110 protein-coding genes, 2 tRNA genes and 1 other RNA gene (2 of these 113 only partly in view) are annotated in these 110,203 nt (G+C 70.0%); 50 read left to right on the forward strand and 63 right to left on the reverse strand.

What is annotated here, in order from left to right; genetic code table 11:
* From LHA26_RS00520 to LHA26_RS00530, 3 genes are all read right to left on the reverse strand, one after another.
* Positions 1–920: the 5' portion of a glycosyl hydrolase family 28-related protein gene (locus LHA26_RS00520; protein WP_252166808.1), read on the reverse strand. The gene continues 505 nt to the left of window position 1, outside the view; only the first 920 of its 1,425 coding nucleotides appear in the window; it begins with the start codon at positions 918–920; its stop codon lies beyond the left edge, outside the window.
* Between the two features lie 50 nt (positions 921–970).
* Positions 971–1,399 carry a hypothetical protein gene (locus LHA26_RS00525; protein ID WP_252166809.1) on the reverse strand — a complete coding sequence of 143 codons (429 nt, stop codon included), beginning with the start codon at positions 1,397–1,399 and terminating at the stop codon, positions 971–973.
* A gap of 502 nt (positions 1,400–1,901) precedes the next feature.
* A tRNA-Met gene (locus tag LHA26_RS00530) sits at positions 1,902–1,978 on the reverse strand.
* 145 nt (positions 1,979–2,123) lie between these two features.
* On the opposite strand from LHA26_RS00530, the gene LHA26_RS00535 reads away from it, so the two are divergent.
* On the forward strand, positions 2,124–2,531 hold the full coding sequence (locus LHA26_RS00535; RefSeq protein WP_252166810.1) for a DUF3775 domain-containing protein: 408 nt from the start codon (positions 2,124–2,126) through the stop codon (positions 2,529–2,531).
* Positions 2,532–2,552: 21 nt separating this feature from the next.
* Here the strand turns inward: LHA26_RS00535 and LHA26_RS00540 are convergent, their stop codons facing one another.
* From LHA26_RS00540 to LHA26_RS00550, 3 genes are read right to left on the reverse strand one after another with little or no spacing between them, the layout of a single operon-like run.
* Positions 2,553–3,053 (reverse strand): 2'-5' RNA ligase family protein, encoded by a 501-nt coding sequence (locus tag LHA26_RS00540; RefSeq protein WP_252166811.1) that lies wholly within the window; start codon positions 3,051–3,053, stop codon positions 2,553–2,555.
* Entirely contained in the window at positions 3,050–3,580 is a 531-nt protein-coding gene (locus LHA26_RS00545; RefSeq protein WP_252166812.1) for an NTP transferase domain-containing protein, read from the reverse strand. The genes LHA26_RS00540 and LHA26_RS00545 overlap by 4 nt, the downstream gene beginning before the upstream one ends.
* Entirely contained in the window at positions 3,580–5,562 is a 1,983-nt protein-coding gene (locus LHA26_RS00550; protein WP_252166813.1) for a potassium transporter Kup, read from the reverse strand. The genes LHA26_RS00545 and LHA26_RS00550 overlap by 1 nt, the downstream gene beginning before the upstream one ends.
* Before the next feature lie 177 nt (positions 5,563–5,739).
* On the opposite strand from LHA26_RS00550, the gene LHA26_RS00555 reads away from it, so the two are divergent.
* Entirely contained in the window at positions 5,740–5,958 is a 219-nt protein-coding gene (locus LHA26_RS00555; protein WP_252166814.1) for a DUF3072 domain-containing protein, read from the forward strand.
* Between the two features lie 416 nt (positions 5,959–6,374).
* Here LHA26_RS00555 and LHA26_RS00560 read toward each other — a convergent pair whose 3' ends face one another.
* The 9 genes from LHA26_RS00560 to dapA form a co-directional block, all read right to left on the reverse strand.
* Positions 6,375–6,806: a nuclear transport factor 2 family protein gene (locus tag LHA26_RS00560; protein ID WP_252166815.1), complete on the reverse strand. Its 432-nt coding sequence runs from the start codon at positions 6,804–6,806 to the stop codon at positions 6,375–6,377.
* Positions 6,807–6,892: 86 nt separating this feature from the next.
* Positions 6,893–7,069: a hypothetical protein gene (locus LHA26_RS00565; RefSeq protein WP_252166816.1), complete on the reverse strand. Its 177-nt coding sequence runs from the start codon at positions 7,067–7,069 to the stop codon at positions 6,893–6,895.
* Between the two features lie 80 nt (positions 7,070–7,149).
* Positions 7,150–8,601: a M24 family metallopeptidase gene (locus tag LHA26_RS00570; RefSeq protein ID WP_252166817.1), complete on the reverse strand. Its 1,452-nt coding sequence runs from the start codon at positions 8,599–8,601 to the stop codon at positions 7,150–7,152.
* Between the two features lie 115 nt (positions 8,602–8,716).
* Entirely contained in the window at positions 8,717–9,343 is a 627-nt protein-coding gene (locus LHA26_RS00575) for a glutathione S-transferase family protein (RefSeq protein WP_252166818.1), read from the reverse strand.
* 4 nt (positions 9,344–9,347) lie between these two features.
* Positions 9,348–10,397: a recombinase RecA gene (gene recA / locus LHA26_RS00580; protein WP_252166819.1), complete on the reverse strand. Its 1,050-nt coding sequence runs from the start codon at positions 10,395–10,397 to the stop codon at positions 9,348–9,350.
* 205 nt (positions 10,398–10,602) lie between these two features.
* Positions 10,603–10,956, reverse strand: coding sequence for a response regulator (locus LHA26_RS00585; protein WP_252166820.1), 354 nt, complete (start codon positions 10,954–10,956; stop codon positions 10,603–10,605).
* A gap of 38 nt (positions 10,957–10,994) precedes the next feature.
* The gene (locus tag LHA26_RS00590) at positions 10,995–13,439 is read right to left on the reverse strand and encodes an ATP-binding protein (RefSeq protein WP_252166821.1); all 2,445 of its coding nucleotides are present in this window, start codon (positions 13,437–13,439) and stop codon (positions 10,995–10,997) included.
* Between the two features lie 190 nt (positions 13,440–13,629).
* On the reverse strand, positions 13,630–14,112 hold the full coding sequence (gene smpB, locus LHA26_RS00595) for an SsrA-binding protein SmpB (protein WP_252166822.1): 483 nt from the start codon (positions 14,110–14,112) through the stop codon (positions 13,630–13,632).
* Between the two features lie 4 nt (positions 14,113–14,116).
* Positions 14,117–14,992, reverse strand: coding sequence for a 4-hydroxy-tetrahydrodipicolinate synthase (gene dapA, locus LHA26_RS00600; protein ID WP_252166823.1), 876 nt, complete (start codon positions 14,990–14,992; stop codon positions 14,117–14,119).
* A gap of 123 nt (positions 14,993–15,115) precedes the next feature.
* Here dapA and LHA26_RS00605 point away from each other — a divergent pair, with 123 nt between their 5' ends.
* Together LHA26_RS00605 and greB are read left to right on the forward strand one after the other, a co-directional pair.
* Positions 15,116–17,170 carry a lytic transglycosylase domain-containing protein gene (locus LHA26_RS00605; protein WP_252166824.1) on the forward strand — a complete coding sequence of 685 codons (2,055 nt, stop codon included), beginning with the start codon at positions 15,116–15,118 and terminating at the stop codon, positions 17,168–17,170.
* Positions 17,170–17,646, forward strand: coding sequence for a transcription elongation factor GreB (gene greB, locus LHA26_RS00610; RefSeq protein WP_252166825.1), 477 nt, complete (start codon positions 17,170–17,172; stop codon positions 17,644–17,646). The genes LHA26_RS00605 and greB overlap by 1 nt, the downstream gene beginning before the upstream one ends.
* Here the strand turns inward: greB and LHA26_RS00615 are convergent.
* Together LHA26_RS00615 and aspS are read right to left on the reverse strand one after the other, a co-directional pair.
* On the reverse strand, positions 17,637–18,416 hold the full coding sequence (locus tag LHA26_RS00615; protein WP_252166826.1) for a polyphosphate kinase 2 family protein: 780 nt from the start codon (positions 18,414–18,416) through the stop codon (positions 17,637–17,639). The two genes, greB and LHA26_RS00615, sit on opposite strands and share 10 nt — an antisense overlap.
* A gap of 130 nt (positions 18,417–18,546) precedes the next feature.
* The gene (gene aspS / locus LHA26_RS00620) at positions 18,547–20,337 is read right to left on the reverse strand and encodes an aspartate--tRNA ligase (protein WP_252166827.1); all 1,791 of its coding nucleotides are present in this window, start codon (positions 20,335–20,337) and stop codon (positions 18,547–18,549) included.
* Positions 20,338–20,473: 136 nt separating this feature from the next.
* Here aspS and rnd point away from each other — a divergent pair, with 136 nt between their 5' ends.
* Entirely contained in the window at positions 20,474–21,643 is a 1,170-nt protein-coding gene (gene rnd / locus LHA26_RS00625; protein WP_252166828.1) for a ribonuclease D, read from the forward strand.
* Between the two features lie 25 nt (positions 21,644–21,668).
* Here rnd and LHA26_RS00630 read toward each other — a convergent pair whose 3' ends face one another.
* Together LHA26_RS00630 and LHA26_RS00635 are read right to left on the reverse strand one after the other, a co-directional pair.
* Entirely contained in the window at positions 21,669–23,168 is a 1,500-nt protein-coding gene (locus LHA26_RS00630; protein ID WP_252166829.1) for a Ppx/GppA family phosphatase, read from the reverse strand.
* A gap of 54 nt (positions 23,169–23,222) precedes the next feature.
* Entirely contained in the window at positions 23,223–23,795 is a 573-nt protein-coding gene (locus tag LHA26_RS00635; RefSeq protein ID WP_252166830.1) for an HdeD family acid-resistance protein, read from the reverse strand.
* An 85-nt stretch (positions 23,796–23,880) separates the two neighbouring features.
* On the opposite strand from LHA26_RS00635, the gene trmFO reads away from it, so the two are divergent.
* The 4 genes from trmFO to LHA26_RS00655 all read left to right on the forward strand — a co-directional run bounded on the left by trmFO (position 23,881) and on the right by LHA26_RS00655 (position 30,425).
* Entirely contained in the window at positions 23,881–25,200 is a 1,320-nt protein-coding gene (gene trmFO, locus LHA26_RS00640) for a methylenetetrahydrofolate--tRNA-(uracil(54)-C(5))-methyltransferase (FADH(2)-oxidizing) TrmFO (RefSeq protein ID WP_252166831.1), read from the forward strand.
* Between the two features lie 62 nt (positions 25,201–25,262).
* Positions 25,263–27,494: a WD40/YVTN/BNR-like repeat-containing protein gene (locus LHA26_RS00645; protein ID WP_252166832.1), complete on the forward strand. Its 2,232-nt coding sequence runs from the start codon at positions 25,263–25,265 to the stop codon at positions 27,492–27,494.
* 67 nt (positions 27,495–27,561) lie between these two features.
* On the forward strand, positions 27,562–27,987 hold the full coding sequence (locus LHA26_RS00650; RefSeq protein ID WP_252168436.1) for an organic hydroperoxide resistance protein: 426 nt from the start codon (positions 27,562–27,564) through the stop codon (positions 27,985–27,987).
* Positions 27,988–28,106: 119 nt separating this feature from the next.
* Positions 28,107–30,425: a TonB-dependent receptor gene (locus LHA26_RS00655; RefSeq protein WP_252166833.1), complete on the forward strand. Its 2,319-nt coding sequence runs from the start codon at positions 28,107–28,109 to the stop codon at positions 30,423–30,425.
* Between the two features lie 24 nt (positions 30,426–30,449).
* Here LHA26_RS00655 and LHA26_RS00660 read toward each other — a convergent pair whose 3' ends face one another.
* The 8 genes from LHA26_RS00660 to eno all read right to left on the reverse strand — a co-directional run bounded on the left by LHA26_RS00660 (position 30,450) and on the right by eno (position 38,752).
* Positions 30,450–31,562 (reverse strand): SGNH/GDSL hydrolase family protein, encoded by a 1,113-nt coding sequence (locus LHA26_RS00660; protein ID WP_252166834.1) that lies wholly within the window; start codon positions 31,560–31,562, stop codon positions 30,450–30,452.
* Positions 31,559–33,151, reverse strand: a complete 1,593-nt coding sequence (locus LHA26_RS00665) for a GH39 family glycosyl hydrolase (protein ID WP_252166835.1) — start codon at positions 33,149–33,151, stop codon at positions 31,559–31,561. The genes LHA26_RS00660 and LHA26_RS00665 overlap by 4 nt, the downstream gene beginning before the upstream one ends.
* Positions 33,152–33,283: 132 nt before the next feature.
* Complete coding sequence (locus LHA26_RS00670; protein WP_252166836.1) at positions 33,284–33,748, reverse strand: EF-hand domain-containing protein; 465 nt, start codon at positions 33,746–33,748, stop codon at positions 33,284–33,286.
* A 24-nt stretch (positions 33,749–33,772) separates the two neighbouring features.
* Positions 33,773–34,429, reverse strand: a complete 657-nt coding sequence (locus LHA26_RS00675) for a squalene/phytoene synthase family protein (protein ID WP_252166837.1) — start codon at positions 34,427–34,429, stop codon at positions 33,773–33,775.
* Between the two features lie 60 nt (positions 34,430–34,489).
* Positions 34,490–35,923 carry a pyruvate dehydrogenase complex E1 component subunit beta gene (locus LHA26_RS00680; protein WP_252166838.1) on the reverse strand — a complete coding sequence of 478 codons (1,434 nt, stop codon included), beginning with the start codon at positions 35,921–35,923 and terminating at the stop codon, positions 34,490–34,492.
* A 1-nt stretch (position 35,924) separates the two neighbouring features.
* Positions 35,925–36,980, reverse strand: a complete 1,056-nt coding sequence (gene pdhA / locus LHA26_RS00685) for a pyruvate dehydrogenase (acetyl-transferring) E1 component subunit alpha (RefSeq protein WP_252166839.1) — start codon at positions 36,978–36,980, stop codon at positions 35,925–35,927.
* Positions 36,981–37,118: 138 nt separating this feature from the next.
* Complete coding sequence (locus tag LHA26_RS00690) at positions 37,119–37,448, reverse strand: FtsB family cell division protein (RefSeq protein ID WP_252166840.1); 330 nt, start codon at positions 37,446–37,448, stop codon at positions 37,119–37,121.
* Between the two features lie 20 nt (positions 37,449–37,468).
* A complete protein-coding gene (gene eno, locus LHA26_RS00695; protein WP_252166841.1) occupies positions 37,469–38,752 on the reverse strand; it encodes a phosphopyruvate hydratase in 1,284 nt (427 codons plus the stop codon).
* Positions 38,753–38,901: 149 nt separating this feature from the next.
* Between eno and LHA26_RS00700 the strand changes: the two genes are divergently transcribed.
* From LHA26_RS00700 to LHA26_RS00725, 6 genes are all read left to right on the forward strand, one after another.
* Complete coding sequence (locus LHA26_RS00700; protein WP_252166842.1) at positions 38,902–39,504, forward strand: hypothetical protein; 603 nt, start codon at positions 38,902–38,904, stop codon at positions 39,502–39,504.
* A gap of 17 nt (positions 39,505–39,521) precedes the next feature.
* Positions 39,522–39,863, forward strand: a complete 342-nt coding sequence (locus LHA26_RS00705; protein WP_252166843.1) for a phage holin family protein — start codon at positions 39,522–39,524, stop codon at positions 39,861–39,863.
* Entirely contained in the window at positions 39,860–40,189 is a 330-nt protein-coding gene (locus LHA26_RS00710; RefSeq protein ID WP_252166844.1) for a hypothetical protein, read from the forward strand. Before LHA26_RS00705 ends, LHA26_RS00710 begins: the two co-directional genes overlap by 4 nt.
* Positions 40,186–40,689, forward strand: a complete 504-nt coding sequence (locus tag LHA26_RS00715) for a hypothetical protein (protein WP_252166845.1) — start codon at positions 40,186–40,188, stop codon at positions 40,687–40,689. Before LHA26_RS00710 ends, LHA26_RS00715 begins: the two co-directional genes overlap by 4 nt.
* Before the next feature lie 118 nt (positions 40,690–40,807).
* Positions 40,808–41,413, forward strand: coding sequence for an MlaC/ttg2D family ABC transporter substrate-binding protein (locus LHA26_RS00720; protein WP_252166846.1), 606 nt, complete (start codon positions 40,808–40,810; stop codon positions 41,411–41,413).
* A gap of 71 nt (positions 41,414–41,484) precedes the next feature.
* Positions 41,485–41,697: a DUF4170 domain-containing protein gene (locus LHA26_RS00725; RefSeq protein WP_252166847.1), complete on the forward strand. Its 213-nt coding sequence runs from the start codon at positions 41,485–41,487 to the stop codon at positions 41,695–41,697.
* Positions 41,698–41,745: 48 nt separating this feature from the next.
* Here LHA26_RS00725 and LHA26_RS00730 read toward each other — a convergent pair whose 3' ends face one another.
* From LHA26_RS00730 to carA, 4 genes are all read right to left on the reverse strand, one after another.
* Positions 41,746–42,390 carry a rhomboid family intramembrane serine protease gene (locus LHA26_RS00730; protein ID WP_252166848.1) on the reverse strand — a complete coding sequence of 215 codons (645 nt, stop codon included), beginning with the start codon at positions 42,388–42,390 and terminating at the stop codon, positions 41,746–41,748.
* A gap of 4 nt (positions 42,391–42,394) precedes the next feature.
* Positions 42,395–42,874 (reverse strand): transcription elongation factor GreA, encoded by a 480-nt coding sequence (gene greA, locus LHA26_RS00735; protein ID WP_252166849.1) that lies wholly within the window; start codon positions 42,872–42,874, stop codon positions 42,395–42,397.
* Between the two features lie 80 nt (positions 42,875–42,954).
* Entirely contained in the window at positions 42,955–46,290 is a 3,336-nt protein-coding gene (carB, locus tag LHA26_RS00740; protein ID WP_252166850.1) for a carbamoyl-phosphate synthase large subunit, read from the reverse strand.
* 96 nt (positions 46,291–46,386) lie between these two features.
* Positions 46,387–47,559 (reverse strand): glutamine-hydrolyzing carbamoyl-phosphate synthase small subunit, encoded by a 1,173-nt coding sequence (gene carA, locus LHA26_RS00745; protein WP_252166851.1) that lies wholly within the window; start codon positions 47,557–47,559, stop codon positions 46,387–46,389.
* A 132-nt stretch (positions 47,560–47,691) separates the two neighbouring features.
* Between carA and LHA26_RS00750 the strand changes: the two genes are divergently transcribed.
* The 4 genes from LHA26_RS00750 to LHA26_RS00765 all read left to right on the forward strand — a co-directional run bounded on the left by LHA26_RS00750 (position 47,692) and on the right by LHA26_RS00765 (position 52,862).
* Positions 47,692–48,147, forward strand: a complete 456-nt coding sequence (locus LHA26_RS00750; protein ID WP_252166852.1) for a GatB/YqeY domain-containing protein — start codon at positions 47,692–47,694, stop codon at positions 48,145–48,147.
* A 36-nt stretch (positions 48,148–48,183) separates the two neighbouring features.
* Positions 48,184–50,067, forward strand: a complete 1,884-nt coding sequence (dnaG, locus tag LHA26_RS00755) for a DNA primase (RefSeq protein ID WP_252166853.1) — start codon at positions 48,184–48,186, stop codon at positions 50,065–50,067.
* Between the two features lie 11 nt (positions 50,068–50,078).
* A complete protein-coding gene (rpoD, locus tag LHA26_RS00760) occupies positions 50,079–52,106 on the forward strand; it encodes an RNA polymerase sigma factor RpoD (RefSeq protein WP_252166854.1) in 2,028 nt (675 codons plus the stop codon).
* A gap of 105 nt (positions 52,107–52,211) precedes the next feature.
* On the forward strand, positions 52,212–52,862 hold the full coding sequence (locus tag LHA26_RS00765; RefSeq protein WP_252166855.1) for a DUF6975 family protein: 651 nt from the start codon (positions 52,212–52,214) through the stop codon (positions 52,860–52,862).
* On the opposite strand, the gene LHA26_RS00770 is transcribed toward LHA26_RS00765, so the two are convergent.
* Entirely contained in the window at positions 52,863–53,966 is a 1,104-nt protein-coding gene (locus LHA26_RS00770) for an anhydro-N-acetylmuramic acid kinase (protein ID WP_252166856.1), read from the reverse strand. It abuts the gene before it with no gap.
* Between the two features lie 32 nt (positions 53,967–53,998).
* Between LHA26_RS00770 and tyrS the strand changes: the two genes are divergently transcribed.
* Together tyrS and LHA26_RS00780 are read left to right on the forward strand one after the other, a co-directional pair.
* On the forward strand, positions 53,999–55,225 hold the full coding sequence (gene tyrS / locus LHA26_RS00775) for a tyrosine--tRNA ligase (RefSeq protein WP_252166857.1): 1,227 nt from the start codon (positions 53,999–54,001) through the stop codon (positions 55,223–55,225).
* Positions 55,226–55,315: 90 nt separating this feature from the next.
* Entirely contained in the window at positions 55,316–55,648 is a 333-nt protein-coding gene (locus tag LHA26_RS00780) for a PilZ domain-containing protein (protein WP_252166858.1), read from the forward strand.
* 16 nt (positions 55,649–55,664) lie between these two features.
* Here LHA26_RS00780 and recG read toward each other — a convergent pair whose 3' ends face one another.
* Positions 55,665–57,728: an ATP-dependent DNA helicase RecG gene (recG, locus tag LHA26_RS00785; RefSeq protein ID WP_252166859.1), complete on the reverse strand. Its 2,064-nt coding sequence runs from the start codon at positions 57,726–57,728 to the stop codon at positions 55,665–55,667.
* Between the two features lie 77 nt (positions 57,729–57,805).
* On the opposite strand from recG, the gene LHA26_RS00790 reads away from it, so the two are divergent.
* Together LHA26_RS00790 and mfd are read left to right on the forward strand one after the other, a co-directional pair.
* Positions 57,806–58,072, forward strand: coding sequence for an FAD assembly factor SdhE (locus LHA26_RS00790; protein WP_252166860.1), 267 nt, complete (start codon positions 57,806–57,808; stop codon positions 58,070–58,072).
* 55 nt (positions 58,073–58,127) lie between these two features.
* Positions 58,128–61,607, forward strand: coding sequence for a transcription-repair coupling factor (mfd, locus tag LHA26_RS00795; RefSeq protein WP_252166861.1), 3,480 nt, complete (start codon positions 58,128–58,130; stop codon positions 61,605–61,607).
* Between the two features lie 16 nt (positions 61,608–61,623).
* Here the strand turns inward: mfd and LHA26_RS00800 are convergent, their stop codons facing one another.
* Positions 61,624–63,600, reverse strand: coding sequence for a putative bifunctional diguanylate cyclase/phosphodiesterase (locus LHA26_RS00800; RefSeq protein ID WP_252166862.1), 1,977 nt, complete (start codon positions 63,598–63,600; stop codon positions 61,624–61,626).
* 248 nt (positions 63,601–63,848) lie between these two features.
* Here LHA26_RS00800 and moaA point away from each other — a divergent pair, with 248 nt between their 5' ends.
* Positions 63,849–64,862 carry a GTP 3',8-cyclase MoaA gene (moaA, locus tag LHA26_RS00805; protein WP_252166863.1) on the forward strand — a complete coding sequence of 338 codons (1,014 nt, stop codon included), beginning with the start codon at positions 63,849–63,851 and terminating at the stop codon, positions 64,860–64,862.
* Positions 64,863–64,867: 5 nt separating this feature from the next.
* On the forward strand, positions 64,868–65,662 hold the full coding sequence (locus tag LHA26_RS00810) for an NAD kinase (protein WP_437441227.1): 795 nt from the start codon (positions 64,868–64,870) through the stop codon (positions 65,660–65,662).
* A 68-nt stretch (positions 65,663–65,730) separates the two neighbouring features.
* On the opposite strand, the gene LHA26_RS00815 is transcribed toward LHA26_RS00810, so the two are convergent.
* Together LHA26_RS00815 and LHA26_RS00820 are read right to left on the reverse strand one after the other, a co-directional pair.
* A tRNA-Asn gene (locus tag LHA26_RS00815) sits at positions 65,731–65,805 on the reverse strand.
* A gap of 45 nt (positions 65,806–65,850) precedes the next feature.
* On the reverse strand, positions 65,851–66,114 hold the full coding sequence (locus tag LHA26_RS00820; RefSeq protein ID WP_252166865.1) for a hypothetical protein: 264 nt from the start codon (positions 66,112–66,114) through the stop codon (positions 65,851–65,853).
* Positions 66,115–66,498: 384 nt separating this feature from the next.
* Between LHA26_RS00820 and cyoA the strand changes: the two genes are divergently transcribed.
* From cyoA to LHA26_RS00845, 5 genes are all read left to right on the forward strand, one after another.
* Positions 66,499–67,413 (forward strand): ubiquinol oxidase subunit II, encoded by a 915-nt coding sequence (gene cyoA, locus LHA26_RS00825; protein WP_252166866.1) that lies wholly within the window; start codon positions 66,499–66,501, stop codon positions 67,411–67,413.
* A 5-nt stretch (positions 67,414–67,418) separates the two neighbouring features.
* On the forward strand, positions 67,419–69,398 hold the full coding sequence (cyoB, locus tag LHA26_RS00830; protein ID WP_252166867.1) for a cytochrome o ubiquinol oxidase subunit I: 1,980 nt from the start codon (positions 67,419–67,421) through the stop codon (positions 69,396–69,398).
* 1 nt (position 69,399) lies between these two features.
* A complete protein-coding gene (gene cyoC / locus LHA26_RS00835) occupies positions 69,400–70,032 on the forward strand; it encodes a cytochrome o ubiquinol oxidase subunit III (protein ID WP_252166868.1) in 633 nt (210 codons plus the stop codon).
* Complete coding sequence (gene cyoD, locus LHA26_RS00840) at positions 70,029–70,367, forward strand: cytochrome o ubiquinol oxidase subunit IV (RefSeq protein ID WP_252166869.1); 339 nt, start codon at positions 70,029–70,031, stop codon at positions 70,365–70,367. The genes cyoC and cyoD overlap by 4 nt, the downstream gene beginning before the upstream one ends.
* 203 nt (positions 70,368–70,570) lie before the next feature.
* Positions 70,571–71,200 carry an FMN-binding negative transcriptional regulator gene (locus LHA26_RS00845; protein WP_252166870.1) on the forward strand — a complete coding sequence of 210 codons (630 nt, stop codon included), beginning with the start codon at positions 70,571–70,573 and terminating at the stop codon, positions 71,198–71,200.
* 78 nt (positions 71,201–71,278) lie between these two features.
* On the opposite strand, the gene LHA26_RS00850 is transcribed toward LHA26_RS00845, so the two are convergent.
* The gene (locus LHA26_RS00850; RefSeq protein WP_252166871.1) at positions 71,279–72,037 is read right to left on the reverse strand and encodes a competence/damage-inducible protein A; all 759 of its coding nucleotides are present in this window, start codon (positions 72,035–72,037) and stop codon (positions 71,279–71,281) included.
* A 47-nt stretch (positions 72,038–72,084) separates the two neighbouring features.
* On the opposite strand from LHA26_RS00850, the gene map reads away from it, so the two are divergent.
* Together map and LHA26_RS00860 are read left to right on the forward strand one after the other, a co-directional pair.
* The gene (map, locus tag LHA26_RS00855) at positions 72,085–72,912 is read left to right on the forward strand and encodes a type I methionyl aminopeptidase (protein WP_252166872.1); all 828 of its coding nucleotides are present in this window, start codon (positions 72,085–72,087) and stop codon (positions 72,910–72,912) included.
* 14 nt (positions 72,913–72,926) lie between these two features.
* Positions 72,927–73,463: a peroxiredoxin gene (locus LHA26_RS00860; protein WP_252166873.1), complete on the forward strand. Its 537-nt coding sequence runs from the start codon at positions 72,927–72,929 to the stop codon at positions 73,461–73,463.
* Between the two features lie 10 nt (positions 73,464–73,473).
* Here the strand turns inward: LHA26_RS00860 and LHA26_RS00865 are convergent, their stop codons facing one another.
* Entirely contained in the window at positions 73,474–74,172 is a 699-nt protein-coding gene (locus LHA26_RS00865) for an endonuclease V (protein WP_252166874.1), read from the reverse strand.
* Between the two features lie 102 nt (positions 74,173–74,274).
* Between LHA26_RS00865 and LHA26_RS00870 the strand changes: the two genes are divergently transcribed.
* Positions 74,275–75,312: a CDP-alcohol phosphatidyltransferase family protein gene (locus tag LHA26_RS00870; RefSeq protein WP_252168437.1), complete on the forward strand. Its 1,038-nt coding sequence runs from the start codon at positions 74,275–74,277 to the stop codon at positions 75,310–75,312.
* Here the strand turns inward: LHA26_RS00870 and LHA26_RS00875 are convergent.
* Positions 75,299–76,429 carry a CDP-glycerol glycerophosphotransferase family protein gene (locus tag LHA26_RS00875; RefSeq protein WP_252166875.1) on the reverse strand — a complete coding sequence of 377 codons (1,131 nt, stop codon included), beginning with the start codon at positions 76,427–76,429 and terminating at the stop codon, positions 75,299–75,301. The genes LHA26_RS00870 and LHA26_RS00875 overlap by 14 nt on opposite strands.
* Before the next feature lie 25 nt (positions 76,430–76,454).
* Positions 76,455–77,246 carry a phosphocholine cytidylyltransferase family protein gene (locus tag LHA26_RS00880; RefSeq protein WP_252166876.1) on the reverse strand — a complete coding sequence of 264 codons (792 nt, stop codon included), beginning with the start codon at positions 77,244–77,246 and terminating at the stop codon, positions 76,455–76,457.
* 192 nt (positions 77,247–77,438) lie between these two features.
* Here LHA26_RS00880 and LHA26_RS00885 point away from each other — a divergent pair, with 192 nt between their 5' ends.
* Positions 77,439–77,777 carry a P-II family nitrogen regulator gene (locus LHA26_RS00885; protein WP_252166877.1) on the forward strand — a complete coding sequence of 113 codons (339 nt, stop codon included), beginning with the start codon at positions 77,439–77,441 and terminating at the stop codon, positions 77,775–77,777.
* Between the two features lie 58 nt (positions 77,778–77,835).
* On the forward strand, positions 77,836–79,248 hold the full coding sequence (gene glnA, locus LHA26_RS00890) for a type I glutamate--ammonia ligase (protein ID WP_252166878.1): 1,413 nt from the start codon (positions 77,836–77,838) through the stop codon (positions 79,246–79,248).
* A gap of 122 nt (positions 79,249–79,370) precedes the next feature.
* Here glnA and dgcA read toward each other — a convergent pair whose 3' ends face one another.
* From dgcA to LHA26_RS00905, 3 genes are read right to left on the reverse strand one after another with little or no spacing between them, the layout of a single operon-like run.
* Entirely contained in the window at positions 79,371–80,369 is a 999-nt protein-coding gene (gene dgcA / locus LHA26_RS00895; protein WP_252166879.1) for an N-acetyl-D-Glu racemase DgcA, read from the reverse strand.
* Positions 80,370–80,374: 5 nt separating this feature from the next.
* Positions 80,375–81,952 carry a hypothetical protein gene (locus tag LHA26_RS00900; protein ID WP_252166881.1) on the reverse strand — a complete coding sequence of 526 codons (1,578 nt, stop codon included), beginning with the start codon at positions 81,950–81,952 and terminating at the stop codon, positions 80,375–80,377.
* Positions 81,942–83,165, reverse strand: coding sequence for a polyhydroxyalkanoate depolymerase (locus LHA26_RS00905; protein ID WP_252166882.1), 1,224 nt, complete (start codon positions 83,163–83,165; stop codon positions 81,942–81,944). The genes LHA26_RS00900 and LHA26_RS00905 overlap by 11 nt, the downstream gene beginning before the upstream one ends.
* A 172-nt stretch (positions 83,166–83,337) precedes the next feature.
* Between LHA26_RS00905 and LHA26_RS00910 the strand changes: the two genes are divergently transcribed.
* Positions 83,338–85,122, forward strand: a complete 1,785-nt coding sequence (locus tag LHA26_RS00910; RefSeq protein WP_252166883.1) for an ABC transporter transmembrane domain-containing protein — start codon at positions 83,338–83,340, stop codon at positions 85,120–85,122.
* Between the two features lie 36 nt (positions 85,123–85,158).
* Here the strand turns inward: LHA26_RS00910 and LHA26_RS00915 are convergent, their stop codons facing one another.
* From LHA26_RS00915 to ffh, 8 genes are all read right to left on the reverse strand, one after another.
* Positions 85,159–87,396: a S9 family peptidase gene (locus LHA26_RS00915; protein ID WP_252166884.1), complete on the reverse strand. Its 2,238-nt coding sequence runs from the start codon at positions 87,394–87,396 to the stop codon at positions 85,159–85,161.
* Positions 87,397–87,508: 112 nt separating this feature from the next.
* Positions 87,509–87,889 carry a 50S ribosomal protein L19 gene (rplS, locus tag LHA26_RS00920; RefSeq protein ID WP_252166885.1) on the reverse strand — a complete coding sequence of 127 codons (381 nt, stop codon included), beginning with the start codon at positions 87,887–87,889 and terminating at the stop codon, positions 87,509–87,511.
* 7 nt (positions 87,890–87,896) lie between these two features.
* Positions 87,897–88,634 (reverse strand): tRNA (guanosine(37)-N1)-methyltransferase TrmD, encoded by a 738-nt coding sequence (gene trmD / locus LHA26_RS00925; protein WP_252166886.1) that lies wholly within the window; start codon positions 88,632–88,634, stop codon positions 87,897–87,899.
* Entirely contained in the window at positions 88,631–88,948 is a 318-nt protein-coding gene (locus tag LHA26_RS00930) for a hypothetical protein (protein ID WP_252166887.1), read from the reverse strand. The genes trmD and LHA26_RS00930 overlap by 4 nt, the downstream gene beginning before the upstream one ends.
* Positions 88,945–89,421 carry a ribosome maturation factor RimM gene (gene rimM, locus LHA26_RS00935; protein WP_252166888.1) on the reverse strand — a complete coding sequence of 159 codons (477 nt, stop codon included), beginning with the start codon at positions 89,419–89,421 and terminating at the stop codon, positions 88,945–88,947. Before rimM ends, LHA26_RS00930 begins: the two co-directional genes overlap by 4 nt.
* A 71-nt stretch (positions 89,422–89,492) precedes the next feature.
* On the reverse strand, positions 89,493–89,627 hold the full coding sequence (locus LHA26_RS19995) for a hypothetical protein (RefSeq protein ID WP_302898029.1): 135 nt from the start codon (positions 89,625–89,627) through the stop codon (positions 89,493–89,495).
* Positions 89,628–89,675: 48 nt separating this feature from the next.
* Positions 89,676–90,062 (reverse strand): 30S ribosomal protein S16, encoded by a 387-nt coding sequence (gene rpsP, locus LHA26_RS00940; RefSeq protein WP_252166889.1) that lies wholly within the window; start codon positions 90,060–90,062, stop codon positions 89,676–89,678.
* 40 nt (positions 90,063–90,102) lie between these two features.
* Positions 90,103–91,581: a signal recognition particle protein gene (gene ffh / locus LHA26_RS00945; protein WP_252166890.1), complete on the reverse strand. Its 1,479-nt coding sequence runs from the start codon at positions 91,579–91,581 to the stop codon at positions 90,103–90,105.
* Between the two features lie 252 nt (positions 91,582–91,833).
* Between ffh and LHA26_RS00950 the strand changes: the two genes are divergently transcribed.
* From LHA26_RS00950 to LHA26_RS00970, 5 genes are all read left to right on the forward strand, one after another.
* Entirely contained in the window at positions 91,834–93,450 is a 1,617-nt protein-coding gene (locus tag LHA26_RS00950) for a putative bifunctional diguanylate cyclase/phosphodiesterase (RefSeq protein ID WP_252166891.1), read from the forward strand.
* Between the two features lie 164 nt (positions 93,451–93,614).
* Positions 93,615–94,430 (forward strand): diaminopimelate epimerase, encoded by an 816-nt coding sequence (gene dapF, locus LHA26_RS00955; RefSeq protein ID WP_252166892.1) that lies wholly within the window; start codon positions 93,615–93,617, stop codon positions 94,428–94,430.
* The gene (gene mtaB / locus LHA26_RS00960; protein WP_252166893.1) at positions 94,427–95,710 is read left to right on the forward strand and encodes a tRNA (N(6)-L-threonylcarbamoyladenosine(37)-C(2))-methylthiotransferase MtaB; all 1,284 of its coding nucleotides are present in this window, start codon (positions 94,427–94,429) and stop codon (positions 95,708–95,710) included. Before dapF ends, mtaB begins: the two co-directional genes overlap by 4 nt.
* Positions 95,707–96,651 carry a signal recognition particle-docking protein FtsY gene (ftsY, locus tag LHA26_RS00965; protein WP_252166894.1) on the forward strand — a complete coding sequence of 315 codons (945 nt, stop codon included), beginning with the start codon at positions 95,707–95,709 and terminating at the stop codon, positions 96,649–96,651. Before mtaB ends, ftsY begins: the two co-directional genes overlap by 4 nt.
* 46 nt (positions 96,652–96,697) lie before the next feature.
* Complete coding sequence (locus LHA26_RS00970; protein WP_252166895.1) at positions 96,698–97,315, forward strand: septation protein A; 618 nt, start codon at positions 96,698–96,700, stop codon at positions 97,313–97,315.
* Between the two features lie 40 nt (positions 97,316–97,355).
* Here the strand turns inward: LHA26_RS00970 and LHA26_RS00975 are convergent, their stop codons facing one another.
* Both LHA26_RS00975 and pspF read right to left on the reverse strand, forming a co-directional pair.
* Positions 97,356–97,982, reverse strand: a complete 627-nt coding sequence (locus tag LHA26_RS00975; protein WP_252166896.1) for a superoxide dismutase — start codon at positions 97,980–97,982, stop codon at positions 97,356–97,358.
* 119 nt (positions 97,983–98,101) lie between these two features.
* Positions 98,102–99,133 (reverse strand): phage shock protein operon transcriptional activator, encoded by a 1,032-nt coding sequence (pspF, locus tag LHA26_RS00980; protein WP_252166897.1) that lies wholly within the window; start codon positions 99,131–99,133, stop codon positions 98,102–98,104.
* A 176-nt stretch (positions 99,134–99,309) separates the two neighbouring features.
* Between pspF and pspA the strand changes: the two genes are divergently transcribed.
* The 9 genes from pspA to LHA26_RS01025 all read left to right on the forward strand — a co-directional run bounded on the left by pspA (position 99,310) and on the right by LHA26_RS01025 (position 102,820).
* Entirely contained in the window at positions 99,310–99,981 is a 672-nt protein-coding gene (pspA, locus tag LHA26_RS00985; protein WP_252166898.1) for a phage shock protein PspA, read from the forward strand.
* A gap of 3 nt (positions 99,982–99,984) precedes the next feature.
* Positions 99,985–100,269, forward strand: coding sequence for an envelope stress response membrane protein PspB (gene pspB, locus LHA26_RS00990; protein ID WP_252166899.1), 285 nt, complete (start codon positions 99,985–99,987; stop codon positions 100,267–100,269).
* 51 nt (positions 100,270–100,320) lie between these two features.
* Complete coding sequence (gene pspC, locus LHA26_RS00995; protein WP_252166900.1) at positions 100,321–100,704, forward strand: envelope stress response membrane protein PspC; 384 nt, start codon at positions 100,321–100,323, stop codon at positions 100,702–100,704.
* 24 nt (positions 100,705–100,728) lie between these two features.
* Positions 100,729–101,031 (forward strand): hypothetical protein, encoded by a 303-nt coding sequence (locus LHA26_RS01000; protein ID WP_252166901.1) that lies wholly within the window; start codon positions 100,729–100,731, stop codon positions 101,029–101,031.
* 79 nt (positions 101,032–101,110) lie between these two features.
* Positions 101,111–101,308 carry a hypothetical protein gene (locus LHA26_RS01005; protein WP_437441267.1) on the forward strand — a complete coding sequence of 66 codons (198 nt, stop codon included), beginning with the start codon at positions 101,111–101,113 and terminating at the stop codon, positions 101,306–101,308.
* 23 nt (positions 101,309–101,331) lie between these two features.
* Positions 101,332–101,619, forward strand: coding sequence for a hypothetical protein (locus LHA26_RS01010; RefSeq protein ID WP_252166903.1), 288 nt, complete (start codon positions 101,332–101,334; stop codon positions 101,617–101,619).
* 26 nt (positions 101,620–101,645) lie between these two features.
* The gene (locus LHA26_RS01015; protein ID WP_252166904.1) at positions 101,646–101,885 is read left to right on the forward strand and encodes a hypothetical protein; all 240 of its coding nucleotides are present in this window, start codon (positions 101,646–101,648) and stop codon (positions 101,883–101,885) included.
* Between the two features lie 102 nt (positions 101,886–101,987).
* Complete coding sequence (locus tag LHA26_RS01020) at positions 101,988–102,398, forward strand: SufE family protein (protein ID WP_252166905.1); 411 nt, start codon at positions 101,988–101,990, stop codon at positions 102,396–102,398.
* 2 nt (positions 102,399–102,400) lie between these two features.
* Positions 102,401–102,820: a hypothetical protein gene (locus LHA26_RS01025; RefSeq protein ID WP_252166906.1), complete on the forward strand. Its 420-nt coding sequence runs from the start codon at positions 102,401–102,403 to the stop codon at positions 102,818–102,820.
* Here the strand turns inward: LHA26_RS01025 and LHA26_RS01030 are convergent.
* The 10 genes from LHA26_RS01030 to LHA26_RS01075 all read right to left on the reverse strand — a co-directional run.
* Positions 102,748–103,125, reverse strand: a complete 378-nt coding sequence (locus tag LHA26_RS01030; RefSeq protein WP_252166907.1) for a thioredoxin domain-containing protein — start codon at positions 103,123–103,125, stop codon at positions 102,748–102,750. The two genes, LHA26_RS01025 and LHA26_RS01030, sit on opposite strands and share 73 nt — an antisense overlap.
* The gene (locus tag LHA26_RS01035) at positions 103,122–103,649 is read right to left on the reverse strand and encodes a J domain-containing protein (protein ID WP_252166908.1); all 528 of its coding nucleotides are present in this window, start codon (positions 103,647–103,649) and stop codon (positions 103,122–103,124) included. The genes LHA26_RS01030 and LHA26_RS01035 overlap by 4 nt, the downstream gene beginning before the upstream one ends.
* Positions 103,650–103,678: 29 nt before the next feature.
* Positions 103,679–104,347 (reverse strand): YoaK family protein, encoded by a 669-nt coding sequence (locus LHA26_RS01040; protein WP_252166909.1) that lies wholly within the window; start codon positions 104,345–104,347, stop codon positions 103,679–103,681.
* Between the two features lie 29 nt (positions 104,348–104,376).
* An RNA gene (rnpB, locus tag LHA26_RS01045) (RNase P RNA component class A) lies at positions 104,377–104,758 on the reverse strand.
* 39 nt (positions 104,759–104,797) lie between these two features.
* Positions 104,798–105,499 carry an N-acetylmuramoyl-L-alanine amidase gene (locus LHA26_RS01050; protein WP_437441243.1) on the reverse strand — a complete coding sequence of 234 codons (702 nt, stop codon included), beginning with the start codon at positions 105,497–105,499 and terminating at the stop codon, positions 104,798–104,800.
* A 39-nt stretch (positions 105,500–105,538) separates the two neighbouring features.
* A complete protein-coding gene (locus tag LHA26_RS01055; RefSeq protein ID WP_252166911.1) occupies positions 105,539–106,420 on the reverse strand; it encodes a CheR family methyltransferase in 882 nt (293 codons plus the stop codon).
* The gene (gene cheB, locus LHA26_RS01060; protein WP_252166912.1) at positions 106,417–107,517 is read right to left on the reverse strand and encodes a chemotaxis-specific protein-glutamate methyltransferase CheB; all 1,101 of its coding nucleotides are present in this window, start codon (positions 107,515–107,517) and stop codon (positions 106,417–106,419) included. The genes LHA26_RS01055 and cheB overlap by 4 nt, the downstream gene beginning before the upstream one ends.
* A gap of 11 nt (positions 107,518–107,528) precedes the next feature.
* The gene (locus LHA26_RS01065) at positions 107,529–107,897 is read right to left on the reverse strand and encodes a response regulator (protein WP_252166913.1); all 369 of its coding nucleotides are present in this window, start codon (positions 107,895–107,897) and stop codon (positions 107,529–107,531) included.
* An 83-nt stretch (positions 107,898–107,980) separates the two neighbouring features.
* Positions 107,981–108,418, reverse strand: a complete 438-nt coding sequence (locus LHA26_RS01070) for a chemotaxis protein CheW (RefSeq protein ID WP_252166914.1) — start codon at positions 108,416–108,418, stop codon at positions 107,981–107,983.
* Position 108,419: 1 nt separating this feature from the next.
* Positions 108,420–110,203, reverse strand: the 3' portion of a protein-coding gene (locus LHA26_RS01075; RefSeq protein ID WP_252166915.1) for a chemotaxis protein CheA. The gene runs 544 nt beyond the window's last position; 1,784 of the gene's 2,328 nt are visible here — the last part of the coding sequence; its start codon lies beyond the right edge, outside the window — the gene reads right to left on this strand; it ends in the stop codon at positions 108,420–108,422.

The following is a 110,203-nucleotide window of genomic DNA, read 5'->3' on the forward strand; positions in this document are numbered from 1 at the left end:
CCAAACCAGGAACTCGACAGGGTAAGCCCCCAGACGCTGCCCGAAGGGGTGATCTGAGCGGACGATACCTGCGCATTCCCGCTGATCGTGTCGGAACTGTCGAAAAGAGACGAGGTCACTCGCGTCGCGAAATTATTGGTGCCGGCGGGCAAGTCCATTAGAAGCGCGGCACCATGCTTGGTGATATTGCAGCCCAACACATGGAAAGTGTCGCCATTATGCACCCGCAGTCCATAGTCGGGCTGTGGTCCAGTTAACGGCCCGGTAACGGTGCAATGGGCCACCGTAGCATCAGCATAATTAGCGAGATAAATAGCCCCAGTGCCGGCGCCTACAACCGAGGAACTGAACCGGCAGTTCTCAATACGAGGGTTTACAACAAGATTTCCCTTAACCGATCCGACCCGAACAGCACTGGTGTAGGAGGTAAATTCCACGTTTTCGCAGAAACCAGCATTCTTCTGTATGTCGACCAGCGGGGCCAAGGTGCGATCAGAGCCTGCCGAACACGTTACACGCATATTGCGGATGCCGCCGGCAGCACCCGGTGCGACAGAGCCGGACGCGCTTGTGATGATGAGGACGGTTGCGTAGGTGCCGTCGCCAACCAACACCACGCCATCGGGAAGAATGGGCAGGTCGGATACCTTGAACGTGCCTGGGCCAAGGCGCACCTCGCCGCCGTATGGAAGCGCATTGACCGCGTTCACTATGGCGCCGGTCGAGTCCACACTGCCTGTCGGATCTGCACCGAACTGAGTTGTCGCCCAAACGACGTTCAGCACTTCGGCCGGAAGGGACGAGTCAACAGCCCCTGTAGCCGATCGCTTGAGCTTCAGCAGAACGGGCGAAGCGGAGGCAACAGCCGCCAACGCCTCCGCGGTAGAAGGAACCGGACCATTGTCGGTCTGAATGTCCAACGTAGGGCCGCCGTTCACGATAGCCTCAAAGCAGTCGCTCCTTTGAGCCTCTATAGCCTGCGGTCGAAGCTGTCAATCGGCTCGAGCTTGGTCAGGGCGACATCGATCGAGCCGCCGTGCTTCGTTCCGTGCTCTTCGATCATGTCGGCCGTGATTTCGACCACCTGGGTCGAGAAGCCGTCGCGAACGACGCCTAGCACGATCACGTTCTCGTGGCGCGCGGGCACCGGGAAGTGTGCAGCCTTCCCCTTCCTCTGCCCAAGGCTGACGTGCAGCCGATAGGAGGCGCCCTTGATGATCGCGTGCAGCTCGACATCGTCCTGCTGCGCCTGCTTGTCGCCCTCGTCCGGGAACGCGGGCGTGCCGCCGTCCATCTGGATGAAGCCGGCGATCAGGTTCACGGCGGCCGAGGCGTTCGCGCCGTGGATGCGCTTCTCGCACATCGGCATCACCGGGTCCACGCCGTTGTAGAGCCACACCGGGTCGGCCTCGAGGATTTGCGCCAGCCGGCCGTTCTTATCAGGCGCGGCTTCATCTCGCCGTTATAGTATTCCAAATCGACTCGGTCGTGATCGACTCCTTGAACCCCTTCTTGTATTCTTGGACAATCCACTCGTAACGACCCTTGTGTAGCGGTAGGCAATGGTCATTGCTGTCGCACGCCTGCGCCAGACGAGCCGCATAACCAAGTTCGCGGATGACCTTCACAGGCGCCGCGAGCTGCGTTTCCGAAACGGCATCGTTACCTCACCCATGTTGACATCGCTGCAGGCACCGCGCTGCATTCCGGATAATGAGGTCGATTAGGGCCCTTGGGGTCACGCTCCGACCAAGGGCCGGATCTATGACCCCGAACCGACCCCGATGCAACGTGGGTCGCGCTGGGACGTGATGGGAATGTTGAATGACCCTCAAACCATCGAATTATCTGGGCTTTGGGTTTCCCCGGGTACGTGCTGGGAACGTTCGTCCTAGGGTGGTTGGTAGCGGAGGAGGGACTTGAACCCCCGACACGCGGATTATGATTCCGCTGCTCTAACCAGCTGAGCTACTCCGCCCCATCGCCGATGGCGCTCGCGACGCGGCGGGCCGCGTCGGTCGGGCGCCTATAGGCAGCGGCGGGGCGCCGGTCAACACCTTCGGAACCGCCCCCGCGCGATCTCGTTTCGGCCCATCGAACCCCGAGTGAAAAGAGGCGCGATCATGGATCTCAATACCCCGCTGGACCTCATCTGCCGCATCATCCAGCGCGCCCGCGAGGTGGAGGCGGAAGTCCCCGCCAACGGCCCCGAGGATGAGGTGGATCCGAGCGATTCGGATGATGCCTATGACATGCTCGAGGACGATATGAACGAGGCGAGCGAGGACGAGCTGCGCGCCGCGATCGACGATCTCGCCGACGATCAGCAGATCGAGCTGCTCGCGCTCGCGCTGGTCGGGCGCGGCACCTATGATCCGTCCGAATGGGACGATGCGCTGGAAGAGGCGCGCGATCCGGACGCCGAGCCGGTGCTGGACCAGCTTCTCGACATGCCGCTGCTCGCCGATTATCTGGATGCCGGCCTCGCCGCCTTCGATCTCAGCTGCGACGGCGTCGGGCAGATCGACTGAAGCGACGCTTCTCGCGCCCGCTCAGCGGAAGCGGTAGCGGGCGATCGGCTCCCAGGGGCCGCCGCGATACCACCAGCTCGCCAGCGCGGCGATGGCGAGCGGGCGCGGCCAGGCGTCTTCGCCCAGCGTCGCCGCCAGCGCGCGGGCGATGGCGGGATCGACCTTGTTCTGCACGGTCACGTGCGGGCGCCATCCCGCCCGGTCCTGCGGCAGCAGCACATCGGCAAAGGCCTCGGCAAGATCGGCGCGGATCGCGGCCAGCCCGTCGCTCGCCACGCGCAGCGCCACCCCGCGGCCGAGCGACCAGGGCGGCCCGATCGTGGCGGCCGGGCGCGGCGCCGCCGTCGCGCGGCGCAGCCGCCCGTCCAGTTCGTCGGCCAGGCTCGGCGGCAGATGGTGGAACAGCGTCAGATGCGCGGAGAGATGGTTGCGCTCGGGCGGGAAATGGGCACGGCGCAGCCCGTCCAGCCAGGCCTGGTCGGCGGTGGCGAACTGGGCGGTGACGATGATCGGCGCCGTCATCGCGCGCGGCCCGGCCGATCGCAATCGCGCACGCAGCCGCGCCCGCCGGGCACCAGCCGCGCCCCGCCCCGTCCCGGCCCCTGATCGCCGCGCGCCGCGCCCAGCCGCCGCCGCGCCGCGCCGCGCAGCAGCACCGGATGGCCCGGCTGCCCGCGCCAGGCGGGGCGGAGCAGATCGCCCGCGCCGCGCGGCGCCCGCGGATCCACCGCCGGCATATCGGCGAGGAAGAGCAGCACCTCGCGCTCGATCGGCCAGAGCGCGCGGGCGGCGGCGCGCAGGCTGGCGCCCATGCCCTCGCCATGATCGCGCGCCCGCACCAGCCGCGCGCGCGGCGCGCAGGCGCGCGCCAGCCGCGCCACGCGCGCATGCTGCCACCCGATCACGATGATCAGCCGCTGCGCGTCGGCGCGCCGCACCACCGCCAGCGTGCGCGCCAGCAGCGGCGCGCCGTCGCGCCGGTCGAACAGCTTGTTGCCCGCGCCCCAGCGTTTCGAGGCGCCGGCCGCCAGCAGCACGGCGGCGCGCATCAGATCTCGACCTGGCTGCCCAGCTCGACCACGCGATTGGAGGGCAGCCGGAAGAATTCCATCGCGCTTTCGGCGTTGCGCAGCATCCAGGCGAACAGCTTCTCGCGCCAGATCGCCATGCCCGGCCGCTCGGAGGCGATCAGCGTCTGCCGCGCGAGGAAGAAGCTGGTGTCCATCATCCGCAGCGGCGCGCCGAGTTCGGTGACGCCCGACAGCGCGGCGGGCACGTCGGGCTCCTGCATGAAGCCGTAATGGACGATCATGCGATAGAAGCCCTGGCCGAAGCTCTTCACCTCGACGCGCTTGGCCTGCGGCACATAGGGCACGTCCTCGATCCGCACCGTCAGCAGGATCACCCGCTCGTGCAGCACCTTGTTGTGCTTCAGATTGTGCAGCAGCGCATGGGGCGCGCCATCCTGCGCGGTGGTCATGAACACGGCGGTGCCGGGCACGCGCTCGGCCGAACTCGCGGCCGATTTCACGAACACGCTGATCGGCATCGCCACCTCGGCGAGCCGCTTGAGCATCAGCTGCCGCCCCCGCGCCCAGGTGGTGAGCAGCGTGAAGGCGATGAAGCCGACCAGCAGCGGGAACCAGCCGCCATCGGGCACCTTGGTGAGATTGGCGGCGAAATAGGCGAGGTCGACGGTCAGGAACAGGGCGATCAGCAGGCCCGCCACCGCCATGTTCCAGCGCCACAAAGTGAACAGCACCACCGCGAGCAGGCAGGAATCGATCAGCATCGCGCCGGTGACGGCGATGCCATAGGCCGCGCCGAGATTGGTCGAGGTGCGGAAGCCGAACACCAGCAGGATCACAAACACCATCAGGGTCCAGTTGAGCGTCGGGATATAGATCTGCCCCGCCGCCTGGGCGCTGGTATGGGTGATCTTGAGGCGCGGCATGAAGCCCAGCTGGATCGCCTGCTGCGCCACCGAGAAGGCGCCCGAGATCACCGCCTGGCTCGCGATCACCGCCGCCATGGTGGCGAGCACCACCAGCGGCAGCCGCAGCGCCTCGGGCGCGAGCAGGAAGAAGGGCGATTGGATCATCGCCATCCGCGCCGCGCCGGTCGTCGACAGGATCATCGCGCCCTGGCCCAGATAGTTGAGCATCAGCGCGGGGAGCACGAACCAGAGCCAGGAGAGCCGGATCGGGCGCCGGCCGAAATGCCCCATATCCGCGTAGAGCGCCTCCGCCCCCGTCACCGCCAGCACCACCGCGCCCATCGCGAGAAAGGCGCGCAGCGGCTCGGCCAGGAAGAAGGCGAGCGCATGGTGCGGGCTCAGCGCCAGCAGGATCGCGGGCATGGTCGCGAGATGGACCAGCCCCAGCACCGCGATCGCGCCGAAATAGAGGATCATGATCGGGCCGAACAACATGCCCACCCGCGCCGTGCCGCGCGCCTGGAGCGCGAACAGGCCGACCAGGATGAGGATCGAGGCCGGCAGCACGAAGCGGCCAAAGCCCGCCTCCACCACGGTGATGCCTTCCACCGCCGAGAGCACCGACATGGCCGGCGTGATCATGCTGTCGCCGAAGAACAGCGCCGTGGCGAAGACGCCGAGCAGCACCAGCCCGCGCGTCCAGCGGCGCGCGCCGCTGAGCGAGCGCGACACCAGCGCCAGCAGCGCCAGGCTGCCCCCCTCGCCCTTATTGTCGGCGCGCATGATGATGGCGACATATTTGAGCGTCACCACGATCATCATCGACCAGAAGATCAGGCTCAGCACCCCCAGCACATGAAAGTGCGAGGGGGCGAGCTGGTGGTGGCCGGCGAAGGTCTCGCGAAAGGCGTAGATCGGGCTGGTCCCGATATCGCCGAACACGACGCCGATCGCGCCCATGGCGAGCCGGCCGAGCCCCTGATGCGGATGCTCGCCCTCCTCAAGCTGGGGCAGCAGCGCCTCGTCGCCCGGCGCCTCGGGCAGCGGCGGCAGCGTCGGCGGGGAAAAGGAAGCGGTCGGACTATGGTCGGACATCAGGGACGAAGCCTTGAATGGATCACCTTAAGGCGCACGTCGCGACCCGGCCGATCCGGCATGGCGCGGCGCCTAGCATGGCCGCACCGGGCCCGCAACGCCGCGGACCCCGGACCGTCCCGAAGAAGGACGGGAACGGAATGGGAACGGAGTGGTTGAAGGTGGCAGGAGGTGATCATGACGAACGATCAAAATCCCAAGACGCATCCTAGCTCCAACGCGGAGAAGGATCCCGATGACTGGACCACGGGCGACGAGCCCATGACGGGCGCACAGGCGAGCTATCTCAAGACGTTGAGCGAAGAAGCGCATGAGGGGTTCGAGGATGGCCTGAGCAAGGCCGAGGCCTCCAAGCGGATCGACGCGCTTCAGCAGGAAACCGGGCGCGGACGCTAGCTGCTTGTCCCGCTGCGCTGGTGGGAGCCTATGGCTGGACGGTACGGACGATCCATGAGACGTGCGGGTCATGGAGGCGCCACGACAAGGCCGCCGTCCGTCCAGCCAGAGGGCGATCGCGCATGACGCGCGCTGCCGCTGAACGCGCCGCCAGCTCAAAACCCACAGCGGTCTCACCCCCTATGGATCTATCGCCAAGATTCGACGTCGGACCTCGACCGTTCCCTTCTCAGCCCGATCCGCCAGACGTCGGGACTGAACCGCTAGACGGGCGCGTCGATCGAGCGCGGCGGCTCGGAGAAGCAGCGCGGGCCGGTCGCCATGTCTGCCAGGGGGCGCCCAAGGTCCGTCCGCCTCTATGAATGAACCCCCGGCTCCCGCCGCAAGACGCGGGCCTTGCGTCTCGATCCGGCGGGTCAGTCCGGCGTGCGATCGGTGTTCTGCAGGACCAGAAGCCGCCAGCGGTGCGTCCGCAGGATGAAAATCTCGGTGGTGGACGCCGCCACCTCTTTGTCGCCGACCCGTTTCGCCGTCGCGGAGACGAGGATCGCGGTTCCGCCCGCCACCCGGCACAGAAACGGCGTCCGATCATAGCGGCTTATGCGATAGGCGCGGAAGCTGCGGATCAGCCCGCGCTTGCCCTGGACGCCACCATGATGGCCGTGGATGATAATCGCGTCGTCGGCGATGATGCGGTCGAGCGCCTCACCATCGCCCTCGATCATCGCCCGCCGAAACTGGTCATCGACCGCCCGCACCTCGGCGCTGCACGCGGTCGCTGCCTGGGTCGCGGCCGCCGGCCAGGCCAGCGCGAGCAGCAGGGCGGGAAGAAAAGGCGGAAGGCGCATCAGGCCTTTTGCACCGGGAGGCTCCCCAAGGCCATGGCCCGCGATCGCAGCGCGCGCCCTCCCGCCCCGCGCCCCCGCGCCCCGCGCTAGACGGGCGCGTCGATCGAGCGCGGCGTCTCGGAGAACCTGCGCGGGCCGGTCCCGCTCATGTGCAAGCCATCCTTGAGCCGCACGCCGAACTTACCCGGCAGAAACCGGCCCGGCTCTTCGGAGAAGCACATGCCCGACGCCAGCGGGATGGTCTCGCCGTGGACGAGGGTCACCGGCGCAGGCCCGTCGAGCCAATGCCATGGCCGGTGCGGTGCGAGGCCACCGCAGCGCGCGCCCCTCCGCGCGCCCAGCGCTAGACGGGCGCGTCGATCGAGCGCGGCGGCTCGGAGAACCAGCGTGGGCCGGTCTCGGTCATGTGGAAGCAATCCTCCAGCCGCACGCCGAATTCGCCCGGCAGATAGAGGCCCGGCTCGTCGGAGAAGCACATGCCCGCCGCCAGCGGGGTGGTTTCGCCATGGACGAGGTTCACCGGCTCATGCCCGTCGAGCCCGATGCCATGGCCGGTGCGGTGCGACAGCCCCGGCAGGCCATAGCCCGGGCCATAGCCGAGCGACTCATAATAGCGGCGCACGGCATCGTCGACGCTGCCCGCGGGCGCGCCGATCCGCGCGGCGGCGAAGGCGATGCGCTGGCCCCGCGCCACCGCCTCCCACACCGTGCGCTGCCGGGCGCTGGCGCCGCCGGGCACGAAGCTGCGCGACACGTCCGACTGATAGCCGAGCACGGTGCAGCCGCAATCCATCAGCACCATCGCGCCCGCGCGGACGCGCTGCGGCGCGTGCGAGCCATGGGGCAGCGCCGCCGCGGGGCCGATCAGCACCAGGCTGAACTCGGGCTCGCCGCCCAGCGCGCGGGTCGCCGCGTCCATCGCCTTGCCGATCGTCTCGGGCGTCATATCGTCGCGGACGCGCGGCACGACATGGCGATAGGCGGCGATGGTGATGTCGGTCGCGCGCTGCATCAGCGCCAGCTCGGCGGGCGATTTGCGCATCCGGCAGCCGCGCACCAGCCCCGCGCCCGAAACCAGCGCCACGCCCGGCAGCGCCGTCCGCAGCCCGTCGACCGCGAAGAAGCGCACCGTCTCCTCGATCGCGACCGGCCCCTCGGCGGCGCCGCGCGCGCGCAGCATCCGCGCGACGAGCGCATGCGGATTCTCGTCCTCCTGCCAGGTCTGCACCTCGGCGGGCACGGCCAGCGTCTCGCGCACCGAGGGCGCCTCGAAAAAGGGCGTGACGATCGCCACCGGCCCGTCCGCCGGAATCACCGCGGCGGTCAGCCGCTCGGAGCGGAACCAGCGCACCCCCGTGAAATAGGTGAGCGACGAGCCCGCCTCGACCAGCAGCGCGCGGACGCCCTGGCCCCGCATCGCGCGCTGCACGGCGGCGATCCGCGCGCCATGTTCGGCGGGGCTGATCGGCACCGCGCGGCCGGGCAGCGGCGCCAGCCCGGCGGCATCCGCCTCGGCCAGATCCTCGGGCCCGGCCGCCGCGCCCGCCCCCGCCGGCGCGCCGGCCCCGGACGGCGCGGCGGGCGCGGCGGCGAGGCGCCCGCCCCCGGCCAGCAGCGCCAGCCCGGCCGTCACCACGCCGCGCCGCCCCGGCGATACCGCCCGGCCCGCGCCGCGCGCGGCGGCGGCCGCCACCGCCGGCCTCGGCTCCGCGACCCGCTCCGCGCCCCTGTCCGCCGCCCCGCTCGGGCGCGACGCCGCCCGCCCGCCAGGATCTTCACCACGCCGCTCGTCCATCCTCGTCTCCCCGCTCGGCCGGCCGCCCCCCGCGCCGGCGCCGGGCCGGCCCTGCGGAGACCGGGCCTGCGGCGGCCGGGCCTCAAGCGGCCGGGCCGCCCGGGAGCGGGGCCGCTCAGGCATAGGCATAGGCGCCGCCCCGTTCGAGCGCGGCCTGATAGGCGGGGCGGGCATGGATCCGCGCCAGCCAGTCGGCGATATGGGGTCGGCCGTGGAGCAGCCCGGCGCGACGCACCGCCGCCTCGAGCGGAAAGCTCATCATCACGTCGGCGGCGGTGAAGTCCGCGCCCGCGAACCAGGGCCGGTCGGCCAGCATCGCCTCGACATAGTCGAAATGCACCGCCGCCATCGGCCGGAACCGCCGGACCGCCGCCCGCCCCAGCAGCGGCACGCGGCGCAGCACCAGCATCACCAGCAGCACCGGCATCAGCGAGCCCTCGGCATAATGGAGAAAATGCCGATAGCGCAGCGCCGCCGCCCGCTCCGCCGGCGCGCCGAGCCGGCCGCCCGCGCGCTCCACCAGATACTCCACGATCGCGCCCGTCTCGGCGAGCGTCAGATCGCCATCCTGGAGCAGCGGCGCCTTGCCCAGCGGATGCACGCGGCGCAGCGCGGGCGGCGCCAGCATCGTCTTGGGGTCGCGCGCATAGCGCACCACCTCATAGGCGAAGCCCAATTCCTCCATCAGCCAGATCAGCCGGTGCGAGCGGCTATTCTCGAGATGATGGAGGCGGAGCGTCACCGCGTCAGTCCTCCGCGCCGTCGTCCTCGGGGCCGGCCATCATCGCCTCGCCCAGGCCTTCGGTCTTGCCGCGAATGGCGCGCTCCAGCTTCTCGGCCATGTCGGGATGCTCGCGCAGGAAGGTCTTGGCGTTTTCCCGTCCCTGGCCGATCCGCGTCGAGTCATAGCTGAACCAGGCGCCCGATTTCTCGACCAGCCCCGCCTTGACGCCGAGATCGAGGATCTCGCCGATCTTGGACACGCCCTCGCCATACATGATGTCGAACTCGACCTGCTTGAACGGCGGCGCCACCTTGTTCTTCACCACCTTCACGCGCGTGGCGTTGCCGACGATATCGTCGCGATCCTTGATCTGCCCGGTGCGGCGGATGTCGAGCCGGACCGAGGCGTAGAATTTCAGCGCGTTGCCGCCCGTCGTCGTCTCGGGATTGCCGTACATCACGCCAATCTTCATGCGCACCTGGTTGATGAAGATCACGAGGCAGCGCGAGCGGCTGATCGAGCCGGTGAGCTTGCGCAGCGCCTGGCTCATCAGCCGCGCCTGCAGGCCGACATGGCTGTCGCCCATCTCGCCCTCGATCTCGGCGCGCGGCACCAGCGCCGCCACCGAATCGACCACCAGCACGTCGATCGCGTTGGAGCGCACCAGCGTGTCGGTGATCTCCAGCGCCTGCTCGCCCGTATCGGGCTGCGAGACGATCAGCTCGTCGATATTGACGCCCAGCTTCTTGGCATAGACGGGGTCGAGCGCATGCTCGGCATCGACGAAGGCGGCGGTGCCGCCCATCTTCTGCGCCTCGGCGATGGCGTGCAGCGCCAGCGTCGTCTTGCCCGAGCTTTCCGGCCCATAGATCTCGACGATGCGGCCGCGCGGCAGGCCGCCGATGCCGAGCGCGATGTCGAGCCCGAGCGAGCCGGTGGAGATCGCCTCCACCTGCATCGCCTCGCGCGAGCCGAGCTTCATCGCCGAGCCCTTGCCGAAGGCGCGGTCGATCTGCGCGAGCGCGGCGTCGAGCGCCTTCTGCCTGTCGGACGCCGCCAGCTTGTCGATCATATCCCCGTTCGCCCCAACCATCTTGAGTGATGCAGCCACAGCCGTCCTCCTGAGCTTAGAGGGCCACGGCGCGGGTGTCGATGCGCGGGGGCCTTACCCCGCATGTATCGCTTTCGTTCTCTCGGAACAAGTGTGGAACACCGCAGGCGAGGATTTTTCTCAGCCGGGGTGTCGCCGCGCTCCGCCGCCGGCCGGCGGGGCGCGCTCAGCCGATCGCGTCGACCGCGCGCTCGACATCGGACAGGGTGAAGGGCTTGGCCAGCACCGGCGCGCCGGCATGGCGGGCGGGCGGCGGCTCGGTATGGCCGCCGGTCGCGAGCAGGAAGGGAATGCCCTGGTCGGCCAGCGCGTCGGCCGCCGGCCAGCAGGCCTCGCCGCCGCGCAGATGCACGTCGAGGATCGCCAGATCGAAGCCGCCCGCGTCGATCCGCGCCACCGCGTCGGGCACGGTTTCGGCGGTGCCCGCGATGCTATGGCCGAGGCTGTCGAGAAAATCCTCGAGCATCATGGCGATGAGGCTTTCGTCTTCGATGATGAGGATGGAACGGGATGCAGTCATGCGCCCGCCATGCCCTGCCCGCCGGGCCGCCACAAGCCCTATCTCGCCTCGCTCCGGCCGAGCGCGTCGCGCGCCGCCTCCGCCAGTTGCTGCACGGAGAAGGGCTTGGGAAGAAACGAAATATTCTCCAGGCTGATGGATTTTCGCAGCTGTTCCTCGGCATAGCCGGACATGAATAGGACAGGCAGGCGCGGAAAACGCTCGCGCGCCAGCCCCGCCATGGTCGGCCCGTCCATGCTCGGCATCATCACGTCGGAGATGAGCAGGTCGAAATGGCCGCCCTCGGCGGTCACCTGCGCCAGCACCTCCAGCCCCTCCTCGCCATTGGCGGCGGTGCGCACCTGATAGCCCTGGCGGGTGAGCGCGCGCTCCGCCACCGAGCGCACCATGTCCTCGTCCTCCACCACCAGGATCGATCCCGAGCCCCACAGCGCCGGCGCCGGCTTGTCGCGCTCCACCACCGCCTCGGGCGCCGCCGCCCCCTCGAACACGGGCAGGTAGATGACGAAGGAGGTGCCGCGCCCCAGCTCGGAATCGGCGAAGATGAAGCCGCCCGACTGTTTGACGATGCCATAGACGGTCGACAGTCCCAGCCCGGTGCCCTTGCCCACCTCTTTGGTGGTGAAGAAGGGCTCGAAGATCTTGGGCAGGTCGGCGGGCGCGATGCCGGTGCCGGTGTCGGTCACCGAAAGCGCGGTATAGTCGCCGATCGGGAGGATGTCGGATCCCAGCCGCCGCACCTCGGCGGCGGATACGCTATAGGTCCGCACCGTGATCGTGCCGCCATCGGGCATGGCGTCGCGCGCGTTCACCGCGAGATTGACGATCACCTGCTCCAGCTGGCCGGGATCGGCGCGCACCGCCCCCAGCGCGCGGCCATGGCTGATCTCGAGATGCGTCTTGTCGCCCAGCAGCCGCTTGAGCAGGTTGGACACTTCGGACACGACATCGGGCAGCTGCAGCGTCTGCGGCCGCAGCGTCTGCTGGCGCGAAAAGGCGAGCAGCTGCCGCGTCAGCCCGGCCGCGCGATTGGCATTGTGGCGGATCTGGTGGATATCGTCATAATCGCTGTCGCCGGGCGTGTGGCGCATCAGCATGAGATCGCAATGGCCGATCAGCGCGGTCAGGATGTTGTTGAAATCGTGCGCGATGCCACCGGCGAGCTGGCCCACCGCCTGCATCTTGTTGGCCTGGTTCACCTGCCGCTTGAGCCGCGTCTCCTCGCCCGAATCCTTGAGGCTCAGCAGCACCGCCGCCGGCCCCAGGCCGCGCGCGGAGGCGACGGTGAGCGACACCGCCTCCTCGGGCCGCCGCGCCAGCCGCACCGCGATGTCGCCCGAGAGGATCGGGCTCTGCCCCGCCAGCGCGGTGGGCGGCTTGGAGCCGGCGAAGCGGCGCACCGCGTCCGCCACCGCCGCCTTGTCCTCCTTGACGACGAGATCGCCGGGATAGATGGGCCGCTCCTCCTCGGCGATGCCCGCCGCGCGCGCGAAGGCGGCGTTGAGGAACAGGAAGCGGCCGTCGCGGTCGACCAGCGCGAGGCCCAGCGGCAGCATGCCGAGCAGATCGTAGACGTCGGACGGCTTGGTCGCGGCGGCGGCGGCGAGCGCGCTGGGATCGCCGGGATCGTCGAACAGCAGCATCAGCGCGGCGCCGCGCGCGGCATCGTCGCCCTCCAGCGGCACGTGCAGCAGCCGCAGCGGATCGCGCCCCTCCTCGCGGGCGAAGCGGAGCGCGCCCTGCTCGGTCTGGCCGAGCAGCGCCGTGAAGTCGCGCCCCTCCACGGACGCGCCCGCCGCGCCCAGCGCGCGCGCCGCGAACACGCGGTTGGCGGCCAGCACCCGGCCGCGCTCGTCGGCCAGCGCCACCATCAGCCCCACCCGGCCCAGCCGGTCGCCAAAGCCGCCGCCGATCAGCGCCGCGGCCTGGTCGCGCAGGCCGCCGCGTCCGTCCGATACGCGCCACAGGAGATGATCCTCGCCGGTGCCGACGCGCTGCGCCGAAAGCCGGATGCCCGTCGGCCCCATCAGCATCTCGGCGGCGCCGTCGCGCCACGCCTCGGTGCCGACATCGGCGATCGCCTCACTCTCCACCGCCAGCCCCGGCATGTCCGGCGGCACCGCGCTCGGCCCGAAGCGGTCGAGATAGGCGCGGTTGGCGAACAGCAGCCGGCCGGCACGATCGGTGATCGCCACCGGCTCCTGCCCGATGTCGAGCGCGGCGCGGATCAGCGCGCGATCGGTATCGCCGCCACGCGCGATCCGCGACCGGCCCGAGGCGCGGCCCGCCACCAGCGCGATCGCGATCACCACGCCGAAGCCGATCAGGAAGCCCAGGCCGAAATGCCAGTTGCCGATCGCCTGCGCGATCAGCACCGCCGAGGCGATGCCGAGCAGCGCCACCCCGATCGCGATCACGCGGCCGGCGTCCAGCCGCTGGGCGAAGGGCGAAGCATCGGACACGGAGCGGGTCAGCGTGCGCATCCCCTGTCTTCGCGCCATGGCGCTGCGCACGTCAATTGAGGGCGGTTGCCCCATCGGTCAGCCGCCGCGCGGGCGGCGGCACGGGAAACGGGCTCTGAGCCAGGCCGGCATGCACGCAACTCCACCGCGCCTACAGGGCGCGCGCCCATCGTATCGCCGGACGGCGTCCGTGGAAAGCGGCGGCGGTGGCTCATCCCCGGTCGCGCAGCAGGCGCGCCTGCTCGCGCTTCCAGTCGCGATCCTTCACCGTCTCGCGCTTGTCGTGCAGCTTCTTGCCCTTGGCGAGCGCAAGCTCGACCTTGGCGCGGCCGCGGCCGTTGAAGTAGATGGACAGCGGGATCAGCGTCATGCCCTCGCGGGACACGCCGTTGCGCAGCTTGTCGATCTCGCGCACGTGCAGCAGCAATTTGCGCGGACGCTTGGGCTCGTGGTTGAAGCGGTTGCCGTGGCTGAACTCGGGAATGTTGGCGTTGATCAGGTTCACCTGATCGTCCTTGATCTCGGCATAGCTCTCCGCGATCGATCCCTCGCCGAAGCGGAGCGACTTCACCTCGGTGCCGGTCAGCGCGATGCCGGCCTCGAAGAAATCCTCCAGGAAATATTCGAAGCGCGCGCGCCGATTCTCGGCGACGACCTTCTTCTTGTCGAATTCGACGGGGCGCGGACGGGCCATCGCGTCAGATCAGCAGGGCATGGGCGAGCGCGGCATCCACCGCCGTCCGCGCGGCGGCGCCCGCCGGCGTCATCGGCAGGCGCAGCGCCTGGGGAAAGCCGGGCCGCAGCCGGCCGAGCGCATATTTGGTCGGCCCGGGCGAGGCATCGGCGAACAGCGCGGCGTGGAGCGGGAACAGCCGATCCTGCAAGGCCAGCGCATCGCCCCAGCGGTCTTCGGCGCAGGCCGCCTGGAAGTCGGCGCACAGGCGCGGCGCGACATTAGCCGTCACCGAAATGCACCCCACCCCGCCCATCGCGTTGAAGCCGAGCGCAAGATCGTCATTGCCCGAAAGCTGGCAGAAGTCCGCCCCGCACTCGAGCCGCTGCGCCGCCACGCGCGCCAGCGCCCCGGTCGCGTCCTTGATGCCGATGATGCCGGGCAGCGCCGCCAGCCGCGCCAGCGTCGCCACGCTGATGTCGGTCACGGTGCGGGCGGGGACGTTGTAGACGAGGATCGGCAGATCGCAGCCCTCCGCCAGCGCGGCGAAATGCGCGTAGACGCCCTCCTGGTTCGGCCGGTTGTAATAGGGCAGCACCACCAGCGCCGCCGCCGCGCCCGCCGCCTGCGCGCGCTTCATGTGACCGAGCGCCACCTGCGTGTCGTTCGATCCGCAGCCGGCGATCACCGGCACCCGGCCGCCCGCCTGCTCCACGCACACCGCCACCACCCGATCATGTTCCTCGATCGACATGGTGGCCGATTCGCCGGTGGTGCCGCACGGCACGAGCGCCGACGAGCCCTCGGCGATCTGCCAGTCGACATGGGCGCGGAACGCCTCCTCATCGAACGCGCCGTCGCGAAACGGCGTCACCAGGGCGGGGATCGAACCCGAAAACATACGTAGCTCCTTCACGCCTTCGCGCCCGTGCGGCATGATCCCGCCATGGCTGAGCGTCGGCGATTTGCAGCGCCTGATACGGAGCGGGTTGGCATTCTGTCCAGCTTACTGCATCGCCCCCTCATGCTTAGCGTGTCTCCGCTCCTCCTCGCAGCCGCAGCGGCGGCCGCAAGCCTCTCGCCCCAACAACTTGCATGGTATCGCGCGCAGCTGGGCCTGGCCGGCGCGAGCCCCGTGGCGGCAGCCCCCGCGGCGCCGCTGGCGCCGCCCGGCGGCTATGCCCCGCCCTATGCCGCCAGCGCCGGCATCGCCACCGATCCGGTGGCCGAGGGGCTGGTGGCGTGGCGCCGGCTGCAGCAGTCGGACGGGCTGCTCTTTCAGGAATACGCCAATTTCCTCCTGGCCCATCCCGGCTGGCCCGGCGAATCGCGCATGCGGCGCGCCGCCGAGTCGGCGATCCAGGCCGATGTCACCCCGCCCGATTCGGTCATCGCCTTCCTCACCCGCTTCCCGCCGCAAAGCGGCACCGCCGCGCTGCGCCTCGCCGAGGCGCTCTACGCGCGCGGCCGCGCCGCCGAGGCGCAGGCCGCCGCGCGCCGCGCCTGGACGCTCGCCGGCCTCTCCACCACCGACGAGGGGCGGCTGACGGCGCGCTGGTGGGCGACGCTGACCCAGGCCGATCAGGATGCGCGGATGGAGCGGCTGCTCTGGACGCGCGCCGTGGTCGCCGCGCAGCGCCAGCTCGCCTATGTGAGCCCGGCGCGCCGCGCGCTCTACCAGGCCCGCCTCGCCTATCAGCTCAAATCGCCCGATGCGCCCACGCTCGGCGTCGCGGCGGGCGCGGCGGCGGCGCAGGATGCGGGCTATCTCGTCGATCGCGCGCAATGGCTGCGCGACACGATGCAGGAGCCGGTCGCCCGCTTCGAGCTTGCCCAGCCCCATCGGCTGGACGCGCCGCCCTATGATCCCGAACGCTATATGGAGACGCTGCTCACCTTCGCGCGCTCCACGGCGGCCGATCATAATTGGGCGCAGGCCTATGGCATCGCCGCCCAGTTCGCCGCCGCCTATGCGCCCGGCGCCGATCTGCGCGCGCTGCCGTTCAGCCAGCGCGACGATTATACCAGCCTCGCCTGGCTCGCGGGCTTCACCGCCCTGCAGCAGCTCAACCGGCCGGCCGACGCGATCACCATGTTCCGCGCCTATGCCGATGCCTCGCGCTCGCCCAGCTCGCGCAGCAAGGGCTATTACTGGGCCGGCCGCGCCGCGGTGGCGGCGGGCAATGCCAGCGCCGCGAACGACTATTTCCAGAACGCGGCGGCCTTTCCCGATCAGTTCTACGGCCAGCTGGCGCTCGAGCGGCTCGGCCGGCCGGTGCCCGCGCCGGCCCAGGCGAGCGCCGCGCTGGTCTCCCCGCTGGATCGCGCCGCGTTCGAGTCCAACGATCTGGTGCGCGCCGCCCGCATCCTCGGCCAGTTGGGCGATTGGTCGGATCAGAGCGTCTTCCTGCGCGCGGTCGCCGGCCTCGCCGAACAATCCAACGCCAATCATCTGCTCGCCGCCGAGCTGGCGCAGACGCTCGGCCGGCCCGATCTCGGCGTGATGGCGGCGCGCGCCGCGCGGCCGGACAATGGCAGCGACTATGTTCGCTCGGGCTTTCCCACGCTTCCCGTGCCACCCGATCTCGCCAACAACTTCAGCTTCATCCACGGCATCATGCGGCAGGAGAGCCAGTTCGACCGCAACGCCGTTTCGGGCGCGGGCGCGCGCGGCATGATGCAGCTCATGCCCGCCACGGCGCGCGAGCAGGCGAGCAAGGCGGGCCTCTCCTACGATTATCTCCGCCTCACCAGCGACCCCGCCTACAATATGGCGCTGGGCATCGGCTATTTCGGCCGGGTGATGGACATGGAGCAGGGCAATTACGTGCTCGCGGTGGCGGCGTACAATGCCGGCGTCGGCAATGTCCGCCGCTGGGTCGCGCAGAATGGCGATCCGCGCGCGCCCGGCGCCGATGTCGTCGCCTGGATCGAGGCGATCCCCTTCAGCGAGACGCGCGGCTATGTCCAGAATGTGCTGGCCAACACCGTCGTCTATGACAGCATCGCCCCCGGCCGCGCGGGCCAGCCGCTGACCAACCGCCTCTCTTATTATCTCGGCAAGACCACCCCCGGCTGATGGACCGTCCCAATTACATCACGCCCGCCGGCTTCGCGGCGATGCGCGCCGAATATCAGCGCCTGTTCGAGACCGAACGGCCGGCGCTGGTGGAAACCATCTCCTGGGCCGCCGGCAATGGCGATCGCTCGGAGAATGGCGACTATATCTACGGCCGCAAGCGCCTGCGCGAGATCGACCGCACGCTCGACCGCCTGTCCAAGAAGATGGCCAAGGCGCAGGTGGTCGATCCGGCGCGCCAGGTCGAGCGCGGCCGCGTCTTTTTCGGCGCCACCGTCACCATCGTCGACGAGGAGGATCGCGCGCGCGTGGTGACGCTCGTCGGCGAGGACGAGGCGGATGCCGGCGCCGGCCGGATCAGCTGGCACTCGCCGCTGGCGCGCGCGCTGCGCGGCGCCGCCACCGGGGATCTCCGCCGCGTCCTTTCGCCCGGCGGCGAGCGCGAATATGAGGTGGTGGCGATCGCCTATCCCTGAGCGTCCGCCAGCATGGCGCGCGCCCGCGCGATCAGCAGCGGATCGGCCTCGGGCGGGGCGGAAGGCACCACCGCCTCCAGCCGCTCCACCACATGGCGCAGCGCGGTGAGCTGGCCCGAGGGGGCGTGACCGGCATCGATCACCGTCCAGGGCGCCCAGCGCGTATGGGTGAAGGCGAGCATCTCTTCCACCGCGCGGCCATGATCGACGCGGCGCTCGCGCGCGCGCAGCATGTCCGGGGTCAGCCGTGCCTGCTCCCACGGATCGTCGATCCGGCAGGCGATGCGGCGATCCTGCTCCGCCGCCGACAGATGCAGGTAGAGCTTGATCAGCAGCGTGCCGCTGTCGGTCTGCTGCGCCTCGAACTCGTTGATCTCGTCATAGGCGCGGCGCAGCAGCGGCTGGGCGAGCCCGTCCAGCCGCTCGCCGAGCACCCGCCCGTACCAGCTGCGATCGAACAGATGGAGCCGGCCATCGCCCGGCAGCCGCGCCCAGAAGCGGGCGAGATAATGATGCGCCCGCTCCTCGGCGGTGGCGGCGCGGATCTGGAAGGCGCTGGCGTGGCGCATGTCGCACGCCTCGGTGATGCGCCGGATCACGCCCTCGCGATCGGCCTCGTCCGGCCCCTCGGCCAGGATCACCGTGCGGCGGCGATGCAGGCCATGCGCGCGCTGGACGCGCCGCAGCCGCGCCTGCAACGCGGAAAGCTCCTCGCGATATTCGCCGCCAAACTGGGCGCCTCGCTCGAAATCGGCCAGATTGAACATCATGGCCGACAGCTAAGCGCAGCCGGCCGGCGCGGCGAGCCGGCGCGCGCACGGTCAGTCCCATCAAGAGACGTTAACCTTAAGCAAGCGCGCCGAGACGATCCCCGCGCCCGCCCCCCGCGCCGCGGGGGCGTCAGGCCTTGCCCGGCTCCACCACGCGAATGTTCAGCTCGCGCAGCTGCTTGGGCCGGACATGCGCGGGCGCGCCCATCATCAGATCCTCGGCCTTCTGCGTCATCGGGAAGACGATCACCTCGCGAATATTGGGCTCGTCCGCCAGCAGCATGACGATGCGATCGATCCCTGGCGCGGAGCCGCCATGCGGCGGCGCCCCGAATTTGAAGGCGCCGATCATCCCCGCAAACTCGGTATCCACCTCCTCGCGGCTGTACCCGGCGATCTCGAACGCCTTGTACATGATGTCCGGCCGATGGTTGCGGATCGCGCCGGAGGAAAGCTCCACGCCGTTGCACACGATATCGTACTGATAGGCGAGGATCGACAGCGGATCCTGCGTCTCCAGCGCCTCGATCCCGCCCTGCGGCATGGAGAAGGGATTGTGGCTGAAGTCGATCTTCTTCGCCTCTTCGTCATATTCATACATCGGGAAATCGACGATCCAGCAGAATTCGAAGCGCTTGGGATCGATCAGCCCGAGCTGCTCGCCTACCCGGGTCCGCGCCAGCCCCGCCAGCTTGGCCGCCTGCGCCGCCTTGCCGGCCGCGAAGAAGACGCCGTCGTCCGGCCCCAGGCCAAGCGCCTCGGCGATCGCCGCCATGCCCGCCTCGCCATGATTCTTGGCGATCGGGCCGCCCCATTCGCCGCCCTTGCGGGTGGCGTAGCCCAGCCCCGCAAAGCCTTCCGATTGCGCCCAGCTGTTCATGTCGTCGAAGAATTTGCGGCTCTTCTCGGCGGTGCCCGGCGCCGGGATTGCCCGCACCACGTCGCCGCCCTCGACGATCGCGGCGAAGCGGCCAAAGCCCGAGCCGCGGAACAGATCGGACACGTCCGAGATCAGGATCGGATTGCGCAGGTCGGGCTTGTCGTTGCCGTAGCGCAGCATCGAGTCCTTGTACGGAATGCGGCGGAAGGGCAGCGGCGAGACCTGGCGGCCCTTGCCGTCGAAATCGGCGAATTCCTCGAACAGGCCGTGCAGCACGGGCTCGATCGCCGCGAACACATCCTCCTGGGTGACGAAGCTCATCTCGAAATCGAGCTGGTAGAATTCGCCGGGGCTGCGATCGGCGCGCGCATCCTCGTCGCGGAAACAGGGGGCGATCTGGAAATAGCGGTCGAAGCCGGCCACCATCAGCAGCTGCTTGAACATCTGCGGCGCCTGCGGCAGCGCGTAGAATTTGCCCGGATGAACGCGGCTCGGCACCAGATAATCGCGCGCGCCCTCGGGCGAGGAGGCGGTGAGGATCGGCGTCTGGAATTCGGTGAAGCCCTGATCGATCATCCGCCGCCGCACGCTGGCGATCACGTGCGAGCGCAGCTGGATATTGCGGTGGAGCCGCTCGCGGCGGAGATCGAGATAGCGGTAGCGCAGGCGGATATCCTCGGGATAGTCCGCCTCGCCCGCGACCGGCATGGGCAGTTCCTGCGCCGCCGACTGGATCGTCACGGCGCGGGCGCGCACCTCGATCGCGCCGGTGGCGAGATTGGCGTTGGCCGCCTCGGCGGCGCGCGCCTCGACCACGCCGTCGATCGTCACCACGCTCTCGACGCGGATCGTCTCCAGCGCCTTCAGGGCCTCGCTATCGGCGTCGGCGACGATCTGGGTGAGGCCGTAATGATCGCGAAGATCCACGAAGAGCACGCCGCCATGATCGCGCTTGCGATGCACCCAGCCCGACAGGCGGACCGCCTGGCCGACATCGCCGGCGCGCAGCTGGCCGCAATTATGGGTGCGATAGGCGTGCATCACTCAATCTCTCTATTGCTCGCACCGGCGGCAGGCGGCGCGCGATCCGCCGGGCCGGTGTTCGTATCCACAGACGCGCGCGCTTCGGCGGCAAGCGACGCTTTGTCAAGCGCGCGCGCTGTGCCAAAGGAGCGCCATGCACATTCACCCGCTCATCACCGACAGCGCCACGCTTGCCGAGCTTTGCGACCGCCTCGCCCAATCGCCCTTCGTCGCGGTCGATACCGAATTCATGCGCGAGAACAGCTATTGGCCGGAGCTGTGCCTGATCCAGATCGCCGACGAGAAGGAAGCCGCCGCGATCGATCCCAAGGCGCCCGGCCTCGATCTCGCGCCGCTGCTCGCGCTGATGGTGGACAATCAGGAGGTCCTCAAGGTCTTCCACGCCGGCGGCCAGGATCTCGAGATCGTGCACAATCTCACCGGCAAGACCCCGTATCCGCTGTTCGACACCCAGGTGGCGGCGATGGCGCTCGGCATGGGCGAGCAGGTCGGCTATTCCAGCCTGGTCGAAAGCTGGACGGGCGTGAAGCTCGACAAGGGCGCCCGCTTCACCGATTGGGCGCGCCGGCCGCTCGACAAGCGGCAGATCGATTACGCCATAGGCGATGTCACCCACCTCGCGCGCATCTTCCCAAAATTGCTGGCACGCCTGAAGAAAACGGGTCGCGGCCAGTGGCTGGACCAGGAGATGGAGCGGCTTGGCGATCCCGCCAGCTATGTCAACGAGCCCGAGCTTGCCTGGCAGCGCGTCAAGGTGCCCAGCCGCAAGCCCGAGGTACTCGGCCGGCTGAAGGCGCTCGCCGCCTGGCGCGAGCGCGAGGCGCAGAACAAGGATCTGCCGCGCGGCCGCATCATGAAGGACGAAACGCTCGCCGATCTCGCCAGCAACCCGCCGCGCGCCCAGTCCGATCTCGCCAAGGTGCGCGGCCTGTCCGCGAGCTGGGCGGGCAATGATATCGGCGGCCGGCTGATGGGGGCGCTCGAGGCCGCCACGCCGCTGGCCGACGACGAGATGCCCGCGCGCGACGATCGCAAGCCGGGGCTCGGCAAGGATGGCGCGCTGGTGGCCGATCTGCTCAAGCTGCTGCTCAAGATCCGCGCCAAGGAAACGGATGTCGCCGCGCGGCTGATCGCCCGGAGCGACGAGCTGGAGGCGCTCGCCGCCGGCCGGCGGGAGGGGCTCTCGATCCTGTCGGGCTGGCGCTTCGAGCAGTTCGGCCGCGATGCGCTGGATCTGGTGGAAGGCCGGCTCGGCTTCGCCGTCAAGGCGGGCAAGCTCAAGATGACGCGGCTGGAAGGCTGAACCGGGCCAGCCGGCCGGTGCGCGCTCAGCCGGTGCGCAGCGCGGCGCGGCGGCCAAAGGCGGCCGCCAGCGTGCGATGGCGTCGCTCCACCGCCTCGCCGTAAAGGCCGGCATCGCCCGGCGCGAGGCGCAGCACCAGCTGGTCCTCGACAAGGGCCACGCCACTCGTCTTGAGCGGGCCGGCGACGCCGCCCGACAGGCGCTGGCCCAGCCGCAGCGCCAGCCCCCAGCGGATCGCGCCCTCCAGTTCGGCCGGCGTCGCGAGCTGGCTCACCACCGGCGCCACGCCGGCGGCGCCGAAGCTGGTGAACAGCGCCTGCGCGATCATCGCCCGGCCGCGCGCGTCCACCCCCACCCAATTGCCGTGCAGCGCGGTCTCGACGCCCCGCTCGGCGCGGAATTCGGGATGGGCGCGCCAGCCGACATCGGCGAGCAGACAGGCGGCATGGCGCAACCGTGCCTCGTCCGCGCTCTCGCCGAGGAAGAGCGGCGCGGTCCAGCGCTCCAGCAGATCGCCATGTTCCGGGAAACGCCCCTGCCGACTGCCCTCGTCGCGCGTCGCGCAGATCAGCGGATCGAGGCCGCGCACCTCGCCCGGCAGATGGCGATGCAGCACGCCCTCGCGCAGCCCATAGGCGGAGGTGATCAGCTGGCAGACCTCCAGCTCGCCCGCCACCACGGCGAGCAGCGCGGCGGCGTCGGGCAGCGTCGCGGCACGGGTGTTGGACAGGCCCTGCACATCCTTGAGCGCGGCCTTGTCGGCGCGCGCCAGGATGCGCTTGATATTGGCAGCGGTCGCCACCGGCATGGTGAAGCCGTGCACGATCGGCAGCGGATAGCCCGTGATGTGCATCACCAGCCGCGCCAGCGCGCGCCACGAGCCGCCGACCATGTAGAAGGGCAGGCCCGTGCCCGCGCCGCGCCAGCCCGATCGGGCAAAGGCGGTGCGCACCGCCTGGCGCAGCGCGCGCGGCCCGCGCTTGCGGATCGCCCCCACGCGCAGCACGCCCAGCGGGAAGGAGGCGCGCTCATGCACCGCGCCGGCGCGCACGCGCACCAGTTCGAGGCTTCCGCCGCCGAGATCGCCGACGATGCCGTCGGCATCGGGGAAGGCGGCGAGCACGCCCTCGCCCGCCATCTCGGCCTCCTCGCCGCCCGAGAGCAGCCGCACCTCGAGCCCCAGCGCCGTGGCGCCCGCCAGGAATTCGTCGCCATTCACCGCATCGCGCACGGCCGCCGTGGCGACGACGTGGAGCGTCGCCACCTGCATCCGCTCGGCGAGCAGCCGGAAGCGCGCGAGCGCCGACAGGCCGCGCGCCATCGCCGCCGGATCGAGCGCGCCGGTGGTCGCCAGCCCCTTGCCGAGGCCCGCCATCACTTTTTCGTTGAAGAGGATGGCGGGGATGCGGCCGGCGCCCTCGTAGACGACGAGGCGAATCGAGTTGGACCCGATATCGATGATCCCGACACGGCCATCGGGCAGGGCGGCGGGCGCGGCGGCGCGGAGGAGCAGGCCAGGCGTCATCACGGCGCCGGCAGATAGGGGAGAAGCACGAAGCTGGCCAGCCCCCGCAGCCGCTTAGCTGTGGGCGATCCGGCGCAGCTGAAATCCCGCGAGCAGGCTGACGACGCCGCTGAACAGAAAGCTCAGCCCCACGAACAGGCCCAGCACGGTCAGCGCCGGATAGGGAAAATTGGCGATCAGCAGCACCGCGAGCAGAAGATTGGCGAGGCCTGCGAGGATCAGCACGGTGCGCAGGGACCCGGCGCTGCGGCTGGCGCCGACCAGCTCGAACACGCCCCGCAGCCCTAGCCACAGCGCGAAGGCGAGCGCGAAGGAGGCCGCTCCCGCGATCGGGTTGAACACCGCGATCAGCCCCACCAGCAGCGACACGCCGCCATAGAGAAGGTCGAGCGAGCGCTGGTGCGCGCGGCGCGTGCGCAGCCCCATCACGATGCCCGCCACCCCCGCGATCACCAGCAGCCAGCCGAGGAACAGCGTCACCGCGACGCTGGCGGCCCCCGGCGCGGCGAGCGCGGCGAGGCCGGCCAGGATCAGCACCGCGCCGCTCGCCACCACCCAGCCCCAGGCGCTGGGCGGCCCCGCAAGGCCGGCGACGGTGGGCGCGGACGGGTCGGTGGTGATGGCCATGATCGGGCTCCTGCTCGGCGTGCCCACCGAACGAGACCGGTGCTGCGCGGTTCCCAGGCGGCGGCGGCTCGGCTAAGCGCGGGGGATGCACAATATTCATGTCATTGGCGGCGGGCTGGCGGGATCGGAGGCGGCGTGGCAGCTGGCCGAAGCCGGCTTCACCGTCCGCCTCTCCGAAATGCGGGGCCTGCTCCCCACGCCGGCGCACCATAGCGATCGGCTGGCCGAGCTGGTCTGCTCCAACAGCTTCCGCTCCGACGATGCGGAGCGCAACGCGGTCGGCCTGCTGCACGCCGAGATGCGCGCGCTGGGCTCGCTGATCCTGCGCTGCGCCGATCAGCATCGCGTCCCCGCCGGCTCGGCGCTGGCGGTGGACCGGGACGGCTATGCCGAGGCGGTGACCGCGGCGATCGAGGCGCATCCGCGGATCACCCTGGTGCGCGAGCGCGTGGAAGCGCTGCCGCACGGCCCCGCCATCATCGCCACCGGCCCGCTCACCGCCGCGCCGCTCGCGGAGGCGATCGCCGCCGAGACGGGCCAGGACCAGCTCGCCTTCTTCGATGCCATCGCCCCGATCGTCCACCGCGACAGCATCGACATGGACATTTGCTGGTTCCAGTCGCGCTGGAACAAGGGCGACGGCAAGGATTACATCAATTGCCCGATGAACCGGGAGCAATATGAGGCTTTTGTCGAGGCGCTGCTGACCGGCGAGAAGACCGAGTTCAAGGAGTGGGAGCGCGACACGCCCTATTTCGAGGGCTGCATGCCGATCGAGGTGATGGCCGCGCGCGGGCGCGAGACGCTGCGCCACGGGCCGATGAAGCCGGTCGGCCTGGATGATCCGCGCACCGGGCGCTGGCCGCACGCGGTGGTTCAGCTGCGGCAGGACAATGCGCTGGGCAGCCTGTGGAACATCGTCGGCTTCCAGACCAAGCTCAAACATGCCGAGCAGGTGCGCGTGTTCCGCATGATCCCCGGCCTGGAACGGGCCGAGTTCGCGCGGCTGGGCGGGCTGCACCGCAACACCTTCATCCGCTCGCCCGTGCTGCTGGACGGCGCGCTGCGGCTGCGCAGCCGGCCGCATATCCGCTTCGCGGGCCAGATCACCGGCTGCGAGGGCTATGTCGAATCGGCGGCCATCGGCCTGCTCGCGGGCCGCTTCGCCGCAGCGGAGCTGGCCGGCGGCGCGCTGCCGCCGCCGCCCACCACCACCGCGCTCGGCGCGCTGCTCGGCCATATCACCGGCGGCGCCGAGGCCGATCTCTACCAGCCGATGAACGTCAATTTCGGCCTTTTCCCCGCGCTCGAAGGCGTGCCACGCAAGGCGGATCGCAAGGCGCTGCTCAGCGCCCGCGCGGTGGCCGATCTGGCCGGCTGGCAAGGCGCCGCCGCGACCGGCTGAGCTTGCCAAGCCGGCCGCGAAGCCTCAGTCATGTCGTTCATATGGCAAGAGGATTTTCGCGGATGAACGGCTTGGCCCGAAGCGCGCTGGCGCTGCTGCTCATCGGCGCGACGCTTCCGCCAGCCGCACCCGGCACCGCGCCGGCGATCCGCTATGCCTGGCGCAACGTGGTGGTGGGGGGCGGCGGCTTCGCGCCCGGCATCGTGTTCAGCCCGGTCGAGCGCGGCCTCGCCTATCTGCGCACCGACATGGGCGGCGCCTATCGCTGGAGCGCGCGCGAAGCCCGCTGGCGCCCGCTTCAGGACGATGAGGGCGAGCCGAGCTTCATGGGGATCGAGAGCATCGCGCCCGATCCGGTCGATCCCGATCGCGTCTATATGGCGGCGGGCATGGGCAAGGATGCGCCCGCCGCGATCTTCCGGTCGAACGATCGCGGCGCGCATTGGGTGCGCCAGCCCGTGCCCTTCGCCATGGGCGGCAATGAGGATGGGCGCGGCCTGGGCGAGCGGCTCGCGATCGATCCGCATCACCCGGCGCGGCTCCTCTTCGGCTCGCGCCATGACGGGCTGTGGCGCAGCACCGATTCCGGCGTGCATTGGGCGCCCGTCCCGGGCTTCCCCCGCCCCGGCCTCGGCCGTCCCGCCGAGCGCCGCGCGACGCATGGCGGCCTCGCTTTCGTGCTGTTCGATCCCCGCCGGGACGGCCGCGTCTTCGTGGGCAGCGCCGATCCCGGCGGCGTCCATCTCTTCCGGTCGGACGATGGCGGCACCGCCTGGCGCGCGGTGCCGGGCGGCCCGGCCTACGGGCTCGTCCCGGTCAAAGGCGTGATCGGCGGCGATGGCGTGCTCACCCTCACCTATGACGATGGCATCGGCCCCAACGGGATCACGCGCGGCGCGGTGTGGCGGCTCGATCCCGAAGGAACGGCCTGGACCGACATCACCCCGCCGCATCGCCCCGAGGTGACCGGCGAGGGCTATATGGGCGTGGCCGTGACGCGGCAGGATCCGCGCATTCTCGCGGTGAGCACCGTGGACCGGCGCGGGCTGGTGGATACCGTGTGGCGCTCGGCCGATGCGGGCCGGCATTGGGACGAGCTGTGGCGCCGCTCCACCCGCGACGTGCGCGCCTCGCCCTTTCTCGATCTCGATGGCAAGGCCAATTTCGGCCACTGGATCGCCGGCCTCGCGATCGATCCCTTCGATCCCGATCATGCCGCCTATGTCACCGGCGCGACAATGTACGAAACGCACCAGTTCGGCCGGCCCGGCACGATGGCGTGGCGGCCCTGGACGCGCGGTATCGAGCAGACCGCGATCATCACGCTCATCAGCCCCACGGGGGGCGCGCCGCTCATCTCGGGCTTTGGCGACATCGCCGGCTTCCGTCACGACGATCTCGCCGTCTCGCCGCCCCATGTCCATCTCAATCCCTATCTCACCAACACCAACACGCTGGATTATGCGGGGCTGAAGCCGGGCTGGATGGTGCGCAGCGGCAGCACCCATAGCCGGATCGTGCCCGGCCCCTCGCTCGCCTGGTCCGACGATGGCGGCGAGCGGTGGCGGCCGCTCGTGCCGCCGCCCTCGCGCCCGCGTGACGATGGCGCGCCCGCGCCCGAGCAGACCGGCGACGCCGCCATCACCATTTCCGCCGACGGCGTCACGATGGTGGTGGAGACCGATCCGCCCCGGCGCAGCGACGATCAGGGACGGAGCTGGACGCCGATCGCCGGCCTGCCCGCGCGCAGCCGTGTCACGGCCGACAAGGCCGATCCGCGACGCTTCTACGCGCTCGATTTCGCGCGGGACACGCTGGTGCGGAGCGACGATGCCGGGCGCCACTTCGCGCCCGTCGCCGCGATCGGCCTGCCGCCGCTGGCGCCCGCGCGGGTGACATGGCGCGAAGCGCAGAACCCGCTGCTCGCGACCCCGGCGCGCGCGGGGGCGCTGTGGCTGCTGGTGGGCGACGCGCTCTACCGCTCGATCGACTTTGGCGGCCATTGGCAGCGCACCGGCCGCCCGCTCGCCATCGCCTATTATGGGCTGGGACACGCCGCCCCCGGATCGGTCTGGCCCGCGCTCTACGCCATCGGGCGGCCGGCGGGCGATCATGGCCGGCTCGCCATCTGGCGCTCCACCGATGGCGGCGACACCTGGGCGCGGATCAACGACGATGCCCATCAATGGGGGCTGCGCTTCCGGGTCATCTCCGGCGATCCGCGCCGCTTCGGCCGCGTCTATATCGGCACCGACGGGCGCGGCCTCCTCTATGGCGATCCCTCGCCCCGCTAGGGGCACGACGATGCGGCCAAAAGCGCGGTCGGCCGTTCTCGCCCGGCACAGCGAAGGAGAGCCCGCGATAGCGGTTGACGTGAAATATCGCACCAAGGCCCATGCCACCGGCGGCCGCGACGGCGAGGCGCGCTCGGAAGACGGGCGCTTCGCGGTCAAGCTTTCGACGCCCAAGGAGCTGGGCGGCGCGGGCGGCGATGGCAGCAACCCCGAACAGCTGTTCGCGGCGGGCTATTCCGCCTGCTTCATCGGCGCGCTCAAGGCCGCCGGCGCCGCGCTCAAGATCAGCGTGCCGGCCGATACCAGCGTCGCGGCCACGGTGGGGATCGGCCCGCGCAGCGAGGGCGGCTTCGGCATCACCGCCGATCTCGAGATCAGCCTGCCCGGGCTCGCGCGCGACGACGCCGAGAAACTGGTCGAGGCGGCGCATCAGATCTGCCCCTATTCCAACGCCACCCGCAACAATGTGGATGTCGGGCTGACAATCGCCTGATCGTTCCGGGGCGGCCGCCGCGCCGCCCCCATCCTTTCCGGTTTCTGTCACACATTTGCCGTCATTAGGATGGTTTAGCCGCCCCTGACGCCAACAAGGCGCAAACAGGGGAAGCGTACATGATCTCGTCCATCGGCCGTCGGCCGGCCCTTTTTCTCGCCGGCGCGACGCTGCTCGCCGCCAGCCATGCCGCCCAGGCGCAGGACGCGCCCGCCGCGACCGCCCTCTCCACCCCCGCGCCCGACGGCGCCGATCTCGGCCAGATCGTCGTTACCGCCGAGCGGCGCAGCGAGAATCTGCAGCGCGTGCCGATCTCGGTGGGCGTGGTGAATGGCGAGGGGCTGCGCACCTTCCAGGCGGGCGGCGACGATACGCTGCTCTCGCTCTCCGGGCGGGTGCCGGGCCTGTATGTGGAAAGCTCCACCGGCCGCATCTTCCCGCGCTTCTACATTCGCGGCCTCGGCAATATCGATTTCTACCTCGGCGCCTCGCAGCCGGTGGAGATCATCCAGGACGACGTGGTGCTCGAGCATGTCGTGCTCAAGTCCAACCCGGCCTTCGACATCAACCAGGTCGAGGTGCTGCGCGGCCCGCAAGGCACGCTGTTCGGCCGCAACACGACCGCCGGCATCATCAAGTTCGACAGCAATCGCCCGACCCAGAGCTGGCAGGGCCAGATCCAGGCCAGCTACGGCACCTATAACAGCGTCAATCTCGATGCCGGCATCGGCGGCCCGCTGATCCAGGACAAGATCGCGATCCGCGCCTCCGGCCTCTACCAGCATCGCGACAATTGGGTGGACAATGTCTTCGCCGGTCCGAGCGCCGACGGCACGCAGACGCCCAAGAAGAACGCGCTGGGCGGCTTCGACGAGAAGGACGCGCGGCTCCAGATCCTGCTGACGCCGACCGAGAACCTCACCATCCTCGCCTCGGGCCATGCGCGCGATTATTCGGGCACCTCGACCATCTTCTATCGCGGCGCGGTGGTGCGCGGCACCAACAGCGTGCCCGATGGGATCAGCCGCGCGCAGGTCGCGCTCGACGAGGGCAATGGCAATCCGCAGGCCTATCACACCTATGGCGGCTCGCTGAACATCGGGTGGGACATCGGCCTCGCCACCCTCACCTCGATCAGCGCGATCGAGACGAGCCATGGCTATAGCCGCGGCGATACGGATGGCGGCGCCGGCGCCAATTTCCCGGTCAACGGCGTGCCCAACGGCTTCGGGGAATCGCAGGGCCGGCTGCGCGGTCTCACCCAATATACGCAGGAACTGCGCCTCGCCAGCAACGGCACCGGCCCGGTCCACTGGCAGGTCGGCGGCCTCTATTTCGACAGCCGCGACGATACCGAATTCGATCAGCGCGCCTTCTTCCTCCAGGGCGCGGCGCGCAATCCGAACAACTGGGTGTTGCTCCACGATGTGAACACCTCCTGGGCGATGTTCGGCCAGCTTTCCTACCAGCTGACCGACCGGCTGACGCTCACCGCCGGCGCGCGCTACAGCACCGACGACAAGCGCACCCAGCTGCTCAAGACCGCCGATACCGCCGCCGGCGCCGTCACCTATCGCGGCCGGCGCGACGTGTCGCTCGGCACCAAGAAGCCGAGCTGGGACGTGAGCGCGCTCTATGCGCTGACCCCGTCGATCAACCTCTATGGCCGGATCGCCCATGGCTTCCGCGGGCCGACCATCCAGGGCCGCTCGGCGGTGTTCAACACCGACTTCACCACCGCCAATGCCGAGACGATCACCTCCTACGAGGCCGGCGTGAAGACGCAGTTCTTCGACAATCGCCTGCGCTTCAACGCCACCGGCTTCACCTACACCGTTCACGACATCCAGCTGAACGGCAATGACGAGTTCGGCAACGGCGTGCTCTTCAACGCCGATAAGGCGCGCGCCTGGGGCATGGAGGCCGATGCCGAGCTGCGGCCGGTGCAGAACCTCACCCTCACCGCCGGGCTGAGCCTGCTGCACAGCGAGATCGACGACAAGCGCGTCTATGCGCAGGTCTGCGCGCTCAACGGCCAGGTCGTCTGCACCGTGGAGGATCCGACGATCAAGGTCGGCGCCAACACCTTCGCGCAGATCGACGGCAACCCGCTGCCCAACGCGCCGCGCTACAATGTCAATCTCACCGCGCGCTACGATATCCCGCTCGCCGGCGAGACGCGGATCTTCCTGGCGACCGACTGGAACATCCAGGGCTATACGAACTTCGTCCTGTACAAGACGAAGGAATTCACCGCGAACGGCAATTTCGAAGGCGGCGCCAAGCTCGGGCTCACCACCGGGCGCTACGAAATCGCGGCGTTCGTCCGCAACATCACCAATGAGAAGAACCTGAAGGGCGTGATCGAGAACTATATGGCCGCCGTGTACAATGATCCGCGGATCATCGGCGTGTCGCTCTCGGCCAAGCTGCGCTGAGTCCGGAAGGGGTGGCCGCGCCGCTCAGCGCGGCGCGCGCCACCCCGCCCGCGCGCGGATCTCCGCCGCCAGCGCGGCCGCGATCCGGCCATCATCGGCGAGCGAGGGATGCTGGTTGCAGCTCGACAGCGCGAGATGATCGACCGGCACGAAGGCGATGGCGCGATCGCCCGCCGCCTGGCGCTGCCGCACCACCGCCCCCGCCTCCGCCTCGATCTCGCCTTCGGCCATGTCCGTCGCCCAGACGAGGATCAGCGCGTCCGGATGGCGCGCGCGCAGCTGCGCCAGGAAGCGGCCATAGCTCTGCTCGAACTCGCGGTGCAGCGCGTCGCGATCCGGCCAGCGCTCGCCCGCGTGCAGCGCGGTCGTGAAGTCGTTGGTCCCGAGCGCCACCACCAGCACCTGCGGCGCCCAGCCGCGATCATCGGCCGCCGGGGCGTCGGCGCCGAACAGCGCCTTGCCATAGGCCTTCGGCAGGCTGTCGGCGGCGAAGCCGTTATAGTTGCGGACCACGCCTCGGCCGGAAATCGCGTTGACCCGATAGGTGGCGCCGAAAAGCCGGGCGAGCTGGCCCGGCAGGCCGGCATCGGTGTCGGTGGTGGCCCACACCGTCGCCTCGTCGCACTGCCGCGTCGTCGAGCGATTGGCATAGCCGACGGTGTGCGAGTCGCCGATGAACTCGATCCGGCGCGCCGGGGCGGGCAGTGGAGCGGTGCGCGCCTCGGGCCCCGCGTGAAAGCCCTCGAAGCGGGTCGGGCCGGCCTGGCTTTCGGACACGATCGCGACGCGCAGCCGATGCCGACCCTCCGCGAGGCCCGTCACGGCGTAAAGCCCCGGCGCCGGCGCGGTCAGCCGCGCGATCTCGGCGCCGTCCACGCTGGCGACGAGGATCACGCGCCCGGCGCCCAGGCGGAAAAAGGCGCGCCTTCCCGTGAAGCCCGTCTCGAAGGCGGTGCCCGGCCATTGCCGGGTGAAAACGGGCGCCGCCGCGTCGCCGCCACGCACCACCCGCCCCTCCGCTACCACCGGCAGCGCCCGCAAGGCGGGCGGCGCCTCGGCGGGCGCGACCTTCGGGGCCGGCGCGGCCGCGATCGCCAGCGCCGCCGTCAGCGCCCCGAGCCGCCACGCGCGCGTCATCGCGCCGCCTCGACCGGCTCGAGCGTGACGAGCACGACATCATTGGTCCGCATCGCCACCGGCACCGCCACCGCGCCGCGCGAATCGACCCGTATGACGCGATCCTGCTCCGGCCGATCCGCCGTCAGCGCCTGCAGCTTGGCGAGCTGATCCGGCGCGAGCGTCTCGGGCATGCCCATGTCGATATAGGCGCTCATCGGATCATTGGCGCGGAAGCCGGTGCGCTGCACGCGCAGATGGTAGCGCCCGGCGGGCACATGGGCGAAGCGAAGCGCCACCGGCGCGCTCGGGGCGGCGGGCAGGAGACGCGAATAGAAGGGCCGGTTGCTCACCGCCTGCACGGGCTGGTGCCAGTCCCAGAGCAGCGCCGTGGTCCGCCGCCCATCGACCGCGACCATGGCGTGCGGATCGGCCACCGCGACGGTGCGGCCGCGCAGGGCGTGCAGATATTTATAGGCGAACCAGGCGGGCTTGCGGATCCCCTCGCGGTTCATCAGCCCGAAGCCGCCATGGAAGGGCGTGGGCGGCGGACCGGGTTCCTCGAACAGATCGGTATAGGTCCAATAGCTCATGCCCTGCGCATAGGGCTCGGTTTCGTGCAGCTTGGTGAGGATGTAGGGCGCGCTGACATAGCTGTCGTGCACCAGGTCGCGCGGCGTGTAGCTGGTGCTCCACTCGGTGAAGAAGAGCGGCAGCGCGGGGAACGCCGAAGCCTTGATCTGCGCGCGGACCTTGCGGACATCGCCGGTGATCGCGTCCGGCGAGGACGAGAGCTTGGTATCGGATTTGCCCTTCTCGTCGAGAAAGCCGCCGTCCACGCCATAGCTGTGGGTGGCGACGAAATCGATCGGCGCGTGCGATTGGGCGACATGAGCGAGAAACTCCGGCACCCAGGCGGCGCCCGCCGTGGCCGGGCCGCCGACGCGCAGCGCCGGATCCACCGCCTTCACCGAGCGCGCGGTGACGTCGTAGAGCTTGAAATAGGCGGCCTGGTCCGCCTTTTCCCAGAAGCCGTCGAGATTCGGCTCGTTCCACACCTCGAAATACCAGCGCCGCACCTCCTCCGCGCCGTAGCGCTGGCGCACGTGGCGGACAAAGGCGTCCACCAGATCGGACCAGCCATCCAGACGCGGATGCGAGGTGTTGCCCTTCCAGTAGAAGATCGTCTGGTCCGAGGTCTTGAGCGCGTCCGGCGTGAAGCTCAGCTCCACAAAGGGCCGGATATGGCGGGCGAGCAGATCGTCGTAGAGCCGGTCGATCCCGGTCCAGTCATAGACGATGCGGCCCTGCGCCACCTTCACCGTGCCCAGCACATCATGGAAGATGGCGTGGAAGCGGATATAGCGGAAGCCGAGTTCGTCCACCGCCGTGCGCAGCTGCGCCTGGCTGTCGGGCCGGATCAGCGTGCCCGGAAAATCCGAGCCGACCGAGAGATCGAAGAAGCGGTTGACCAGCGCGCCCACGCTCGCGAGATCGGCGGTGATGGCGCGGGGCGCCGGGGCTGCCGAGGGCGTCGCCGCCGCCGCTGCGCCCGTGCCCGCCACCAGCGCGAGCGCGGCCGCCATGTGCCGCGCCAAAGCCTTACTCATAGACGTCCGCTCCCTGACCCATGTCTTGCGCGCATGCTCGCCCGGCCGCGCCCGTCTGTCGAGCGTGAAATGGGAGCGGTAACGCGGACTCGGGCGCGGTGACGCGCCCGGAGCCCGGGCGCGCGGAGCGGGTCAGCCTTCCTCGGCCGGTTCGCGCGGCGGGCAGCGCAACGGCCGGCTCTTGCGGACGGGCCGGGTGGTGGCGAATTCCGCCGCATCGAGCGCGCCGGACCGATCCTTGTCGGCCGCGCCGTAGCGCGCGATCGCCTTGGCGGCATATTCCTCGAACGAGAGGCGGCCATCGCCGTCGCCGTCCAGCTTGGCGAAGGCGCGCCGGCGCCCGTCCAGATATTCCGCGCTGCGCACCGCGCCGTCGCGATCCTTGTCGTAGCGGGCGAAGCGTTGGGCCTCGCGAGTCCTAGTGTCGGCCGCCGGCGGCTCCGGCATCGGCCCCTCGCCGCGCGCGGGCGGCGGTTCCGCCGCCACCGCCGCCGCCGCGGCGAGCGTCGGCGCGGTCGCCGGTGTCGAACGCATCCACAGAAACACACCCGATGCCAGCAGCGCCGCCGCCGCCAGCCCGATCGCGATCCGGATCATGGTCAATCTCCCCCGCGCGGGAGATTAGCGGCCGAACAGCTGGAAGGCGAGCAGGCGCGCCATCGCCGCGCGCGGACCTGCCTCTTTATGGGTCGTCGCGTGGCGCGCCGCCGCCGCAAGCAGGCCGAGCGGCCGCAACCGGGCCGGCCAGCGTCCGCCCGTCCGCGCAAGCGCCCGCGCGGCGGCGTCCCAGGCCCGCGCCGCGCGGTCGGGATCGCGGCTGTGGCGGGCGAGATCGGCCAGCGCCCAGCCCGCCCCGGCGCCCGCGAGCCTCGGATCCTGGGCGCCAAGCAACTGGCCCGCCAGCGCGAACAGCGCGCTGCCCCGGGCGGTGCCATGGCTTGCGAGGCTCTCGTCGGACAGCGCCGGATCGTCGAGCAGCACCTCCCAGCCGGTGGTGAGCGCCGCCAGCGCCGCGCCGCTTACGCCCCGCGCCGCCAGCGCGGCGCAGGCCTGGAGCAGCGGCTCGGCGGGCGGAGGCGCGCGATCCAGCGCCTCCAGCGCGTCGCGCCACCAGACGAGACGCATCAGGCCGATCGTCGGTTCGGTGGCGCGGGCGACAAGGCTGCCGAATCGCACATCCAGCGCGAACAGCGTCTCCAGCGCCGGTCGCGCATCGGCCGGGCTGATGCCCAGCGCGATATCGAGCGCGGCGGCGCGCGGTGCCTCGCTTTCCGCCATGCCCGGCCTTTCTTCAGGACGCGGGCGGCGCGGGCCTCGCCCCGCCGCCCCGCCGCCTTATCAGCGGTAGCAGACCTTCTTCACCGCCGTCACGACCTTGGCGCTATCCACCAGCGCCAGCTTCTCGAGATTGGCCGCATAGGGCATGGGCACATCCTCGTTGGTGACGCGCAGCACCGGGGCGTCGAGATCGTCGAACCCCTGCTCCATCGCGATCGCCGCGATTTCCGAGGCGATCGAGCAGGTCGGCCAGCCCTCTTCCACCACCACCATGCGGTTGGTCTTGGCGAGCGAGGCCAGCACCGTCGCCGTATCGAGCGGACGCAGCGTGCGCAGATCGACGACCTCGGCATCGATGCCGTCCTCGGCCAGCGTCTTGGCCGCGTCCAGCGCGACCCCGACGCCGATCGAATAGCTCACGATCGTCACGTCCTTGCCCGGCTTGGCGATGCGCGCCTTGCCGATCGGCAGCACGAAATCGTCGAGCTTGGGCACGTCGAAGCTCTGCCCGTAGAGCAGCTCATTCTCGAGGAACACGACCGGATCCTCGCTGCGGATCGCGGCCTTGAGCAGGCCCTTGGCGTCCGCCGCCGAATAGGGCGCGATCACCACCAGGCCGGGCACGCTGGCATACCAGGGGCCGTAATTCTGGCTGTGCTGCGCCGCCACGCGCGCCGCCGCGCCGTTCGGCCCGCGGAACACCATCGGGCAGCGCATCTGGCCGCCGGACATATAGTTGGTCTTGGCGGCCGAGTTGATGATGTGGTCAATCGCCTGCATGGCGAAGTTGAACGTCATGAACTCGACGATCGGCCGCAGCCCGCCCATGGCGGCGCCGGTGCCGATGCCGGCAAAGCCATATTCGGTGATCGGCGTATCGATGACGCGGCGATCGCCAAATTCGTCCAGCAGCCCCTGCGTGACCTTGTAGGCGCCCTGGTACTGGGCGACTTCCTCGCCCATCACGAAGACGCGCTCGTCGCTGCGCATCTCCTCGGCCATGGCGTCGCGCAGCGCCTCGCGCACCGTGGTGCGCACCATCTCGGTGCCCTCGGGGATCTCGGGATCGGCGGCGACCACCGCCTGGCCCTTCTCGGCCGACTGGACGAGATCGCGCGCGCCCGTCTCCATCTTGTGCGCGGCCGTTCCCTCGGGAATGTTCGGCTCGCCCTGGTCCTGCGGCTGATCCTTGGGCTGGGCGGAGGCGGCCTCGCCGGCGCGGCTCTGCGTGGTGGGCGCCGAGGCGTCCTCCCCCTCGGCGGCGAGGATGGCGATCGCCGCGCCGACCTTCACATTATCGGTGCCCTCGGGGACGAGGATCTGGGCGATCGTGCCCTCGTCCACCGCCTCGAACTCCATCGTCGCCTTGTCGGTCTCGATCTCGGCGAGAATATCACCCGACTGGACGGTGTCGCCTTCCTTGACGAGCCAGCGGGCCAGCGTGCCCTCCTCCATGGTGGGAGACAGGGCCGGCATCTTCAGTTCAATCGGCATCTCAATACTGCTCCACCAGCACGTCCGTATAGAGCTCGTTCACCTCGGGCTCGGGCGACTGCTCGGCGAAGTCCGCCGCCTCCGCGACGATCTGGCGGATGTCCTTGTCGACCGCCTTCAGCTCCTCCTCGGTGACGCCCAGCGCCTCGAGTTCGCGCTTCACCAGGTCGATCGCGTCGCTATTGTCCTTCATCGCCTGCACCTCCTCGCGGGTGCGGTACTTGGCGGGATCGGACATGGAGTGGCCGCGATAGCGGTAGGTCTTAAGCTCGAGCAGGATCGGGCCCTTGCCGCCGCGCACCCATTCCAGCGCAGTTTCGGCCGCGCCGCGCACGGCCAGCACGTCCATGCCGTCCACCTGGAGGCCGGGAACGCGGAAGCTCTCGCCCCGGCGGTAGAGCTGATCCTCCGAGCTGGCGCGGTTGACGCTGGTGCCCATGGCGTAGTGGTTGTTCTCGATCACGAAGATGATCGGGAGCTTCCACAGCTCGGCCATGTTCAGCGTCTCGTACACCTGGCCCTGATTGGCCGCGCCGTCGCCGAAATAGGCGAGGCACACGCCGCCGTCGCCGCGATATTTGTGGGCGAAGGCGAGGCCGCCGCCCAGCGCCACCTGCGCGCCGACGATGCCGTGGCCGCCGTAGAACTTCTTCTCCACGGAGAACATGTGCATCGAGCCGCCCTTGCCCTTGGAGATGCCGGCGGCACGCCCGGTCAGCTCGGCCATGATGATCTTGGGATCAAGACCATAGGCAAGCATATGGCCATGGTCGCGATAGCCGGTGATCACGCTGTCACGTTCGCCGTCGAGCGCGGACTGGAGGCCCACCGCGACCGCTTCCTGGCCGATATAGAGGTGGCAGAAGCCGCCGATCAGGCCGAGCCCGTACAGCTGGCCGGCGCGCTCCTCGAAGCGGCGGATCAGCACCATCTGCCGATAAAACTCGGTCAGCTCTTCCTTGGTGGCTTCGTAGCGCCTGGGTTCGACCGGGCGTTCCCGATTGGCGATGGGGGCGGCATCCGCCTGCGGGGCGGCATTGCGTGGCGTTCGAGCCAAGGTTGGGCGCCTTTCGAATTCGTGAAACGCCCATGCGTATAGAGCCGTGCGTGCGCTTTGCGCAACGCCATAGCCGAACTAAAGCGGTACCAATCCGATTGCACGAAGCGCAATCGCAGATGAACTGCACGCAATTGGTCAGGGCGTGGGGATGATCACTTCATCGGGCCGCGTAAGACCCATTTCGCGCCGCACCAATTCATCGGCCATATCAGGATCAACATGACGGGAATCAAGGAGCGATACTTTGTGTTGCAGCGCAGTACGCTGCGCCTCGAGCTTGGCCAGCGCGGCCGATTTGGCGGCGATCTGCCGGCGGTAATCGCCAAGCGCGAGCAGCCCATTGGGGCCGGCGATCGCATAGCCCGCGAAATTGCCGATGACGAGCAAGGCGACGGCCGGGCCGGCCGCCGCCCTGATCAGCTCGATGGTGGAACGCCCCCGCTTGCTCACACCGGCGTTATCCACGAATCCCGCTTTGGAATCAATCAGCCCTTGGTCGCGAAAGCGCCCCGGCCGGCATAAATCGCGGCGCTGCCCAGCTCCTCCTCGATGCGGATCAGCTGGTTGTATTTGGCGAGCCGGTCCGACCGGGCGAGGCTGCCGGTCTTGATCTGTCCGCAATTGGTGGCGACGGCGAGATCGGCGATCGTCGCGTCCTCGGTTTCGCCCGAGCGATGCGACATGACGGCGGTGTAGCGGTTGCGCTGGGCGAGGCTCACCGCCTCCAGCGTCTCCGACAAGGTGCCGATCTGGTTGACCTTGACGAGCAGCGAATTGGCCACGCCCTTGGCGATGCCATCCGCCAGCCGCTTGGGATTGGTGACGAACAGATCATCGCCCACGAGCTGGACACGATCGCCGATCTGGTCGGTCAGGATCTTCCAGCCCTCCCAATCATCCTCGGCCATGCCGTCCTCGATCGACCAGATCGGGTAGCGCGCGGCGAGATCGGCCAGATAGCCGGCCATGTCGGCGGGGCTGAGCGTCTTGCCCTCGCCCGCCATGACATACTGGCCGTCCTTGAAGAATTCGGTGGAGGCACAATCGAGCGCGATCGCGACCTGGTCGCCCGGCACATAGCCGGCCTTCTCGATCGAGCGCAGGATGAAATCCAGCGCGTCGGTGGTCGACGCGATCGCCGGCGCGAAGCCGCCCTCGTCGCCCACCGAGGTCGACAGGCCGGCATCGTGCAGGCCCTTCTTCAGCGTGTGGAAGATTTCGGCGCCCCAGCGCACCGCCTCGGCGAGCGTCGGCGCGCCGAACGGCACCACCATGAATTCCTGGAAGTCGATCGGATTGTCGGCATGTTCGCCGCCGTTGATGATGTTCATCATCGGCACCGGCAGCACCTGCGCCTGCACGCCGCCGACATAGCGGTAGAGCGGCAGGCCGCGGCTCTCCGCCGCCGCCTTGGCCACGGCCAGGCTGACGCCGAGAATGGCGTTGGCGCCGAGCCGCGACTTGTTGGGGGTGCCGTCCAGCTCGATCATGGCGGCGTCGATCGCCGACTGGTCCTCGGCCTCGAACGCCTCCACCGCCTCGGCGATCTCGCCATTCACCGCATCCACCGCCTGGCGCACGCCCTTGCCGAGATAGAGGCTCTTGTCTCCATCGCGCTTTTCCACCGCCTCGTGCGCGCCGGTGGAGGCGCCGGACGGAACGGCGGCGCGGCCGAAGCTGCCATCCTCCAGCGTCACATCCACCTCGACCGTGGGATTGCCCCGGCTGTCGAGAATCTGGCGCGCGTGAATGTCGAGGATCGCGGTCATCGGCTGTCCCTTCTACTGATCGCCGGCCTGTTACCGGCGGTGTTCCGGCGGCGCAATCGGGGTTGCGCGCGGAACCCCGCGCAACGCGGCTGGTTGTGTCTGCAAATGCGCGCGCTACTGTTCGCGAGCCGTAACGAAGGAGGACCGCCATGGCCGAGACACTCCCAGAAGGCACCGATCACGTCGTGCCGGGCGCCACCGCCACCACGCCGTCGCCGGCGCCGGATGCCACCCCCGCCTCCCCGGGCGACCGCCTGAACTCCGACACCGAGAGCACGGGCGGCCGCTTCAACGCCGAGGATCTACGCGGCAAGGCGCAGGCCAAGGCCGAGGAATTGCGCGCCCAGGCGGGCGATGCGGTGCGCGACTATGCGGAGCAGGGCAAGGCGCGCGCCGCCGATGCGCTCCACCAGTTCGCGCAGCTGATCACGGACAATGCCGGTCAGCTTGACGAGAAGGCCGGCGGCCAGTTCGGCGATTATGCACGCCGCGCCGCCGATGCCGTGTCCGGCGCGGCCGATTCGCTGCGCGAGCGCGACATCCAGGAGTTTCTCGAGGATGCGCGCGGACTGGTGCGCCGTTCCCCGGCGCTGGCGCTGAGCGCGGCGGCGGCGGCGGGCTTTCTGCTCGCCCGCGTCGTCAAGGCGGGCAGCGAGGCGCTGGAGGCGCAGGCCGGCGCGATCGATCCGGCCAAGCCGGTCGGCACGGGCACCGGCGCCGCGCCCACGCCCGGCGCGTTCGACAAGCTCTGAGTCCCGGGCCGATGGGGGTGAGCCGACTCACGCTGCCGGCGCTGATCCGCCAGCTCGCACAGGATGGCGCCGCAGTCGCGCGTGCCGAGATCGCGCTCGCCAAGACCAAGGCCCGCATCCGCTTCGCCGCCGCGCGCACGGGGCTGATCCTGCTCGCGGCGGCGGCGGTCATCGCGCTGCTGGCGCTGATCGGGCTGGTGATGGGCGTGGTGCTGGCGCTGCTGCCGCTGGTCGGCGCGCTGCTGTCGGGCGTGATCGTGGCGGTGGCGGGCTTGCTGGTCGCCGGCCTGCTCGGCTGGATCGGCGCCGGCCGGCTCAGCGCCTCCACTCAGCCCGAGACCACCGAGGTGCGCGCATGAACGTGCCGTCTCCCGAACTCGCCGCCGCGGCGGCCGAGGTGCGGCGCGCGCGGGCGCGCTTCGCCGATACCGCCCAGATCATCCAGGATCGCCTCGCCCCCGCCAATCTCCTCGAGGAGACGGTGAGCGGCGTGCGCGAACATGCGGCCGATTTCGCGCAGAACTCGGTGGAGGTCGCGCGCAAGCGGCCGGGCATGGTCGCCGGTGCGGGCGCGGCGGCGGCGCTGCTGCTGCTCCGCCGCCCGCTGGCCCGGCTGTTCAGCCGCAAGGATACCCGCCCCGCGCCCGGCGTTGGAGGCGCAGCACAAGAGAAGGACGAACAATGAGCGCGAGCGACAACAGCCAGCCTGCCACCAGCGGCGCCGCGGGCGTCAAGAAGCCGCTGCGCGACGGCATCGACAGCGTCAAGGCGCATCTGGGCGACGCCGCCCATGCCGCGCAGACCGCCACCCATGGCGCGCTGGACCGCGCCGGCGAGGCCTATGCGAGCGGCCTCGACAAGGCCCGGGGCGCCGGCGAGGGGATCGGCGCCAATCCGCTCACCGCGCTGGCGGGCGGCCTGGTGCTGGGCGTGGCGCTGGGCGCTTTGCTGCCCCGCACCGAGCGCGAGACCGCGCTGTTCGGCGCCGCCGGTCAGCGGCTGAACGGCGCCGCGCGCGACGCCGCCGAGGCCGCCCGGGGCGCCGGGCGCGACAAGCTCGCCGAGCTGGGCTTTAGCCGCGATTCGGCGCGCGACACGATGAAGAGCCTGTTCGAGGCCGTGATCGCCGCCGCCACCAGCGCCGGCAGCGCCGCCGCCGACGCCGCCCGCACCAGCGGCCGCTGACAGCGACGGTTCAGCCCGCTTTCGCTATGGCACCGCCGGATCGCCCCGCCCGGCGGTCCGGTGCCGGAGTTTTCATCGACCTTGCGCCGCCATGGGCGGCCACCCCGGAGATTGATCCATGACGATGTTCCGCTCGGTCGCGATCGCCGCGGCCGTTGGCGTCGCGGCCCTGGCGGCCCCCGTGCTCACCGCGCCCGCCGCCGCCGCCACGGTCGACAATAGCGATCCCAGCCGCTTCATCACCACGCTTTCGTCCGAGGCCTTCCGCGTGCTGCGCACCGGCAGCAAGGCGAGCGCGCGTCCGCAGTTCCGCCAGCTGCTCGGCCAATATTTCGCGATCGACGAGATTGGCGACCGGCTGATCCGCCGCTGGCGTCCGCAGATCAGCCCGGCGCAGTACCAGGCCTATCAGGCCGCCCTGCCCGGCTTCCTGATCGGCACCTATGCCGATCGCCTGTACGATTATTCCGACGCCAAGGTGACGGTGGTGCGGGCCATTCCGCGCGGCGACGGCGCGGCGGTGCAGAGCACGGTGGTTCGGCCTGGCGCCAATCCCGTGACCGCGATCTGGACGGTCCAGAAGGTGGGCGGCGGCTACAAGATCACCAACCTCACCGTGGCCGGGGTCAATCTCGTCCTCACCCAGACGGCGGATTTCGACTCCTACGTCCAGAAGAACGGCTTCGACAAGCTGGTCGCCTTCATGAAGAGCCGCTCCAGCTAAGCAGCCCTGCGGGGTTGTGCGCTGCGGCGTTCGCGCTTACCGAGCGCGCAACCCCTTTCGGAAGGATGGCGATGAGCAAGCTCCATCTCGTTTTTGGCGGTCGCGTCCGCGATCCGCGCGGGCTCGATTTCGCGGACCTGTCCGCGCTCGATGTCGTCGGCTTCTACCCGGACGAGAAGAGCGCCGAGGCCGCCTGGCGCGGCGCGGCGCAGCGTACCGTGGATGATGCCGAGATGAAATATGTGGTGGTGCATCTGCACCGCCTGCTCGAGCCCGAGCTTTAACCGATACGCCGCCGGGGGCGCGCCGCCCCCGTCATGCGCCGGCCCGTGTCAGGCGCTGCGATAGCGGAACAGCAGCAGCGGCCGCGCCAGCACCAGCCCGGCCAGAAAGCCGCCGATATGCGCGGCGACCGCGATGCTGCTGCCTTCGGGCACCCCCGGCATGCCACCCTGGGCGAAGCCGATCAGCGCCTGCAACCCGATCCAGGCCGCCGCCAGCCAGGCGACATGCAGCGCCCGGCCCGAGCGCGGGCTCCAGCCCATCGCCCGCGGGCGGCCATAGAGCAGCGCATAGGCGCCGATCACCGCCGAGGCCGCGCCGCTGGCGCCCACCATCGGCACCAGCCCCTGCGGATCGGCGACATATTGCGCCGCCGCCGCCGCATAGGCGCCCACCAGATAGAGCAGCACCACGCCGCCCGCGCCGATCGAGGCTTCCACGAAGCGCGCGCAGAAGCCCAGCATCAGCATGTTGAACAGCAGGTGCAGCAGCCCGGCATGGACCAGCGTGGCGGTGAGCGGCGTCGCCCAGAAGGGCACCGCCTGGGGCGGCGTGAAGCCGAGCGACAGGCGCCCCGGGATGAAGCCGGCCAGCACCGCCAGCTGGGGCGAGAGACCGGCCAAGGCGGCGATCCCCCAGGCCCCGGCGGTCGCGCCGATGATCGCCGCCGTGGCGCGCGCGGGGGGCAGCCGCACCGGCTTAGATGAACTCGATCTTGTCGATCGCATAATAGCGATCGCCGGACGGCACCGTCACCTCGACCTCGTCGCCCACGCGACGGCCGATCAGCGCGCGGCCGAGCGGCGAGTTGTAGGAGATCCGGCCCTTCTTGGCGTCCGCCTCCATCTGCCCCACGATCTGGTAGACGACGGGCTTATCGTCCTCGTCCACCATGTGCACCGTCGCGCCGAACACCACCTTGTCGCCGCTCAGCGTGGTCGGGTCGATCACGACCGCCCGGCTGAGCCTGTCCTCGAGATCGGCGATCGTCGCCTCGATCTGGCCCTGCCGCTCCTTGGCGGCGTGATATTCCGCATTCTCGGAGAGATCGCCATGGGCGCGCGCCTCCTCGATCGCATCGATCACCTCGGGACGTTCGATCGTCTTGAGGCGCTGCAGTTCGTCCGAGATGAGCTTGTGGCCCTCCGCCAGCATCGGCATCTTCTCGACCGTCGCCATGTCCCGCACAACCTTTCCGTCAAAAATGCCGCGCCCGGCCCCTCCCTATGGGCCGTCCGATTACCGTTACTGTGGGGAGATCATCGCGGCGGTGCGGAATAATAGGCCTGGAGCGGCTTCACTTCAAGCGGACGGCTGCGAACGGCCGCAATCGCCTGGGCCGAGGCGACGCTCGCCGCCGCCGTGGTGAAATAGGGAATGCGCGCGCCGACCGCCGAAACGCGGATTTCGCGGCTGTCCTTCAGCGATTGCCAGCCTTCGGTGGTGTTGAAGATCAAATCGATCCCGCCATCCTTGATGCGGTCCACGATGTGCGGCCGGCCCTGCGCCACCTTGTTGACCCGCGTCACGCGCAGCCCCTCGGCCTCGAGGAAATCGGCCGTGCCCGTGGTGGCGACGATCGCGAAGCCGAGTTCGGCGAGAATCCGCACGCCCGGCAGGATCTGCGCCTTGTCCGAAGGCTTGACCGACACGAAGACGGTGCCGCGCTCCGGCAGCCGGACATTGCCGCCGAGCTGCGACTTGTAGAAGGCCATGGCGAAATCGGTGTCGATCCCCATCACCTCGCCGGTCGATTTCATCTCGGGCGAGAGCACCGGATCGACGCCGGGAAAGCGCGCGAAGGGGAAGACGGCTTCCTTGATCGCGATATAGTCCGGCACGATCTGCAGCGGCGGGAAGCCGGCAAGCGGTTCGCCCGCCATCACCAGCGAGGCGATCTTGGCGACGGGGCGGCCGATCGCCTTGGCGACGAAGGGCACGGTGCGGCTGGCGCGGGGATTGACCTCGATCAGATAGACCTGCTCGTCCTTCACCGCGAACTGGATGTTCATCAGCCCCTTTACCTTCAGCGCGCGGGCCAGCGCATCGGCCTGGCGGCGGATCTCCTCGATCACCGGCGCGGACAGGCTGTAGGGCGGCAGCGTGCAGGCGCTGTCGCCCGAATGGACGCCCGCCTCCTCGATATGCTGCATCACGCCCGCGACCACCACGTCGGTGCCGTCGGCGATGGCGTCGACATCCACCTCGATCGCGTCGCGCAGATATTGGTCGATCAGCACCGGCGATTCGCCGGACACCTGCACCGCCGTGGCGATATAGGCATCGAGCTGGTCCGGCCCGTCGACGATCTCCATGGCACGTCCGCCCAGCACATAGGAGGGGCGGATCAGCACGGGATAGCCGACGCGATCGGCCACGCTCAGCGCTTCCTCGCGGCTGCGCGCGATGCCGTTGCGCGGCTGGCGCAGGCCGAGCCGCTCGACCAGCGCGGCGAAGCGCTCGCGATCCTCGGCCAGGTCGATCGCATCGGGGCTGGTGCCGAGGATGGGGATGCCGGCGCGCTCCAGCTCGCCCGCCAGCTTGAGCGGGGTCTGGCCACCGAATTGCACGATCACGCCCTCCAGCGCGCCCGCCTGCTGCTCCACGGCCAGGATCTCGAGCACGTCCTCCGCCGTCAGCGGCTCGAAATAGAGCCGGTCCGACGTGTCATAGTCGGTCGAGACGGTCTCGGGATTGCAGTTGATCATGATCGTCTCGAACCCGGCGTCGGCGAGCGCGAAACAGGCGTGGCAGCAGCAATAATCGAATTCGATGCCCTGGCCGATCCGGTTGGGGCCGCCGCCCAGGATCACCACCTTGCGGCGGTCGCTCGGCGCCGCCTCATTTTCGGGCTCGCCAAAGGCCGGCGCCTCATAGGTGGAGTACATATAGGGCGTCTTGGCCTCGAACTCGGCCGCGCAGGTGTCGATCCGCTTGAACACGGGGCGCACGCCGAGCTTGTGGCGCAGCGCGCGCACCTCCTCCTCGGTGACGCCGCCGGTCATGGCCTTGAGCGTATCGTGGATCAGGCCCGACCCGCGCGCCTGCACGCTGGCCATGCCGCCCGCGACATGCGCGCTCTCCAGCGCCAGCGCGGCGAGCCTCTTGTCCGAAAAGCCGAGCGCCTTGAGCCGGCGCATCGCGGTGGCGTCGCGCGGCAGGCCGTTCTCGAGCACGCCCTGCTCCGCCGCCACGATCTCGCGCAGCCGCTCCAGGAACCAGGGATCATATTTGGCGAGCGCGTGGATCTCGTCGACGGTGAAGCCCTCGCGCAGCGCCTGGGCGGCCATCAACAGCCGGTCGGGCGTGGGGCGCGCCAGCGCCGCCTCGATCTCGGCGCGCGGGCGGCCGGCGAGGCGCTGCACCGGATCGAGGCCGCACAGCCCCGTCTCCAGCCCGCGGAGCGCCTTTTGCAGGCTCTCCGGAAAGCTGCGGCCGATCGCCATCACCTCGCCGACCGATTTCATCGCCGTCGTCAGCGTGTCGTCCGAGCCCTTGAATTTCTCGAAGGCGAAGCGCGGGATCTTGGTGACGACATAGTCGATCGTCGGCTCGAACGCGGCCGGCGTGGCGCCGGTGATGTCGTTCATGATCTCGTCGAGCGTATAGCCCACCGCCAGCTTGGCGGCGACCTTGGCGATCGGGAAGCCGGTGGCCTTGGACGCCAGCGCCGAGGATCGGCTGACACGCGGATTCATCTCGATCACGACCAGCCGGCCATCCGCGGGATTGACCGCGAACTGCACGTTGGAGCCGCCGGTTTCCACCCCGATCTCGCGCAGCACCGCGATCGAGGCGTTGCGCATGATCTGATATTCCTTGTCGGTCAGCGTCAGCGCCGGAGCGACGGTGATCGAATCGCCGGTATGCACTCCCATCGGATCGATATTCTCGATCGAGCAGATGATGATGGCATTGTCGTTCCGATCCCGGACGACCTCCATCTCATATTCCTTCCAGCCGAGCAGCGATTCCTCGATCAGCACCTCGGTGGTCGGCGAGGCGGCGAGGCCGCCGGTGACGATGGTGACGAACTCCTCGCGATTATAGGCGACGCCGCCGCCCGTTCCGCCGAGCGTGAAGGACGGCCGGATGATCGCCGGCAGGCCGACGCGCTCGAGCGCGGCGAGCGCCTCCTCCACCGTGTGCGCCACCGCCGAACGCGCGCTCTCCAGGCCGATCTTGTCCATGGCGAGGCGGAATTTCTGCCGATCCTCGGCCTTGTCGATCGCTTCGGCATCGGCGCCGATCATCTGCACGCCGAACTTGGCCAGCGTGCCGTCCTGGTACAGGCTGAGCGCGGTGTTGAGCGCGGTCTGGCCGCCCATGGTGGGCAGCACCGCGTCGGGCCGCTCGGCCTCGATGATCTTGGCCACCACCGCCGGCGTGATCGGCTCGACATAGGTGGCGTCGGCGAACTCCGGATCGGTCATGATCGTGGCCGGGTTGGAATTGACCAGTACGATCCGATAGCCCTCGGCCTTGAGCGCCTTGATCGCCTGCGTGCCCGAATAATCGAACTCGCACGCCTGGCCGATCACGATCGGGCCGGCGCCGATCACCAGAATGGAGGAGATGTCGGTCCGTTTGGGCATGGTGGCGCTACCTTCCAGTCCCCCGCCGGCGGGCCGGGGAAGTGCTATTGATCGTGCGACGGAAAAACCCCTTCCGGCAGGCGGAAGGGGCGCGGCTCACGCCCGCTTCCGCAGCTGGCTTACGAATTGGTCGAACAGATAATGGCTGTCCTGCGGGCCGGGGCTCGCCTCCGGGTGATATTGCACCGAGAAGGCGGGCTTGTCGGTCAGCCGCAGCCCGGCGAGCGAGCCGTCGAACAGCGAGATGTGCGTCGCCTCGGCATTGGCGGGCAGGCTCTCCGTCTCGACCGCGAAACCATGGTTCATGCTGGTGATCTCGACGCGACCGTCGCTGGTGCGCTTGACCGGATGGTTGGCGCCGCGATGGCCCTGATGCATCTTGCTGGTGCGCGCGCCGACCGCGAGGCCGAGCAGCTGGTGGCCGAGACAGATGCCGAACAGCGGCGTGCCGATCTCCAGCAGCTGGCGGATCACCGGCACGGCATAGGCGCCGGTCGCGGCCGGATCGCCCGGACCGTTGGAGAGGAACACGCCGTCCGGCTCGTGGCGCATCACATCCTCGAAGCTGGCCGTGGCCGGCACTACCGTGACCCGCGCGCCGGCGGCGACGAGGTTACGCAGGATGTTGCGCTTCAGCCCGTAATCGATGGCGACGACGTGCGGCCCCTCGGGATTGGCGGCGTGGGTGGCATAGCCCTGGCCGAGCGTCCACAGCCCGTCCTCCCAGCCATAGCTCTGCAGCGCCGACACGTCGCGGGCGAGATCCATGCCCTCGAGCCCCGGCCAGGCCCGCGCCTGCTCGATCAGGGCGGGCAGGTCGAACGCGCCATCGGGGGCATGGGCGATCACGCCATTGGGCGCGCCTTCCAGCCGGATCAGCCGGGTGAGCGCGCGCGTGTCGACGCCCGCCAGCCCGATCCGGCCCTGGCCGCGCAGCCAGTCATCGAAGCGCTGGGTGGCGCGGAAGTTGGACGGTTGGGTGACATCCTCGCGCACCACGCAGCCGAGCGCGAACGGGTTCTGCGCCTCCACATCCTCGCCATTGGCGCCGACATTGCCGATATGCGGAAAGGTGAAGGTAACGATCTGTCCGGCATAGGAGGGATCGGTCATCACCTCCTGATAGCCGGTCATCGCGGTGTTGAAGCACACTTCGCCGACGGCGGTGCCGGGTGCGCCGAAGCCGCGCCCGAAAATGACTTTACCGGAAGCGAGCACGAGCGCGCCGGTGGCGCCTTCGGGCACGCGCACGGGTTCGGTATCGGCCATGCACGATCCTCCTCAGGCAGTGGCGGGCGGGTAAACGGCCGGCGTCCTAGGGGGGCTCCCGCCGCCGGTCAATCTAGTATTCCGAAGCGGGTGGCGCTAGGCTCCGGCCTTTCCTGTCGAGCCCAAGAGCCCATGATCCGAGACGATATCAAGAGCGCGCTGGTCGCCGCCATGAAGGCCCGCGACTCCGCGCAAACCGGCACGCTGCGGCTGATTCAGGCCGCGCTGAAGAATCGTGACATCGAAGCGCGCACCGGCGCCGCGCCGGCCGATGACGACAGCCTCGTCGTCGACGTGCTGAACAAGATGGCCAAGCAGCGCCGCGAATCGATCACCTTGTACGAGCAGGGCAACCGCGCCGAGCTGGCGGCGGCCGAGGCGGCCGAGCTGGCGATCATCGAGAGCTTCCTGCCGCGCCGCATGGATGAGGCCGAGACCAAGGCCGCGATCGACGCCATCGCCGAGGAGCTTGGCGCCGTCTCGCAGAAGGATATGGGCCGCGTCATCGCCGCGCTGAAGGCGCGCCACGGCACCAGCCTGGACATGGCCAAGGCGAGCGGCCTGGTGAAGGCACGACTCGCCTCCTGACGATGGACGAGGCGACACCGCGCGCTATGCTGGGCCATGGCGTCTAGGGAGAGCGAGGGCCCGGTCGGGGGCGATGGCCGGGCGCGGCGCGCCGGCGGTGGCGGCGGCTTCGCGCTCCTCTCCAACGCCTTTCTCGACGAGCTGCGGGCGCGCACTCTACTTTCGGCGCTGATCGGGCGCACCCTCAAGCTCCACAAGGCCGGCCCGGAGTACAAGGCCTGCTGCCCCTTCCACCACGAGAAGACGCCGAGCTTCTACGTCAACGATTCGAAGCAGTTCTACCACTGCTTCGGGTGCGGCGCGCATGGCGACGCGATCCGCTGGATGACGGACCAGCGCGGCCTCCCCTTCATGGATGCGGTGAAGGAGCTGGCGGACGCGGCGGGCATGGCGCTGCCCGCGCCCGATCCCGCCAGCCGCGAGCGCGCCGAGCGCGCCGCCGGGTTGCAGGATGTCACTGCCGCGGCCGCCGCCTTCTATGCCCAGCGCCTCGCCGCCCCCGCCGGCGCCGAGGCGCGCGCCTATCTGGCCCGGCGCGGCCTCGATGCCGCGACCATCGCCGAATTCGGGCTCGGCTATGCGCCCGCCGGCCGTCGCGCGCTGGCCGAGGCCCTGACCCGCTTCCCCGAGGCGATGCTGGTCGAATCCGGCATGCTGATCCGTCCGGAGAGCGGCGAGACCTATGATCGCTTCCGCGAGCGCCTGATCATCCCGATCGCCGACCGGCGCGGCCGCGTGATCGCCTTTGGCGGGCGCATCCTCGGAACGGGCGAGCCCAAATATCTCAACTCGCCGGAAACGCCGCTGTTCGACAAGGGCGCCACCCTGTTCAACCTGCACCGCGCCGCCGCCGCCAGCCGCAAGAGCGGGCGGCTGATCGTGGTGGAGGGCTATCTGGACGTGATCGCGCTGGCCCAGGCCGGGATCGGGGAGGCGGTGGCGCCGCTCGGCACCGCGCTGACCGAACGCCAGCTCGAGGCGGCCTGGGCGCTGGCCGACGCGCCGATCCTGTGCATGGACGGCGACGCCGCCGGCCGCAAGGCGGCGGTGCGCGCGGCCGAGCGCGCGATGCCGCTGCTGCGCCCCGGCAAGAGCCTGGCCTTCGTCACTCTGCCCGCCGGCATCGACCCGGACGATCTCGTCCGCAGCGGCGGCGCCGCCGCCATGGAGGCCGCGCTCGCGCAGCCGCTGCCGCTGCTCCGCCTGATCTACGAGCATGAGCGCGCGGCCGGCGACATGGCCCAGCCCGAACAGCGCGCGGGGCTGCGGCGGCGGCTCGAGGCGCTGGCGGCAAGCTGCACCGATCCGATCGTGGCGCAGGAGTTCAAGCGCTCCTTCAACGATCTCTTCTTCGAGGACTTTGGCTGGAAGCGTGGCGAGCGGCGCGCGATCGCGAGCGCGGTGCTGCACAGCGAACCGCGCCAGCCCGGCGATGTCGGCGGGCTGGTGTTGCGCCAGCTGCTCTACGGCCTGTCGCGCCATCCGCAGGTGCTGCGCCGCCACGCCGAGCGGCTGGCCCATCTGCCGATCGACCAGCCCCGCCTCGCCCGCTGGCGCGATACGCTGGTGGCGGCGGCGCTGCGCGGCGCCGATCTTGAAGGCGATTGCATCGACCACATATTGGCGGCTGACGGCCTCGCGCAGGTGCTGGAACAAAGGCTGACCCGGGACCTGCGCTTCGCCTTCACCAGCGAGGCCGCGGACGAGGAGCGCAGAATTGCGGTCCTTGAAGGTCTTATCGCCTTCCTCTGCGAGGAACGGGAACTTGACGAAGGGCTCCGCGGTCTAGACAGGGCTGCAGTCGAGGACGGCGCCGGCGATGGCTATCTAGCGATCGAGGCGGAGAGACAATATCTACGGGCACGAAGGGCTGAACTCTTCGCCGCGGCCAGCTTTCTCGGGTCGGGCGGGCAGGATTGACGGGACCAAGAATGGCGAAGACCAACACGATCGAAGCTTCGGCGGGCGGCACGGGCGGTGACGGCGATGCGCCGCTCATCGACCTGAACGACGCCCAGCTCAAGAAGCTGATCGCGCGCGCCAAGAAGCGTGGCTACCTGACCTATGACGAGCTGAACGAGGCCCTGCCCCAGGATCAGATGACCTCCGATCAGCTCGAGGACATCATGTCCGCGCTGAACGAGATGGGCGTCAACATCGTCGAGAACGAGGATGCGGGCGAGGACGAGAAGCCGCAGGACGAGGACGAGACGCCCGAGGAGGGCGGCGAGGAAGGCGAGCCCGCCATCTTCCAGGTCCAGCAGAAGAAAGAGACGGTCGATCGCACCGACGATCCCGTCCGCATGTATCTGCGCGAAATGGGCGCGGTGGAGCTGCTCAGCCGCGAGGGCGAGATCGCCATCGCCAAGCGGATCGAGGCCGGCCGCGACACCATGATCCTCGGCCTGTGCGAGAGCCCGATCACCTTCAACGCCATCATCGAATGGTCGACGGCCCTCAACGAGGGCACGATGCAGCTGCGCGAGATCCTCGATCTCGACGCCATGCTCAACAAGGATCCCGCGCCCGAAAGCCTGTCCGAGGACGGCGAGGATGACGGCGGCGAAATTTCCGAGAAGACCGCCGGTCCGTCCTTCAAGGAGGAAGAGGAGCCCGAGGAGGCCCCCGCCGACGAGGAGGACGAGCTTACCGAGCGCCGCGTGCCGCGTCCCGCCGAGGACGAGGATGAGGACAATACCCTCAGCCTCGCCCAGATGGAGGAGACGCTGAAGCCGCTCGCGCTCGAGCGGTTCGCGCGGATCACCGAATTGTACGGCCAGTTCGCCGAGGTGCAGCGCACCCGCGTGGAGGCCTTCAACATCGGTGGTTTTTCCGAGGCGCAGGAGGCCGGCTACCAGCAGCTGCGCGAGGATCTCACCGCCGAGGTGGAGAGCGTCCAGTTCCACGGCGCCAAGATCGAATATCTGGTCGATCAGCTCTATGCCTATAACCGGCGCCTGACCGCGTTGGGCGGCCAGATGCTGCGCCTCGCGGAGCGCCACAAGGTGCCCCGCAAGGCCTTTCTCGACGCCTATATCGATCATGAGCTGGAGGAGAACTGGCTCGATCGCGTGCGCGGGATCGACAAGAAGTTCGCCAATTTCGCCGCCGCCGAATCCGGCCCGGTCGAGCGGATCCGCAGCGAAATCGCCGAGATCGTCCAGGCGACCGGCATGTCGCTTCCGGAATTCCGCCGCATCGTCAACATGGTGCAGAAGGGCGAGCGCGAGGCCCGGATCGCCAAGAAGGAGATGGTCGAGGCCAATCTCCGTCTCGTGATCTCGATCGCCAAGAAATATACCAATCGCGGGCTGCAGTTCCTGGATCTCATCCAGGAGGGCAATATCGGCCTGATGAAGGCGGTGGATAAGTTCGAATATCGCCGCGGCTACAAGTTCAGCACCTATGCGACCTGGTGGATCCGGCAGGCGATCACCCGCTCGATCGCCGATCAGGCGCGCACCATCCGCATCCCGGTGCACATGATCGAGACGATCAACAAGCTGGTGCGCACCTCGCGCCAGTTCCTCCACGAGACCGGCCGCGAGCCGACGCCGGAGGAACTGGCGGAGCGGCTTTCGATGCCGCTCGAGAAGGTGCGCAAGGTGATGAAGATCGCCAAGGAGCCGATCAGCCTCGAAACGCCGATCGGCGACGAGGAGGACAGCCATCTCGGGGATTTTATCGAGGACAAGAACGCCGTCATCCCGGTCGACGCCGCGATCCAGCAGAACCTCAAGGAAACCGTGACGCGGGTGCTGGCGAGCCTGACCCCGCGCGAGGAGCGGGTGCTGCGCATGCGCTTCGGGATCGGCATGAACACCGATCACACGCTTGAGGAAGTCGGCCAGCAATTTTCGGTGACGCGCGAGCGCATCCGTCAGATCGAGGCCAAGGCGCTGCGCAAGCTGAAGCATCCCTCGCGCAGCCGGAAGATGCGCAGCTTCCTGGATCAGTAAGCCGGACACGGGCTCGTACCGTTCCGGCCCCAGCATAAACCACGCCTTTACCTTCCGCCGTTAAGCCCGCCATCGAGCCGGTAGGTCCCGGCGGCGGAGGGTGGAATGGCGAGCAAGCCGGGCGATCTGCGGGCGCCGGACATGGGCAGCGGGTTGGCGGCGGTGATCGCGCGCGACGGCAGCGCCGCCCATCCCCATGTGCTGCGCCTCGCCACCGCCGCCGCGCCGGACCTCGCCGATTGCGTCCATTTCCTCGCGCTGCTGCACGGCCGCTTTCCCGGCGTGCTGGATCACGCGGCCGAGCGTGTCTTCGCCACCGGCGCGCGCGACTGGATGTTCCGCGCCGCCGCCGCCTTCGCCGCCGAGCGCGCCTTCCTGGCCCGCCTGGTGCTGGTTGTGGGCGCGATGCCGATCACCATCGCCCAGACCCAGAGCGAGAACGCGGCGCTGCAACAGGCGCATGCGTTGGGCGTGCTGGCCCAGTCCGAACGGCGCGGCACGGCGCTCGGCGCGGCGCTCGCGCTGGTGCTGGATTGGCCCGCCATCCGCCTGCTGATGGAGCGCGCCGGCGCGGGCGCCGGGCTGGCGCTGCCGCCGCTCGATCTGCCCTCGGCCGAGGATAGCTATGCGCTCCTGCCCGCCTTGTTCGAGAATGCCGGCGTGGAGCGCGCGGTGCGGTTCGGCGTGCAGCAGCTGCTGCTTCAGCACCAGGGCCTGTGGGATCTTCTGGAGACGCGCGCCGGCACGCGCCGCTGATCAGCGCTGGGGATCATGGTGCCGGCCGCCGGTGCGCGGCGCGGCGACGCCGGTGGTGCCGGGAAAGCTGATCGGCAGCCCGCGCCGCGCCCGCACCGCCAGATAGGCGAAGCCTTCCGCCTCGGTGGCATCGCCATTCCAGCCGAGCGCCTCGATCGGCGTGACGGGCAGACCCGTGCGCGCCGCCAGCATCGCCATCAGCGTGGCATTGTGCCGCCCGCCCCCCGCGACGATCAGCCGCGCCGGACGCGCGGGCAGCAGGTCGAGCGCGAGCGCCACCGTCGCGGCGGTGAAGGCGGTGAGCGTGGCGGCGCCATCGGCCGGCGCGAGGCCGCGCGCGGGCTGGATGGTGAAATCGGCGCGGTCGAGCGATTTGGGAGGCGGCTGATCGAACCAGTCGCTGTCGAGCAGCATGTCCAGCACGCTGGCATCGACATGGCCCTGCGCCGCCAGCGCGCCGCCCGCGTCGAAGGCGCGGCCGCATTCGGCGGCCATCCAATCGTCGATCAGGCCGTTGGCCGGCCCGGTATCGAAGGCGATCAGCCGGTCCTGATCGAGATAGGTGATGTTGGCGACGCCGCCCAGGTTGAGCACCGCCGCCGGCAGCCCTTCGGCGCCTATCAGCGCGCGGTGGTAGACGGGGATCAGCGGCGCCCCCTGGCCGCCGGCGGCGACATCGGCCGAGCGGAAATCATCGGTCACCGCGATGCCCAGCGCCCGCGCCAGGGCGGCGCCGTCGCCGATCTGCCAGGTCCAGCCACGGTCCGGCCGATGCGCCACCGTCTGCCCGTGGAAGCCCGCCACCGCCACCTGCTCCGGCGCCACCCCGGCCTCGGCCAACAGGCGCCGCACCGCCGCGACATGGCGATCGGTGAGCATCGCGGCGGCGGCATCGATCGTGGCGTCGGCGCCGGGCGCGGCGCAGGCCAGCGCCCGCTGCGTCGCCGCCTGGAGCTGGCGCCGGTCGGTCTCGGCATAGGGCTCGGATCGGAAGGCGATGGGGCGGACATGCGCCTCGCCATCGGTCTCGATCAGCGCCGCGTCGACCCCGTCCAGCGAGGTGCCCGACATTAGGCCCACCGCCAGCACATGCTCGCTACCCATGCCGCATTCCCTTGTGCTACCGAGCGCCCATCATGACGCGCTTCCGGTCCGATCTCCTCCGCCTACTCGACAGCCGCGGCTATATCCACCAGCTCACCGACGCGGAGGGGCTGGACGCCCTGGCCGAACGGCAGATCGTGCCGGGCTATATCGGCTTCGATCCGACCGCGCCGTCGCTGCACGTGGGCAGCCTGGTGCAGATCATGATGCTGCGCCGGCTCCAGCAGGCGGGGCACAAGCCGATCGTGCTGATGGGCGGCGGCACCGGCAAGATCGGCGATCCGAGCTTCAAGGACGAAGCCCGCAAGCTGATGACCGAGGAGGTGATCGCCAGCAACATCGCCTCGATCAAGCGCGTGTTCGAGCGCTTCCTGCGCTTCGGCGACGGCCCGAGCGACGCCATCCTGCTCGACAATGCCGAATGGCTCGACAAGCTCGAATATATCCCCTTCCTGCGCGACATCGGCCAGCATTTCTCGGTCAACCGGATGCTGAGCTTCGATTCGGTCAAGCTGCGGCTGGATCGCGAGCAGTCGCTCTCCTTCCTCGAATTCAACTACATGATCCTCCAGGGCTATGACTTCCTGGAGCTGGCCCGACGCGCCGGATGCCGGCTGCAGATGGGCGGCTCGGATCAGTGGGGCAATATCGTCAACGGCATCGAGCTTGGCCGCCGGGTCGAGGGCACGCCCTTGTTCGGGCTGACCAGTCCGCTCATCACCACTGCCGATGGCGGCAAGATGGGCAAGACCGCTAAGGGCGCCGTCTGGCTCAACGCCGATATGCTGCCGCCCTATGATTACTGGCAGTTCTGGCGGAACACGCAGGATGCCGATGTCGGCCGCTTCCTGCGCCTCTTCACCGATCTTCCGCTCGACGAGATCGCGCGGCTGGAGGCGCTGCCGGGCGCCGAGATCAACGAGGCGAAGAAGCAGCTCGCGCACCATGCGACCGCGCTCGCCCATGGCGAGGCGGCGGCGGTGGACGCGGCCGAAACCGCGCGCCGCACCTTCGAGGAAGGCGCGGCCGGCGCGGCGCTGCCGCAGCTGCGCGTGGATGGCGGCCGGATCGGGCTGGTGCCCGCGCTGACGGTGCTCGGCTTCGCCGCCTCCAACGGCGAGGCGCGCCGCAAGATCGCCGAGGGCGCGGTGCGGCTCAACGATCTCGCCATCACCGATCCCGGGTTCGAGATCGTGCTGGAGGATCAGCCGATCAAGCTCAGCCTCGGCAAGAAGCGGCACGGCCTGTTGCTGCCCTGATCCGGACAGGGTTAGCGCGTCTTAACCGCGCGCCCTTACCAGAGCTTCAGCTCCGGGGCGCACAAGCGAGGCAGGCTTGGAGAGGAAGACATGGCCACCGCACCGCGAACGACCGAGTTGCGCCGGGCCCCGCGCGACATCGTCTCCTTCCGCACTCCCATTCGCGGCCCCGCCGGCGAAACGGGGCGCGCGATGGTGGTGGATCTTTCGCCCTTCGGGCTGATGGCGCGCAGCGCCAGCCAGGTCGCGATCGGCGAGATCATCTCCATCGCCCTGCCCGCGCTGGGCGAACGGCCGGCGCGCATCATCTGGGCGCTGGCCGGGCGGATCGGCGCCGAGTTTCTGAGCACCATCGAGGCGGGCGATTATGCGCGCCTGCTCAGCGCCGCGCCGCACGACCGGCCGAGCTGGAACGGCCTCTGACCGGAACGGCGCCGCGCTACCCCGCGCGCAGCAGCGCCACCGCCGCGTCGCGTTCGAGCAGATAGAGGAGGGTGCGCGCCGCGCGGCCGCGCGGACCGTCCAGCCCGCCGTCGCGATCGGTGAGCAGGCGCGCATCATCGTGCGCGGTGCCGATCAGCGCGGCGGTGCGCTCGGCATCGGCGAGCCGCGCCCCCGCCTCGCCCGATTGGCGCGTGCCGAGCAGCTCGCCGCCGCCGCGCAGGCGGAGATCCTCCTCGGCGATGCGGAAGCCGTCGGTCGTCTCGCGCATCAGCGCCAGGCGCGCGCGCGCGGTTTCGGACAGCGCCGCGCCGCGCAGCAAAAGGCATACCGAGTGGCCGCCGCCCCGCCCCACCCGGCCGCGCAGCTGGTGGAGCTGGGCGAGGCCGAACCGCTCCGCCCCCTCGATCACGATCAGCGTGGCGTTGGGCACGTCCACGCCCACCTCGATCACCGTGGTCGCCACCAGCACCGCCACCTCGCCGGCCTGGAAGGCGGCCATGACCGCGTCCTTGTCCGGCCCCTTCATCCGGCCATGGACAAGCCCGACGCGCGCGCCGAACTGCTGGCGCAGGCTGGCGGCGCGCGCCTCGGCGGCGGCATCGTCGCCCGTGTCGCTCTCCTCGACCAGCGGGCAGACCCAATAGGCCTGGCCGCCCGCCGCGATATGCCGGCCGAGCCCCGCCACCACCTCGTCGATCCGCTCGAGCGCGATCACGCGCGTCTCGATCGGCTGGCGGCCCGGCGGCATCTCGTCGAGCCGGCTCACATCCATCTCGCCATAATGGGCAAGGGTAAGCGTCCGAGGGATGGGGGTGGCGGTCATCACCAGCATGTGCGGCGGATGCTGGCCCTTGGCGGCGAGCATCAGCCGCTGCGCCACGCCGAAGCGGTGCTGCTCGTCCACCACCACCAGCCCGAGCGCACGATACTGGACGGCGTCCTGGAAGATGGCATGGGTGCCGATCAGAAGATCGATCGACCCGTCGGCGAGCCCCATCAGCGTCGCCTCGCGCGCGCGGCCCTTTTCGCGACCCGTCAGAATGGCGAGCCGCAGCCCGAGCGGAGCGAGCTGGCGGCTCAGCGTCTCGAAATGCTGGCGGGCGAGGATTTCGGTCGGCGCGAGGAGCGCGCCCTGCGCGCCCGCCTCGGCGGCGATCAGCAGCGCCATCAGCGCCACCAGCGTCTTGCCCGCGCCGACATCGCCCTGCAGCAGGCGCAGCATCGGCACCGACTGGGCGATATCGCCCTCGATCTCGGCGATCGCCTGCGCCTGCGCGTTGGTGGGGCGATAGGGCAGCGCCAGCCGCAGCCGGTGGCGGCCATCGCCCGCCAGCGGCCGCCCGCGCCGCCGCCGGGTCGAGGCGCGCACCAGCATCAGCGCCAATTGGTTGGCGAACACCTCGTCATAGGCGAGCCGCGCGCGCGCCGCCTCGTCCTGCGGATCGGCATGGGCCCGCATCAGCGCCGCGCCGAAGCTCGGCCAGCCCCGTGCCGAAACCAGGCTCGGCTCGATCCATTCGGGCAAATCCGGCACCCGCGCGAGCGCCTGCTCGACGAGCAGCGCGATGCGGCGCGAGGTGATGCCGGCCGACAGCGGATAGATCGGCTCGCGGCTCGCAATCTCCTCGTCGGAGCCGGGCTCCACCACCTGGTCCGGATGGACGATCTGGAGGCCCTGGCCGTAGGAATCGAGCCGGCCCGCCACCAGCCGCGCCTCGCCGATCGGAAACTGCTTGCGCGCCCAGCCGCCGCCGCCGCCGAAATAGACCAGCGCCACCGGCGCACCGGCGCTGTCCTGCGCCTCGACCCGGAACGGCCCGCGCGGCGAAGACGACGCGCGATAGCCGGTGGCGGTGAGCGCCACGATCACGCCGCGGCCGATCTCGGCCTCGGCCAGCGTGTCCACTCGCCGACGCTCCACAATCGCCACGGGAAAGTGGAACAGCACGTCGATCACCCGGTTCAGGCCGAGCTTCTTCAGCGGCTTGGCCAGGGTAGGGCCAACGCCTTTCAGCGCCTCCACCTCGGCGAACAGCGGATTGAGGATTTCGGGTCGCATCACTAGATGGCGTGTCGATACACCGCGTCGCCGCCGGCTCAAAGCGCCGCGTGCGGCCGTTCATGCTGGGAGTTATCTTGGATCGCGCTACTGAGCTCAAGCGTCTCCGTTTCCGCGCCTGGCATCGCGGCACCAAGGAGGCGGACCTGCTGATCGGCGGTTTCTTCGACCGCCACGCGGCCGGCTGGGGCGACGCGGAGATCGCCTGGTTCGCGGCGCTGCTCGAGGAAGACGATGTCGATGTCATGGCCTGGGCGATCGGCACCCAGGTTGCTCCGGCGCGCTTTCAGGGTCCGCTGATGGAAGGGCTGATGACGCTCGATTATATTCCGGTCGCCAAGTGATCCGAACCGCCGATCCGCGCCGCCCCTCCCGTATCGCTTCCGCCCGGCCCCGCGCATGACTGAGCCGCTCGCCCGCATCCTCGCCGCCACGGCGCCGCTCACCCTCGCCTCGGCCCCGCCCGGCTTCCTGCCCTGGTTCGCCGCCGATCTCGCGCGCGCGGCCGCGCCGCGCGGCCGCGCCGTGTTCATCGCCGCCGATGAGGCGCAGATGCGCGGCATCGCCGACGCCGCGGGCTTCTTCGCGCCGGAGCTGGAGCTGCTCAGCTTTCCCGCCTGGGATTGCCTGCCCTATGATCGCGCCTCGCCCTCGCTGCGCATCTCGGCCGAGCGGCTGGCGACGCTGCACGCGCTCCAGGCCAAGCCCAAGGGGCCCCAGCTCCTGGTGACGACCGCCAATGCGGCGACCCAGCGCACCCTCACCCCGTTCCGCACGCGCCAGCTGGTGGCGCGGCTGGCGCCCGGCGAACGCATCGATCGCGACCGGCTGGCGGCGCTGCTGCAGGCCAATGGCTATAGCCGCACCGACACGGTGCACGATCCGGGCGAATATGCCGTGCGGGGCGGCCTGGTGGATCTCTGGCCCTCGGGCGAGACGCTGGCGCTGCGGCTGGACTTCTTCGGCGACGAGATCGAGAGCGTGCGCCGCTTCGATCCCTCCGACCAGCGGACGGTGGACCGCGTGGACGGCTTCACGCTGCTGCCCGCGTCCGAGGCGCTGCTCGACGCCGAGTCGATCAAGCGCTTCCGCTCCGGCTATCGCGAGCGCTTCGGCGCCACCGCGACGGGCGATCCGCTGTACCAGGCGGTGTCCGAGGGACGGCGGCTGGCGGGCATGGATCATTGGCTGCCGCTGTTCGAGGAGCGGCTGGCCACGCTGTTCGACCATCTCGGGCCCGACGACCGGATCGTCCGCGACAGCGGCAGCATCGGCGCGGTCGAATCCCGGATCGAGGCGATCGCCGACTATTTCGACAATCGCAAGCGCGCCCAATCCGCCGATCCGGGCAGCTATCGCCCGCTCCCGCCGGACACGCTCTACCTCTCCGCCGACGAATGGGCGGCGGCGGTGGCGGCGCGGCCGATGCACCTCGCCACGCCCTTCCGCGAGCCCGAGAGCGCGACGGTGATCGATCTCGGCGTCGAGGCCCCGCGCGATTTCGCGCCGGAGCGCACCGCCAACGAGAATGTCTATGAGGCGGTCGCCGGCCATGTCCGCGCGCTGCACCGCGCCGGCAAGAAGGTGGTGCTCGCCAGCTATACGCGCGGCTCGCGCGAACGGCTGAGCGGGCTGCTCGCGGACCACGGGCTCAGCGCGCTCGCGCCGGAGGAGAGCTGGCAGGCCGCGCTGGGCGCCGCCACCCCCAAGCCCAATGGCCGCGTCGCGCTGGCGGTGGTGCCGCTGGACCATGGCTTCACCACGCGCGACGTGGCGGTGCTGACCGAGCAGGACATGCTGGGCGACCGGCTGGTGCGGCGCGCCCGGCGGCGCAAGAGCACCGACGCCTTTCTCAACGAGCTGGCCACGCTTTCGCCGGGTGATTTCGTCGTCCATGTCGATCACGGCATCGGGCGCTACGAAGGGCTGACCTCGGTGCCCGTCGGCAAGGCGCCGCACGATTGCGTGCTGCTCTCCTATGCCGGCGGCGACAAGCTCTACGTGCCGATCGAGAATATCGACGTGCTCTCGCGCTACGGCGCGGATGCCGAGGGGGTCGCGCTGGATCGGCTGGGCGGCGTCGCCTGGCAGCAGCGCAAGGCGCGGATGAAGGAGCGCATCCGCGAGATCGCGGGCGAGCTGATGAAGACCGCCGCCGCCCGCGCGCTGCGCGCCGCCGAGGTGGCCGATGCCGCGACCGGCTATGCCGAGTTCGTCGATCGCTTCCCCTATGAGGAGACCGAGGACCAGGACCGCGCCATCGCCGAGACGCTCGAGGATCTCGCCGCCGGCCGGCCGATGGATCGGCTGGTGGTGGGCGATGTCGGCTTCGGCAAGACCGAGGTGGCGCTGCGCGCGGCCTTTGTCGCGGCGATGGCGGGCTTGCAGGTGGCGGTGGTATGCCCCACCACGCTGCTCGCGCGCCAGCATCACCAGAATTTCGTCGCGCGCTTCCAGGGCTTTCCGCTCAAGATCGGGCGGCTTTCGCGGCTCGTCGGCACGGCCGAGGCCAAGGCGGTGCGCGAGGGCCTGGCGGATGGCACGCTCGATATCGTGGTCGGCACCCATGCCGTCTTCGCCAAAACGGTAAACTTCAAGCGGCTGGGGCTGGTGATCGTCGACGAGGAGCAGCGCTTCGGCGTCACCCACAAGGAGCGGCTCAAGGCGCTCAGGACCGACGTCCACGTGCTGACCCTCACCGCCACGCCGATCCCGCGCACCCTGCAGATGGCGATGTCTGGCCTGCGCGAGCTTTCGGTGATCCAGACGCCGCCGGTCGACCGGCTGGCGGTGCGCACCTATGTCATGCCCTGGGATCCGGTGGTGCTGCGCGAGGCGCTGCTGCGCGAGCATTATCGCGGCGGCCAAGCCTATTTCGTCGCGCCGCGCGTCGCCGATCTGCCCGATATCGAGCGCTTCCTGCGCGAAGACGTGCCCGAGGTCCGCTTCGTCACCGCCCATGGCCAGATGGGCGCGACCGAGGTGGAGGAGAAGATGTCGGCCTTTTACGACCGCAAATATGACGTGCTGCTTTCCACCACGATCGTGGAGAGCGGGCTCGACATTCCCTCGGCCAACACCATCATCATCCACCGCGCGGATCGCTTCGGCCTCGCCCAGCTCTACCAGCTGCGCGGGCGGGTCGGCCGATCCAAGACGCGCGCCTATGCCTATCTCACCACCTCCGCCGGCCGGCTGATGACCGAGGCGGCCGAGAAGCGGCTGCAGGTGCTGGCCAATCTCGAGAGCCTCGGCGCCGGATTCCAGCTCGCCAGCCACGATCTCGATATTCGCGGCGCCGGCAATCTGGTGGGCGACGAGCAATCGGGCCATATCAAGGAAGTCGGCTTCGAACTGTACCAGTCGATGCTGGAGGACGCGATCCTCGTCGCCAAATCGGGCGGCGTGGATGTGCCCGAGGCCAAGACCGATTTCTCGCCGCAGATCACCGTGGACGCGCCGATCCTCATTCCCGAGGACTATGTGCCCGATCTCGATCTGCGCATGGGTCTGTACCGGCGGCTGAACGAGATCGACGACAAGCGCGGCATCGAGGCCTTCGCCGCCGAGCTGATCGACCGCTTCGGCAAGCTGCCCGAGGCGACGCGCAATCTGATCGACGTGATCGGGATCAAGCTGGATTGCCGCACCGCGCGCGTGGCCAAGCTGGATGTTGGGCCGCACGGCGCGCTCGTCACCTTCGCCGAGGGCGGCTTTCCCAATGTCCCCGGCCTGTTCGCCTATGTCGAGCGGCTCAAGGGCTCGGCGCGGCTGCGTCCCGACGAGAAGCTGGTGATCAGCCGCGCCTGGGGCGATCCGAAGGCGCGGCTGCACGGCGCCGCGCAATTGGCGAAGGGGCTGGCCAAGGCGGCGGGCTGAGCCCCGCCGCCGCCCGTCAGCCGCGTGTCTGCTGCCGCTCGATCAGCCGCGCCAAGGCCGGCACGTCGAGCGGCGGCGCGCACAGAAAGCCCTGGAAGAAGGTGCAGCCTTCCTGCGCCAACAGGGTCAGCTGCTCCTCGGTCTCGACCCCTTCGGCGACCACGGCGAGGCCGAGCGACCGCGCCATGTCGATCACCGAGCGGACGACGATGCGATCGCGCGCCGATCCCGCGATATCCTGCGCGAGCCGGCGGTCGATCTTGATCTCGTCGAGCGGCAGCGCCTTGAGATAGGCGAGGCTGGAATAGCCGGTGCCGAAATCGTCGATCGCCACCCGCACGCCGCTGGCGCGCAGCCGGGCGAGCAGCGCGGCGGCGGCGCCGAGATCGGTCATCAGCTCGCTTTCCGTCACCTCCACCGTCATCCGCTCGCGCGCGAGGCCGGCGGTGGTGATGCGGGCGAGCAGCGCATCGGCGAAATTGGGCTCGGCGATATCGGCGGCGGCGACGTTGATGGCGACATGGAGCCGACCCAGCGGCCCCGTCCAGCCGGCGGCGGTGGCGAGCGCCTTTTCCTGCACATGGGTGGAAAGCTCGACGAGATAGTCCGAGCGCTCCGCGGCGGCGAACAGCGCCTCGGCGCCCAGTTCGCCCAGCAGCGGATGGCGCCAGCGCGCCAGCGCCTCCACCCCCACGATCCGCCCGGTCGCGATCGAGACCTGAGGCTGCCACAGTATCTCGATCCGGTCCTCGTCGAGCGCGAGGCGCAGATCCAGCTCCAGCCGGCGATCCTCGGCGCGGCGGCTCTCCTCGCCATGGGTGAAGACGCGCACCCGCGCCGTCTCGCCCTCGCGCGCGTCGGCGAGCGCGAGGCTGGCCTGGCGCAGCAGATCGCCGGCATCGCGCGCGCCCGCCCGCGCCGGCGCGATCCCTACCCGCGCGGCGAGCGTGACGACATGATCGCCCGCGACGAACGGCCGCGCGATCGCGCCGACCAGCTCGGTGGCGAGCAGCTCCGCCTCTTCGAGCGATGTCGGCCCCGGCAGCCCGACCGCGAACTCAGCCCCCGCCAGCCGCGCGACCAGCCGCCGCCGGCCATGGCCGGGCACCGCCAGCCGCTCGATCCGGCGGCCGACGGCGCGGATGATGGTATCGCCCACCGCGCGCCCGAAGGCGGCGTTCACCATGTCGAACCGGCTGAGCCCGATCAGGATCAGCACCAGCGGCGGATCCAGATCGGCGCGATGCCCGAGCCGTCCCTCCAGCCAGCGCCGGGCGCCGCGCATGTCTTCCAGCCCGGTGAGCGGATCGCGCGGCGCATTCTCGACGCCGAAGCCCTGGTCCACCGGCTCGACATGGCCGATGATCGCGCCGCCTTCCGCCATCAGATGGTGCGCCACGCGGCGCCCGTCGGGCGCGTTGTGCGCGAAGGAGGCGACCCCGCCGCGCGCCAGCACGCGCTCGATCGCCTGGAGCGCGGCGCGCAGCCCGCCGCGGCCGAGCGCGGGCAGCAGCGCGCCGCGCGCCACGGTTTCCGGCTCGGTGGGGTGGCCTATCGCGCCCGCCAGCGCCGCGCTCAGCGCCACGCGGTGCGGCAGCGACGGCGACCAGCGCCACAGCTTGGCCTCCTCCGCGACCAGCGCGGCGCGGCGGCGGAAGCCCTGCTCGCCCCCGGCTAGGCGTTCGGCATGGCGGGTGGCGAAGCGCAGCGCCTGGAGCAGCTCGCCCTCGCTGACCGGACCGGCGAGATAATGGGTGGCGCCGGCCTCGAAGGTGGCGGCGATCACCGAGGCGTCGCGCCGGGTGAGGAGCACCAGCATGGCCGCGCCATTGGCCTGCACGGCATCGGCCAGCGCGCGCGCCGCCGCCAGGCCTTCCACCAGCGCCTCGCGCGCATCGATCAGCGCCACCGCCGCCCCGGAGGCGAGGAAGCGGCGTTCGAGCCCATGCGGGCGGCGCGCGGCGATGACCGGCCAGCCGGCCTTCTCGACCATGCGCGCGAGTTCATCGCGATGGCGGATGGACAGAAGAAACAGCGGGACCGCACCCGCCGGCACCAGATCGGTAATCGAAACCTCCCCGCCCCAAAGGGACGATGCCCCCACGGCCGACAAGCGCTGCTTAGGAGCCGCGCGGCCTCGCGCCAATTGCGTAACCCCTACGCCCTGTCCCATGCTGGCCCTATCGCTTTGCGACACCGTGCCCTTGTCCCGAGCCGGAGGGCATCCTAGCTGTGCGCGACATGGATGCGTCGCCCCGCCCTCAGGCCGCCCCGCTGATCGACGGTTTCGGCCGCCGAATCACCTATCTGCGCCTGTCGGTGACGGATCGCTGCGATTTGCGCTGCCGCTATTGCATGAGCGAGGCGATGACCTTCCTGCCGCGCGCGGAGGTGCTGACGCTCGAGGAGATGGAGGCGATCGTCACCGCCTTTGTCGAGCGCGGGATCAAGAAGGTGCGGCTGACCGGGGGCGAGCCGCTGGTGCGGCGCGGCCTGCCCGCGCTGGCCCGCGCCATCGGCCGGCATCTCGCCACCGGCGCGCTGGAGGAGCTGACGCTCACCACCAACGCCACCCGCCTCGCCGATCATGCCGAGGCGCTGTACGCGGCCGGCGTGCGACGCGTGAATGTGAGCCTGGACAGCCTCGATCCGGAGCGGTTCCGCACCATCACCCGCACCGGCGATCTCGGCCGCGTGCTGGAGGGCATCGCCGCTGGCCGCGCCGCGGGGCTCGCCATCAAGATCAACATGGTGGCGCTGAAGGGCCTGAACGAGGACGAGATTGGCGACATGCTTCGTTGGTGCGCGGCGGCCGGCCATGATCTGACGCTGATCGAGACCATGCCGCTCGGCGTGGTCGAGGAGGATCGCACCGATCGCTATCTGCCGCTGGATGGCGTGCGCCGCACGCTGGAGGAGCGGTTCGGCCTGATCGCCGACGGGCACCGCTCGGGCGGGCCGGCGCGCTACGCGCTGGTGCCGGGCACCACCACGCGGATCGGCTTCATCACCCCACTCACCGGCAATTTCTGCGACGGCTGCAACCGCGTGCGGCTCACCGCGTCCGGCCGGCTGTACATGTGCCTGGGCCATGACGACCGCGTCGATCTCAAACAGGCGTGGCGGACGGGCGGGCGGCCGGCGCTGGATGCCGCGATCGACGCGGCGCTGGGGCTGAAGCCGCTGCGCCACGAGTTCCGCATCGACGCGGCGGCGCCGGCGGTGGCGCGGCACATGAGCGTCACCGGCGGATGAACGGCGTGCGCGGGCGCGACACGCGCCGCACCGAGAGCCGGCTGGCGCTCGTCGCCTCGCCGACGCCCGCCGCGCAGCAGGCCGCCGCCACCTTCGCGCAGCGCTACGAATTCGTGCCGCTGGACGAGGCCGATATCGTCATCGCGCTGGGCGGCGACGGCTTTCTGCTCCAGACGCTGCACACCATGCTGGACCGCCACCGCATCAAGCCGGTGTTTGGCATGAATCTCGGCACGGTCGGCTTTCTCATGAACGAGTGGCGGATGGACGCGCTCGACGAGCGGCTGGCGCGCGCGCGGCGCTTCTCGGTCACGCCGCTGCGGATGGAGGCCGAGACGGTGGACGGGGAGAGCTTCTCCAGCGCCGCGATCAACGAAGTCTCGCTGCTGCGCGAGACGCGCCAGACTGCCTGGATCGAAGTGTCCGTGGATGGCCGCGTGGTGCTGCCGGAGCTGGTGTGCGACGGCGTGCTCGCCGCCACCGCCGCGGGCTCGACCGCCTATAATCTCTCCGCCCAGGGGCCGATCCTGCCGCTCGGCTCGGGGCTGGTCGCGCTCACGCCGATCAGCGCCTTCCGCCCGCGTCGCTGGCGCGGGGCGATCCTGCCCGAAAGCGCCAAGATCAGCTTCCGCGTGCTCGATCCCGTGAAACGGCCGGTCTCGGCGGTGGCCGATCAGCGCGAGGTACGCGACGTGGCGCTGGTGCGCGTCGGCATCGACCGCGCCACCTGCCTGTCACTGCTGTTCGATCCCGACCATGCGCTGGACGATCGCATCACCATGGAGCAGTTCGCCGTCTGAGCGCGGACGCGGCATAGGCGGCGCGCGCCGCGAGCGCGGCGGGCGGCGTGACGGCGAAATCTGGAAAATGGCTCCCCGGGCCGGATTCGAACCAGCGACCGATCGGTTAACAGCCGATTGCTCTACCGCTGAGCTACCGGGGAACAGCCCGCCGCGCAGGGCGCCGTCGGGCGAGGCGGGCCTATGCCTCAGCCATGCGCCCCTGGCAAGCCCGGCGTGAGAGACTTTTTTGCCCGGCCCGGAAATCGGTGGATCGTCGCCCCGGCCAGCGGCCGGCTCTCGCCAGGCTGCGGATAGTTGAGCCCGATCAGGCAGGTGATGGCGGCAAACAGCAGGAACAATCCGATCGCGATGGTCGGTTCGCTGGGCACGGTGCAGCCGGCGGTGAACAAGGTCAGGCCGAACAACAGGGCCGACGAACAGCAAAGGTTCGCGGACAGGCGGTTGTGCATCAGGCTTCTCCTCTTCGCCGGCTGGAGCGATCGACGGAAAACCGCCGCCATCCTGTTCCGGCCCGTTCAGCGTCTGCCGCTTTCCAACGCTTGTCACGCGAATTCGTCATGCTTAGACTTTTTAGCTTGACAGGCTGTTCGCAGCCGCAGCGCGGTGCGTGCCGCCTCCCTGTGCCAGGATGCAGCGAACGCATGATGCGCTGCGCAATTCCGTATTGAGATGCGACGAAATTTGGTCCACGGAACCATTCCGTGAGTCGTCCAACGCGCCATCGCACGAGCCGAAAACGGCCACGAAGCGAGCCCTAGAGCCTTCCGCTCTCGCCCGTATCCACAGTCTTGCGCGTCGCGCTCGCGGCGCCTCCGCATAGGTACAACATCGCAATGGCCGCAAAGATCCATCCCCGCCGGGCCCTCCGCCTCGCCGCCCTGGCGCCGCTGACGCTGCTGGCGGGGTGCGACTGGGCGCTGGTCGCGCCGCAGGGCATGATCGGCATGGAAAACCGCTCCACCATCCTGTGGGCCACGCTGCTCATGCTGATCGTGGTGGTGCCGGTGATCGGGATGACGCTGGGGTTCGCCTGGCGCTACCGCGCGAACAACCTCGCCGCCGACTATGCGCCCGAATGGTCGCACAGCAATGCGATCGAGGTGGTGATCTGGACGATCCCGGCGCTGATCGTCGCCGCACTGGCCTGGATCGCCTATGACACGACGCACCGGCTGGATCCCTTCCGGCCGATCGCCTCGGCGGCCAAGCCGGTGGAGGTGCAGGTCGTCTCGCTCGACTGGAAATGGCTGTTCATCTATCCCGAATATGGCGTGGCGAGCGTGAACGAGCTGGCCATGCCCGTGGGCCGGCCGGTGAATTTCTCGATCACCTCGGCCTCGGTGATGAACAGCTTCTTCATCCCGCGCCTCGGCAGCCAGATCTATTCCATGGCCGGGATGCAGACCAAGCTGCACCTGCTGGCGGACAAGCCCGGCACCTATGAGGGCATCTCCGCCAATTTCTCGGGCGACGGCTTCGCCGACATGCGCTTCGCCGCCAAGGCGATGGACCAGAAAGGCTTCGACGCCTGGATCGCGGCCGCGCGCAAGGCGCCCGGCGCGCTCGACCTCGCTTCGTACCACGCGCTCGAGAAACCGAGCGAAAACCTGCCGGTCCGCCAATATGGCAGCGTTTCGCCCAATCTCTTCAACGGCATCCTTATGGCCGGCATGAACCCCGTGCGCGAGCAGCGCACCGTGGTGCCCAACGACGCCGCCCATACGCCCGGCCACGCCCACCAGGATTGAAGGACATGAGTCTCATCTTCGGCAAGCTGACGCTTGCGGACATTCCGTACCAGGAGCCGATCATCATGGGCGCGACCGCGTTCATGGGGATCGTCACGCTGGCGATCGCGGGTTTCGTGCTGAAGGGGCGGCACCTGCCCTATCTGTGGCGCGAATGGCTGACTTCGGTGGATCACAAGCGCATCGGCGTGATGTACGTGATCCTCGCGGCGGTGATGCTGCTGCGCGGCTTTTCCGACGCGATCATGATGCGCTCGCAGCAGGCGCTCGCCGCCGGCGGCGCGCACGGCTATCTGCCGCCGGACCATTTCGACCAGGTCTTCACCGCCCATGGCGTGATCATGATCTTCTTCATGGCCATGCCCTTCGTGATCGGGCTGATGAACCTCGTCGTGCCGCTCCAGATCGGCGCGCGCGACGTGGCCTTCCCCTATCTCAACTCGCTGAGCTTCTGGCTCACCGTGTCGGGCGCGGTGCTGATCAACCTGTCGCTCTTCATCGGCGAGTTCGCGCGCACCGGCTGGCTGGCCTATCCGCCGCTCTCGGAGCTGACCTATTCGCCCGGCGTCGGCGTCGACTATTATATCTGGGCGCTGCAGATCTCGGGCGTGGGCACGACGCTGGCCGGCGTCAACTTCATCGCCACCATCCTGAAGATGCGCGCGCCGGGCATGCACATGATGCGGATGCCCGTGTTCACCTGGACGGCGCTCTGCACCAACATGCTGATCGTCGCGGCCTTCCCCATCCTGACCATCACCTTGGCCGAGCTTTCGCTCGATCGCTATCTGGGCTTCCACTTCTTCACGAACGACGCGGGCGGCAACCCGATGATGTACGTGAACCTGATCTGGGCCTGGGGCCATCCCGAGGTGTACATCCTGATCCTGCCGATGTTCGGCGCCTTCTCCGAGATCGTCTCGACCTTTTCGGGCAAGCCGCTGTTCGGCTACAAGTCGATGGTCTACGCGACCATGGCGATCGCGGGCCTGTCCTTCGTGGTCTGGCTCCACCACTTCTTCACCATGGGCTCGGGCGCCAACGTCAACACCTTCTTCGGCATCACCACGATGGTGATCTCGGTGCCGACGGGCGTGAAGATCTTCAACTGGCTGTTCACCATGTACAAGGGCCGGGTGCGCATGACCGTGCCCGTGCTGTGGACGATCGGCTTCATGATCACCTTCACCATCGGCGGCATGACCGGCGTGATGATGGCGCTGCCCGCGGCCGATTTCGTGCTCCACAACTCGCTGTTCCTGATCGCGCACTTCCACAATACGATCATCGGCGGCGTGGTGTTCGGCTGTTTCGCGGCCTATAACTACTGGTTCCCCAAGGCGTTCGGCTTCACGCTCAACGAGCGCCTGGGCAAGGCCGCCTTCTGGTGCTGGCTGATCGGCTTCTACATGGCCTTCATGCCGCTCTACGCGCTCGGCTTCATGGGCGTGACGCGGCGCCTCCAGCATTATCAGAACCTGGCGTGGCAGCCCTATTTCATCGTCGCCGCCTGCGGCGCCGCGATCATCTTCACGGGCATCATCCTCCAGGCCGCGCAGCTGGTCGTCAGCATCCGCGACCGCGAGGCGAACCGCGACCTGACGGGCGATCCCTGGAACGGCCGCACGCTGGAGTGGGCGGTGGCCTCGCCCGCGCCCTTCTACAATTTCGCCGAGACGCCCAAGATCACCGGGCTCGACGCCTGGCACCTGATGAAGAAGGCAGGCGCGCGGCCCGTGCCGGCGGTCTTCGCGCCGATCCACATGCCGCGCAACACCTGGGCGGGCTTCGTGATCGGCCTGCTCGGCGTGCCGCTGGGCTTCGCGCTGGTGTGGCACATGTGGCCGCTCGCCATCGCCAGCTTCGTGGCGGTGATCGGCTGCTCGATCGTCCACGCCTTCAACACCGACCGCGACTATTACGTCCCCGCCGAACAGGTGGCGGAGACCGAGGGTCGCAACGCCGCACTCGCCAAGGCCGCCTGACATGACCAGCACCACCTTCGATCCGCACGCGCTCGGCCATGGCCACGGCCATGGCGAGGAGGACGGGCATCACGACCAGGCCGGGACCGTGAAGCTCGGCTTCTGGATCTACCTGATGAGCGACTGCGTGCTCTTCTCGGGCCTGTTCGCCTCCTATGCGGTGATGTCCACCGCCTTTGCCGGCGGCCCGACGCCGCGCACGCTGTTCGAGCTGCCCTATGTGGCGGTGGAGACGGCGCTGCTGCTCTTCTCCTCGCTCTCCTACGGCATCGCGATGATCGCGGCGCACCAGGGCCGCAAGGGCATGACGATGGCGTGGCTGGTCGTCACCGCGCTGCTCGGCCTCGGCTTCATCGGCATGGAGGTGAACGAGTTCGCCAAGCTGATCGCGGAAGGCGCCGGGCCGGACCGATCGGGCTGGCTCTCCTCCTTCTTCGCGCTGGTCGGCACGCACGGGCTGCACGTCACCGCCGGGCTGGTGTGGATGACGGTAATGCTCGTCCAGCTCGCCAAATTCGGGCTCAACGACATGACGCTGCGGCGGCTGACCTGCCTGTCGCTGTTCTGGCACTTTCTCGACGTGGTCTGGATCGGCGTGTTCAGCTTCGTCTATCTGATGGGAGTTTCGGCATGAGCGCGCACGCGCACGCGGCGGACCATGCGCCGACCCTCAAGCCCTATGTGATCGGTTTCGTGGCGGCGGTGCTGCTCACCATCCTGCCCTTCGGCGCGGTGATGGCGGGCAGCGTCTCGGGTGCGACGGCGGTCTGGCTGATCATGGGCGCGGCGGCGGTGCAGATGGTGGTGCACCTCGTCTATTTCCTCCATCTCGACGGCTCGACCGACCGCTGGACGCTGTGGGCGCTGGGCTTCACGGTGATGGTGCTGGCGATCATCCTCGGCGGCTCGCTCTGGGTGATGTACCATCTCAACCACAATATGATGATGCAGATGCCGCTGCAGGGCTGAGCCCCGCGCCGGCCCCGGCCCAAGACCCGCCGCCCCGCCTGCCCCGATCCGGGCCGGCGGGGCGTGTGCGTTTTTGGCGCCGCGCGCGGCCTCTCCGGGGGCGGGCGGCCCGCGCGCTCCTATGCCCCGGCGCGCGCGCCATGCGCCGGCGTTTTCGGTCCGTGGCGATGGCCTAGTTCCCCGCGCCGCGCTACGTCGGGCGGATGTATCGTCCGCCGGCCTTTCGCGAAACGCACCCCGAGAGGCTGCATGCCGCCATCCGCGCCCACCCGCTGGCGACGCTCGTCAGCCATGGCGCGGCGGGGCTGACCGCGAACCTCATCCCCTTCACCCTGCATGGCGAGGGCGCGGCGGCCGTGTTGCGCGCGCATCTGGCCAGGGCCAATGATCAGCTGGCGGATCTGAGGCAGTCCGCGCCGGTTCTGGTGATCTTCCAGGGGCCGCAGGCCTATGTCAGCCCCGGCTGGTATCCGACCAAGGCCGAGCATGGGAAGGTGGTGCCGACCTGGAACTACATCATGGTGCAGGTGCGCGGCACGCCCCGGGTGATCGATTGTCCGGTGTGGCTGCGCGCGCAGATCGACCAGCTGACGGACGCGCAGGAAGGCGGCCGCGCGCGGCCATGGCGGCTCGAGGATGCGCCCGACGGATTCGTCGCGGCGCAGATGGGTGGCATAGTCGGGCTCGAGATCCCGGTGTCGCACATCGAGGGCAAGTGGAAGCTCAGCCAGAACCAGCCCGAGCGCAATCGCATCGGCGTGGAGCAGGGCCTGCGCGCGGACGGGCGCGCGGACATGGCGGAGATGATGGCCGCGCGCCGCGCACCGGACTGAGGGGCGCGTTCCCGAGCGCGGGGACGGAGGCGGGCGGCGATCGTAGCCGGCGCCGCGCGTGCCGCGCGACGGCGGGCGCTAGATGCCGCCCCGCACCGTTTCGTGGCCGAGCGCGCCGAGCGCGGCGGCGAGATCGTCCACGCAGCGCTCTGCGGCCTCGGCGGCGACCGAGCGGACCACGAAATTGGCGCCCACCCGCCCCTCGCGGAAAAAGGGATAGCTGCCGATCTGGCAGCCTTCATGGCCGCGCTCGGCCTCGCGGAGCAGATCGGCCACCTCGCTCTCGCCCACCCAGCAGCCGAGCGTGCGCGACACGACAGGCAGCCCGCCCTCGAGCGTGCCGGTCAGCGACTCGAGCATCGCGGCGGTGATGTGCGGCACGCCGGCCATGATGAAGATCGCGCCGAGCCGGATGCCCGGCGCGCCGGACACGCTGTTCTCGATCAGCGTCGCGCCCGCCGGCACCCGCGCCATGCGCAGCCGCGCCTCGGTGAGGCCGCCGCGCGTGGCGTAATAGCTTTCGAGGATCGCGCGGGCGCGCGGGTGCACCACCACCTCGAGCCCGAAGGCGGCGGCGATCGCATCGACCGTGATATCGTCGTGCGTCGGCCCGATGCCGCCGGTGGTGAAGCAATAATCGTTGCGGCCGGCGAGCGTCGTCACCGCCTCGCCGATCGCGGCGGCGTCATCGGCGACGACGCGCACCTCGGCCAGGCGGATGCCCTGGACATTGAGCCAGCTGGCCAGCTGGGCGATGTTGCGGTCCTGCGTCCGGCCGGACAGGATCTCGTCGCCGATGACGACGAGGGCGGCTTTCCAGATACGGTTCGCGTCCATCGCGCGCCGGCATAGCGGAGCCGGGCGCGAGACGCTATATAGCGGCGATGACCAGCTATGTTTCCGTGTCCGCCGAGGACGTGATCGAGCGCGACGGCGCGATCAAGCTTTATGACGAGGCCGGCTTCGCCGGGATGCGCGCGGCCGGGCGGCTGGCCGCGTCGATCCTGGATGCGCTGGCGCCGCACGTGGTGCCCGGCGTCGCCACGGAGACGCTGGACGACATGGTGCGGCAATTGACGCTGGATGCCGGCGCGGTGCCCGGCACGCTCGGCTATCGCGGCTATACGCACAGCTCGTGCATCTCGATCAACCATGTCGTCTGCCATGGCATTCCCGGCCCCAAGGCGCTGCGCGAGGGCGATATCGTCAATATCGACGTGACCCCCGTGGTGGATGGCTGGCATGGCGATACCAGCCGCATGTTCCTGGTGGGCGACGTGCCGCTCAAGGCGCGGCGGCTGGTGGATGTCACCTATGAGTGCCTGATGCTGGGCATCGAACAGGCCCGGCCCGGCAATCGGCTGGGCGATATCAGCCATGCGATCCAGACCTATGCCGAGAAGCATCGCTACGGCGTGGTGCGCGATTTCTGCGGCCATGGCGTGGGCCGCGTGTTTCACGACGCGCCCGAGGTGGTGCATATCGGCCGCCCCGGCACCGGGCCCGAGCTGAAGCCCGGCATGATCTTCACCATCGAGCCGATGATCAATATCGGGCGGCCCGACGTGAAGATGCTCGACGATGGCTGGACGGCGGTGACGCGCGACCGGTCGCTCTCCGCGCAGTTCGAGCATTCGATCGGCATCACCGAGAGCGGTTGCGAGATTTTCACGCTCTCGCCGGCGGGTTATACCAAGCCTCCCTATTTCTGAGGAGCGCCTGTCCGATGAAGATGCCGCTGATCCCCGCCTGCGCCGCGCTGCTGCTGTGCACCGCTCCGGCGATGGCGGCGCTGCCCGTGGGGGCGCCCGCGCCCGGCTTCGCCACCCAGGCGAGCCTGGCGGGCAAGCCGATGCCCTTCGATCTGGCGCGCGCGCTGAAGAAGGGGCCGGTGGTGCTCTATTTCTACCCCGCCGCCTTCACCTCGGGCTGCACCGTGGAGGCGCATGATTTCGCCGAGGCGACCGACGAGTTCCACAAGCTGGGCGCGACGGTGATCGGCATGTCGGCCGATCCGATCGACGTGCTCAACCGCTTCTCGGTGGCCGAATGCCGCAACAAGTTCGCGGTCGGCTCGGCGACGCCGCGGATCATCGCCGATTATGACGTGAAGCTCGCCACTTCCTCGCGCGCCAACCGCACCAGCTATGTCATCGCGCCCGATGGCAGGATCCTCTTCGCCTATTCGGCGATGGATCCGGCGGGCCATGTCGCCAAGACGCTGGCGGCGGTGAAGGCCTGGAAGGCGCAGCACAAGGGCTGAGCCGGGCCGCTCACGCCGACGTGGCGCCCGCCGCCTCCCAGGCGCGGCGGGCGGCGTTGGCGGCATCATGGGCGCGCCGGATCGGCAGCGGCTGGCGGCGGCCCTCGCCCACCGACCGGATCAGCGCGAGCGCGCTCTCCAGGCTGACGCGGTGGCCGATGCTGACGAAGATGGGCTTGGCACGGGCGCGGCTGCGCAGCGCCAGGCCGATCAGCTCGCCGCGATCGACCAGCGGCGCCGTCGCCCCCGCCGCCTCGCCCAGCACCCCCTCGACCTGTCCGCAGAGCAGCGACTTGGCGACGCCGATCGTCGGCCAGTCGAGCAGCACGCCAATATGGCTGGCGATGCCGCAGCGGCGCGGATGCGCCCGGCCCTGGCCGTCGACGATCAGCAGATCGGGCTTTTCCGCCAGCCGCGCCCAGGCGGCGAGCAGCGCCGGTGCCTCGCGAAAGCCGAGATAGCCCGGCACATAGGGAAAGGGCGGCACGATCGTGGCGGTGGCCGCCGCGCCCGCGAGCGGCGCGATGGCGGCATGGATCGGGCCGCGGCTGTCGCGCCAGCGCATCGACGTGTCGGCACCGGCGAGGCTGGGGGCGGCGGGGAAGCGATCGACCATCTCCACGCGCGCGGCGATGGCGCGCTGGATCGCGGTGGCCTGGGTGAGCGTGGCCGGGTTCAGCCATGCTTGCGCATCAGGGACGACGCCCATAGCTGTCGCCTCGGCGTTGGTCCGAACGCCGGGAGTAGAGTTGTGGTCGCGCAAAAACCGAACCTCGTGCTGGCGGGGGACAATCCCGTGACGCTCTGGGGCATGAGCAACGCCGAACGCATCAGGCGCATGGCGCGTGCCCAGGCCGCGGTGCCGCCGGGCCCGCCGGGCCCCGGTGCCGCACCCGCCGCCACGCTCTGGGCGGACACGCATTTCGCCTTCGATCCCGAATGGTTCAAGCATATCCTGGCGCATCCCGGCGCGGTGTTGCAGGCCGGCGGCCGCCCCGTGCTGGCGCATCTGCCCGCGGGCATCGACGATCCGCACGCGCCGGGCCTGACGGTGATCGACTATGACGCGCGGCCGACGCTCTACAATCATGCGCTGCGCAAGCGCGAATGCCCGTTCGTCGAGCCGCTAACCCGGCAGACCGCGCCCGAGATCGAGCGCCGCTCCTATTACGGCGCCTATAAGGGCGCGACCGATCTGCTCACCAAATATCTCTGGCCCGAGGCGGCCTTCGCGCTCACCCGCATGGCGGCGCGCGCCGGGCTCAGCCCGAACATGGTGACGACGATCGGCAGCCTGCTGTGCATCGCCGCCACCCTGCTGTTCGCGCGGGGCGACTATTGGAGCGGCCTGGCGCTGGGCTTTCTGTTCATGGTGCTGGACACGGTGGACGGCAAGCTCGCCCGCTGCACCATCACCTCCTCCTGGTGGGGCAATATCTTCGATCACGGGCTGGATCTGATCCATCCGCCGATCTGGTGGCTCGCCTGGGGCCTGGGCACGCGCGCCACGGCGCATCCGCTCGACGATGCGCGGCTGGTGGCGATCATGGTGGCGATCATGGCGGCCTATGCGGCGCAGCGGCTGATCGAGGGGCTGTTCATCCGCGCCTTCGGCATGCACATCCATGTGTGGCGCCGGTTCGATACCTGGTTCCGGCTGTTCACCGCGCGCCGCAACCCCAATATGGCGATCCTGTTCGTGGCGCTGGCCGCCGGCCGGCCCGATCGCGGGCTGGAGGCGGTGGCCTGGTGGTCGCTCCTGTCGCTGCTGGTCCATGCCGGCCAGCTGCTCGGCGCCTTCGCGGCGCGGCGGCGCGGGCCGCTGCGGAGCTGGCTCAGCGAGGAATGAGCGCGATCAGCGCCTGCGCGGCCGCCTCGGCGGCGGCGGGGCCGGTGACGCCGAGCGACGCCGCCACGCAGGCGCGCTGCGCCGTCTCGTAGCGGGGGTGGAGCGCAGCGGCGCGCGCGAGCGCGTCCGGCAGCGCGTCCAGCCGGTCGATCACCTCGCCGCATGCCCAGAAGCCGTGATCGTCGGTGGCGCGCCAATCGAGGCGATCGGGATTGAGGAAGACGCAAGGGCGCGGGCGGACGAGAAATTCCAGCACCTGGCTGGAGGTATCGCCGAGATAGAGATCGGCCGCTCCCATATAGCTGCCATCGACCATGGCGAAGCCATCGACATCGGCATGCACGTGCGGCGCGCGCGCCGCCTCGGCGAGCACCGCGCGCAGCCCCGGATCTTTCTCGATCAGCCGCTGATGGGGGGCGAGGATGACGTTCCACGCCCCTTGCGCCACCAGCGCGGCGACGATCGCCCGCCCCCAGGCCCACCAGGAGGAGCGGTGGCGTTGCCAGTGCGGCGCATAGACCAGCACGGGGCGATCATCGGCGAACAGGCGCGACGGCCGCGCCAGCCCGCGAAAGGCGGATTTGGCATAGCCGGTGACGATCAGCCGGTCCTCGGCGAAGCCCCGCGCGAGATAGGTGTCCTTCTCGCGCGCCGAGGGCAGCAGCTGGACATGCGCGGCGCGGCGGCGGGCATCGTCGCGCGCGCTCATCGAGCCCGCGCCATGCGCCGTCTTGATGAAGCGGCGGCGGAAAAAGGGCAGCAGCCGGGGTAGCCAGAGGCTGGTCTGTTCCGCGCAGACGACGAGATCGGCCGCGAGCAGGCGCGGCGCGAGCCGGGCGAGGACCGGCAGCTTGGCCGGCAGCGGCGGATTTTCGCCCCGCACGAGGTGCGGATAGGCCCGCCACCCGGGCGCGCGCCGGAGCCGCACGCGCGCGGCGATCCCGGCCTCGTCGAGCCAGCGGGCGATCAGCCCCTCATGCACCGAGCTGATCGTCCAGGCCTCGACGCGGAGCGCGGGCGCGGCCAGCGCGAGCGCTTCGAGGATCGGATAGAGATGCGGGATGAGCAGCGTTTCGCCGAGGAAGAGAAAGGCGATGCGCGGCGAGGCCCGGCTCATGCCGGCCCTCTCGCCACCGGCCCGCTCACGACCGCGCCGCGCCCGCCGCCCGCCGCGCCGCCGCCGCGCCGTCATCCCGATCGGGCGCGCGATCGCCGCGCCAGCGGGCGATATCCTCGGGGCGGTCGATCTCGGCCCAGGCGTCGCCGGCGAAGGGCACGGGCAGGACGCGGCCTTCGTGCGCGAGGCGATCGACGATCGCGTGGTGATAGGCCTGGGCGCCCCCCGTTTCCGCGATCACCCGCTCGAGCGCGCGGCCATAGCCATGATCGGCGCCGTCGGCGACGATGAAGCCGAGCGAGCGGTGGCCGGCGCGGCTGCGCGGAAGATCCTTGGCTACCGCCAGCACGCGGTCGCCGTGGAGCTGCACGAGCATGTCGTCGGGCTCGGCGATCCCGATCGGCTCGACGAACAGATTGATGCCGCTCCGCAGCCGCGAAAGGCCGGCGGCGACCAGCCCGGGATCGTAGATGGTGTCGCCATTGAGCAGGCAGAAGGCGCCCTCCAGCCGATGCCGCGCCGCCCACACGCTGCCAATCGAGCTGGACACGGCATAGAAGGGGTTGAACACCAGCTCGGGCCGCTCGCCGGGATCGGGCCAGCGCGCCGCGACATAGGCGGCGAGCCGATCGAAGCGATAGCCGCCGACGATGGTGATGCCGGCGATGCCGGCCGCGCGCAGCGCCGAGACCTGATGATCCAATATGGTCCGGCCGCCGACCTCGATCAGGCATTTGGGCCGGTCCGCCGTCAGCGGCAGGAGCCGCGAGCCGAGTCCCGCGGCGAGCAGGACGGCATGGGGGGAAAGCGGGTACATGGCTGAAAATTGCCGGCCAAATGCGGCGAGGGTGCGGCACGAACTTGCCTATTTAGCGGGCAGGTGTGAAGGTTTTTGCCCGCTTATCAGGCAGAGTCGGGCTTTGCCGGCCGGGGCGGGCGCGCACCGCTTGCGGTGCTTCGCCTCGCACGCTTATTGAGCCGGACGAGCGGCTCGGGGGACAGGAGCGCGATGAAGAAGATCGAGGCGATTATCAAACCCTTCAAGCTGGATGAGGTGAAGGAGGCGCTGCACGAGGTGGGCGTTTCGGGGATCACCGTGACCGAGGCGAAGGGCTTTGGCCGGCAGAAGGGCCATACCGAACTCTATCGGGGCGCCGAATATGTCGTCGACTTCCTGCCCAAGGTGAAGCTCGAGGTGGTGGTGGACGATCCGCTCGCCGACCGGGTCGTGGAAGCGATCCAGGCGGCGGCGCAGACCGGCCGCATCGGCGACGGCAAGATCTTCGTCCTGCCGGTGGAAACCGCGATCCGCATCCGCACCGGCGAGCGCGGCCGCGACGCCATCTGAGCGCGCGCCGCGCGGGCATCGTTCGACTGACAAGACATAGCGGGAAAGGGCATTTCTCATGGCGAATACGGCGTCCGACATCCTCAAGATGATCGAGGAGAAGGAGATCCAGTGGGTGGATCTCCGCTTCACCGACCCCAAGGGCAAGTGGCAGCACCTCACCATGGTCTCCTCGGTGCTGGGCGAGGACGAGCTGACCGACGGCCTGATGTTCGACGGATCGTCGATCGAGGGCTGGAAGGCGATCAACGAGTCCGACATGGTGCTCAAGCCCGATCTCGACGCGGTGTGGATCGATCCCTTCTCGGCCACGCCGATGCTGATCCTGGTGTGCGACATCGTCGAGCCTTCGACCGGCGAACTCTATGCGCGCGATCCCCGCTCCACCGCCAAGCGCGCCGAGACCTTCCTCAAGTCCACCGGGATCGGCGACACCGTCTATGTCGGCCCCGAGGCCGAATTCTTCATGTTCGACGATGTGCGGTTCGAGAACAGCTACTCGACCAGCTACTACAAGATCGACGATATCGAGCTGCCGACCAATTCCGGCCGCGAATATGATGGCGGGAACATGGCCCATCGTCCGCGCGCCAAGGGCGGCTATTTCCCGGTCGCGCCGGTCGATTCGGCGGTGGACATTCGCGGCGAGATGGTTTCGACCATGCTCGAGATGGGTCTGCCCTGCGACAAGCATCACCACGAGGTCGCCTCCGCGCAGCACGAGCTGGGCCTGACCTTCGGCACGCTGGTGCAGACCGCCGACCGCATGCAGATCTACAAATATGTCGTGCACCAGGTGGCCCATGCCTATGGCAAGACGGCCACCTTCATGCCCAAGCCGATCAAGGACGATAATGGCTCGGGCATGCACACGCACATGTCGATCTGGAACGAGGGCAAGCCGCTCTTCGCCGGCGAAGGCTATGCCGGCCTGTCGGACACCTGCCTCTATTTCATCGGCGGCGTGATCAAGCATGCCAAGGCGCTCAACGCCTTCACCAACCCCACCACCAACAGCTACAAGCGGCTGGTGCCGGGCTTCGAGGCGCCGGTGCTGCTCGCCTATTCGGCGCGCAACCGCTCGGCCTCGTGCCGCATTCCCTATGGCACGGGCGCCAAGGCCAAGCGGGTGGAGTTCCGCTTCCCCGACGCGCTGGCCAATCCCTATCTCTGCTACGCGGCGCTGCTGATGGCGGGGATCGACGGCATCGAGAACAAGATCCATCCCGGCGAGGCGATGGACAAGAATCTCTACGATCTGCCGCCGGCCGAGCTGGCGCAGGTGCCGACCGTGTGCGGCTCGCTGCGCGAGGCGCTGGAGAGCCTCAAGGCCGATCACGCCTTCCTGCTCAAGGGCGGCGTCTTCACCAGCGACCAGCTGGACGCCTATCTCGAGCTCAAGTGGAACGACGTGTATCGCTGGGAGATGACGCCCAGCCCGGTCGAGTACGACATGTATTACTCGGCCTGATCGATCGCGATCGGTTCGGAAAAAGGCCCGGCGGTGCGAACCGCCGGGCCTTTTGTCATGATCCCGTCCGGAGGCCTTGTGTCATGGGGCCGCCCCTGTCCGCCGGGGCGGCCGCGCGGCGTTCAGCCATCGCCCCACAGGCCCGGCGCGGCGGGTCGCAGCACGCCGCCCTCGAAGCGGAAGCCTTCGGGCCGATCGCGCGCGAGCAGCAGCGGCGCATCCAGATCCACCCAGTCCGCGCCCTGCGCGGCGAGGAAGGCGGGCGCGATGCCGAGCGAGGTGGAGAGCATGCAGCCGACCATCACCTTGAGCCCCGCCGCCCGCCCCTCGGCGATCAGCGCGAGCGCCTCGGTCAGGCCGCCGGCCTTGTCGAGCTTGACGTTGATCGCTGCGTAGCGGCCGATGCAGGCGGCGAGATCGGCGCGATCCTGGCAGCTTTCGTCGGCACAGAGCGGAATGGGCGACGCCAGCCCGGCAAGCGCGGCATCGGCGCCCGCCGGCAGCGGCTGCTCGATCAGCTCGACCCGGTGCGGCACCAGCGCGCCCGCGCGCGCGACGACATCGTCCGGCGCCCAGGAGCCATTGGCGTCCACGATCAGCCGCGCCTCGGGCGCGCCGCGCCGCACCGCCGCGACGCGCGCCACATCGCCCTCGCCCGCCAGCTTGAGCTTGAGCAGCGGATAGCGGGAAGCGGCGGCGCGCGCGTCCGCCTCCATCGCGGCGGGATCGGCGAGCGACAAAGTGAAGGCGGTGGCCAGCGGCTGGGGCTCGCTCAGGCCCGCGATCCGCCATGCCGGCAGGCCGCAGCGGCGGGCATCGAGATCCCAGAGCGCGGCATCGAGCGCGTTGCGCGCCGCGCCGCGCGGCAGCAGCCCCGCCAGATCGCGCCGCCGCGCTCCGGCGGCCACCGCCTCGGCGCATCCGAGAAGCTGCGCCTTCACGCTCTCGGCCGTCTCGCCATGATAATAGATGGGCGTCGCCTCGCCGCGCCCGCGATAGGCGCCGTCGCTCAAGGTCACGAGGACGACGTCGACCTCGGTCTTGGCGCCGCGCGCGATGATGAAGGCGCCGGCCACCGGCCAGCGTTCGATGCGCACACCCATGCGGATTGGATCGGTCATGGCGATCAGGTCGAGGTGAGGCCGTCGGCGGGCGGCGGCGGCGGGGCGGGCAGCGCGCGCGGCGTGGCGGCGGGCCAGAGGCGTTCGGGCAGGATGCGCGCCACGCGATCAAAGGCGGCGCGCACCGCCGGCCGCGCGAGCAGCGCCGCCCAGCGCGCGCGCATGCGGCCGGGCGGATGGAGGAAGAAGGCGCCCTGGGGCTGGAACTGCTCCGCCAGCCGGCTCGCGCCGTCGCGCGTCGCGAGCGCGGCGATGGCGAGCCGTTCGGCCGCATCGTCCTGGTTGGCGCACAAGGCGGCTTCCACTGCGGCGGGCTGATTGTCGCCGGCGGTGGCGCGCATCGCATCGGCGGCCCGCGCGGCCTGCGCCTGCTCGCCGAGCCCGGCGAGCGCGCACACCTCGGTGCGCCTGAGCCAGGCGGTGCCGAACGCCGAAAAGGGCCCGTTCCGGGCGAGCGTGGTGCGGGCGAGCGCCAGCGCCGCCGCATGATCGCCCGCCTCCTCATAGAGTTCGCCGAGCACGATGATCGCCGCCGTGGCCTCGGGCGTGCGCGCGAGATCGAGCCGGGCGAAGGGCAGGACGCGATCGATCGCCGCCTGGCCGGCGCCGCGCGCCGATTTGGCGGTGGCATCGTCGAGCGCCATGTCGAGACGATCCTCGCCCAGCCCGGGCACCGCCGCCACCGGCGCGGCGGTGCGTTCCGCATCGGCGCCGCGCCCCAGCGCGATAAAGGCGCGCACCGCATCCAGCCGCGCGCGATCCTCGTTCGGGGCGGCGGCGAAGGCGGCGAGCGCGGTGCGCGCGAAGCGATCCGCCGCCACGCCGGACGCGGCCCCGAGCCGCGCCTCGATCGCCGGCCAGAGCGGCGCATAGCGGCGCTGGATCGCCATATCCCACAAGGCGGCGGGACGCTGCACCCGCGCCAGCAGCGCGCGCGCCTGCGCCGTCTCGCCGCTGTCGAGCAGCGTGCCGATCCCCTGGAGCGCGAGGCTCTCGGCCAGCTCGGGGCGATCCTCCGGGGTCCAGCCGGCGCGGGCGAGCGCGAGCGCGGTGCGATCGCGGCGGGCGATATCCCCCGCGACGGTGAGGCGCTGCGCCAGGGCCCGCCACAGGCTGCTCGGCATCAGCTGCAGCGCGGGCGAGCCTTCGTCGGCGATCGCGGCCAGCCCGTCCGCCGCCGCGTCGAAGCGGCCCTGATCGGCGGCGATGAAGATCTCGAAGGCGCGCACCAGCGGATGATGCGGCGCGCGCGCCTGCAGCTCGGCCAGCACCGGCGCCACCTCCTTGCCCCGGCCGGTGGCGGCGAGACAGGGCATGCGCAGCAGCTGGGCGGAGAAGCGCGTCCCGCTCGCCACGGGCGCGGCGCCGGCGACCAGCGGATCCAGCAGCGCCAGCACGCCCGCGCAATCGCCGGCATCGGCGCGATCCGCCGCCTGGGCGAGCAGGCGCGCATCGTCGGCGCTGGCGGCGGCGACACGCGGCGCGGCGGGGGCGCGCGGCACCGAGGCGGCGGCCGGAAGCGTGGCGGCGAGCGCGGCGAGCAGAAGCGCGGTGGCGGCGGCCGGCCGGCCCTCAGCCCTCATGCGCCGCGATCCACGCCTCCAGCACAGGCGCGATGATCTCGCGCCAGCGGCGCCCGTTGAAGATACCGTAATGCCCCACATTCTTCGCCAAATAATAGCGTTTGCGGGCGGGATCGAGCGCGGTCGCGAGGACGAGCGCCGCGCGGGTCTGGCCGATGCCGGAAATATCGTCACGCTCGCCCTCGATGGCGAGCAGCGCGGTATCGGTGATGGCGGCGGGATCGACCTTGCGCCCGCGATGCAGCAGCTCGCCCTTGGGCAGCTTGTGGCGCTGGAACACATCCTCGATCGTCTGGAGGTAGAATTCCTCGGTCATGTCGCAGACCGAGCGATATTCCTCGTAAAAGGCCTTGGTCGCCTCGGCGCTCTCGCCATCGCCGTCCACCAGCTGCTGGAACATGCGGTAATGGCTCATCAGATGGTTGCCGAGGTTCATCGCCATGAAGCCGGCCAGCTGGAGGAAGCCGGGATAAACCTTGCGGCCGCCGCCGGGATAGAAAAAGGGCACGGTGGCGATGACATTGTTCTGGAACCAGGCGAGCGGCCGCTGCGTGGCGACGGTGTTGACCGCCGTGGGCGCCTCGCGCGTGTCGATCGGGCCGCCCATCATCGTCAGCGTGCGGGGGCGGCAGGGATGTTTGTCGGCGTTCATCAGGCAGGCGGCGGCATAGGCCGGCACCGTCGGCTGGCACACCGCCAGGACATGCGCGCCGGGACCGACGACGGTGAGGAACTCGATCAGATAATCGACATAGTCGTCGAGCGTGAAGCGGCCATCGGCGAGCGGCACCAGCTTGGCGTCGCGCCAATCGGTGATGTAGACATCGGCGCTCGGCAGCATCCGCTCCACCGTGCCGCGCAGCAGCGTGGCATAATGGCCCGACATCGGCGCCACGATCAGCAGCCGGGGGCCGCCCTCCACCCCTTCGCGTACAAAATGCTTGAGCTGACCGAACGGCTTGCGGAGCACGACCTCCTCGCGGACCGCCACCTCGCGGCCATCGGGCAGCACGGTGAAGGGCAGGTTGAACTCCGGCTTGCCGCGCGGCTGCGAGGCGTGGGCGAAGACATCGAGCCCCGACGCGATCATCGGCCCGAACTGGGTGTGCGCGAGCGGATTGGCGGGATTCTGCATCCAGCCCGCGCCGAAATTCGCCATGAGGCTGGCACCGGAGAGGAAGGAGCGTTGAATTTCATATGCGTCGTAGAGCAAGAAATGTCTCCTGCGGCACGATGCCGCGCCCGAGCACCCAATTCCCGATCCCCTCGCCCGGGAGCATGGGCCGTTTCGGTAAAGATAGGGTGAGCACCCGCCTTCGCCTATTGTTAAAATGGAAAGGGCTGGCGCCGTTGAGCCCCGGCGCGCCCGGTGCTAGGCGCCTCGCATGGCCCGCATCCCCCGCGATCCGCCCGCCCCGACAGACCGCCGCAAGCTGGCCAGCCTCCGGCTGGTCTGGGCACGCGCGCTGCGCTATCCGGGCCATGTCCTCGCCGCATTCGTGGCGCTGTGCGTGTCTTCCGCCGCGACTCTGGGCATTCCTTACGGCTTCAAGAGAGTAATCGACCGGGGCTTCAGCTCGGGAGTCGATCCGCACGCGGTGAGCGCCTCCTTCCACTATTTGCTGATGCTGGTGCTGGTGCTGGCGGCCGCGACCGCGACGCGCTTCTGGTTCGTGTCGTGGATCGGGGCGCGCGTCGTGTCCGATTTGAGGACAGAGGTGCAGGATAATCTGCTCACGCTCTCGCCGCGCTTCTTCGAGGAGAACCGTCCCTCGGAAATCGCGTCGCGCCTCACCTCGGATACCGCGATCGTCGAGGAGGTGGTCAGCGCCACCGTCTCGCTGGCGCTGCGCAACCTCTTCACGCTGATTGGCGGCATCAGCTACATGGTGGTGCTGAGCCCCAAGCTGGCGGGGCTGCTGATCCTCGGCCTGCCGATCGTGGTGGCGCCAATCCTGCTTCTCGGGCGGCGCGTGCGCGCCTTCTCGCGATCCTCGCAGGACAGCATCGCCGGGGTCGGCACCACCGCCACCGAAATCCTCGGCGCGATGCGGGTGGTGCAGGCCTTCGGCCAAGAGGGCCGCGAGGCGGGCCGGATGCGCGTGGCGGTGGAGGCGGTGTTCGCGGTCAGCAAGCGCCGCTTCGGCGTCCGCGCCATCATGACGGCGGCGGTGATCGGCCTGTTGTTCAGCGCGGTGACGCTGATCCTCTGGATCGGCGCGATCGACGTTGCCGAAGGGCGGATGACGGGCGGCACCATCGCCGCCTTCGTGCTCACGGCGGGGCTCGTCACCGGCTCGTTCGGCGCGCTGGCCGAGGTGTGGGGCGACATATTGCGCGGCTCGGGCGCGGCCAGCCGGCTTGGCGAGCTGATCGCCGCGCGCCCCGAAATCACCGCGCCGGCGCAGCCCATCGCCCTGCCCCGGCCCGCCACCGGCGCGATCGCCTTCGACCGCGTGACCTTCCGCTACCCGACGCGGCCCGACCGCGCCGCGCTCGAGGCGTTCAGCCTCGCCATCGCGCCGGGTGAGACGGTGGCGGTGGTCGGCCCCTCCGGCGCCGGCAAATCCACGCTGTTCCAGCTGGCGGAACGTTTCTACGATCCGCAGGAAGGGCGCGTCCTGCTCGACGGCGTGGCGCTGCCCGATGCCGATCCCGCCGCGATCCGCGCACGCATCGCGCTAGTGCCGCAGGAGACGGTGATCTTCGCCGCCTCGGCGCGCGACAATCTCCGCTATGGCCGCTGGGATGCGGACGATGCCGCGATCTGGGCGGCGGCCGAGGCCGCCAATGCCGCCGATTTCCTGCGCGAGCTGCCCGAGGGGCTGGAGACCTTCCTTGGCGAGGGCGGCGCGCGCCTGTCGGGCGGCCAGCGCCAGCGGCTCGCCATCGCGCGGGCGCTGCTGCGCGACGCGCCGCTGCTGCTGCTCGACGAGGCGACCTCGGCGCTCGACGCCGAGAGCGAGCGGCTGGTGCAGGACGCGCTGGAGCGGCTGATGCGCGGCCGCACCACCATCGTGATCGCGCACCGTCTCGCCACCGTGCGCGCGGCCGACCGCATCATCGTGATGGACAAGGGCCGGATCGTCGAGGAAGGCCGGCACGAGACGCTCCAGGCCGGCGGCGGCATCTACGCGCGGCTCGCCCGGCTCCAGTTCGAGAGCCTGTGAGGCGCGGCGGGGCCGGCCCCGCGCGCCCCGCCCGGCTCAGCGCCTGTCGCGCACATGCGTATCGAGGAAACGCTCGATCGTGTGCTGGACATGCGCCTGCCGCCCCGGCCCCGCGATGCGGTGGGTCTGGCCCGTATAGAGCATCATCTCGAAGGGCGTGTCCGTCTCCTGCAGCCGGTTGATCAGCGCGGCCGAATTTTCGAACACGACATTGTCGTCGCTGAGCCCGTGGATCAGCAGCATGGGCGCGCGGATCTGCGGCGCATCGGTCACAGCGCCACCCGCCGCATAGGGCGCTGCATCCGTGGCGGGGTTGCCGAGATAGCGCTCGGTATAATGGGTATCGTACAATTCCCAGCGCGTGACGGGCGCGCCGGCGATCCCGGCGGCATAGAGGCCCTGCTTGTCCTTCTCGAGCATCTTCAGCGTCATGTAGCCGCCATAGGACCAGCCATAGGTGGCGATGCGCCGCGCATCGACAAAGGGCTGCTGCGCCAGCCAGCGCGCGCCCTCGGCCTGGTCCGCCACCTCCACCGTGCCCATGGCGTGGTAGATCTGATCCTCGAAGGCGCGGCCGCGATTGGCCGAGCCGCGATTGTCGAGCTGAAAATAGATCCAGCCCTTGGACACCCAATATTGCGCCATCGGGCTCATCCAGGCGCGCTTCACCTGCTGCGCGGTGGGGCCGCCATAATGTTCGAAGAACACCGGATAGCGCTTGCCCGGCTCGAGCGCCGGCGTGATCATCTCATAGTGGAGCAGGCTGCCATCGGCCGCGCTGAGTGTGCCGTAGCTGACCGGCCGGTGCGCCGCGACGAAGGGCGCATAGGGATGATGCGCGTCGATCCGGTTCTCCTCGATCCAGGCGATGCGCTGGCCCTCGGCATCGGCCAGATAGAGCTGGGGCGGCTGGGTCGGGCTGGAGCGCGTGACGAGCAGGTGCGTGCCGGCGCGATCCATTTCGGCGCTGTTGGAATAACCGCGCTCCGTCAGCCGCTTGGGCTCGCCCGGGGCGAGATAGTCGAGCGCATAGACCTGGCCTTCCAGCACATCGTCCTTGGTGCCGGTGAAGATCAGCCGGTGGCGCGTCTCGTCCAGCCCGACCAAGCCGGTGACGACCCAGGGGCCGCGCGTCAGCTGGGTCCAGCGGCCCTTGGCGAAGCGGTAGAGATGGGCATAGCCGTCGCGCGCCGAGCGCCAGATCAGGCTGCCATCGGCGAGCGGGCGGAAATCATCGTGCAGCGCCACCCAGGTCTTGGACGTCTCGGTGAAGAGGATGCGCCCCTTGCCGGTGGCGGGATCGATGGCGAGCATGTCGAGCCGCTTCTGGTCGCGGCTCTGGCGCTGCACATAGAGGGTGCGGCCATCCTTGGACCAATCGACCCGCGCGAGATAGATGTCGGGATCGGCGCCGAGATCGACCTTGACCCGGCCGCCGCCGTCCGGCGCCATCACCCACAGGCTCACCGCCACATTGGGCGTGCCCGCGGCGGGGTAGCGCTGCTCGAAGGTGCGCGTGCCCTCCGCGCCGATGGCGGCGCGCGTCACCGTCTTCACCGCCGCCTCGTCATAGCATTCGACCGCGACATGCGCGCCGCTTGGCGCCCACCAGGTGCCGGTGAAGCGGTCCATCTCTTCCTGGGCGACGAATTCGGCGGTGCCGCAGGTGACGGTGCCGCCCCCCTCGTGCGTGAGCGCCTGCTCGGCGCCGCTGGCGAGATTGATCGCGTAGAGATTCTGGTCGCGCACGAAGCTGACGAAGCGGCCATCCTCGGAGATGTGCGCGTCGATCTCGGTGGCGGGGCTGTTGGTCAGCCGGCGCACCTTGCCATCGAGCCCGGCCAGATAGAGATCGCCATCGAGCGGAACCAGCAGCGCCGAGGCGTCCGGCGCCCAATCATAATCGACGATGCCCGAACTGCCGCCGATGCGCGCGCGCTCGCGCCGCATCTTCTCCGCCTCCGACAGCGCGGCGCCGCTGCCGACCGCCTTGCTGTCCACCAGCATGCGCTCGGCGCCGGTGCGCGTATCGACCGCCCAGAGATCGAAGCGCTCGCGATCATCGGCGCGCGGCTTGAGCAGCGTCGCGTACCGGCCATCGGGCGAGAGCGCGAGCTTGCGCGGACTGGGCCCCGACAGAGCGGGGCTCGCGAAGATCCGCTCGATGGTGAGCGGCACCTGTGGCACCTGCGGCGCGGGCATGGCGGCGGGCGGGAGCGCGGCCGCCGGAAGCGTCGCGAGCAGCGGCATGGCCGCGAGAAGAAGCAAGGACATGGCGGCAGGTGTAACGCCAGCTTACGGCGACGCAATGGCCCCGACAGACAAAGGGCGCCGGCGGATATCTCCGCCGACGCCCCTGTGCGCATCGGTGCCCGAAGGCGGCGCGTCAGGCCTTGGCCGTCTCGCGATTGTCCTTGCGCTCGGCGATGCGGGCCGACTTGCCGGTACGGCCACGCAGATAATAGAGCTTGGCGCGACGCACGGCGCCGCGACGCACCACCTCGATCGAATCGACATTGGGCGAGTAGAGCGGGAAGACGCGCTCCACACCCTCGCCGAACGAGATCTTGCGGACGGTGAAGCTGGAGCCCATGCCCTTGTTGGCGCGGGCGATGCACACGCCCTCGAAGGCCTGCACGCGGGTGCGCTCGCCCTCGACCACCTTCACGCCCACGCGCAGCGTGTCGCCGGGGCGGAATTCGGGAATGGTCTTGCTCTCGTTGAACCGCGCGATGGCTTCGGCCTCGAGCGTCTGGATAAGGTTCATAACCCTGTCATCCCTCGTCTTTTTGCCGCGCACCAGAGGGCGACCGGACCGGAGCGCCCCGCTGGCGTTCCCAAAGATCCGGCCGCCTTAGCCGTGTGATCCGTTCCGCCTCGGCATGACGCCAGGCGGCGATCCGCGCATGATCCCCCGATCGCAGCACTTCAGGGATCGTGCGCCCCTCCCATTCGACAGGTCGGGTATAGTGCGGATATTCGAGAAGGCCGCTTTCGAAGCTTTCCTCGTCCCCGCTGGAAGCCGCGCCCATTACGCCGGGCAGCAGCCGGATGCAAGCGTCCAGCAGCGTCAGCGCCGCCATCTCGCCGCCGGACAGGATGAAGTCGCCCAGCGAGACCTGCTCGATGGCGCGCGCCTCGAACAGCCGCTCGTCCATGCCCTCGAAGCGGCCGCAGATCAGGATCGCGCCCGGCCCGGCGGCGAGCGCACGCACCCGCGCCTGGCGGAGCGGCGCGCCGCGCGGGCTCATCGCCAGCACCGGCAGGTCCGGATGCCGCGCGGTGGTGGCATCCAGCGCGGCGGCGAGGATATCGGCGCGCATCACCATGCCGGCGCCGCCGCCCGCGGGCGTATCGTCCACCGAGCGGTGACGGTCCTTCGCGAAATCGCGGATCTGCACCGGATCGAGCCGCCACCGCCCCTCGCCCAGCGCGCGCCCGGCCAGGCTGAGGCCGAGCGGCCCGGGGAACATCTCGGGATAGAGGGTGAGGATGGCGGCGGTGAAGCTCATCGGCGGCGCATCAGGCGCAGCAGCAGCGAGGCGAAGAGCACGCCCACCAGCCACAACACCGCATAGGCGAGGACGAAGCGGCCGAGCGGCAGCCAGTGGATATCGCCAAAGGCCACGCCCGCGCTGCGATTGGCCCCGGCATAGCCGACGAGCAGCAGCACCAGCAGCACCAGCGGCAGCGCCGCCGGCACGACGAAGCGATAGACGGGCAGCCGCGCCGGGAAGCGGCGGCCCACCAGCAGCACCACCGCGCCGGTAAAGGCGGCCTGCAGCGCCAGCACGGTGAAGAAGAAGGCGGCGGCGGGATCCATCATGGCTCGACGAACGCGGCATGGACGAGGATGGGCGGGCCGAGATCCGCCACGCCCGCGCCGACCGGCACCAAGAAACGGCGGCCATCGGCGCGCTCGATCTCGATCAGATCGCCGGCGCCGTAATTCTCGACCGCCACGATCCGGCCGAGCGCCTCGCCATCGGTGGCAAGCGCGGGCTGGTCGATCAGGTCGGCATGATAATATTCGCCCTCGCCCAGCGGCGGCAGCGCGGCGCGGGGAACGGTGAGCGGGGTGCCGCGCATCGCCTCGGCGGCGGTGCGATCGGTGATTTCGGCGAAGCGCGCCACCGCGCCATTGGCGCCCGGCCGCAGCGCTTTGAGCGTCAGCGTCCGATCGCCCGCGCGCAGCTGCGGATAGGCGGCGAGATCCTCGGTGAAGAGCTTGAGCCGCACCTCGCCGGCGATGCCGTGCGCGCCGGTGATGGCGGCGAGCGTCACCTGTCTGTCGTCCACCCGCGCGCTCCGTCTTGGCTCATCGCGCGAGCCAGGGCGGCGGGCCTAAGCCACGCCGCCTGGTCCGGCGATCAGCGCGCCGCCGGCGTCTCGGCCGAGTCGGCGCCGCCCTCGGGCGCATCGGGCGCGCCCTCGGCGGGATCGTCCGGCGAGACGCCGCGATTGGTGGCGTCCGGCTGGACCTCGGATTTATCCTTGTCGATCATCGCGTCCTCCTGCGTGGGGCAGGAAGAACGCGGGAGATCGGCTTTGGCTCAGGCCTCGGCGCTTTCCTCGGCCGGGGCATTGGCGGCCTCGGCGATCGCGGCGGCCTTGGCGGCGCGCTCCTCGGCGCGCTCCTTGGCCTTCTCGCCCGGCTCGGCCTTTTTCGGGTTGCTGCGCGCGCCGCGCTCCTTCACGCCGGCGGCGTCGAGAAAGCGGGCGACGCGATCGGTCGGCTGCGCGCCGACCGCGACCCAGTGGCGGGCGCGCTCGAGATCCAGCACCACGCGCTTCTCGTCATCCTTGGCGAGCATCGGATTATAGGTGCCGATCTTCTCGATGAAGGCGCCATCGCGCGGCGACCGCGAATTGGCGACGACGATGCGGTAATAGGGGCGCTTCTTGGCGCCGCCGCGCGACAGGCGAATGGAAACCGACATTCTTTCTTCCTTTTCTACGCTAGGGAGGCCGCGGCGCGGCTCACTTCTTCTTCATGAAATTGTGGAAGCCGGGCGGCATGCCCTGGCCGCCGGGCAGGCCGGGGAGCCCACCGGGCAGGCCGCCGCCGGGCAGATTGGGCATCTCGCCGCCGGTCAGCCCGCCGAGCGCGGCATCCATGCCGCCCTTGCCGAACAGGGCGCCCAATCCCTTGAGGCCGCCCATCTTCTTCATGCGCTTCATCATCGTCGCCATTTCCTGATGCATCTTCAGGATCTTGTTGACCTCCTGCACGGTCGTGCCGGAGCCCTTGGCGACGCGGATCTTGCGCTTGGCCGAGAGGATCTCGGGCCTGGCGCGCTCGGCCTTGGTCATGGACGAGATGATGGCATCCATGCGGATCAGGATCTTGTCGTCCACCGCGTTGGACGCCATCGCATTCTTCACCTTGGCGATGCCGGGCAGCATGGAGGCGAGCGCGCCGAGCCCGCCCATCTTGCGCATCTGGGTCAGCTGGCTGCGCAGATCGTTCAGATCGAACTTGCCCTTGGCCAGCCGGTCGGCCAGCTTCTCGGCATCCTCCTGCTTGATCGTCTCGGCCGCGCGCTCGACCAGGCTGACGACATCGCCCATGCCGAGGATGCGGCCGGCGACGCGCGCCGGCTGGAACAGCTCGAGCCCGTCCAGCTTTTCGCCGGTGCCGACGAATTTGATCGGCTTGCCGGTGACGGCGCGCATCGACAGGGCCGCGCCGCCGCGCGCATCGCCATCCATGCGGGTGAGCACCACGCCCGTGAGCGAGACCTGGCCGGCGAAGCTGGTGGCGACGTTGACCGCATCCTGGCCGGTGAGCGAATCGACCACCAGCAGGATCTCGTCGGGCTCGGAGACCGAGGCGACCGCCTTCATCTCGTCCATCAGCGCCTGGTCGACATGGAGCCGGCCGGCGGTATCGAGCATCAGCACGTCGAAGCCCTGGAGCTTCGCGGCGCTGAGCGCGCGCCGGGCGATATCGACCGGCTGCTGGCCGGGCACGATCGGCAGGGTGGCCACCTCGGCCTGCACGCCGAGCACGGCGAGCTGCTCCTGCGCCGCCGGGCGATTGACGTCGAGCGACGCCATCAGCACCTTCTTGCGGCCCTTCTCGCGCAGGCGGCGCGCGATCTTGGCGGTGGTGGTCGTCTTGCCCGAGCCCTGGAGGCCGACCATCATCACCACCGCGGGCGGCGTGACATCGAGCTGGAGATCGACCGCCTCGCTGCCGAGCATGGCGGTGAGCGCGTCCGAGACGATCTTCACCACCTGCTGGCCGGGCGTGATCGAGCGGAGCACGGCCTGGCCGATCGCGGCCTCGGTCACCTGCTCGACGAAATCGCGCACCACCGGCAACGCGACATCGGCCTCGAGCAGGGCGATGCGGACCTCGCGCAGCGCCGCGCGCACATCGTTCTCGCTGAGCGCGCCACGGCCGCGCAGGCGGTCGAACACGCCGCCCAGCCTCTCGCTCAAGCTCTCGAACATCGCCATACTCCTCACCACCGCAGCCGATCGTCATGACCGATCGCCAGGGCCCAACGCACAAAGCGCCGGCGGGCGAAACTCGCCGGCCGGCGTGCGCCCTCGGGCGCTGGAGCCATTCGATCCCTGCGGAACGATCGGGGGGCCATAGACCAAGCCTCGGCCTGGCGCAACCTCGGCCGCCGCATCGCGTCATTTACGCCTTCTTATCGGTTGCCGACCGACAAGCACCACTCGGTTGAGCGGAAGGTGTGTATGAAGGCGTTTACGCAGCGGCGGCACCAAGCCTTGGCGCGCGCGCGGCGGGATCTTCCGCTGGGCGCGTTGCTGGCCGCGCTTGCTTTCTATCTGCTCGGCAGCGGTCTCCACATGCTCGGCGCGCGGGGGCTCTGGGTCTCGCCCGGGGCGCTGCGGCTGCTGTGCGGCGGCGTGCTGAGCCTCGGCGCGCTGCTGCTCGGCTGGCGGCGCTACCGGCGGCTGGTGGCGGACACGGAGAGCGGCACGCGGGTGCGCACGCCCGTCCGCACCGACGAGCTGACCGGCTTCCACAGCCGCCGCACCTTCGCCGAGGACGCCGCCGCGCTGCTCCGCCACCGCCCCCGCCGCGACGTGGCGATGCTGGTGGTGGACCTCGATCATTTCCGCACCGTCAACGAAGTCCATGGCCATCTCGCCGGCGACGAGGTGCTGCGCGGCGCCGCCGACACGATCCGCCGGGCGCTGCCGCCCGACGCGCTGGCGGGCCGGCTGGACGGCGATCGCTTCGCCATCGCGCTGCCCTTCGAGGGGCGCCACGCCTCGGTGGTGGACGGGCTGGCCGATTTCCTGGTCGGCACGCTGGCGCAGCCGATCGTGACGCGCGGCGTCACCGCGCATCTCGGCGCCTCGGTGGGGCTCGCCTCGGCGGAGGGCGAGGCGCCGACCGTGGACGCGCTGCTCCGCCGCAGCACAATCGCGATGCGCGCCGCCAAGCGCGCCGGCGGCGGCCGCGCCACCTGGTTCGATGCCGCGATGGAGCAGGAGCTGATCCAGCGCAACAGCATCGAGCGCGGGCTGCGCGAAGGCATTCCGCGCGGCGAGATCATCCCCTTCTACGAGCCCCAGGTGGAGCTGGAGAGCGGCCGCCTGCTCGGCTTCGAGGTGCTCGCGCGCTGGGATCATCCCAGCCATGGCATCATCTCGCCCGATCTGTTCATCCCCGTCGCCGAGGAGAGCGGGCTGATCGGCGATCTCTCCATGGCGGTGATGCGCCGCGCCTTCACCGAGGCGCGCGACTGGGATTCGTCGCTGGCGCTGTCCGTCAACATCTCGCCGGCGCAGCTGCGCGACCCCTGGCTCGCGCAGAAGATCGTCAAGCTGCTCGTCGAGACGGGCTTTCCGCCTAGCCGGCTGGAGGTGGAGATCACCGAAAGCTCGCTCTTCCAGAATCTGCCGCTGGCGCAGACCATCATCGGCAGCCTCAAGAATCAGGGCATCCGCCTCGCGCTGGACGATTTCGGCACCGGCTATTCCAGCCTCGCCCATCTCCGCGCGCTGCCCTTCGATCGCATCAAGATCGATCGCAGCTTCGTCATGTCCATGATCGACAATGCCGAATCGGCCGCGATCGTGGATGCCATCTCCAAGCTCGGCGAGAGCCTCAACATGCCCGTGACCGCCGAAGGCATCGAGGACGAACGCATCCGCGCGCGCCTCACCGAGATCGGCTGCGCCAAGGGCCAGGGCTGGCATTTCGGCAAGCCGATGACGGTGGGCGCGGCGCGGCGCCTGCTCGCCGAGCGCGGCCTGCTGCCCGCCGCCCGCGCCCAGATCGGCCCGGCCGATACCGGCCGCGAGTCCGAGCAGCGCCGCGCCGGCCTCGCCGCGCGCTGACGCCTGCGCACGGCCGCCGCCGAGGCCGCAGCCGGAGCCGGGGGCTCCGCCCCCCTCGTCGGCGCCCCGAGCGGCGGCGATCGCGCCGCCGGCCCGGGCCCTGCCCCGCTTCGAGACGGCGGCGCCCATGGACTTGCGGCGCGCGCAGCCCTAGATCGCGCGCCATGCGCCGCTTTCACAAGATGCACGGTCTCGGCAACGATTTCGTCGTGCTCGACGCGCGTGCCCAGCCGCTCGCGATGACGGCGGAGCGCGCGCGGCTGCTCGCCGATCGGCATCGCGGCATCGGCTGCGACCAGCTGATCCTGCTCGAGCCCGTCGAGGGCGCGACGGCGCGGATGCGCATCTTCAATCCCGATGGCGGCGAGGTCGAGGCCTGCGGCAACGCCACGCGCTGCGTCGCGACGCTGCTCGGCGACGGCGCGACGATCGAGACGCGCGGCGGCCGGCTCGAGGCGCGGCTGACCGGCGACGGCGCGACGATTTCGATGGGCGCCCCGCGATTCGACTGGGACGCCATCCCGCTCGCCTATCCGCTCGACACCGCCGCCCTGCCCGTCGCCTGGGAGGGTCTGGCGCCGGTGCGGCCGCCGATGGCGGTGAATATGGGCAATCCGCACATCGTCTTCTTCGTGCCGGACTGCGATGCGGTCGATCTCGGCGCGGTCGGCCCGGCGATCGAGACGGATCCGCTCTTCCCCGCGCGGATCAACGTGAACATCGCGACGATCACCGCGCGCGACGCGATCCGGCTGCGCGTGTGGGAGCGCGGCGCCGGGGCGACGCTCGCCTGCGGCACCGGCGCCTGCGCCACCGCCGTCGCCGCCATCCGCGCCGGCCTGTGCGATCCCGTGCTTTCCGTCACGCTGCCGGGCGGCACGCTGCGCCTGGCGTGGCACGCCGGCGGCCCCGTGCAGATGACGGGGCCGGCGCGCTACGTGTTCGGCGGCGAGATCGATCTCGAGGCGCTCGCGCCATGAGCGGCGCGGAGTTCGTCACCCTGGGCTGCCGGCTGAACGCCGCCGAGAGCGAGGCGATGCGGAGCCTGGCCGGCGATGCCGAGGATCTGGTGGTGATCAACACCTGCGCCGTCACCGCCGAGGCGGTGCGCCAGGCGCGCCAGGAGATCCGCCGCGCCGCCCGCCGCCGGCCCGAGGCGCGGATCGTGGTGACGGGCTGCGCGGCGCAGCTCGAGCCCGAAGGCTTCGCCGCCATGCCCGAGGTGAGCCGGGTGCTCGGCAATCGGGACAAGTGGGAAGCCGGCGCGCTGGCCGCGCCGAGCGGGCCCGACGCGGACGCCACGCTGCGCGTCTCGGACATCATGGCGGTGCGCGAGACGGCGCCGCACCTCGTCGCCGGCTTTGGCGAGCGCGCGCGCGCCTTTGTCGAGGTGCAGAATGGCTGCGACCATCGCTGCACCTTCTGCATCATCCCCTTTGCGCGCGGCCCGAGCCGATCGGTGCCCGCCGGGCTCGTGGTGGACCGGATCCGGGCGCTCGTGGATCAGGGCTATAACGAGGTGGTGCTGACCGGCGTCGACACCACCAGCTATGGACCGGACCTGCCCGGCGGCCAGACGCTGGGCCAGCTGGTGGAGCGCGTGCTGCGGCTCGTGCCCGATCTGCCGCGGCTGCGGCTCTCCTCGCTCGATTCGGTCGAGATCGACGATCGGCTGTTCGCGCTGCTGACCGGCGAGCCCCGGCTCCAGCCGCATCTCCATCTCTCGCTGCAGGCCGGCGACGACATGGTGCTGAAGCGGATGAAGCGCCGGCACAGCCGCGCCGACGCCATCGCCATGGTCGCCCGGCTCAAGGCGGCGCGGCCCGAGATCGCGATCGGCGCCGATCTCATCGCCGGCTTCCCGACCGAGACCGAGGCGCAGTTCGCCAACAGCGTGGCGCTGCTCGACGAGGCGGACATCGTGTTCGGCCATATCTTCCCCTATTCGCCGCGTCCGGGCACGCCGGCGGCGCGCATGCCGCAGCTTTCCCCCGCGATCGTCCGCGCCCGTGCCGCGACGCTGCGGGCCCGCGCCGAGGCGCGCCGGGCGCGCTGGCTGGACACGCTGATCGGCACCACCCAGGCGGTGCTGGTGGAGCGGGAGGATGGGCGCGGCCATGCCGCCAATTTCGCACCCGCGCGGCTTTCCACCGGCGCGGCGGCGCGACGCGCCGGCACCAACGGCGCCGTGATCGGCGACATCATTTCCCTTCGCGTCACCCATGTCGAGGATGGCAGCCTCGTCGGAGATCCGGTTTGAGCGACACGCCCCGCATTCCCCATACCGCGCTCTGGCACGACAAGCTTGTCGCCGGCTTCCGGCGCACCTCCGAAAAGCTGGGCGGCAACATCGCCAGCCTGCTCACCAAGGAAAGGCTGGACCGCGCGACGCTCGACGAGATCGAGGAAGCGCTGATCGCCTCGGATCTCGGCCCGGCCACCGCGTCCCGGGTGCGCGAACGGCTCGAGGAGGAGCGCTATGAGCGCGACATGGACGCCGCCGGCGTGCGCGCCGTGGTTGCCGACGAGATCGCCCGCATCCTCGCGCCCGTCGCCAAGCCGCTCGAGATCGAGGCCTTTCCGCGGCCGCAGGTGATTTTGGTGATCGGCGTCAACGGCTCGGGCAAGACCACCACCATCGCCAAGCTGGCGCATCTGTTCCAGGAACAGGATTATCAGGTGATGCTGGTGGCGGGCGACACCTTCCGCGCCGCCGCGATCGGCCAGCTCAAGACCTGGGCCGAGCGCATCAACGTGCCGATCATCACCGGCAAGGAAGGCGGGGATGCCGCCAGCCTTGTGTGGGAAGGCGTGAAGCGCGGCACCGAGATCGGCACCGACGTGCTGATCGTCGACACCGCCGGCCGGCTGCAGAACAAGGCCGGGCTGATGGACGAGCTGGCCAAGATCCGCCGCGTGCTCGGCCGGCTCAACCCGGCGGCGCCGCACGACGTGCTGCTGGTGCTGGACGCCACCACAGGGCAGAATGCGCTCAGCCAGATCGAGGTGTTCGGCAAGGAAACCGGCGTCACCGGGCTGGTGATGACCAAGCTGGACGGCACCGCGCGCGGCGGCGTGCTGGTGGCGGCGGCCGAGCGGTTCGGCCTGCCCATTCACGCCATCGGCGTCGGCGAGACGCTGGACGATCTCCGTCCCTTCGATCCGCGCGAGGTCGCCGCGCTGATCGCCGGCGCGGACTAAGCGGCCGGCGCCGGCCCTCCCCGCCATCCGATCGCACAAGGCCATCATGACCCATTCGAAAGCCGCAAGCCCGCTGCTCCGCATCGTCCTGGATTTCGGGCCAATCCTGCTCTTCTTCCTGGCCAATGCCTGGGCGCCCGTGGCCGAGGGGCAGCGTGTCTATGTCGCCACCGGCGCGTTCATGGCCGCGACCGTGCTGGCGATGATCGTCTCCAAGCTGCGGCTCGGCCAGGTCTCGCCGATGCTGTGGGTGTCGGGCGCGATGGTGCTGGTGTTCGGCGCGCTCACCTTGTGGCTGCGCAACGATGTCTTCATCAAGGTCAAGCCGACCATCTATTATGTGACGGTGGCGACGATCCTGTTCGTCGGCCTGTGGCGGCGGCGGCCGACGCTGAAGCTGGTCTTCGGCGCCGCCTATCCGGGCCTGAGCGAGCGCGGCTGGCACCTCGTCTCGCGCAACTGGGCCTGGTTCTTCGTGGTGATGGCGATCGCCAACGAGGTGGCGTGGCGCCATCTCTCCACCTCGGCCTGGATCGGCTACAAGCTCTGGGGCGTGCTGCCGGCGACGATGCTGTTCGCGCTCGCCAATGTACCGATGATGATGCGCCACGGCCTGGGCGGCGGCGCGGCCGAGGCGGTGGAGGAAAGCCCGCCCTCGGGCTGAGCGGGGCCGCCGCCCCCGCAGGGGCGGCGGCAGGCCTGGCTCAGGCCTGTTCCTGATCCGCGCGCGACACGCCGGCGCCATCCAGATTCTGCGACACAAAGTCCCAGTTGATGACGTTCTTCAGCACCTTGTCGGCGAAGTCCGGGCGGGCGTTGCGATAGTCGATATAATAAGCGTGCTCCCACACATCGAGCGTGAGCAGCGGCTTCATCCCCTCATACACGACCGGCGTATCGGCATCGTGCAGCGAGGTGATCTTGAGCGCGCCATTGTCGAGCACCAGCCACGCCCAGCCGCTCGCGAAATGGCCGACGGCCTCTTCCTTGAGCTTGGTGAGCAGCGCCTCTTCGCCGCCGAAATCGGCGATCAGCCCCGCCAGCTTCTCGGACGGCTTGGTGCTGCCGGCCGGCGCCAGGCACTGCCAGAAGAAGCTGTGGTTCCAAATCTGGGCGCTGTTGTTGAACAGGCCCTTGTCGCCCTGGTCCTTGGCCTGCTGGATCACTTCCACCAGCGTCTTGCCGCCAAGGCCCTTCTCGGCCTCCCAGCCATTGGTCTTGTCGACATAGGCCTTGTGGTGCTTGCCATGGTGATAATCGAAGGTTTCGGCCGAGAGAAAGGGCTCGAGCGCGCTCTTCTCGAACGGCAGCGGGGGGAGGGCGAAAGCCATCGGCGTCTCCTGTCTGGGCTGATGTAGGATGGCTCCCTAACGCCTTTCCGGCGCAAAGGTGCAGTGCTTTCGACAGTTGCGAGCCATTCTCATGGAACGCGGCCGTAATGGAAAAAGGATCAGGAGGCGGCGGTGCGATCGAGCAGATTGTGCCGGCGCAGCGCGTGGCGCAGCTGATCATAGCTGAGCGCCAGCGCCGCCGCCGTGGCGCGCTGGTTGAAGCGGCAGCGCTTCAGCGCCGCCTCCAGGAGCTTGCGCTCATAGGCCTCGCACGCGGCGCGGAAATCGGAGATGTCGCCATCCTCGGTGACCGCCACCGGGGCGGCCGGCCCCGGCGCCACGCTGATCCCGGGCCGTGCCGCGCGCCCCCGCGGCGCCCAGGGCGAAGCGAAAGGATCGAACTCGATCCGGTCGATCGCGCGTTCGGGCTCGTCCCAGCGATAGACGGCGCGCTCCACCACGTTGCGCAGCTCGCGCACATTGCCCGGCCAGCCATGGGCCGCCAGCCCCGCGATCGCCGCCGGCGCGAAGCCGGGCCAGGCCTTCCAGCCCAGCTCGAACGCCATGCGCCGGCCGAAATGATCGGCCAGCACCGGCACATCGCCTTCGCGCGCGCGGAGCGGCGGCAGCGTCACCACTTCAAAGGAAAGGCGATCCAGCAGATCGGCGCGGAACCGCCCCTCCTCCACCAGCCCGGGCAGATGCTCGTTGGTGGCGGCGACGATGCGGACATCGACGCGGATCGCGCGCGACGCGCCGATGCGCGTCACCTCGCCATATTCGACCGCGCGCAGCAGCCGCTCCTGCGCACCCGACGAGAGCGTGGCGAGTTCGTCGAGGAACAGGGTGCCGCCATCGGCCTCCTCGAACCGGCCCGCGCGGGCCTTGGTGGCGCCGGTGAAGGCGCCCGCCTCATGGCCGAACAGCTCGGCCTCGATCAGCGTCTCGGGCAAGGCGGCGCAGTTGAGGGTGACGAAGGCGCCCGACCAGCGCTGCGACAGGCGATGCAAGCGCTCGGCGATCAGCTCCTTGCCGGTGCCGCGCTCGCCGACCACCAGCACCGGCCGGTTGAGCCCGGCGGCGCGGCTGGCACGCTCCACCGCATCGAGAAAGGCGGTCGATTCGCCGATGAACTTGGTGTCGCGATCCATGGCGGGCGAGTTGGTACATTTTCCCAAGTCTTGGCAAGATGCCGTTGGCCGCTGCCGGACCGCATCCGTGAAAATGCCCGGTTTCCGGCGCTTTGGGCATTTGGCACGGCTTCTGCATAGAATGATCGTGTCACCGCCCCGCGCGGTTCACGAGCGAGGGAAGCAGGAGTTCAGCTATGGGAATTTTTTCCCGCACCCGAGACATCATTGCCGCCAACGTGACCGACCTGCTCGATCGCGCCGATGATCCCGCCAAGATGATCCGCATGATCATCATGGAGATGGAAGAAACGCTGATCGAGGTGCGCGCGTCCGCCGCCCGCACCATCGCCGACCAGAAGGAAATGAAGCGGCACATCGCCAAGCTGGATGGCTTGCAGCAGAGCTGGACCGAAAAGGCCGAGCTGGCCCTATCCAAGGGGCGCGAGGATCTCGCCAAGGCGGCGCTGGTGGAGAAGCGCAAGGCGGCCGACATGGCCGAGCAGCTGCGCGGCGAGATCGCCACGCTGGACGAGGCGCTGAGCGCCTCCGAGGAGGACATCGCCAAGCTCCAGAACAAGCTGCGCGAGGCCCGCGCGCGCCAGAACTCGATCGTGGCGCGGCTGGAAAGCGCGCAGAACCGCGTCCGCCTGCGCGAGATGACCAACGGACCCAAGATCGACGAGGCGTTCGCGCGCTTCGAGACGCTGGAGCGCCGCGTCGATTTCGCCGAGGGCCGCGCCGAGGCGGCCGGCATGGGCGCGGCGCCGCGCACGCTGGAGGAGGAGATCGCGGAGCTGCAGAGCGCCGACAAGGTCGACGCCGATCTCGCCGCGCTCAAGGCCCGCCTCGCGGCCCGGGAGGGCTGAGCGATGGAAGACGTGCTCCTGCCGATCGTGATCTGCGGCATGTTGTTCATCGGCGTGCCGTGGATCATCCTCCACTACGTCACCCAGTGGCGCCGCGCGCGGGGCCTCTCGGTGGAGGATGAGAATCTGCTCGACGGACTGCACGACATGGCGCGCCGGCTCGACGAGCGGCTCGCCACCATCGAGCGGATCGTCGCCGCCGACGATCCCCATTGGCGGGCGTCGAGCGAGCGGCCGGACCGCCCCGAACGCCGCCTGCCCGAAGGTGATTGGCCCGGCCACGCCTGATCTTCGTCCAAGAGCCAGAGCGCTGGCCGTGCCTCAACAGGGATGAGAGAGATGACCCCCCGTCGCACCAAATTCTATCTCGACAAGCGCAACGCCAAATGGCTTGGCGTCTGCTCCGGCCTCGCCGACTATACCGGCCTCGACGTCACGCTGGTGCGTGTCGGCATGGTGGTGCTGACGGTGGTGGGCGGCTTTCCCTGGACGCTGATCGCCTATTGGGCGGCGGCCTGGATGGCGAACGACAAGCCGGGCGAGCTGGCCTATGACAGCGCCGAGGAGCGCCGCTTCTGGCAGGATGTCCGCACCCGGCCGGGCAATTCGGTCCGCGATGTCCGCTCGCGCTTTCGCGACATCGACCGGCGCCTGTCCGATCTCGAAGTCTATTACACCAGCCACAATCGCCGGCTGGCGGACGAGATCGACAGCCTGCGCTGAGCGCCCCTGCCCCGGAGAGACGCGATGACCCCGTCCGATTTCCACACGCTGCTGGCCGCCATGGTCGGCACCGCCGCGATCGCCGCCTATGTCTTCACCCAATGGATGCGCCTCCGCTACGAGCATGCGCAGGACGGCCGGGGCGGCGGGCGGAGCGCCGGCGGCGAGACGGGGGAGCGGGTGCGCCTGCTCACCCAGGAAAATGCCCAGCTGCGCGCCGAGGTGGCGGCGATCCGCGATCGTCTCGCCACGGTCGAGCGGATCGTCACCGATGGCGCCTTCCGCCTCGATCATGAGATCGAGCAGCTGCGCCGCGCCGCCAACTGAGGGACCGACCATGAGCCTTGCCGGAACCATCGCCGTCTGCATCCCCGTGCTCGCCATCGGCGGCGGCATCGTCGGGAACATGTTTCAATCCTGGATGCGGCTGAAGCGCCGCCAGCTCGAACTCATGTCCGAGACCGCGGCGGAGAAGGCGGCGCAATATGCCGCCAAGACCGAGCGGCTGGAGCAGCGGGTGGCGGTGCTGGAGCGGATCCTGACCGACCGCTCCACCAGCCTCGCCGACGAGATCGACCGGCTGCGCGACAGCCCGCTCAACTAGACCAGACCAGAGGGGAAAGAGAGATGAACCCGCCCGAGATGATCGTCACGATCGTTCTTATCTGCGTGATCGGCAGCATCGTGCGCGCCAAGCTGGGGCTGCCCCAGCGCCGCGCCTGCGGCCGGCGCCGCGACGAGGAGGAGGGCGATCCGCGCCCGTCCGCCGCGCTGGCCGCCAGCGAGGCCGAGAATGCCGAGCTGCGCAGCGAGCTGCGCGCGCTCAAGGCGCGCGTCGCGACGCTCGAACGCATCGCCACCGACAGCAGCACCGCGCTCGACCGCGAGATCGAGGCGCTGCGCGATCGCGCCTGACCGGCGGCTGACCCGAGGAATTCGCTATGACTGCACCTGCCGAAATCGTCACCCTGGCGCTGTGCGGCCTGATCGGCCTGGCGATGCTCATCGCCGGCGGCCTTGCCGGCTGGCGCGGCTGGCTGGATCTGCAACATGCCGCGCTCGGCCACGGCCCCGCCGAGCCGGCGGCGCGCCCCAGCCCGGCCGGCGCGCGGATCGAACTGGCCGATCTCAAGGAGCGCGTCCGCAAGCTGGAGGCGATCGCCGCCGGCATCGATCTGTGAATCCCGCCGCCGCGGGCGCGGCGCCTCGGATGCCGTGGGGGTCGTCCGGGGCGCCGCAGAGCGGCGGTGACGCGCGCGATCGGCTTTGCTAGGTCGGGCGCCATGCCAAGCCTCGACGCCATTCTCGACGATTATAGCTTTCTCGACAGCGACGATCGCTACCGCCTGCTGATCGATCTCGGCCGCCAGCTTGAACCCATGCCGGACGCGCTCAAGACCGACGCGACCCTGGTGCGCGGCTGCTCGGCCTCGGTCTGGGTCTATCCGCGCCGCGCGGGCGACCGGCTGCATTTCCTCGCCGACAGCAATGCTGCGATCACCAAGGGGATCATCGCGCTGGTGCTGCTGACCGTGCAGGACCGCCCCGCCGCCGAGATCGCGACCGCCGATATCGAGGGGGCGCTGGCGCCGTTCGCGCTGCAGAGCCAGCTCAGCTCCAATCGCACCCAGGGAATTCCCAACATGATCGCGCTGATCCGCGAGACGGCGGCGCGACTCGATCAGGACGCCTGACCATGAAGCGCCGCACCTGCGCCATTCTCGCCCTGGCGCTGCTGCTCGGCGGCAGCAGCGCGATTGCCGCCGCGCCCAAGGCCGGCCCGAGCTATGCCACCGGCCGGTTCGAGGTGGCGGGGCAACTCGTACCCCCCGCCCAGGTGCTCGACGCGCGCGCCCTGCCCGACATGGCCGGCAAGCCATCGCTGATGGTGACGCTGGCGCCCGCGCTGGCGGAGGCGCTGGCCCGCGGCAAGCCCGCCGCGACGCCGATCGCCGCGACGCTCGACGGCAAGCCGCTCGGCGCCAGCCCCGCCGGCGGCCTGGCGGCGGATCACATGCTCCAGCTCTCGGGCGCCTTCGGCAGCTATGAGTCGGCGGCGGCGCTGGCGCGGCGCATCTCGGGCAAGGATCCGTTGCCCGACAGCGAGGGCGATTGAAGCCCCAGCCGCTCGGCGATCCGCCCCTCCTCCTCGCCCGGCCGGATCAGCTGCCAGCGATCCGGCGCGCGGCCATCGATGGCGACCACCGCGCCCTTGGGGCAAAGCTTGAGGCAGGGCGTCTCGATCACGCCATAGTCCGCCTTGCGCCCCTTGCCGCGGGCGCGCTTGCGCAACAGCTTGGCGAGCGACGTCTTGCCCTTGGGCCCGAAGCCGCCGCCCAGCTTGCGGCTGCACTTGCCGCACACCAGCACCGCCGCGTCCCAGTGCGCCGGCACCGTGTCGCGCTTGATCCGCCCGCTCATGGCTTGCGCCGCTCCTCGGCGCTGCGCAGCACGTCCCAGGCCGCCTGCACCGCGCGGAACCGCTCCGCCGCCTCGGGATCGCCCGGCCGCACATCGGGATGATTGGCCTTGGCGAGCCGGCGCCAGGCGGCCTTCGCCTCGTCGAGGCCGGCATCGCTCTCAAGCTCCAGCACCGCGAGCGCGCGCATCTCCTCGCGCGAGCGGCGGCCATCGCCCGGGCCAGCCCAGCGATTATAGGCGGAATCGGCATAGCCCGACGCCTCGCGCCGCTCCTTCGCCTCGCGCTGCGCCGCCTCCTCGGCGGTCAGCCCCGCGAAATAATCCCAGTTGCGGTTATATTCGGCCGCATGGGCTTCGCAGAAATACCAGCGTTCGGGGCTGTTGGGCGATTTGGGCGCGGGCCGATCGCCCGGCGCGTCGCAGCCCTCGCGGTCGCACAGCCGCACATGGCTGGCGCCGCGCGCGCCGCCATAGCCGCGCCAGCGTGGAAAGCCCCAGTCGTTCGAACGCGTCTGCCGTGCCATCTTCCGGCATGTAGGGAAGCGACCGCGCTTTAGCGACGGTCGATCGTCGAAAAAGCGCGGCGCGCCACGATCAGCTCCACCAGCGCGATCACCAGCAGCGCCGCCGCCGGCACGGCGAGAATGGCGTCGCCGCGATGCAAGCGCCCGAGCGCGCCGCCGATCGCCCCCGCGAGCAGCGCGAGCCAGCAGGCGAAATCATGCAGCACCGCGCCGCCCTCGCCCGGCCGCCGGCCCAGCCGGGCCAGGCCCACGCCCAGCCGCACCAAAGTGCCGGTGGCATAGGTGGCGCCGCGCTGGACGGTGCCGTTCTGCATCATCACGATATTGGCGAGCCCCATGGCGACCGGCAGCGGCAGCACGCCGAGAGCGGGGCGGCTGGTGCCAAATCCCCAGCTGGCGAGCGCGAGCAAGGCGGCCTGCGCCACCATCACCGGCGCGGCGCCGGCGCGGCCGCTGCGTTCCATGATCAGCGCGCCCAGCGTGGTGCCGCCGACGAACAGCGCCACCAGGCCGAGCGGCAGCAGCGCCTCGAGCCTTTGGCCATAGGCGAGCGACAGCCCCATGCGGGTGGTGTTGCCGCTCATGAAGGAGACGAAATACTGCCCCGTCTCCGCCAGGCCGACCGCATCCACGCAGCCGGCGATGGCGAGGAGCAGCAGGACGATGGCCTTGCGGTCAGGCGTCGGTCTGTCGAGCATCGGCCCCTTGCTATCGGGTCGCGCGGGAAAGCGCCAGAGGGCCTGTAAGCCGGGTTCTGTCCACCGGCGTTTCCGCCGGATAGGCGACCATTCCTCTAGGACCGGGCTCGCGCCCGGCCTCAAGCAACCAACCCGGGCCGCGGGGCGGGATCAGCCCCCTGTGCGGCCCCTATTCGGTCTTGCTCCCGGTGGGGTTTGCCGTGCCGTCCCCGTTGCCGGAGACGCGGTGCGCTCTTACCGCACCCTTTCGCCCTGGCCGCGCCGAAGCGACGGTGGTTTGCTTTCTGTGGCACTGTCCCTGAAGCGGCGCCCAGGGCGCCGCCCCGCCGGGCGTTACCCGGCACCGTATTCCCGTGGAGCCCGGACTTTCCTCTCCCCGCCGAAGCGAGCAGCGGCCGCCCGGCCCTCTGGCGCGGGCGCTGGTGCCCTATATCCGGGGCGGACGCAAGCTCAGCCCTGCTGCTGGCGCAGCGCGGCGGCCTTGTCGCCGCCGGTGAGCAGCGACAGCAGGATGGCGCGGCACTGGCCATCGATCACGCCATCGAGGATCGCCGGGCGATAGCGGCGCTGGAACGCCCGCACCGCCGCCTCGGGCGCGCTGATATCATAGCCGAACCGCTCCAGCGCGAGCAGGAAGCCGCCATCGGTCCAAAAAGGATCGACGAGATATTTGTGCGGCGTGGGCAGCGCCAGCCGCAGCCGCGCCAGCCTTTCCCAATCGAACAGCTCGCCCGGATCCTGCTTGCGCGCGGGCGCGACGTCCGAATGGCCGACGATATTGCCGCGCGTGATGCCGTAGCGGCCGACAATCTCGCCCATCAGCGGGATCAGCGCCGCCATTTGCGGCTCCGGAAAGGGCCGGTAGCCGAATTCATGGCCCGGATTGACCAGCTCGATGCCGATGCTGGCCGAATTGAGATCGGTTATGCCGCGCCACCAGCCGCGCCCGGCATGCCAGGCGCGCTTCTCCTCGGGCACGAGGCGGACGATCCCGCCATCCTCGTCGATCAGATAATGGGCCGAGACTTCCGACAGCGGGCTGGTCAGCCGCTCGAGCGCGGCCTCGGCGCTCTCCATGCCGGTATAGTGCAGGACGAGCAGCGATACGGGCAGGGTCCGCTCATTAAAATTGGGCGAGGGCCGCTCGATCATCGCTACCATGCCCCTGCCTCGCGTGCCCGTGCCGGCGCGTCAAGCCCGGCTCATCCAGAGCGTCGGCGGATCGTGCGAATCCGGCTCGGCGCAGCCGGGGCGGAACAGGCCGCGACAGCCTTCGTCGGACACGAAGCGCGCCGTCTGGCCGAGCGTGGTCTCGCCCGCGCCCAGCATCAGCACGCCGTCGGGCGCGATCGCGCTGGCCAGGCGGTCGAACACCAGCCGGCGGACATCGGCCGAGAAATAGAGCAGGACGTTGCGGCACAGGATGATGTCGAACGGACCGGCGGGCGGCGGCTCGAGGACATTGTGGACGCGGAACGTCACCGCGCGCCGCAGCGCCTCATTGGCCTGCCAGCTATCCCCCGGTCGCGCGTCGAACCGGCGCATCATCTGGCGGATCGGCAGGCCGCGCTGCACTTCCATCTGGCTGTAGAGCCCGGCGCGCGCGCGGACGATCACCTCGGGCGAAAGATCGGTGGCGAGGATCTCGATCTGCCATCCCGCCCAGTGCGCCGCACGATCGGCGAACATCATCGCCAGCGAATAGGGCTCCTGCCCGGTCGAGCAGCCCGCCGACCAGATGCGGAGCGTGCGCCGCTCGGCCCGCGCCTCGCGCAGCCGCGCCAGGCCCTGCTCCTCGAGCTGCTTGAACGAGGCCATGTCGCGATAGAAAAACGTCTCGTGGTTGAGCAGCGCCTCGACCACGGCATCCGCCAGCGCCGCCTCCCGTCCGGAAATGACGCGGCCGATCAGCGAATCGAGCGTCGGCGCGTCGAACCGCGCCAGCAGCGGCCGCAGCGCGCTGTCGAGCCGCCAGCGACGATCCGCCGCGAACTGCTGGCCGGTGCGCGCTTCGACGAGCCCGGCCAGGATGCGCAGCGCACCCTCGCCCACTTCCTCGCAGCCGGCGCTCATGCCGGATCCCCGACCGGCGCGCGGATTCCGAGCCGCTCGACCAGCCGCATCGCCAGCGCGCGCGGCTCGCCGATGGTGGCGGCGAGGCCGGCGCGCGCCACGCTGCCCGGCATGCCCCAGATCACGGCGCTGCGCTGGTCCTGCGCGGCGATCTCGCCGCCGGCGTCCACCAGCTGGCGGGCGCCGATGCTGCCATCGCGCCCCATGCCGCTGAGCACCACGCCGAACGCCTCCGCGCCGAACACCGCGCCCACCGCCTCGAACATCGGATCGACCGAGGGCAGGCAGCCCGACACGGCGCGGCGATGATCCAGCGCCACCACCACGCGCTGCCCGATCGCGCGCACGCCGAGATGCGCATCCCCCGGCGCGACCAGGATCTCGCCCGGACGCAGACGCGCGCCCTCCTCGGCCACCTTGGCCGGACGGCCTGCGATATCGGCCATCTGCGCCGCGAAATAGGGCATGAAGACCGGCGGCAGATGCTGGGTGATGAGGATCGGCACGCTGACCGAAGCCGGCAGCGCCCGGAAGAAATCGGACAGAGCGTGGAGCCCGCCGGTGGAGGCGCCGATGGCGATGCAGCCGACGCGGCCCGGCTGGCGCGAGGCCAGCGGCAGCGCCTCCGGCACGGGCGCGATCGGCGCGGCCGGTTCGCGGCCCCGGCCTTCGGCGCCGATCCGGTGCAATTTCTCGAGCAGATCCTGGCGGAAGCCTTCGCCAAAACCGGCGCGCGGCTTTTCCAGCGTATCGGCGGCACCAAGCGTGAGCGCGCGGACACAGGCATCGGCGCCGTCGGCCGCCGAGGCGGAGACGACCAGCACCCGCGCGCCGCGGCCATGGCGGATGATCTCGGGCAGCGCGGTCAGCCCATCCATGCCCGGCATGGCGAGATCGAGCAGCACGATATCGACGCTGGTGGAATGGAGCGCGGCGAGCGCCTGACCCGCGGTGCTGGCGGTGCCGACCACCTCGAACTCGGGATGCGGGCCGAGAATGGCCTGGAACACCGAGCGCGCGACGATTGAATCATCGACCAGCAGCAGCCGCGTGGGCGCGCGCTCGGGCCCGCGACCATAACGGAGCGAGGTGGCCACCGCCGGGGCGATCAGGCGACGCCGACCAGCGCGAACTTGCTTTCCAGCGTCTCGCGGTCGAACGGCTTCATGACATATTCGTCCGCGCCCGCATCGATCGCGGCGCGGATGTGCGCCACGCCATTTTCCGTGGTGCAGAAGATCACCTTGGGGCGCTGGCTCAGCCCCTCTTCCTGCCCCAGCGCCCGCAGGAATTCGATCCCGCTCATCACCGGCATGTTCCAATCCAGAAGCACCACGTCGGGCGCCTGCTGGCGGCAGCGATCCAGGGCCTCCTGCCCATCGCTCGCCTCGCTTACGCTGAAGTCGAGCGTCTCCAGGATGTGCCGCGCAACCTTCCGGATAACCTTCGAATCATCGACAACCAGACAGGTCTTCATGGCAAACCCCAACTCGCACGCATGTTGCTTGGCAGTGTGTAGAGCGTTTTCGTAAGCAGCCCGTTAATCGCACGCTGCGGAAATCAGGCGGCGGCGGCGCGGCGCGTTCCCGCCACCAGCCGTGCGGGATCGAGCAGCAGCAGCGAGGCCTGCTCATGTTCCACCACGCCGATCGCCGCCGCGGCCCAGCCGGGATCGAGCCCGCCATGGAGCGGCGCGGGCTCGCCGGTGGCGGTGATGACATCGTCCACCTCGTCCACCAGCAGCCCGTAGAGATGCCCGTCCACCGTCACCACCACCGCCTGGCGCTCCGTCTCCACAAGGGGGGCCTCGATGCCGAGCGCGGCATAGCTGTCGATCATGGTGAGCACGCGGCTGCGCAGCGCGGCGAGGCCGGCGATATGCACCGGCGCCAGCGGCACCGGGCTGATCATGTCGATCTCGACCACGGATTCGATCGCATCGGTGGGCAGCGCCACGCGCTGGCCGGCGATGCGGGCGATGAGCTTCAGTTCCTTCATCTCACCCCTCCCCGCGCGCCTGGGCCAGGGCGGCCATCAGCCGCACCCGATCATAGCGGAAGATGCTGTCGTCCGGCACGGCCGCCTCGGGCCGCGCGCGCAGCCGGATCACGGCGCCGGGGCCATAGCTGACCGGCCGCTCGCGCTCGGCGGCGAGGATGGTGACGGCGGGCACCTCCTCGCTCTCGTCGACAAAGCCGATCCGATAGCCCGCCTGCTCGACCAGCGGGCGCAGCACGTCGCGCATCCAGCCGTCGCGGCCATCCACGAGGCAGAGCGGGCGCGCCGCGGCGCTGACGCCGCCGCCGGCTTCGGCGAACAGCCAAAAGGGATCGAGCAATTCCACCTGCCGGTTCTCCACCAGCATCACGCCGGCGATCGGCCCGGGCGCGGCGGCGGGCATGAAGCTGGGTGGCAGCTCGTGAATATCCACAACTTCTACAATGGCGTAGGCGATCTCGTTGACACCGTCGCCCAACAGCATGACGCGCAGCTTGGCGGCATCGCCAGGGCTGTCGCAGCCGAACAGCGGCAGGATCCGCCCGTCATGGGCAAGCCCGAGCCGGCCCGCCGCCCAGGCGACCGCCTCCGCGGGGACATCCTCGATCCGCTCGACCAGGCCGAGCCGCACCGCGCGCACCGCCCCGTCCATCGCCTGGAAGAGCAAGGTCGGCACCGTCTCGGCGTCGTCGTTGGCGGCCTCCAGCTCGACCGTGCCGAGCGCCTCGACCGCGCGCACGCCCGCCACCTGCGCCACGCCGGCCGGATTGATGAGCAGCATCGGCCGGCCATTGTCGGGAAGCGTGGTGCCGGCATAGACGCCCGTCGCCATGATGGCCGGCGCGGCGGGCTTCACCACCAGTTCCTCATGATCGTGAACGCTGTCCACCGCCAGCGCGTAGCGCTCGCCGCTGGACGCGCGGACGACGACGAGGATCGCCTGCCCCGCATCCACCAGCGGCGCAAGCCCGAGCAGCGGGGCCAGCTCCACCACCGGCAACCGCTCGCCCCGGATGCGCGCGACGGGCGCGCCGCCCACCCGCTCCACCACCACCGAGCCGCCGGCGGTGCGGGCGATCTCGTCCACCGCGCCGCGCGGAATGGCGAAAAGCTCCGAACCGACCGAGAAAGTGAGTGCGGGAATGATGGTGAGCGTCATCGGCACGCGCAGCGTCAGCCGCACGCCCCGCCCAGGCTGGCTGTCGATCTCGACCTCGCCGCCAATCCGCTCGACATTGGCGCGCACCACATCCATGCCGACGCCTCGGCCGGAAATGGAGGTGACCGCCCGCGCCGTGCTGAGGCCGGGGGCGAACACCAGGTCCAGCCGCTCGCGCCGGGTCAGCCGCTCGGCGCGCTCGGCCGTCAGCAGGCCGGCAGCGATCGCCTTCTTGACCAGCTTCTCGTCGTCCACGCCGGCGCCGTCATCGGCGATCTCGATCAGGATCTGGTTGCCCGCCTGGCGCGCCGCCACCCGGAGCGTGCCCGCCACCGCCTTGCCCGCCGCCGTCCGCGCGGCCGGCGCCTCGATGCCGTGATCGACCGAGTTGCGGACGATGTGCGTCAGCGGATCGCGGATCATCTCGATCATCTCGCGATCCAGCTCGACATCGCCGCCATCGACGACGAGCCGCACCTGCTTGTCCAGCTCGGTGGCGAGATCGCGCACCAGCCGGGGCAGCGCCGAGAAAAGCCCATCCACACGCTGCATCCGCGTGCGGGTGATCGCCTCGCGCATCTCCGCGACGCAGGTGGACAGGCGCTCGAACGCGGCATCGATGCCGG

The organism is Sphingomonas morindae (genome assembly GCF_023822065.1).
GTDB lineage: Bacteria > Pseudomonadota > Alphaproteobacteria > Sphingomonadales > Sphingomonadaceae > Solisphingomonas > Solisphingomonas morindae.

What these genes read in the sequence shown, in the direction of transcription:
- LHA26_RS00915 (WP_252166884.1), bottom strand. Translation starts at nt 87,396, where the DNA reads ATGTCCTTGCTTCTTCTCGCGGCCATGCCGCTGCTCGCGACGCTTCCG.
- LHA26_RS00545 (WP_252166812.1), bottom strand. Translation starts at nt 3,580, where the DNA reads ATGCGCGCCGCCGTGCTGCTGGCGGCCGGCGCCTCGAAACGCTGGGGC.
- LHA26_RS00975 (WP_252166896.1), bottom strand. Translation starts at nt 97,982, where the DNA reads ATGGCTTTCGCCCTCCCCCCGCTGCCGTTCGAGAAGAGCGCGCTCGAG.
- LHA26_RS01040 (WP_252166909.1), bottom strand. Translation starts at nt 104,347, where the DNA reads ATGCTCGACAGACCGACGCCTGACCGCAAGGCCATCGTCCTGCTGCTC.
- LHA26_RS01015 (WP_252166904.1), top strand. Translation starts at nt 101,646, where the DNA reads ATGACTGCACCTGCCGAAATCGTCACCCTGGCGCTGTGCGGCCTGATC.
- LHA26_RS00870 (WP_252168437.1), top strand. Translation starts at nt 74,275, where the DNA reads ATGAGCAACGCCGAACGCATCAGGCGCATGGCGCGTGCCCAGGCCGCG.
- pspB (WP_252166899.1), top strand. Translation starts at nt 99,985, where the DNA reads ATGGAAGACGTGCTCCTGCCGATCGTGATCTGCGGCATGTTGTTCATC.
- rpsP (WP_252166889.1), bottom strand. Translation starts at nt 90,062, where the DNA reads ATGTCGGTTTCCATTCGCCTGTCGCGCGGCGGCGCCAAGAAGCGCCCC.
- LHA26_RS00680 (WP_252166838.1), bottom strand. Translation starts at nt 35,923, where the DNA reads ATGCCGATTGAACTGAAGATGCCGGCCCTGTCTCCCACCATGGAGGAG.
- LHA26_RS00655 (WP_252166833.1), top strand. Translation starts at nt 28,107, where the DNA reads ATGATCTCGTCCATCGGCCGTCGGCCGGCCCTTTTTCTCGCCGGCGCG.
- recA (WP_252166819.1), bottom strand. Translation starts at nt 10,397, where the DNA reads ATGATCGACAAGCTGGCGGCGTCCGACAGGCAGAAGGCGCTCGACGCC.
- LHA26_RS00720 (WP_252166846.1), top strand. Translation starts at nt 40,808, where the DNA reads ATGACGATGTTCCGCTCGGTCGCGATCGCCGCGGCCGTTGGCGTCGCG.
- dapA (WP_252166823.1), bottom strand. Translation starts at nt 14,992, where the DNA reads ATGTTTTCGGGTTCGATCCCCGCCCTGGTGACGCCGTTTCGCGACGGC.
- recG (WP_252166859.1), bottom strand. Translation starts at nt 57,728, where the DNA reads ATGCGACCCGAAATCCTCAATCCGCTGTTCGCCGAGGTGGAGGCGCTG.
- LHA26_RS01025 (WP_252166906.1), top strand. Translation starts at nt 102,401, where the DNA reads ATGAAGCGCCGCACCTGCGCCATTCTCGCCCTGGCGCTGCTGCTCGGC.
- pspA (WP_252166898.1), top strand. Translation starts at nt 99,310, where the DNA reads ATGGGAATTTTTTCCCGCACCCGAGACATCATTGCCGCCAACGTGACC.
- LHA26_RS00635 (WP_252166830.1), bottom strand. Translation starts at nt 23,795, where the DNA reads ATGGCCATCACCACCGACCCGTCCGCGCCCACCGTCGCCGGCCTTGCG.
- LHA26_RS01020 (WP_252166905.1), top strand. Translation starts at nt 101,988, where the DNA reads ATGCCAAGCCTCGACGCCATTCTCGACGATTATAGCTTTCTCGACAGC.
- cyoB (WP_252166867.1), top strand. Translation starts at nt 67,419, where the DNA reads ATGAGTCTCATCTTCGGCAAGCTGACGCTTGCGGACATTCCGTACCAG.
- LHA26_RS00770 (WP_252166856.1), bottom strand. Translation starts at nt 53,966, where the DNA reads ATGGGTAGCGAGCATGTGCTGGCGGTGGGCCTAATGTCGGGCACCTCG.
- mtaB (WP_252166893.1), top strand. Translation starts at nt 94,427, where the DNA reads ATGAGCGGCGCGGAGTTCGTCACCCTGGGCTGCCGGCTGAACGCCGCC.
- LHA26_RS00645 (WP_252166832.1), top strand. Translation starts at nt 25,263, where the DNA reads ATGAACGGCTTGGCCCGAAGCGCGCTGGCGCTGCTGCTCATCGGCGCG.
- LHA26_RS00885 (WP_252166877.1), top strand. Translation starts at nt 77,439, where the DNA reads ATGAAGAAGATCGAGGCGATTATCAAACCCTTCAAGCTGGATGAGGTG.
- mfd (WP_252166861.1), top strand. Translation starts at nt 58,128, where the DNA reads ATGACTGAGCCGCTCGCCCGCATCCTCGCCGCCACGGCGCCGCTCACC.
- LHA26_RS01065 (WP_252166913.1), bottom strand. Translation starts at nt 107,897, where the DNA reads ATGAAGACCTGTCTGGTTGTCGATGATTCGAAGGTTATCCGGAAGGTT.
- LHA26_RS01055 (WP_252166911.1), bottom strand. Translation starts at nt 106,420, where the DNA reads ATGAGCGCCGGCTGCGAGGAAGTGGGCGAGGGTGCGCTGCGCATCCTG.
- LHA26_RS00725 (WP_252166847.1), top strand. Translation starts at nt 41,485, where the DNA reads ATGAGCAAGCTCCATCTCGTTTTTGGCGGTCGCGTCCGCGATCCGCGC.
- LHA26_RS00930 (WP_252166887.1), bottom strand. Translation starts at nt 88,948, where the DNA reads ATGATGGATCCCGCCGCCGCCTTCTTCTTCACCGTGCTGGCGCTGCAG.
- LHA26_RS00540 (WP_252166811.1), bottom strand. Translation starts at nt 3,053, where the DNA reads ATGACGGCGCCGATCATCGTCACCGCCCAGTTCGCCACCGCCGACCAG.
- eno (WP_252166841.1), bottom strand. Translation starts at nt 38,752, where the DNA reads ATGACCGCGATCCTCGACATTCACGCGCGCCAGATTCTCGACAGCCGG.
- LHA26_RS00875 (WP_252166875.1), bottom strand. Translation starts at nt 76,429, where the DNA reads ATGAGCCGGGCCTCGCCGCGCATCGCCTTTCTCTTCCTCGGCGAAACG.
- LHA26_RS00665 (WP_252166835.1), bottom strand. Translation starts at nt 33,151, where the DNA reads ATGAGTAAGGCTTTGGCGCGGCACATGGCGGCCGCGCTCGCGCTGGTG.
- LHA26_RS00550 (WP_252166813.1), bottom strand. Translation starts at nt 5,562, where the DNA reads ATGTCCGACCATAGTCCGACCGCTTCCTTTTCCCCGCCGACGCTGCCG.
- LHA26_RS00555 (WP_252166814.1), top strand. Translation starts at nt 5,740, where the DNA reads ATGACGAACGATCAAAATCCCAAGACGCATCCTAGCTCCAACGCGGAG.
- LHA26_RS00605 (WP_252166824.1), top strand. Translation starts at nt 15,116, where the DNA reads ATGCTTAGCGTGTCTCCGCTCCTCCTCGCAGCCGCAGCGGCGGCCGCA.
- aspS (WP_252166827.1), bottom strand. Translation starts at nt 20,337, where the DNA reads ATGCACGCCTATCGCACCCATAATTGCGGCCAGCTGCGCGCCGGCGAT.
- LHA26_RS00950 (WP_252166891.1), top strand. Translation starts at nt 91,834, where the DNA reads ATGAAGGCGTTTACGCAGCGGCGGCACCAAGCCTTGGCGCGCGCGCGG.
- LHA26_RS00910 (WP_252166883.1), top strand. Translation starts at nt 83,338, where the DNA reads ATGGCCCGCATCCCCCGCGATCCGCCCGCCCCGACAGACCGCCGCAAG.
- LHA26_RS00630 (WP_252166829.1), bottom strand. Translation starts at nt 23,168, where the DNA reads ATGACGCCTGGCCTGCTCCTCCGCGCCGCCGCGCCCGCCGCCCTGCCC.
- LHA26_RS00590 (WP_252166821.1), bottom strand. Translation starts at nt 13,439, where the DNA reads ATGCGCACGCTGACCCGCTCCGTGTCCGATGCTTCGCCCTTCGCCCAG.
- glnA (WP_252166878.1), top strand. Translation starts at nt 77,836, where the DNA reads ATGGCGAATACGGCGTCCGACATCCTCAAGATGATCGAGGAGAAGGAG.
- LHA26_RS00820 (WP_252166865.1), bottom strand. Translation starts at nt 66,114, where the DNA reads ATGCACAACCGCCTGTCCGCGAACCTTTGCTGTTCGTCGGCCCTGTTG.
- dnaG (WP_252166853.1), top strand. Translation starts at nt 48,184, where the DNA reads ATGGCGTCTAGGGAGAGCGAGGGCCCGGTCGGGGGCGATGGCCGGGCG.
- LHA26_RS00860 (WP_252166873.1), top strand. Translation starts at nt 72,927, where the DNA reads ATGAAGATGCCGCTGATCCCCGCCTGCGCCGCGCTGCTGCTGTGCACC.
- ffh (WP_252166890.1), bottom strand. Translation starts at nt 91,581, where the DNA reads ATGTTCGAGAGCTTGAGCGAGAGGCTGGGCGGCGTGTTCGACCGCCTG.
- map (WP_252166872.1), top strand. Translation starts at nt 72,085, where the DNA reads ATGACCAGCTATGTTTCCGTGTCCGCCGAGGACGTGATCGAGCGCGAC.
- greB (WP_252166825.1), top strand. Translation starts at nt 17,170, where the DNA reads ATGGACCGTCCCAATTACATCACGCCCGCCGGCTTCGCGGCGATGCGC.
- carB (WP_252166850.1), bottom strand. Translation starts at nt 46,290, where the DNA reads ATGCCCAAACGGACCGACATCTCCTCCATTCTGGTGATCGGCGCCGGC.
- carA (WP_252166851.1), bottom strand. Translation starts at nt 47,559, where the DNA reads ATGGCCGATACCGAACCCGTGCGCGTGCCCGAAGGCGCCACCGGCGCG.
- pspC (WP_252166900.1), top strand. Translation starts at nt 100,321, where the DNA reads ATGACCCCCCGTCGCACCAAATTCTATCTCGACAAGCGCAACGCCAAA.
- LHA26_RS00715 (WP_252166845.1), top strand. Translation starts at nt 40,186, where the DNA reads ATGAGCGCGAGCGACAACAGCCAGCCTGCCACCAGCGGCGCCGCGGGC.
- LHA26_RS00660 (WP_252166834.1), bottom strand. Translation starts at nt 31,562, where the DNA reads ATGACGCGCGCGTGGCGGCTCGGGGCGCTGACGGCGGCGCTGGCGATC.
- pspF (WP_252166897.1), bottom strand. Translation starts at nt 99,133, where the DNA reads ATGGATCGCGACACCAAGTTCATCGGCGAATCGACCGCCTTTCTCGAT.
- trmFO (WP_252166831.1), top strand. Translation starts at nt 23,881, where the DNA reads ATGCACAATATTCATGTCATTGGCGGCGGGCTGGCGGGATCGGAGGCG.
- LHA26_RS00970 (WP_252166895.1), top strand. Translation starts at nt 96,698, where the DNA reads ATGACCCATTCGAAAGCCGCAAGCCCGCTGCTCCGCATCGTCCTGGAT.
- moaA (WP_252166863.1), top strand. Translation starts at nt 63,849, where the DNA reads ATGGATGCGTCGCCCCGCCCTCAGGCCGCCCCGCTGATCGACGGTTTC.
- rplS (WP_252166885.1), bottom strand. Translation starts at nt 87,889, where the DNA reads ATGAACCTTATCCAGACGCTCGAGGCCGAAGCCATCGCGCGGTTCAAC.
- rnd (WP_252166828.1), top strand. Translation starts at nt 20,474, where the DNA reads ATGCACATTCACCCGCTCATCACCGACAGCGCCACGCTTGCCGAGCTT.
- LHA26_RS00675 (WP_252166837.1), bottom strand. Translation starts at nt 34,429, where the DNA reads ATGGCGGAAAGCGAGGCACCGCGCGCCGCCGCGCTCGATATCGCGCTG.
- LHA26_RS01000 (WP_252166901.1), top strand. Translation starts at nt 100,729, where the DNA reads ATGACCCCGTCCGATTTCCACACGCTGCTGGCCGCCATGGTCGGCACC.
- rpoD (WP_252166854.1), top strand. Translation starts at nt 50,079, where the DNA reads ATGGCGAAGACCAACACGATCGAAGCTTCGGCGGGCGGCACGGGCGGT.
- LHA26_RS00765 (WP_252166855.1), top strand. Translation starts at nt 52,212, where the DNA reads ATGGCGAGCAAGCCGGGCGATCTGCGGGCGCCGGACATGGGCAGCGGG.
- LHA26_RS00845 (WP_252166870.1), top strand. Translation starts at nt 70,571, where the DNA reads ATGTATCGTCCGCCGGCCTTTCGCGAAACGCACCCCGAGAGGCTGCAT.
- trmD (WP_252166886.1), bottom strand. Translation starts at nt 88,634, where the DNA reads ATGAGCTTCACCGCCGCCATCCTCACCCTCTATCCCGAGATGTTCCCC.
- LHA26_RS00800 (WP_252166862.1), bottom strand. Translation starts at nt 63,600, where the DNA reads ATGGTCGAGAAGGCCGGCTGGCCGGTCATCGCCGCGCGCCGCCCGCAT.
- cyoC (WP_252166868.1), top strand. Translation starts at nt 69,400, where the DNA reads ATGACCAGCACCACCTTCGATCCGCACGCGCTCGGCCATGGCCACGGC.
- dapF (WP_252166892.1), top strand. Translation starts at nt 93,615, where the DNA reads ATGCGCCGCTTTCACAAGATGCACGGTCTCGGCAACGATTTCGTCGTG.
- LHA26_RS00535 (WP_252166810.1), top strand. Translation starts at nt 2,124, where the DNA reads ATGGATCTCAATACCCCGCTGGACCTCATCTGCCGCATCATCCAGCGC.
- LHA26_RS00585 (WP_252166820.1), bottom strand. Translation starts at nt 10,956, where the DNA reads ATGACTGCATCCCGTTCCATCCTCATCATCGAAGACGAAAGCCTCATC.
- LHA26_RS00615 (WP_252166826.1), bottom strand. Translation starts at nt 18,416, where the DNA reads ATGATGTTCAATCTGGCCGATTTCGAGCGAGGCGCCCAGTTTGGCGGC.
- LHA26_RS01050 (WP_437441243.1), bottom strand. Translation starts at nt 105,499, where the DNA reads ATGATCGAGCGGCCCTCGCCCAATTTTAATGAGCGGACCCTGCCCGTA.
- LHA26_RS00850 (WP_252166871.1), bottom strand. Translation starts at nt 72,037, where the DNA reads ATGGACGCGAACCGTATCTGGAAAGCCGCCCTCGTCGTCATCGGCGAC.
- LHA26_RS00865 (WP_252166874.1), bottom strand. Translation starts at nt 74,172, where the DNA reads ATGGGCGTCGTCCCTGATGCGCAAGCATGGCTGAACCCGGCCACGCTC.
- LHA26_RS00880 (WP_252166876.1), bottom strand. Translation starts at nt 77,246, where the DNA reads ATGTACCCGCTTTCCCCCCATGCCGTCCTGCTCGCCGCGGGACTCGGC.
- dgcA (WP_252166879.1), bottom strand. Translation starts at nt 80,369, where the DNA reads ATGACCGATCCAATCCGCATGGGTGTGCGCATCGAACGCTGGCCGGTG.
- smpB (WP_252166822.1), bottom strand. Translation starts at nt 14,112, where the DNA reads ATGGCCCGTCCGCGCCCCGTCGAATTCGACAAGAAGAAGGTCGTCGCC.
- LHA26_RS00750 (WP_252166852.1), top strand. Translation starts at nt 47,692, where the DNA reads ATGATCCGAGACGATATCAAGAGCGCGCTGGTCGCCGCCATGAAGGCC.
- LHA26_RS01030 (WP_252166907.1), bottom strand. Translation starts at nt 103,125, where the DNA reads ATGAGCGGGCGGATCAAGCGCGACACGGTGCCGGCGCACTGGGACGCG.
- cyoA (WP_252166866.1), top strand. Translation starts at nt 66,499, where the DNA reads ATGGCCGCAAAGATCCATCCCCGCCGGGCCCTCCGCCTCGCCGCCCTG.
- cyoD (WP_252166869.1), top strand. Translation starts at nt 70,029, where the DNA reads ATGAGCGCGCACGCGCACGCGGCGGACCATGCGCCGACCCTCAAGCCC.
- LHA26_RS00670 (WP_252166836.1), bottom strand. Translation starts at nt 33,748, where the DNA reads ATGATCCGGATCGCGATCGGGCTGGCGGCGGCGGCGCTGCTGGCATCG.
- greA (WP_252166849.1), bottom strand. Translation starts at nt 42,874, where the DNA reads ATGGCGACGGTCGAGAAGATGCCGATGCTGGCGGAGGGCCACAAGCTC.
- LHA26_RS01010 (WP_252166903.1), top strand. Translation starts at nt 101,332, where the DNA reads ATGAACCCGCCCGAGATGATCGTCACGATCGTTCTTATCTGCGTGATC.
- LHA26_RS19995 (WP_302898029.1), bottom strand. Translation starts at nt 89,627, where the DNA reads ATGATCGACAAGGATAAATCCGAGGTCCAGCCGGACGCCACCAATCGC.
- LHA26_RS00780 (WP_252166858.1), top strand. Translation starts at nt 55,316, where the DNA reads ATGGCCACCGCACCGCGAACGACCGAGTTGCGCCGGGCCCCGCGCGAC.
- LHA26_RS01005 (WP_437441267.1), top strand. Translation starts at nt 101,111, where the DNA reads ATGTTTCAATCCTGGATGCGGCTGAAGCGCCGCCAGCTCGAACTCATG.
- LHA26_RS00700 (WP_252166842.1), top strand. Translation starts at nt 38,902, where the DNA reads ATGGCCGAGACACTCCCAGAAGGCACCGATCACGTCGTGCCGGGCGCC.
- LHA26_RS00570 (WP_252166817.1), bottom strand. Translation starts at nt 8,601, where the DNA reads ATGGACGAGCGGCGTGGTGAAGATCCTGGCGGGCGGGCGGCGTCGCGC.
- LHA26_RS01070 (WP_252166914.1), bottom strand. Translation starts at nt 108,418, where the DNA reads ATGAAGGAACTGAAGCTCATCGCCCGCATCGCCGGCCAGCGCGTGGCG.
- LHA26_RS01035 (WP_252166908.1), bottom strand. Translation starts at nt 103,649, where the DNA reads ATGGCACGGCAGACGCGTTCGAACGACTGGGGCTTTCCACGCTGGCGC.
- LHA26_RS00710 (WP_252166844.1), top strand. Translation starts at nt 39,860, where the DNA reads ATGAACGTGCCGTCTCCCGAACTCGCCGCCGCGGCGGCCGAGGTGCGG.
- LHA26_RS00560 (WP_252166815.1), bottom strand. Translation starts at nt 6,806, where the DNA reads ATGCGCCTTCCGCCTTTTCTTCCCGCCCTGCTGCTCGCGCTGGCCTGG.
- tyrS (WP_252166857.1), top strand. Translation starts at nt 53,999, where the DNA reads ATGACGCGCTTCCGGTCCGATCTCCTCCGCCTACTCGACAGCCGCGGC.
- LHA26_RS00900 (WP_252166881.1), bottom strand. Translation starts at nt 81,952, where the DNA reads ATGAGGGCTGAGGGCCGGCCGGCCGCCGCCACCGCGCTTCTGCTCGCC.